At 47.7% G+C, this 115,343-nt stretch carries 105 protein-coding genes, 1 tRNA gene and 1 riboswitch (1 of these 107 running past the window's edge); of the genes, 13 read left to right on the forward strand and 93 right to left on the reverse strand.

Translation table 11 applies throughout. The features are described from left to right. The 17 genes from H8Z76_RS07900 to trkA all read right to left on the reverse strand — a co-directional run. On the reverse strand, nucleotides 1–1,079 hold a 1,079-nt coding region (locus H8Z76_RS07900; RefSeq protein ID WP_186982183.1), incomplete at its 3' end, for a right-handed parallel beta-helix repeat-containing protein. 37 nt (nucleotides 1,080–1,116) lie between these two features. Then, nucleotides 1,117–2,325, reverse strand: coding sequence for a hypothetical protein (locus tag H8Z76_RS07905; protein ID WP_186982184.1), 1,209 nt, complete (start codon nucleotides 2,323–2,325; stop codon nucleotides 1,117–1,119). Between the two features lie 125 nt (nucleotides 2,326–2,450). After that, nucleotides 2,451–3,068, reverse strand: a complete 618-nt coding sequence (locus tag H8Z76_RS07910) for a hypothetical protein (RefSeq protein WP_022515150.1) — start codon at nucleotides 3,066–3,068, stop codon at nucleotides 2,451–2,453. Continuing rightward, on the reverse strand, nucleotides 3,065–3,568 hold the full coding sequence (locus H8Z76_RS07915; protein ID WP_186982185.1) for a hypothetical protein: 504 nt from the start codon (nucleotides 3,566–3,568) through the stop codon (nucleotides 3,065–3,067). Before H8Z76_RS07915 ends, H8Z76_RS07910 begins: the two co-directional genes overlap by 4 nt. A 9-nt stretch (nucleotides 3,569–3,577) precedes the next feature. Then, on the reverse strand, nucleotides 3,578–3,724 hold the full coding sequence (locus tag H8Z76_RS07920; protein WP_022515152.1) for a hypothetical protein: 147 nt from the start codon (nucleotides 3,722–3,724) through the stop codon (nucleotides 3,578–3,580). Nucleotides 3,725–3,855: 131 nt separating this feature from the next. Beyond that, complete coding sequence (locus H8Z76_RS07925; RefSeq protein ID WP_186982186.1) at nucleotides 3,856–4,191, reverse strand: hypothetical protein; 336 nt, start codon at nucleotides 4,189–4,191, stop codon at nucleotides 3,856–3,858. Between the two features lies 1 nt (nucleotide 4,192). Beyond that, nucleotides 4,193–5,734: a hypothetical protein gene (locus H8Z76_RS07930; RefSeq protein WP_186982187.1), complete on the reverse strand. Its 1,542-nt coding sequence runs from the start codon at nucleotides 5,732–5,734 to the stop codon at nucleotides 4,193–4,195. Continuing rightward, nucleotides 5,725–6,801, reverse strand: a complete 1,077-nt coding sequence (locus tag H8Z76_RS07935) for an ATPase, T2SS/T4P/T4SS family (RefSeq protein WP_186982188.1) — start codon at nucleotides 6,799–6,801, stop codon at nucleotides 5,725–5,727. Before H8Z76_RS07935 ends, H8Z76_RS07930 begins: the two co-directional genes overlap by 10 nt. Nucleotides 6,802–6,828: 27 nt before the next feature. Continuing rightward, entirely contained in the window at nucleotides 6,829–6,999 is a 171-nt protein-coding gene (locus H8Z76_RS07940; RefSeq protein ID WP_022515157.1) for a hypothetical protein, read from the reverse strand. A 14-nt stretch (nucleotides 7,000–7,013) separates the two neighbouring features. Further along, nucleotides 7,014–7,265: a hypothetical protein gene (locus tag H8Z76_RS07945; protein WP_022515158.1), complete on the reverse strand. Its 252-nt coding sequence runs from the start codon at nucleotides 7,263–7,265 to the stop codon at nucleotides 7,014–7,016. A gap of 223 nt (nucleotides 7,266–7,488) precedes the next feature. Next, a complete protein-coding gene (gene aspS / locus H8Z76_RS07950) occupies nucleotides 7,489–9,294 on the reverse strand; it encodes an aspartate--tRNA ligase (protein WP_022515159.1) in 1,806 nt (601 codons plus the stop codon). A gap of 47 nt (nucleotides 9,295–9,341) precedes the next feature. Further along, nucleotides 9,342–10,589 carry a histidine--tRNA ligase gene (gene hisS / locus H8Z76_RS07955; protein ID WP_186982189.1) on the reverse strand — a complete coding sequence of 416 codons (1,248 nt, stop codon included), beginning with the start codon at nucleotides 10,587–10,589 and terminating at the stop codon, nucleotides 9,342–9,344. Next, a complete protein-coding gene (gene hemZ, locus H8Z76_RS07960) occupies nucleotides 10,580–12,058 on the reverse strand; it encodes a coproporphyrinogen dehydrogenase HemZ (protein ID WP_186982190.1) in 1,479 nt (492 codons plus the stop codon). The genes hisS and hemZ overlap by 10 nt, the downstream gene beginning before the upstream one ends. Nucleotides 12,059–12,072: 14 nt before the next feature. Further along, on the reverse strand, nucleotides 12,073–12,705 hold the full coding sequence (locus H8Z76_RS07965) for an MBL fold metallo-hydrolase (protein WP_186982191.1): 633 nt from the start codon (nucleotides 12,703–12,705) through the stop codon (nucleotides 12,073–12,075). A gap of 28 nt (nucleotides 12,706–12,733) precedes the next feature. Further along, a complete protein-coding gene (locus H8Z76_RS07970) occupies nucleotides 12,734–15,046 on the reverse strand; it encodes a RelA/SpoT family protein (RefSeq protein WP_186982192.1) in 2,313 nt (770 codons plus the stop codon). An 81-nt stretch (nucleotides 15,047–15,127) separates the two neighbouring features. Continuing rightward, nucleotides 15,128–16,606: a TrkH family potassium uptake protein gene (locus tag H8Z76_RS07975; protein WP_186982193.1), complete on the reverse strand. Its 1,479-nt coding sequence runs from the start codon at nucleotides 16,604–16,606 to the stop codon at nucleotides 15,128–15,130. 10 nt (nucleotides 16,607–16,616) lie between these two features. Then, entirely contained in the window at nucleotides 16,617–17,972 is a 1,356-nt protein-coding gene (gene trkA / locus H8Z76_RS07980; protein ID WP_022514972.1) for a Trk system potassium transporter TrkA, read from the reverse strand. Between the two features lie 198 nt (nucleotides 17,973–18,170). Between trkA and H8Z76_RS07985 the strand changes: the two genes are divergently transcribed. Continuing rightward, nucleotides 18,171–18,578, forward strand: a complete 408-nt coding sequence (locus H8Z76_RS07985) for a DUF3783 domain-containing protein (RefSeq protein WP_186982194.1) — start codon at nucleotides 18,171–18,173, stop codon at nucleotides 18,576–18,578. A gap of 32 nt (nucleotides 18,579–18,610) precedes the next feature. On the opposite strand, the gene H8Z76_RS07990 is transcribed toward H8Z76_RS07985, so the two are convergent. The 3 genes from H8Z76_RS07990 to H8Z76_RS08000 are packed head-to-tail and all read right to left on the reverse strand — an operon-like array spanning nucleotide 18,611 to nucleotide 20,483. Continuing rightward, nucleotides 18,611–19,489, reverse strand: coding sequence for an aldose 1-epimerase family protein (locus H8Z76_RS07990; RefSeq protein WP_186982195.1), 879 nt, complete (start codon nucleotides 19,487–19,489; stop codon nucleotides 18,611–18,613). Beyond that, on the reverse strand, nucleotides 19,467–20,018 hold the full coding sequence (locus H8Z76_RS07995) for a M48 family metallopeptidase (RefSeq protein ID WP_147618965.1): 552 nt from the start codon (nucleotides 20,016–20,018) through the stop codon (nucleotides 19,467–19,469). The genes H8Z76_RS07990 and H8Z76_RS07995 overlap by 23 nt, the downstream gene beginning before the upstream one ends. 33 nt (nucleotides 20,019–20,051) lie before the next feature. Beyond that, on the reverse strand, nucleotides 20,052–20,483 hold the full coding sequence (locus H8Z76_RS08000; protein ID WP_022514976.1) for an FMN-binding protein: 432 nt from the start codon (nucleotides 20,481–20,483) through the stop codon (nucleotides 20,052–20,054). Nucleotides 20,484–20,630: 147 nt separating this feature from the next. Here H8Z76_RS08000 and H8Z76_RS08005 point away from each other — a divergent pair. Then, nucleotides 20,631–20,703, forward strand: a tRNA-Gly gene (locus tag H8Z76_RS08005). 125 nt (nucleotides 20,704–20,828) lie between these two features. Here the strand turns inward: H8Z76_RS08005 and H8Z76_RS08010 are convergent. The 3 genes from H8Z76_RS08010 to H8Z76_RS08020 all read right to left on the reverse strand — a co-directional run bounded on the left by H8Z76_RS08010 (nucleotide 20,829) and on the right by H8Z76_RS08020 (nucleotide 24,654). Then, the gene (locus H8Z76_RS08010; protein WP_186982196.1) at nucleotides 20,829–21,767 is read right to left on the reverse strand and encodes an RpnC/YadD family protein; all 939 of its coding nucleotides are present in this window, start codon (nucleotides 21,765–21,767) and stop codon (nucleotides 20,829–20,831) included. A gap of 291 nt (nucleotides 21,768–22,058) precedes the next feature. Next, nucleotides 22,059–23,438 (reverse strand): leucine-rich repeat domain-containing protein, encoded by a 1,380-nt coding sequence (locus H8Z76_RS08015; protein WP_186982197.1) that lies wholly within the window; start codon nucleotides 23,436–23,438, stop codon nucleotides 22,059–22,061. 88 nt (nucleotides 23,439–23,526) lie between these two features. Beyond that, a complete protein-coding gene (locus tag H8Z76_RS08020) occupies nucleotides 23,527–24,654 on the reverse strand; it encodes an AbiH family protein (protein ID WP_186982198.1) in 1,128 nt (375 codons plus the stop codon). 94 nt (nucleotides 24,655–24,748) lie between these two features. On the opposite strand from H8Z76_RS08020, the gene H8Z76_RS14005 reads away from it, so the two are divergent. After that, nucleotides 24,749–24,970: a helix-turn-helix domain-containing protein gene (locus H8Z76_RS14005; RefSeq protein WP_176926251.1), complete on the forward strand. Its 222-nt coding sequence runs from the start codon at nucleotides 24,749–24,751 to the stop codon at nucleotides 24,968–24,970. Between the two features lie 76 nt (nucleotides 24,971–25,046). On the opposite strand, the gene H8Z76_RS08030 is transcribed toward H8Z76_RS14005, so the two are convergent. The 5 genes from H8Z76_RS08030 to H8Z76_RS08050 all read right to left on the reverse strand — a co-directional run bounded on the left by H8Z76_RS08030 (nucleotide 25,047) and on the right by H8Z76_RS08050 (nucleotide 32,050). Continuing rightward, on the reverse strand, nucleotides 25,047–26,765 hold the full coding sequence (locus tag H8Z76_RS08030; protein WP_186982199.1) for a leucine-rich repeat protein: 1,719 nt from the start codon (nucleotides 26,763–26,765) through the stop codon (nucleotides 25,047–25,049). 188 nt (nucleotides 26,766–26,953) lie between these two features. Then, on the reverse strand, nucleotides 26,954–28,432 hold the full coding sequence (pap, locus tag H8Z76_RS08035) for a polyphosphate:AMP phosphotransferase (RefSeq protein ID WP_147618641.1): 1,479 nt from the start codon (nucleotides 28,430–28,432) through the stop codon (nucleotides 26,954–26,956). A gap of 179 nt (nucleotides 28,433–28,611) precedes the next feature. Next, nucleotides 28,612–29,448 carry a DegV family protein gene (locus H8Z76_RS08040; RefSeq protein WP_147618642.1) on the reverse strand — a complete coding sequence of 279 codons (837 nt, stop codon included), beginning with the start codon at nucleotides 29,446–29,448 and terminating at the stop codon, nucleotides 28,612–28,614. 97 nt (nucleotides 29,449–29,545) lie between these two features. Beyond that, nucleotides 29,546–30,745, reverse strand: coding sequence for a transglutaminase domain-containing protein (locus tag H8Z76_RS08045; protein WP_186982200.1), 1,200 nt, complete (start codon nucleotides 30,743–30,745; stop codon nucleotides 29,546–29,548). 21 nt (nucleotides 30,746–30,766) lie between these two features. After that, the gene (locus tag H8Z76_RS08050) at nucleotides 30,767–32,050 is read right to left on the reverse strand and encodes a M18 family aminopeptidase (protein WP_186982201.1); all 1,284 of its coding nucleotides are present in this window, start codon (nucleotides 32,048–32,050) and stop codon (nucleotides 30,767–30,769) included. A 134-nt stretch (nucleotides 32,051–32,184) separates the two neighbouring features. On the opposite strand from H8Z76_RS08050, the gene H8Z76_RS08055 reads away from it, so the two are divergent. Both H8Z76_RS08055 and H8Z76_RS08060 read left to right on the forward strand, forming a co-directional pair. Further along, a complete protein-coding gene (locus tag H8Z76_RS08055; protein ID WP_147618644.1) occupies nucleotides 32,185–32,691 on the forward strand; it encodes a DUF5721 family protein in 507 nt (168 codons plus the stop codon). A gap of 82 nt (nucleotides 32,692–32,773) precedes the next feature. Continuing rightward, a complete protein-coding gene (locus H8Z76_RS08060; RefSeq protein WP_022516261.1) occupies nucleotides 32,774–32,971 on the forward strand; it encodes a cold-shock protein in 198 nt (65 codons plus the stop codon). A gap of 153 nt (nucleotides 32,972–33,124) precedes the next feature. On the opposite strand, the gene H8Z76_RS08065 is transcribed toward H8Z76_RS08060, so the two are convergent. The 13 genes from H8Z76_RS08065 to H8Z76_RS08125 all read right to left on the reverse strand — a co-directional run bounded on the left by H8Z76_RS08065 (nucleotide 33,125) and on the right by H8Z76_RS08125 (nucleotide 48,442). Then, nucleotides 33,125–33,580, reverse strand: a complete 456-nt coding sequence (locus H8Z76_RS08065; RefSeq protein WP_186982202.1) for a signal peptidase II — start codon at nucleotides 33,578–33,580, stop codon at nucleotides 33,125–33,127. Next, nucleotides 33,577–34,509, reverse strand: a complete 933-nt coding sequence (locus tag H8Z76_RS08070; RefSeq protein WP_243240487.1) for an MYG1 family protein — start codon at nucleotides 34,507–34,509, stop codon at nucleotides 33,577–33,579. Before H8Z76_RS08070 ends, H8Z76_RS08065 begins: the two co-directional genes overlap by 4 nt. 22 nt (nucleotides 34,510–34,531) lie before the next feature. Then, nucleotides 34,532–36,226: a S8 family peptidase gene (locus H8Z76_RS08075; RefSeq protein WP_186982203.1), complete on the reverse strand. Its 1,695-nt coding sequence runs from the start codon at nucleotides 36,224–36,226 to the stop codon at nucleotides 34,532–34,534. Between the two features lie 75 nt (nucleotides 36,227–36,301). Then, the gene (locus tag H8Z76_RS08080; protein WP_147618647.1) at nucleotides 36,302–37,897 is read right to left on the reverse strand and encodes a potassium/proton antiporter; all 1,596 of its coding nucleotides are present in this window, start codon (nucleotides 37,895–37,897) and stop codon (nucleotides 36,302–36,304) included. A gap of 76 nt (nucleotides 37,898–37,973) precedes the next feature. After that, entirely contained in the window at nucleotides 37,974–39,413 is a 1,440-nt protein-coding gene (gene clpX, locus H8Z76_RS08085; RefSeq protein WP_186982204.1) for an ATP-dependent Clp protease ATP-binding subunit ClpX, read from the reverse strand. A 34-nt stretch (nucleotides 39,414–39,447) separates the two neighbouring features. Then, the gene (gene lepB / locus H8Z76_RS08090) at nucleotides 39,448–40,092 is read right to left on the reverse strand and encodes a signal peptidase I (RefSeq protein ID WP_022514484.1); all 645 of its coding nucleotides are present in this window, start codon (nucleotides 40,090–40,092) and stop codon (nucleotides 39,448–39,450) included. A gap of 178 nt (nucleotides 40,093–40,270) precedes the next feature. Further along, nucleotides 40,271–41,701 (reverse strand): Asp-tRNA(Asn)/Glu-tRNA(Gln) amidotransferase subunit GatB, encoded by a 1,431-nt coding sequence (gene gatB / locus H8Z76_RS08095; protein WP_022514485.1) that lies wholly within the window; start codon nucleotides 41,699–41,701, stop codon nucleotides 40,271–40,273. Nucleotides 41,702–41,719: 18 nt separating this feature from the next. Then, nucleotides 41,720–43,186, reverse strand: coding sequence for an Asp-tRNA(Asn)/Glu-tRNA(Gln) amidotransferase subunit GatA (gene gatA / locus H8Z76_RS08100; RefSeq protein WP_186982205.1), 1,467 nt, complete (start codon nucleotides 43,184–43,186; stop codon nucleotides 41,720–41,722). Nucleotides 43,187–43,200: 14 nt separating this feature from the next. Beyond that, nucleotides 43,201–43,500 carry an Asp-tRNA(Asn)/Glu-tRNA(Gln) amidotransferase subunit GatC gene (gene gatC / locus H8Z76_RS08105; RefSeq protein WP_022514487.1) on the reverse strand — a complete coding sequence of 100 codons (300 nt, stop codon included), beginning with the start codon at nucleotides 43,498–43,500 and terminating at the stop codon, nucleotides 43,201–43,203. A gap of 21 nt (nucleotides 43,501–43,521) precedes the next feature. Then, a complete protein-coding gene (aspS, locus tag H8Z76_RS08110) occupies nucleotides 43,522–44,853 on the reverse strand; it encodes an aspartate--tRNA(Asn) ligase (protein WP_186982206.1) in 1,332 nt (443 codons plus the stop codon). A gap of 356 nt (nucleotides 44,854–45,209) precedes the next feature. Beyond that, a complete protein-coding gene (locus tag H8Z76_RS08115; RefSeq protein WP_186982207.1) occupies nucleotides 45,210–46,169 on the reverse strand; it encodes a hypothetical protein in 960 nt (319 codons plus the stop codon). Beyond that, nucleotides 46,166–47,536, reverse strand: coding sequence for a radical SAM protein (locus H8Z76_RS08120; RefSeq protein ID WP_186982208.1), 1,371 nt, complete (start codon nucleotides 47,534–47,536; stop codon nucleotides 46,166–46,168). Before H8Z76_RS08120 ends, H8Z76_RS08115 begins: the two co-directional genes overlap by 4 nt. Before the next feature lie 9 nt (nucleotides 47,537–47,545). Beyond that, nucleotides 47,546–48,442 carry a hypothetical protein gene (locus H8Z76_RS08125; protein WP_186982209.1) on the reverse strand — a complete coding sequence of 299 codons (897 nt, stop codon included), beginning with the start codon at nucleotides 48,440–48,442 and terminating at the stop codon, nucleotides 47,546–47,548. A gap of 155 nt (nucleotides 48,443–48,597) precedes the next feature. Between H8Z76_RS08125 and asnA the strand changes: the two genes are divergently transcribed. Continuing rightward, a complete protein-coding gene (gene asnA, locus H8Z76_RS08130) occupies nucleotides 48,598–49,608 on the forward strand; it encodes an aspartate--ammonia ligase (RefSeq protein ID WP_022516431.1) in 1,011 nt (336 codons plus the stop codon). A gap of 37 nt (nucleotides 49,609–49,645) precedes the next feature. Here the strand turns inward: asnA and dapB are convergent, their stop codons facing one another. From dapB to H8Z76_RS08150, 4 genes are all read right to left on the reverse strand, one after another. Beyond that, nucleotides 49,646–50,404, reverse strand: a complete 759-nt coding sequence (gene dapB / locus H8Z76_RS08135; protein ID WP_186982210.1) for a 4-hydroxy-tetrahydrodipicolinate reductase — start codon at nucleotides 50,402–50,404, stop codon at nucleotides 49,646–49,648. A 51-nt stretch (nucleotides 50,405–50,455) separates the two neighbouring features. Beyond that, nucleotides 50,456–51,346 (reverse strand): 4-hydroxy-tetrahydrodipicolinate synthase, encoded by an 891-nt coding sequence (dapA, locus tag H8Z76_RS08140; RefSeq protein ID WP_186982211.1) that lies wholly within the window; start codon nucleotides 51,344–51,346, stop codon nucleotides 50,456–50,458. Nucleotides 51,347–51,569: 223 nt separating this feature from the next. After that, nucleotides 51,570–51,747: riboswitch (Lysine riboswitch) on the reverse strand. A gap of 53 nt (nucleotides 51,748–51,800) precedes the next feature. Further along, complete coding sequence (locus tag H8Z76_RS08145; RefSeq protein WP_022516428.1) at nucleotides 51,801–52,283, reverse strand: cob(I)yrinic acid a,c-diamide adenosyltransferase; 483 nt, start codon at nucleotides 52,281–52,283, stop codon at nucleotides 51,801–51,803. A gap of 85 nt (nucleotides 52,284–52,368) precedes the next feature. Beyond that, nucleotides 52,369–52,995, reverse strand: coding sequence for a single-stranded DNA-binding protein (locus H8Z76_RS08150; RefSeq protein WP_186982212.1), 627 nt, complete (start codon nucleotides 52,993–52,995; stop codon nucleotides 52,369–52,371). Nucleotides 52,996–53,370: 375 nt separating this feature from the next. On the opposite strand from H8Z76_RS08150, the gene typA reads away from it, so the two are divergent. After that, complete coding sequence (gene typA, locus H8Z76_RS08155; RefSeq protein WP_022516426.1) at nucleotides 53,371–55,203, forward strand: translational GTPase TypA; 1,833 nt, start codon at nucleotides 53,371–53,373, stop codon at nucleotides 55,201–55,203. Nucleotides 55,204–55,261: 58 nt separating this feature from the next. On the opposite strand, the gene H8Z76_RS08160 is transcribed toward typA, so the two are convergent. The 12 genes from H8Z76_RS08160 to hisA form a co-directional block, all read right to left on the reverse strand. After that, nucleotides 55,262–56,758, reverse strand: coding sequence for a sugar ABC transporter ATP-binding protein (locus H8Z76_RS08160; RefSeq protein ID WP_186982213.1), 1,497 nt, complete (start codon nucleotides 56,756–56,758; stop codon nucleotides 55,262–55,264). Then, a complete protein-coding gene (locus tag H8Z76_RS08165) occupies nucleotides 56,759–57,808 on the reverse strand; it encodes a sensor histidine kinase (RefSeq protein ID WP_243240489.1) in 1,050 nt (349 codons plus the stop codon). It abuts the gene before it with no gap. A 25-nt stretch (nucleotides 57,809–57,833) separates the two neighbouring features. Then, the gene (locus tag H8Z76_RS08170) at nucleotides 57,834–59,423 is read right to left on the reverse strand and encodes a response regulator (RefSeq protein ID WP_186982214.1); all 1,590 of its coding nucleotides are present in this window, start codon (nucleotides 59,421–59,423) and stop codon (nucleotides 57,834–57,836) included. 96 nt (nucleotides 59,424–59,519) lie between these two features. Beyond that, nucleotides 59,520–60,518 carry an ABC transporter substrate-binding protein gene (locus H8Z76_RS08175; protein ID WP_279287692.1) on the reverse strand — a complete coding sequence of 333 codons (999 nt, stop codon included), beginning with the start codon at nucleotides 60,516–60,518 and terminating at the stop codon, nucleotides 59,520–59,522. A 67-nt stretch (nucleotides 60,519–60,585) separates the two neighbouring features. After that, nucleotides 60,586–61,608, reverse strand: a complete 1,023-nt coding sequence (locus H8Z76_RS08180) for an ABC transporter permease (RefSeq protein ID WP_022516421.1) — start codon at nucleotides 61,606–61,608, stop codon at nucleotides 60,586–60,588. 22 nt (nucleotides 61,609–61,630) lie between these two features. Next, on the reverse strand, nucleotides 61,631–63,139 hold the full coding sequence (locus H8Z76_RS08185) for a sugar ABC transporter ATP-binding protein (RefSeq protein ID WP_186982215.1): 1,509 nt from the start codon (nucleotides 63,137–63,139) through the stop codon (nucleotides 61,631–61,633). Between the two features lie 286 nt (nucleotides 63,140–63,425). Next, nucleotides 63,426–64,367, reverse strand: a complete 942-nt coding sequence (locus H8Z76_RS08190; protein ID WP_147618661.1) for an ROK family protein — start codon at nucleotides 64,365–64,367, stop codon at nucleotides 63,426–63,428. Between the two features lie 51 nt (nucleotides 64,368–64,418). Then, nucleotides 64,419–65,522, reverse strand: coding sequence for a M23 family metallopeptidase (locus tag H8Z76_RS08195; RefSeq protein ID WP_186982216.1), 1,104 nt, complete (start codon nucleotides 65,520–65,522; stop codon nucleotides 64,419–64,421). Nucleotides 65,523–65,662: 140 nt separating this feature from the next. Then, on the reverse strand, nucleotides 65,663–66,877 hold the full coding sequence (locus H8Z76_RS08200) for an LL-diaminopimelate aminotransferase (protein ID WP_022516417.1): 1,215 nt from the start codon (nucleotides 66,875–66,877) through the stop codon (nucleotides 65,663–65,665). Between the two features lie 143 nt (nucleotides 66,878–67,020). Beyond that, nucleotides 67,021–67,569 carry an ANTAR domain-containing response regulator gene (locus H8Z76_RS08205; protein WP_022516416.1) on the reverse strand — a complete coding sequence of 183 codons (549 nt, stop codon included), beginning with the start codon at nucleotides 67,567–67,569 and terminating at the stop codon, nucleotides 67,021–67,023. Nucleotides 67,570–67,589: 20 nt separating this feature from the next. Continuing rightward, on the reverse strand, nucleotides 67,590–68,921 hold the full coding sequence (gene glnA, locus H8Z76_RS08210; RefSeq protein WP_022516415.1) for a type I glutamate--ammonia ligase: 1,332 nt from the start codon (nucleotides 68,919–68,921) through the stop codon (nucleotides 67,590–67,592). A 3-nt stretch (nucleotides 68,922–68,924) separates the two neighbouring features. Beyond that, nucleotides 68,925–69,713, reverse strand: a complete 789-nt coding sequence (gene hisA, locus H8Z76_RS08215; RefSeq protein ID WP_022516414.1) for a phosphoribosylformimino-5-aminoimidazole carboxamide ribotide isomerase — start codon at nucleotides 69,711–69,713, stop codon at nucleotides 68,925–68,927. A 290-nt stretch (nucleotides 69,714–70,003) separates the two neighbouring features. Here hisA and guaB point away from each other — a divergent pair, with 290 nt between their 5' ends. Continuing rightward, nucleotides 70,004–71,461 (forward strand): IMP dehydrogenase, encoded by a 1,458-nt coding sequence (guaB, locus tag H8Z76_RS08220; protein ID WP_022516413.1) that lies wholly within the window; start codon nucleotides 70,004–70,006, stop codon nucleotides 71,459–71,461. Nucleotides 71,462–71,540: 79 nt separating this feature from the next. On the opposite strand, the gene H8Z76_RS08225 is transcribed toward guaB, so the two are convergent. The 5 genes from H8Z76_RS08225 to H8Z76_RS08245 form a co-directional block, all read right to left on the reverse strand. Then, complete coding sequence (locus H8Z76_RS08225) at nucleotides 71,541–71,957, reverse strand: hypothetical protein (RefSeq protein WP_186982217.1); 417 nt, start codon at nucleotides 71,955–71,957, stop codon at nucleotides 71,541–71,543. A gap of 79 nt (nucleotides 71,958–72,036) precedes the next feature. Beyond that, nucleotides 72,037–72,393: a SpoVA/SpoVAEb family sporulation membrane protein gene (locus tag H8Z76_RS08230; protein ID WP_147618665.1), complete on the reverse strand. Its 357-nt coding sequence runs from the start codon at nucleotides 72,391–72,393 to the stop codon at nucleotides 72,037–72,039. A 24-nt stretch (nucleotides 72,394–72,417) separates the two neighbouring features. Then, nucleotides 72,418–73,479, reverse strand: a complete 1,062-nt coding sequence (gene spoVAD / locus H8Z76_RS08235) for a stage V sporulation protein AD (RefSeq protein ID WP_186982218.1) — start codon at nucleotides 73,477–73,479, stop codon at nucleotides 72,418–72,420. A gap of 178 nt (nucleotides 73,480–73,657) precedes the next feature. Further along, nucleotides 73,658–74,149 carry a QueT transporter family protein gene (locus H8Z76_RS08240; protein WP_022514533.1) on the reverse strand — a complete coding sequence of 164 codons (492 nt, stop codon included), beginning with the start codon at nucleotides 74,147–74,149 and terminating at the stop codon, nucleotides 73,658–73,660. Nucleotides 74,150–74,324: 175 nt separating this feature from the next. Beyond that, nucleotides 74,325–74,534 (reverse strand): helix-turn-helix domain-containing protein, encoded by a 210-nt coding sequence (locus H8Z76_RS08245; RefSeq protein WP_022514532.1) that lies wholly within the window; start codon nucleotides 74,532–74,534, stop codon nucleotides 74,325–74,327. 183 nt (nucleotides 74,535–74,717) lie between these two features. Here H8Z76_RS08245 and H8Z76_RS08250 point away from each other — a divergent pair, with 183 nt between their 5' ends. Continuing rightward, nucleotides 74,718–75,887 carry an acyltransferase family protein gene (locus H8Z76_RS08250; RefSeq protein ID WP_186982219.1) on the forward strand — a complete coding sequence of 390 codons (1,170 nt, stop codon included), beginning with the start codon at nucleotides 74,718–74,720 and terminating at the stop codon, nucleotides 75,885–75,887. A gap of 73 nt (nucleotides 75,888–75,960) precedes the next feature. Here H8Z76_RS08250 and H8Z76_RS08255 read toward each other — a convergent pair whose 3' ends face one another. The 5 genes from H8Z76_RS08255 to H8Z76_RS08275 form a co-directional block, all read right to left on the reverse strand. Further along, entirely contained in the window at nucleotides 75,961–77,433 is a 1,473-nt protein-coding gene (locus H8Z76_RS08255) for a serine hydrolase domain-containing protein (RefSeq protein WP_022514530.1), read from the reverse strand. Between the two features lie 130 nt (nucleotides 77,434–77,563). Then, nucleotides 77,564–78,439: a carbohydrate ABC transporter permease gene (locus H8Z76_RS08260; RefSeq protein ID WP_207723114.1), complete on the reverse strand. Its 876-nt coding sequence runs from the start codon at nucleotides 78,437–78,439 to the stop codon at nucleotides 77,564–77,566. 1 nt (nucleotide 78,440) lies between these two features. Next, the gene (locus tag H8Z76_RS08265; RefSeq protein ID WP_186982220.1) at nucleotides 78,441–79,340 is read right to left on the reverse strand and encodes a carbohydrate ABC transporter permease; all 900 of its coding nucleotides are present in this window, start codon (nucleotides 79,338–79,340) and stop codon (nucleotides 78,441–78,443) included. Between the two features lie 115 nt (nucleotides 79,341–79,455). After that, nucleotides 79,456–80,895, reverse strand: coding sequence for an ABC transporter substrate-binding protein (locus H8Z76_RS08270; RefSeq protein ID WP_186982221.1), 1,440 nt, complete (start codon nucleotides 80,893–80,895; stop codon nucleotides 79,456–79,458). A 254-nt stretch (nucleotides 80,896–81,149) separates the two neighbouring features. Then, nucleotides 81,150–82,865, reverse strand: coding sequence for an ammonium transporter (locus H8Z76_RS08275; RefSeq protein ID WP_186982222.1), 1,716 nt, complete (start codon nucleotides 82,863–82,865; stop codon nucleotides 81,150–81,152). 271 nt (nucleotides 82,866–83,136) lie between these two features. On the opposite strand from H8Z76_RS08275, the gene H8Z76_RS08280 reads away from it, so the two are divergent. Next, the gene (locus tag H8Z76_RS08280; RefSeq protein WP_186982223.1) at nucleotides 83,137–84,378 is read left to right on the forward strand and encodes an RNA polymerase sigma factor; all 1,242 of its coding nucleotides are present in this window, start codon (nucleotides 83,137–83,139) and stop codon (nucleotides 84,376–84,378) included. Nucleotides 84,379–84,390: 12 nt separating this feature from the next. Here the strand turns inward: H8Z76_RS08280 and H8Z76_RS08285 are convergent, their stop codons facing one another. From H8Z76_RS08285 to H8Z76_RS08295, 3 genes are read right to left on the reverse strand one after another with little or no spacing between them, the layout of a single operon-like run. Further along, entirely contained in the window at nucleotides 84,391–85,230 is an 840-nt protein-coding gene (locus H8Z76_RS08285) for a hypothetical protein (protein WP_186982224.1), read from the reverse strand. A gap of 2 nt (nucleotides 85,231–85,232) precedes the next feature. Beyond that, on the reverse strand, nucleotides 85,233–85,622 hold the full coding sequence (locus H8Z76_RS08290) for a thioesterase family protein (protein ID WP_022514523.1): 390 nt from the start codon (nucleotides 85,620–85,622) through the stop codon (nucleotides 85,233–85,235). 52 nt (nucleotides 85,623–85,674) lie between these two features. Next, nucleotides 85,675–85,851 carry a hypothetical protein gene (locus tag H8Z76_RS08295; RefSeq protein WP_022514522.1) on the reverse strand — a complete coding sequence of 59 codons (177 nt, stop codon included), beginning with the start codon at nucleotides 85,849–85,851 and terminating at the stop codon, nucleotides 85,675–85,677. Nucleotides 85,852–85,990: 139 nt separating this feature from the next. On the opposite strand from H8Z76_RS08295, the gene H8Z76_RS08300 reads away from it, so the two are divergent. Continuing rightward, nucleotides 85,991–86,848 carry an AIM24 family protein gene (locus H8Z76_RS08300; RefSeq protein ID WP_022514521.1) on the forward strand — a complete coding sequence of 286 codons (858 nt, stop codon included), beginning with the start codon at nucleotides 85,991–85,993 and terminating at the stop codon, nucleotides 86,846–86,848. Nucleotides 86,849–86,914: 66 nt separating this feature from the next. On the opposite strand, the gene H8Z76_RS08305 is transcribed toward H8Z76_RS08300, so the two are convergent. From H8Z76_RS08305 to H8Z76_RS08320, 4 genes are all read right to left on the reverse strand, one after another. Further along, a complete protein-coding gene (locus H8Z76_RS08305; RefSeq protein ID WP_147618671.1) occupies nucleotides 86,915–87,109 on the reverse strand; it encodes a hypothetical protein in 195 nt (64 codons plus the stop codon). Then, a complete protein-coding gene (gene spoVAC / locus H8Z76_RS08310; protein ID WP_147618748.1) occupies nucleotides 87,109–87,555 on the reverse strand; it encodes a stage V sporulation protein AC in 447 nt (148 codons plus the stop codon). Before spoVAC ends, H8Z76_RS08305 begins: the two co-directional genes overlap by 1 nt. A 120-nt stretch (nucleotides 87,556–87,675) precedes the next feature. Next, entirely contained in the window at nucleotides 87,676–88,200 is a 525-nt protein-coding gene (locus H8Z76_RS08315) for a TetR family transcriptional regulator (protein WP_186982225.1), read from the reverse strand. 61 nt (nucleotides 88,201–88,261) lie between these two features. Then, entirely contained in the window at nucleotides 88,262–89,068 is an 807-nt protein-coding gene (locus H8Z76_RS08320) for a DUF4866 domain-containing protein (protein WP_186982226.1), read from the reverse strand. A gap of 195 nt (nucleotides 89,069–89,263) precedes the next feature. Between H8Z76_RS08320 and H8Z76_RS08325 the strand changes: the two genes are divergently transcribed. Continuing rightward, on the forward strand, nucleotides 89,264–90,592 hold the full coding sequence (locus H8Z76_RS08325) for a threonine/serine exporter family protein (protein WP_147618674.1): 1,329 nt from the start codon (nucleotides 89,264–89,266) through the stop codon (nucleotides 90,590–90,592). 44 nt (nucleotides 90,593–90,636) lie between these two features. On the opposite strand, the gene H8Z76_RS08330 is transcribed toward H8Z76_RS08325, so the two are convergent. From H8Z76_RS08330 to H8Z76_RS08385, 12 genes are all read right to left on the reverse strand, one after another. Continuing rightward, nucleotides 90,637–90,954, reverse strand: coding sequence for a DUF3837 domain-containing protein (locus H8Z76_RS08330; RefSeq protein WP_022514740.1), 318 nt, complete (start codon nucleotides 90,952–90,954; stop codon nucleotides 90,637–90,639). Nucleotides 90,955–91,001: 47 nt separating this feature from the next. Then, complete coding sequence (locus H8Z76_RS08335) at nucleotides 91,002–91,430, reverse strand: stage V sporulation protein AB (RefSeq protein ID WP_186982227.1); 429 nt, start codon at nucleotides 91,428–91,430, stop codon at nucleotides 91,002–91,004. Next, on the reverse strand, nucleotides 91,420–92,070 hold the full coding sequence (locus H8Z76_RS08340) for a stage V sporulation protein AA (protein WP_186982228.1): 651 nt from the start codon (nucleotides 92,068–92,070) through the stop codon (nucleotides 91,420–91,422). Before H8Z76_RS08340 ends, H8Z76_RS08335 begins: the two co-directional genes overlap by 11 nt. Continuing rightward, nucleotides 92,067–92,228 carry a hypothetical protein gene (locus tag H8Z76_RS08345; protein WP_186982229.1) on the reverse strand — a complete coding sequence of 54 codons (162 nt, stop codon included), beginning with the start codon at nucleotides 92,226–92,228 and terminating at the stop codon, nucleotides 92,067–92,069. The genes H8Z76_RS08340 and H8Z76_RS08345 overlap by 4 nt, the downstream gene beginning before the upstream one ends. A 63-nt stretch (nucleotides 92,229–92,291) precedes the next feature. Next, the gene (locus H8Z76_RS08350) at nucleotides 92,292–92,744 is read right to left on the reverse strand and encodes a subtilin biosynthesis sensor protein SpaK (protein WP_186982230.1); all 453 of its coding nucleotides are present in this window, start codon (nucleotides 92,742–92,744) and stop codon (nucleotides 92,292–92,294) included. Between the two features lie 67 nt (nucleotides 92,745–92,811). Then, entirely contained in the window at nucleotides 92,812–93,774 is a 963-nt protein-coding gene (locus H8Z76_RS08355; RefSeq protein ID WP_186982231.1) for a M14 family metallopeptidase, read from the reverse strand. A gap of 106 nt (nucleotides 93,775–93,880) precedes the next feature. Next, nucleotides 93,881–94,924, reverse strand: coding sequence for an electron transfer flavoprotein subunit alpha/FixB family protein (locus H8Z76_RS08360; RefSeq protein ID WP_147618677.1), 1,044 nt, complete (start codon nucleotides 94,922–94,924; stop codon nucleotides 93,881–93,883). Between the two features lie 26 nt (nucleotides 94,925–94,950). Next, the gene (locus H8Z76_RS08365) at nucleotides 94,951–95,736 is read right to left on the reverse strand and encodes an electron transfer flavoprotein subunit beta/FixA family protein (protein WP_022514181.1); all 786 of its coding nucleotides are present in this window, start codon (nucleotides 95,734–95,736) and stop codon (nucleotides 94,951–94,953) included. 74 nt (nucleotides 95,737–95,810) lie between these two features. Next, nucleotides 95,811–96,965 (reverse strand): acyl-CoA dehydrogenase, encoded by a 1,155-nt coding sequence (locus H8Z76_RS08370; RefSeq protein ID WP_147618678.1) that lies wholly within the window; start codon nucleotides 96,963–96,965, stop codon nucleotides 95,811–95,813. 27 nt (nucleotides 96,966–96,992) lie between these two features. After that, the gene (locus tag H8Z76_RS08375) at nucleotides 96,993–97,865 is read right to left on the reverse strand and encodes a 3-hydroxyacyl-CoA dehydrogenase family protein (protein ID WP_022514977.1); all 873 of its coding nucleotides are present in this window, start codon (nucleotides 97,863–97,865) and stop codon (nucleotides 96,993–96,995) included. A 117-nt stretch (nucleotides 97,866–97,982) separates the two neighbouring features. Further along, the gene (locus tag H8Z76_RS08380) at nucleotides 97,983–99,167 is read right to left on the reverse strand and encodes an acetyl-CoA C-acetyltransferase (RefSeq protein ID WP_186982232.1); all 1,185 of its coding nucleotides are present in this window, start codon (nucleotides 99,165–99,167) and stop codon (nucleotides 97,983–97,985) included. Between the two features lie 290 nt (nucleotides 99,168–99,457). Next, a complete protein-coding gene (locus H8Z76_RS08385) occupies nucleotides 99,458–100,681 on the reverse strand; it encodes a cell wall hydrolase (protein WP_022514979.1) in 1,224 nt (407 codons plus the stop codon). A 148-nt stretch (nucleotides 100,682–100,829) separates the two neighbouring features. Here H8Z76_RS08385 and H8Z76_RS08390 point away from each other — a divergent pair, with 148 nt between their 5' ends. Then, nucleotides 100,830–102,026: an HD-GYP domain-containing protein gene (locus H8Z76_RS08390; RefSeq protein WP_022514980.1), complete on the forward strand. Its 1,197-nt coding sequence runs from the start codon at nucleotides 100,830–100,832 to the stop codon at nucleotides 102,024–102,026. A gap of 88 nt (nucleotides 102,027–102,114) precedes the next feature. On the opposite strand, the gene carB is transcribed toward H8Z76_RS08390, so the two are convergent. The 7 genes from carB to H8Z76_RS08425 form a co-directional block, all read right to left on the reverse strand. After that, nucleotides 102,115–105,327: a carbamoyl-phosphate synthase large subunit gene (carB, locus tag H8Z76_RS08395; protein ID WP_147618680.1), complete on the reverse strand. Its 3,213-nt coding sequence runs from the start codon at nucleotides 105,325–105,327 to the stop codon at nucleotides 102,115–102,117. Further along, on the reverse strand, nucleotides 105,327–106,397 hold the full coding sequence (locus H8Z76_RS08400) for a carbamoyl phosphate synthase small subunit (RefSeq protein ID WP_186982233.1): 1,071 nt from the start codon (nucleotides 106,395–106,397) through the stop codon (nucleotides 105,327–105,329). The genes carB and H8Z76_RS08400 overlap by 1 nt, the downstream gene beginning before the upstream one ends. Before the next feature lie 631 nt (nucleotides 106,398–107,028). Further along, entirely contained in the window at nucleotides 107,029–109,458 is a 2,430-nt protein-coding gene (locus H8Z76_RS08405) for a lectin like domain-containing protein (protein WP_186982234.1), read from the reverse strand. Nucleotides 109,459–109,654: 196 nt separating this feature from the next. Then, nucleotides 109,655–112,174 (reverse strand): lectin like domain-containing protein, encoded by a 2,520-nt coding sequence (locus H8Z76_RS08410; RefSeq protein WP_186982235.1) that lies wholly within the window; start codon nucleotides 112,172–112,174, stop codon nucleotides 109,655–109,657. Nucleotides 112,175–112,271: 97 nt separating this feature from the next. Then, the gene (locus H8Z76_RS08415; protein WP_022515145.1) at nucleotides 112,272–113,525 is read right to left on the reverse strand and encodes an ABC transporter permease; all 1,254 of its coding nucleotides are present in this window, start codon (nucleotides 113,523–113,525) and stop codon (nucleotides 112,272–112,274) included. Next, entirely contained in the window at nucleotides 113,518–114,948 is a 1,431-nt protein-coding gene (locus tag H8Z76_RS08420; protein WP_186982236.1) for an efflux RND transporter periplasmic adaptor subunit, read from the reverse strand. The genes H8Z76_RS08415 and H8Z76_RS08420 overlap by 8 nt, the downstream gene beginning before the upstream one ends. Continuing rightward, nucleotides 114,945–115,343, reverse strand: partial view of an ABC transporter ATP-binding protein gene (locus tag H8Z76_RS08425; protein ID WP_186982237.1) — the 3' portion only. 285 nt of this gene lie beyond the right edge of the window; the window shows 399 of its 684 coding nt (coding positions 286–684); its start codon lies off the right edge, out of view — the gene reads right to left on this strand; the stop codon is at nucleotides 114,945–114,947. The genes H8Z76_RS08420 and H8Z76_RS08425 overlap by 4 nt, the downstream gene beginning before the upstream one ends.

The raw sequence follows: 115,343 nt of genomic DNA on the forward strand, positions 1-115,343 counted from the left end.
ACCGTAAGGTTTGCGGAAGAAGAAATACCATGCTGTCCGTTGTCATGGATGCGTCCATTGTTGATAGTTACGGTGCCGCCGTTTGCCGTGATCCCACACGCCGCGTTACTGTAGATCTCCCCCGCATTCATGGTAAACGTCCCATTCCCGTTCAAGAGATAAACGCCGGTCTGCGAGAGATTATTGACCGTTCCGCCATTCATCACGACATCACCCTTCTGGATGCCGATACCTGCCGATGCCTCACTCCGGTTTCCGGCAATAAGACCGCCATTGATATATGCATAGCCATCACCGACATAGATCCCGCAGTTTGCGTTCTGGTTTATGGTACCGCCGTGGAAATACACGGTTCCGTAGGAACTGATCCCGTTATTGCCGTTATAATAGATATTTCCACCGGCAACGCTGATCGTACCGCCGGAGGAACCGATCCCGGACTGCTCATTGCCATAGATACTGCCATCATAGACATTGATCGTACCGCCGGATTTACACCAGATCCCATGTCCGCCGCGCAGTTCCCCATTACCCTTATACCATGAGGTACACTCTGTGATATAGGTTCCAGACCGGACATTTACCATGCCTCCGGGACTTACCACAATACCACTGCGGTAATCCTGTACGTCACCATCATCTCCATTGTTCCCCTTGATCACAACATCCTGCAGTGTCAGGGTATTTGCTACGTTAAAGACCGGCGCACCGTTGTTTTTTACATCCTCACTGGCACTTCCATCTAGCACATTTATTCCGTTCCGGATCGTATGTCCGTTTCCATGGATCGTCTTGACCCCATACACGGAAATACCGGTAGGATAATATGTATCATAAATATCTTTATTAATCAACGTAATATCATTCAGCAGATAAACATCCGCCGTAATTCTTCTGTCACATGCTTCGTTCAGCCCCGCCTGGGTCGCTACATATGCTGTATTACCACTCCAGTAAATATCTCCGGTCGTCAACGCCTTTGTCTCCTGCGGTTTCACCGCAAGCAGCCCGGTCAGAAGCATGACACACATTCCTGCCCATGCTAATAATCTTCTTTTATTGTTCTTTCGTCCCTTCATTTATCCTTTATCTGTCAGACATGCTGATCTCACCTGATCAGCGGTATTCCGGATAATCTCTTACCAGTGCCGCATAATCAAAGTCATGTCCAGCTAACCTGCCTGCCTTTCTTGAAATATATTTATTTGCCACTTTTCCAGATGACTTGCCATAGCACATATAATCATAGTAATACAGCTTCCAGTCATCCCCGTATTTTGGATTTAATTCATCGTAATAGTTTGCGCGATAGTAACATGGATCAAATCCCTGCCCCAATGCACCTCTGCCCGCCGGCATACCGTCTTTCACAAAATGAAGGATCGCGTTATCCGTAGTGAATCCAGCTGCCTTTACATCTGTGTTTCCATTTAAGTATGCCTGCGCATTGAACACCGAAGCGTAATCGATACCATCTACTACCGTGTTTCCATAAGACATTTCACGGCTCTCATACCCATACTCATCCGCATTCCTGCTTGCCGCCGACACTGCATTGATCTTGTCCACATCAAACGCGTAACCATCCACCACAATGCTGTTGTACGCCCACTGCCCGATGTAGTGTCCATCCGTCTCATCCATGTTGTAATAATAAGACGCATCGGAGATCAGTCCTCTTGCCACCATGCCGTTCCAGTGATAGAACACCGTTCTGCCATAAGGATCATAGCCCCATCCGGTCGTGATCAGCGTACCATCCTGATTGGCAAAACCATAGTCACGTCCGTTCGCAAAACCAAACCAGCCGCTCTGCTCCATGGCTCCGTTGGCGTTCAGATAATAAACCTTGTCTCCGACAAAGGTGATCTGATCTTTATAGAGATAGCCCTGTGCGTCAAAGTAGCAGGTATAACCCACACCCGGACAATACCGGAAGGTTGTAAATACTTCATGTCCTTCCGTATCAAAATAGATGATGTGCTCTCCATCCGGATGATAGGTCAGCTTGTCCTTCATCGGGGAACCGTCTGCCTGTAAATAATAGGTATTTTCCCCATCAAAAAAGAATACATCCTTTGCAAGTGTACCGTCTGCTTTTGTATAATGGGAACCATCCCAGTTGCCGCCATCTTTGGATAAGCTGTAATACGGCACATTCCGTCCGCCTTTTGCGGTATCCGCTGTTTCTGTCGTTTCTTCTATCGCCGCCTCACTGGTCACACCTTCGTCTGTGGTGTCCGCAAGCACTCCGACCGGCGCTGCTCCCGTCAGTCCTGCAACTGTCATTGCCAGTAATAATAATTTCATTCCTTTGTTTTTCATAATTAATTCTCCTTTTCCTCTTCTTTTCTTATGCGGTAACTTTCCGCGTATATTGCACTGATTCTATCTTACCATTGAAAAAGGAAAAAAAATATGTATTTTCTTCTTACTTTATCGACAACGCTTTATTTGCTCCATGCCCCGTAATAAACGATATCCTCCTGAACCTCCTGTGAAAAGTCCGCAATATAATCATTCCAGTCATGCCAGCCTTCAAACACCATACCGTCTGCCTTCGGCGTGCATGGCTCTTTGATCTTTTCCCCGTCTGCCACCACAAAGGATTTGTAGCAGTCCGCATCTGCCTGCATATCCTCCTTATTCCAGTAAAATTTTACGGTATGCGACCCTTTCTTATCCTTCTCTTTATCCAGTATCGCTGTTCTGCTGTAGGAAACCCTTCCTTCTCTTCCATTTGGATAACGAAACATTTCCTCCACCTCCATTCCCAAAAGTCCCTTCTTCTCATCTGCTCCCCAGATCCTGACGCAAACATCGGAATCGGTACGAAGCTCCGCAGTGATCGCCGCAACCGCTTCTGCCAGAAATATGCTCTCATCTGTCTCTTCTTCTGTCCCGCTTTCTGCCTTTTTCATTTCCCGTTCCACCGTTGTCTCCACCGCTGTTCCGAGATTTGCCTTTAACTCCATCTCTCTTGCATTCCGCCCGCTGATCGCGCAGACAGTTCCAAGACAGCAGATTCCCGTTAATGCCACAAAAACACATATGATCAGATTTTTCATCCCTCTCCCCCGCTTTCCTGCTTTCTCGCTACTGAAACCGCAATCTGGTAACGCTTTCTTTTTCCTGCGTCATTGCTGACTGCGATCCTAAGCGTATATATCCCGGATTTTTCAAAGCACAGCATCCCATCCTGCGTCTGCCCATATGCCACCACTTCATTTCCCGTTTTGTCCAATACTTTTTCCAGCAGAAAATCATACGTTCTCCCGTCTTTATCTGCCGCAGTAATATAATCCGTCACTTTGTAATCCTGCCCTGCCACCAGGACACGCTCCCCGAATGTTTCTGTCAGCACCGGCTCCGGTTTTGCCGCCTCTGTCTGCAGCACCTTATAATCTTTGTAGTCCGTATAGCAGATACTGCCGGGCTTTATCGCTGCCCCCGTCATCCTTAGCAGCCCCTGCTTTCCATCCGCGCCCCCAAAAAGAAATGCAACCAGAAAAAGTGCCACCGCCACCGCCGCGATCCCACGTCCAAAATGTCTGATGATCTGTTCCATCTCTTTCTCCTATCCGCAGATCCCTGCAAGAAACGCAAGTACCGCCTTGCGCAGTACCCCACCTTCACTGTATAGTCCTGCATAGAATATCAGAAAGCCGATCCCTGTAACTGCCGCAAGAATCCCGCTTCCATACTCTCTTAAAATCTCTTCCATCATTTCCTCCTAAAATCCGGTAAAAAGGTCAAAGATCCGGATCACTGCCTGTAATAACGCACCTCCGAAAAGCACAAAAAGAACCGCGCCTCCGATTTCTTCTATCAAACGCTCCATGTCTCTTTCCTCCTCTATCTCGCCACGCCGCGCAGCTGCTTTTTTTCTTCTATTCCAAGAAGCGGTACTTCATAGGAATACGAAAGGATCACTTCCGCCAGAGAAAGATCGCCGTCCGCATCATACTCACAAGGTGTCACTGTCAGGTCGTAACCCGCCTCCTCCGCCTGTTTTTTACAATGTTCCATTACCTGCGCGTTAAAGTTGCTGTCCTCGATCTCCACGATCACATCTGCCTTGTATTCATCTGCCCGCACACTGGAAAAGACACCGGAAACCACACTGATACACACGAAAAATCCGAGCAGCATCAGAAGAATACCTGTAAAAAACTGAACAATCTGTGCCATATCATCCTCCTAACTGCATGCTGCCGAGCATTGCCAGCATAACTACCATGCCAAATGTCATATCCACTGCCATTTTTGCGCAGGCTGCCGCCATCGGATAGGAAAACACCATATCCATCTTAAACTTTGCATGTTCTCCGGATGCCTCCTGTATCTGTTCCTGCATCTCGTGGATCCGCCGGATCAGATGCTCCACCTGGGCATCCACATCCCCATTTCCATTTTCCGCGACCGCATAAAGCATCTGCATACAGGATGTGATCTCCGGTATCTCAAATTCTCCGAAAAATGCGGTATAGGACTCCACATCATCCGGTTTTTCCTCAATGCGGCACAAAAGCTCATCCAGCTGTGACGCAAACAGTTCTGCGGCGTTTTCTCTGGACTTTCTCAGTGACACATACACATTGTTGCTTTGCATGAGCAGTGCCAGATCCATCAGCCATTGCGGAAAACGCACATACAGTTCACGCCTTACCGTATCCTTCGCCAGCTTGTAACCGATCCTGTGCTGAAACAACAAAAAGACCGCCAGTCCAAGGCACACCACCGCAGGCAGGGTTTTTTCAAGGATCATGCCTGCTGCCGCCGCTGTAAAGAACGGTGCCGAAAACAGAATACTCTTTTTCCGCTCCCGATCCGGATCATAGTGCATGACTGTTTCATAACCGGAAAGCACCAGTTTTTCATCGCAGACCTGTCGTTCACTGAGCCAGTCCGCCGTCAGATTTTTCGAACTCTTATAAAATACAAATAAATGGAAAATAATCAGAATTGTTGATGTGAGCTGTACGATAGGATAAGAAAAAATGTCAAATGTTCCGTTTGATGGGAACAGTGCTCCTGCCCAGTTTAAGGCATATAAAACCGCACCGCACAAAAATGTGGAAAAGATAATGCAAAGCACGGTCTCCACATGCCGCTGCTTCTTTTCTGCCTGCAGCCGGTAACAGCTGCGCTTCCACACATCCGCGTCCTGCAAAAGCAGATTGACCGAATGCTCAAACTCGCCGCCCCGTTCTTCCACACGCAGCATCAGCTCATTGGCTGTCTGTATCTTTTCCGCAGGATAGGCCGCCGCAATACCGGAAAGCGCCTCTCTTAAAACTCCGGCGTCGGTGTCTGCCACTCCCCGGTCAATATGAAAGACCGCCTGTTCCATCACTTCATACATCCCGCCCTCTTTCATGACACGCATACAGTCTTTTAATGACGCGTAGATCTTCTGATGTTTTAAAAAAGAATATAACATCTGGTCTACATACTGTCCTGCCTCGGAAAAACGCTTCTGTTCATACATGCGCTCATACATCGCAAGGATTAAAAGCGGCAGTATCAAAAGTGACGAGATCACGACCGCCAGTATAAACGGCGGTAAAAGCCGAAAGATCAGACCAAGTGCGATGCTTCCGGTCAAAACGCCGAGGATCAAAAACAGATGTGTCTTAGACGAATAGTGATATCCATACATATGGACTTCCCGCGCCAGGTTCTTATGGCTCAACAGTCCAAGCACCTGTATTTTTCTTTTTTTTACAAACATTCCGCTTCCCCTTCCCCCTTTCTCTGATCGAACCGGTCGCAGACAAACGGATCCGTGATCCCCGCACGGTGAAGCTGCTTTTTCACATCGGCAGGCAGTTCCCGCCGGATCAGTTTTCCATCCTCGACCAGCCGGTACATACGGTTATGCTCCTCTTCCCTTGTAAAAAAGCAGACCTGGTCAATATAACGGAACAGCTTTCCCTCCTTTGTGCGGACACAGCGGATCAGGATCCCGATATTGACAAACTCATAAATACGGTTCTCCATACGCACCATATCTCCTGTCTGCCCCATCATATTGAGCAGACGGTCGGGCAGTTCCCGCAGATCTTTGACATGGATCGTGGAAAAACCGTTCACCCCCGTACTCCATTGCTCCAAAAGAAAGCGCACCTCGGTAGAACGCGCCTCCGAGAGCACAAGCCACTGTGGGTTCTGACGCAGACACGCCTTAATCGCTTCCGTATATCCAAAGCTTCCTCCCACACGCAGTTCCACATAGTCACTGCCCGGATGGATATCCCCGTAATGCAGTTCCAGCGAATCCTCGATCGTGATCACCCGCTCATCCGGCGGGATAAACTGCATAAAAAATTTCGCGCATTCCGTCTTTCCCACTCCCGGTGTCCCGCCAAACACAAAATTCATCTTCGCACGGACACAGTTCGCTAACAGGCTTAAAACCGGCAGACTCACATAGCCGCTTTCCAACAGCTCCTCTGCGGTATTTCGCACGACCGGCGGAGATTTCCGGATACAGATACTGGTCCCGGAAACCGCCGCAGATTCATGTACGATACTGATGCGCAGTTCATTCGTATCTGCCTCAAGCACCTGATTCGCCTGATTAAACGGGCGGTTCATACAGTTTGCGATATCGTGCGTAAACTGCATGACAAACCGCTCACTGACAGATTCGGGCGCCGGATAGCGCCCTTTCTCCAGATCTGTGATCCAGATATTTCTGCCGTTATAATCAATATCTGTCACACTGTCCTGTACCAGATACGGATAAAAGATCCCGAAATGTTTCTCACTTAACTCAAACGTGATCGTTGCACTCAACCAATTCCCCCTTTCGCCCGCTTTTCCTTAGGCCGGGAGCTGTGCGGATGCCGCTTCAAAAAATCCCGTAATGATCTTATTCATCTGTTCGGCTACTACGCCATTGGAAGACAATATTGCCACAAGAATCCCGATTAACAGAACTCCAACCGCAAAAGCTGCCATTGCCGGGGTAAAATGTTTGATAATCTGTTCCATAAATGTTTCCTCCTTTAATAAAAAAACTGTAACAATAACTGCCGCATGACCGGGTGGATCAGTGTCACGGTTCCGACGGCCGCAAGGAACAAAAACAAAGACACGATTCCGCCTGTCATGATCATTCGCAGAAGCTTTAAAATTCTCCTGCAACTGTGCCAGAGCCAACTGTGCGTCCGGTAATATCTCCGCTTTATAAGCGCAAGCTGTCTGTGATACCAAAAAGCACGCAGCCGCATAGACACTGCCTTTTTTCTTTCTGACATACTCTTTTCTCCAATTGGAATGTTTTTGAATAATACTTTGAAATGTTAGAAATCCTGAATGTTAGATTTGCATCAAGATAATTAAGACTCTTTTATCATACTACTTTTTCTCAGATTGTAAATAGTTTTCCGTCAGTTTATACTTTTTTTATAAACAGAACGCAAAAAGACCAGAAATCCGCCATCCGGCAGACTTCTGATCTTTTCTGTATTCCGCGTAAAATTATTCTTCTTTTGCTTCCTCTTCCTGCGGCGCCACTTCGATGCCAAGCTCCTCTAACTGCTTTTCATCTACCACATCCGGCGCGTTGGTCATCAGATCCGACGCATCCTTTACCTTCGGGAACGCAATGACATCACGGATAGAATCCGCATGTACCATATGCATCACAAGACGGTCAAGTCCGTAAGCAAGTCCTGCGTGAGGCGGTACTCCGTACTGGAACGCATCTAACAGGAAACCAAACTGCTCATGCGCTCTCTCTTTGGTAAATCCGAGCACCTCAAACATCTTCTCCTGGATATCATCCTGATGGATACGGACGGAACCGCCGCCAAGCTCTGTTCCGTTTAATACGATGTCGTATGCCTTTGCGCGCACCGAACCAGGATCGGAATCGATCTTATCCCAGTCTTCTTCCATCGGCATCGTAAACGGATGATGCATTGCCATGAAACGGTTTTCTTCATCTGACCACTCGAGGAGCGGAAACTCTGTTACCCAGAGGAAATTGTACTGGTTCGGATCAAGCAGATCCAGCTCTTTTGCCAGCTCTAAACGCAGAGCGCCAAGCACGTTCCATACAATCTTGTTTTTGTCTGCCGCAAAGAGCAACAGATCTCCCGGCTTTCCTTCCATTGCCTGAACCAGGTTGCTTAATTCTTCTTCTGTCATGAATTTTGCAAAAGAAGACTTGTAAGTACCATCTTCATTGATTGAGAGATAAGCAAGTCCCTTTGCGCCGTAACCCTTAGCAAATTCAACCAACTTATCGATCTTCTTTCTCGGCATTGCGCCCTGTCCCTCGGCATTGATACCACGCACGGAACCACCGTTCTCAAGCGCACCGGTAAACACACCGAAACCGCATCCTTTTACGACATCCGATACGTCATGTAATTCCATGCCAAAACGGGTATCCGGCTTATCTGAACCGAAGCGGTCCATTGCTTCCTGCCATGGCATACGTTTTAACGGAATCTGTACATCCACGCCGATCGCTTCTTTGAAAATGTATTTTAAAAGACGCTCGTTTACTTCGATCACATCATCGATATCTACAAAGGAAAGCTCCATATCTGCCTGTGTAAATTCCGGCTGACGGTCTGCACGCAGATCCTCATCACGGTAGCAGCGGGCAATCTGGAAATAACGGTCAAAACCGGACACCATCAAAAGCTGTTTAAACAACTGCGGAGACTGCGGCAGCGCATAGAAAGAACCCGGATGCACACGGCTCGGTACAAGGTAATCTCTTGCGCCCTCCGGTGTGGATTTGCACAATGTCGGTGTCTCGATTTCAAGGAATCCCTCTTTTGACATAAAATCACGCATCAGATACGCAACTTTGCTGCGCATCATCAGGTTGCGCTGGATATCCGGTCTTCTTAAATCCAGATAACGGTATTTCAGGCGGATCTCATCCTTCGTCTGGCTGTTTTCTTCGATCTGGAACGGCGGTGTCTGTGATTCGGACAGCACGCGGATATCTGTGGCGATCACCTCGATATCTCCGGTCTTTAACGCTTCATTGACTGCTGCGGAACGTTTCTGTACCGTACCGGTCACTGCAATGACAAATTCGCTTCTGAGCGTTCCTGCCTTTGTAAATCCATCTGCTCCTACACTGTTTTCATCAAACACGATCTGAAGGATCCCGGAACGGTCTCTTAAATCGATAAAGATCAGACTTCCCAGATTTCTTCTTTTCTGTACCCATCCCATGACGGTGACGGTCTGCCCGATATTTGCCGCAGAAACCTCCGTACATCTGTGGGATCTTTTCATGCCTCTCATTGACTCTGCCATGAGTATTTCCTCCTGATTTATCCTGTAATTTCAATTTGATTTAACAATTATTTATTAAAAAACTCCACAAAATCGGTATAGCCCTCTGCGGTAAGTTTTTCTTTCTGGAACTTTTTGTTCTTGTTCATGCGTGTCACTAAGATCTGTTTTCCTGCGGCACGCTCGTCCGCTGCCTGTTTCATGACCTCGCAGAGCTTGTCGTTCGGATAGCCCTTTTCGATCAGATATGCGGTCTTCTCCTGGGACGGAACTTTAAATCCGCTCTCTAAAAGCAGCATGATGATACGCTCAAATCCGATGGAAAATCCACACGCCGGAACATCCTGTCCGGTAAATTTTCCGATCATCTTGTCGTAACGTCCGCCGCCGCCACAGCTTCCGCCGAACTCCGGCATCGCGATCTCAAAGATCGTTCCGGTGTAATAAGACATCCCGCGCACCAGTGTCGGGTCAAATACCAGCTTGAAGAAATCGCCCTTTGTCGCCTCGACTGCGGTAATGATATCTTTAAAATTGGTCATGACATCCGCATCTAAATATTCACCCAGAGTGTCTGCCAGATACTGCACGCCATCCTCTGCTTTTTCCACGCCGGCAAACAGTGACTGATACTTTTCAATGCTCTCTTTCGCGAAACCGGATTTTTCCAGTTCCTCTGCCACACCGTCCAGTCCGATCTTGTCCATCTTATCCAGAATAATAAATACAATGTCAAAATCTTTTTCTTCAAATCCGCTGTAAGCAGCCATCGCTTTTAAGATGCGGCGCTCATTGATACGGATCTCGAAGTTTTTAAATCCAAGTTTTCCAAGTGTGGTAGTCGTCGCCTGGATCAGCTCGATCTCCGCTAAATTGGAAGGCTCACCGAGGATGTCGATGTCACACTGTGTAAACTGACGAAAACGTCCTCTCTGCGGACGGTCTGCTCTCCATACACTTCCGATCTGAAGCGCCTTAAACGGGGACGGCAGATTGTTCGCGTTGTTCGCGTAAAAGCGGGAAAGCGGTAAGGTCAGATCATAGCGCATACCGGAATCGACCAGATCACTTTCGCTTTTCGCGTTTGCAAGGTCTAACTTTTCTCCGCGTTTTAACACTTTAAAAATAAGTTTTTCATTCTCGCCGCCCTGATTGCTGCACAGATTTTCAATGTGCTCCATGCACGGCGTGTCGATCGGGGTGAATCCGAAACTACGATAAGTTTCTTTTATGATATTCACCACATAATCGCGGATCTGCATTTCTTCCGGTAAAATATCTTTCATACCTGTGACAGGTTTCTTTACTAATGCCATGAAATTTCCTCCATTTTCTTTGCTTTTCTGTCTATCATTTCATCAATCCGTGCCAGGTAGCTGGTCACGTCCTTGACATTTTCTGCGCGTTCCGTGCGTGCTCCGTGATCAAGCACAAATTTTGTGGAAGCACCTGCACCAAGTGCCATTATAGTCTGTTTTTCCTCCATAATCAAGACATTATAAATGCCTGCCTTGCCCGGCTTCGCATAACCGACATTCTCAAAATTTCCCGCCATATTTTTCTGGCGGTAAAGATAATACGGGGTCAGCCCCATCTGTTCTGCCGCATGTGCCGCCACATCCAGATGCGCCTGCGTATTCTCGATCTTTAATTCCTTATACCGATCCTTAAATATGTTAAGTCTCGCCGCCCGCTTGATCGCAAGCGAGTGGATCGTAATATTGTCCGGATCGAGCGCCTTTAACCGTTCCATTGTATACGCGACATCCTCGATCGTTTCCTCGGGCAGTCCCATGATCAGATCCATGTTTATATTGTCAAATCCGATCTTTCTTGCCAAATGGAAGGTCTCTTCGATCTGTTCTACCGTGTGATGTCTGCCCAGAATGTCCAGCGTTTTCTGTTTCATGGTCTGCGGATTGATCGATATCCTTGAAATGCCGTGCCAGTGCAGCACCTCCAGCTTTTCTTTTGTGATGCTGTCCGGTCTGCCCGCTTCCACCGTAAATTCCAGAAGATCCGAGAGATCAAAACTGCACTTGATCTTGCGGATCAGGCGGTCTAGCTGCGCCGCGCTTAAAGTCGTCGGCGTTCCGCCGCCGATATAGATCGTATTTAATTTCCGGTTCTTACATTTTTCCGCAGTAAAATCGATTTCTTTTTCCAGTGCGTCAAGATACGCGTCCACGCGGTCTCTCCACGCGGAAAGCGGATAAGAGGTAAACGAACAGTAAAGACAGGTGCTCGGGCAGAACGGAATCCCGATATAAATGCTGTAGCCATGCTCATAATCGAGCTTTTGCAGCAGCGCAAGCTCCCGCTTTGCAATGTCGAGAGACAGCTTTGTTTTGCCATCCGAACAGTAGTAAGTGTCCTTCATATAAGACGCGATCTTATCCCTGCTCTTTCCCTCTTCCAAAAGCTGCATCGGGATCTTGACCGGGCGTATCCCGCTTAATGTTCCCCACGGAAGTGTAATCCCCGTGTGTTCGGAAAGCATTGTATAAAGCACCCGCTTCAGGCGGTTTTTTACCTCTTTGCGGTCAGCTTCCGCAACCGGAACGATCTGCTCGTTTAACGGCTTATCTTCACGCTTTTCTTTCTCTTTCCAGACCGACAGCCGGATCTCATCTGTGGCATACTGACATTCCATATAAAATAAGACCGGCTCATCCGTCTGTTTTTCCTGTACCGACACATACACATCTTCTGCCGGATAAAAAGACTTTACCAGGGAATGAATGTCGTATTCAAACCCTGGCTGATTTAATTTCACGATGATCATAAAAAACTCTTTTCCTAAAAATACGGATTGTATACACGTTCGTGCTCAATCGTCGTCTCCTCGTTATGTCCCGGATAGACACGCACATATTCCGGAAGCACCAACAGCTTCTCTTTTACGGTGCGGATCAGATCCGACATACTGCCCTTCGGGAAATCCGTGCGTCCGATGGATTCGCAGAACAGGGAATCCCCGGAAAACAGTGCATTTTCCTTCAAGAAGTAGTAGCACACGCCGCCAATGGTATGTCCCGGTGTGTGCAGCACACGGATAGAGAAACCTGCAAGATCAAGCATCTCCCCGTCTTTTACAAAGACATCCGCATGAAATACCAGACCGCTCGTTCCCGCCATCGCGCAGAGGTTCAGCGCCGGATTCTCCAGCGTCTCTTTTTCCAGCTCATGCGCATAGATCTGCACACCAAAATATGATGCCACATCCGCTGCCGCTGTCGCATGATCGAAATGACCATGGGTCAGAAGTACCGCGACCGGACGCAGCCCTTCTTTTTCTATCTGCTCGATCAGATAATCCGCAGCTGCACCCGGATCTATGATGATCGCTTCCTTTGTCTCCGTATTTGCCGCAAAATAACAGTTGGTACAAACCGGTCCTACCTGATAGGAATATACTTTTAATTTTGCCATGATTTCTCCTTATTCTGTCCGTGATCCGTCAGCCTGTTGTACGCTCAATGTCGATCACGCTCTCGATCTGGCGCACCTTCTCAACCAGACGCTCCAGTTCTTCTTTTCCTTTGACGCTGAACGATACCGAAATCGTCGCGATCCCTTGCTTGCTGGTCTTGGAATTGATCCCGCTGATACTGATCTCCCGTTCGGTAAAGATCTTTGTGATATCCACAAGAAGGCCTTTTCTGTCATGGCAGAAGATCTTGATCTCCGCGATATAAAGTCCCTTGCCTTCTCCCTCGGTATCCTGCTGCCATTCGGCATCGATCAGGCGCGCACGCTCCATGTCAGAGAGATTGATGATGTTGATACAGTCGGTCCGGTGTATGGAAACACCTCTGCCCCGCGTTACAAAACCAACGATCTCGTCCCCCGGTACCGGGCTGCAGCATTTGGAAAAATGCACTGCCACATCATAAAGTCCCTTGACAATGATGCCACTCTTTGAACGGACAACCGGTGTTGCCGCCGCTTTTTCCTTGTTTTCCGCCACTGCTTCCAGCACATCCGCGTCCGTCATCTGGATCGGATGATCCTTATGGTATTCTTCCAGCATGCGGTTTACGATCTGACCTTCCTTTAAACCGCCGTGGCCGAGTGTCGCAAGGCACGCATTCCAGTCATGAAAGCCGTATTTATGCAGTATCTTACTCTGATACTCCGGTTTATTGATATCGGAAAGATTGATATTCTTCGTCTTACAGTACTGGGCGATCAGTTCTTTTCCCTTTACAATGTTCTCTTCCTTTAACTCACTGCGAAACCACTGGTTGATCTTATTTTTTGCCTGTGTACTCTTTACGATATTTAACCAGTCTCTGCTCGGTCCCTTGGAATTCTGTGAGGTTAAAATCTCGATCCGGTCACCGTTCTGGATCACATAGTCGATCGGAACCAGCTTTCCGTTTACCTTCGCTCCGATCATCTTATTTCCGACCGCCGAATGGATGCTGTACGCAAAATCCACCGGTGTCGAACCGTTCGGCAGGTTTTTGACATCACCGGTCGGTGTAAAGCAGAATACCGTATCTGAAAACAGGTCGAGATCGCTCTTTAAGAGACTCATAAATTCCCGGTTATCGGACATATCTCTCTGCCACTCCAGGATCTGTCTGAGCCAGCTTAATTTTTCTTCTTCCTGGTTCTGGACATTCTTTCCGTCGGATGCCTCTTTGTATTTCCAGTGTGCCGCGATACCATACTCCGCGGTACGGTGCATCTCATAGGTACGGATCTGGATCTCAAACGGCTGTCCGGTCGGTCCGATCAGCGTTGTGTGCAGGGACTGATACATATTCGGCTTCGGCATCGCGATATAGTCCTTAAAGCGTCCCGGGATCGGCTTGTACATCTCATGGATCACACCGAGCGCCGCATAACAGTCCTTTACGGACTCCACGATAATACGGATCGCAAACAGATCATAGATCTGGTCGATCGTCTTTCCCTGGTTTTTCATCTTTTTATAGATACTGAAAAAATGCTTTGCGCGTCCCTCAATATCCGCCTTGATGCCTGCCGCTTCGATGCTCTTTTTCACCTGGCCGACAAGCTGCTGCACATAATCATCACGCACACTCTTTCTGAGTGCCACCTTCTCGACCAGATCATAGTACGCTTCCGGTTCGAGATACTTGAGTGAAAGGTCATCCAACTCGATCTTGATCTTGGAAATACCAAGACGCTGCGCGATCGGCGCATAGATGTCCATCGTCTCACGCGCCTTTTCCTTCTGCTTCTCCGGCGTCATGTATTTTAAAGTACGCATATTATGCAGACGATCCGCCAGTTTGATCAGGATGACACGGATATCCTTTGCCATCGCAAGAAACATCTTTCGTAAATTTTCCGCCTGTACTTCCACCTTGTCCGCGTCATACGCAAGCTGTCCGAGCTTGGTAACACCGTCCACCAGAAGCGCGACCTCAGCGCCGAACTCCTCTGTGATCTCCTCCACGGTCATAACCGTGTCTTCCACCACGTCATGGAGCAGCCCTGCAACGATCGTCTCCTTGTCCAGCTCAAGCTCCGCCAGGATGATCGCAACACATAACGGATGGATAATATAGGCCTCTCCGGACTTTCTGACCTGTCCCTTATGCGCCTCATCCGCCACATGGTATGCTTTTTCGATCATGGAAATATCGTCGGAAGGATGATATTTACGCACGCTGGCTATCAGTTCTTTATAAAGATACTCCGGGCTTTCAAACTCCTTCATCGTCTTTATATTGTCTGCTTTCGGAATCACTTCATTTTCCAGTTCTTCCAGTTGTTCTGTTGTAATATCCGCCATAAACATCACCCACTTCGCACATTATAATTTACAATTATAATAAATTTTGTAAAAAAAAGCAATCCTGCACCGCTGCCGGACTCAGATATCAAGGCCAAGCTCTTTCCGATCTGCTCTCCTTGCCGGAAGCCGCCACATTCCCGGCGCAAAAAGCACCAGCATCGGGAACAGCTCCAGACGGCCGATCAGCATATCAAACATCAGCACGAATTTGGAAAAAATATTGAACGCGCCAAAGTTTCCGGTCGGTCCTACCATATTAAGGCCAGGTCCCACATTGTTAAAGGTCGCTATGACTGCCGTCACATTCGTGGTCATATCATAGCCGTTTAAGCTGAGCAGCAGAATCGAGATCAGAAGGATCAGGAAATATCCCGCCATATAGCAGAGCGCGGATTTTACTACATTGTCCGGCACTCTCCGTCCATCCATACGCACCTTCTGCACACTTCTCGGATGTGTGACCGACTGGATCTCATTTTTCACTGCCCGGAACACGATCATCAGACGTGACACCTTAAAGCCTCCTCCGGTACTTCCGGCACAGGCTCCGATAAACATCAGACCCACAAGGATCATTTTCGCGAATTCCGGCCACAGGTTAAAATCCGCTGTCGCGAATCCGGTCGTGCTGACCACGGAAGCGACCTGAAAAAGCGCTTCATGGAAGGCATAGAACACACTTTTATACTGCCCGTGGATGCTCACGGTGATAAGCGCCGCACTGGTAAATACAATGATCAGGAAATAACGCACTTCCTCGTTTAACAGAGCGTCTTTTGGTCTTCGGATCAAAAATAAATAATATACGTTAAAATTGATCGAGCAAAGCAGCATAAATACCGTGATGATGATCTGCACCGCAAGCGTATAGGACGCGATACTGGTATTGACCAGTCCGAATCCACCGGTACCCGCGGTGGAAAACGTCAGTGTCACCGACTCAAACACAGACATTCCTGCAATCTTTAACGCCACCATCTCACTGAGTGTGATAAGCAGATAGATCCCATATAAGATCATTGCCGTGCTGCGGATCTTTGGCACCAGTTTTCCGACCGAAGGTCCGGGGCTCTCCGCGCGCATCAGATGCAGCGACGAGCTGCCGGAGAGCGGTAAGATCGCCATAATAAATACCAGTACCCCCATACCGCCGATCCAGTGAGTGAAACAGCGCCAGAACGCCGTAGCATGCGTAAGCTCCTCCACCGAAGACAACACGCTCGCGCCGGTCGTAGTAAAACCGGAGATCGTCTCAAACAACGCATCCACATAAGATGGGAATTCCCCGGTCAGCCGAAGCGGAACCGCTCCCACCAGACTGAGAACGATCCAGCTAAGCGATACCGCCGAAAATCCCTCTCTGGAATAAAAGACACTGCTCTTTGGTTTTTTGATCCTGCCAAGCATTCCGAGAAGCAGGCTGGCTGCGGCAACCGCAAGATAAACCAGTCCTTCTTTCTCGCCATAAATCGCTCCCACCAGTGCCGGAAGCAGCAAAAACAGCCCCTCAAAACCGAGTACGCTGCATAAGATATATCGGATCATCGAATAATTCATGTCGTGCCTCCTACTTTACCACATCCCGGATGTCATGCAGTCCGGTCGTTGTCGTAATGACGATCACCGTATCCCCCACTTCGATCACGCTCTGTCCCTTCGGGATCGTAACCTGTCCTCTGTGTGTGATACAGCCGATCAGCATGTTCGGCCTCAGTTTTAAATCCTGAAGCGGGATACCGACCACAGGCGCATCCTCTTTGATCAGAAATTCCACCGCCTCAACCTGATTGTCATTTAAGCGGTACAGCGTCTCGATATTGCTTCCCAGTGAATTTTTCATTGCGCGGACATACTTGATGATCGATTCCGCGGTAATATATTTCGGATAAATGATACTGCCGACATTTAAGTTTTCTATGATCTCATCATAGGAAATGCGGTGTACCTTCGTGATGAGCTTTGCCTTGGAACAACTCTTTGCAAACAGCGCGAGCATAATGTTTTCCTCATCGAAATTGGTCGTTGCGACAAACGCCTCCATCTCCATGAGTCCTTCTTCCATCAGAAGTTCCTTATCCGTGGCATCGCCGCAGATGATCATCGCTTTTGGCAGCATCTCGGAAAGTTCTTCGCAGTGATTTGCGTCCCGGTCGATGATCTTTACCTTAATGCCAAGATCCAACAGCTGCTTTGCCAGATAGATCGATGTGCGTCCACCGCCAATGATCATGACATTTTTGGCTGCCGCTGTCGGGACACCGAGTTTTTTGAAAAATTCGGTTGTTTTTGCCTGAGTTCCGACAATGGAAATGACATCCTTTGCCTTCAGTTCAAAATTTCCATCCGGAATGATCACTTCCTCGCCGCGTTCCACTACCGCGATCAGTACATCACAGTGCAGTCTGCTGCCCATGTCACGCAGTTTGATATTACAGAGCGGATTGCCCTCCTCGATCCGGTAAATGACAAGATCCACACGGCTTTTCGCAAAAGAATCCACTTCCAGTGCGGACGGGAATTTCAAAAGTCTTGCCATTTCCCTTGCCGCCGCAAGCTGCGGATTGATGATCATGGAAAGTCCGAGTTCTTCCCGGATAAAAGAAATCTCCCTGCTGTAAACCGGATTGCTGACACGCGCGATCGTGTGGCATCCTCCTGCCTTTTTCGCGATCAGACAGCAGAGCAGGTTTAATTCATCCTGTCCTGTTACCGCTACCAGAAGATCGGCATCTCCGATGCCCGCCTCCGACTGTACATTAAAGCTCGCGCCATTTCCTACAATTCCAAGCACATCGCAGCTGGTTGAAATGTTCTCCACAAGCTGTTCTCTGACGTCAATGACTGTTATGTCATGTCCTTCCCTGCTAAGCTGCTCTGCCAGTGTGGCTCCAACATTTCCGCAGCCTACAATTATTATCTTCATCCTCTGCTCCTATCCGTAGGTTCTCTCATTTATTCTGTCACAATTCCCTACTATACTGTATCGCATTATAGCAGAATTTTCAGATTCTGCAAACTTCTTTTTCTTCCTTCTTTTTTCCGGTTTGCGTACAGTTTTCCATCTTGCACAAAAAACACTTTTTTCTTATAATAAATCTATTCTTATTTTGGAGGAACTGCCATGACACCACTCATTCTTTTTTACAATCTAAGCAATGAAAAAGGTAAAAAGATCCGTCTTATCTGCTTAAAGCTGCATATCCGTATCAAACAGGTAGACCCGGTCGATTACGCGAAACCCATCGGTATGCTCGCCGGCATCAAAGATTTTCCCACACCGCAAGATGACGCTTCTTTTTCCTCAGATCCAAAACGGGAAGCATTTACGGATGAGATGCTTGTCATGAAAGATTTTGACGGGCGCCTGCTTGACCGGTTTTTACTGGAAATGCGCCGGGCAAAGATTGCGCGTGTTGCCTTAAAAGCGGTTCTCACACCGGATAACATCACCTGGAATTCCTTTGCCCTGCACGATGAACTGCAAAAAGAACATGAGGCAATGACAAAAGAGCCGCCCTCTGCCACATAAGGCAGCGGACACGGCTCTTTTTATCTGATCCTCTATTCTGTGATCGCAATCTCATAGGATTGCTCAAATGTCTCGTGCGGCATCAGATGGTTGCCCCACTCGCGTTCCTCCAATGTTCCGGCAAAAGTCGCTCTGTCACATCTTCCATACCACGGTTCGATTGCGACAAACGGCGCGTTCTTTTTCTCCGGGGACCATATTCCGTAAAGAGGCGCATCCGAACTTACCGTCACATATTCTCTTCCTTTCGGATCTAACAGTGACACACGGTTGGTCTGACTGTTTTCCACAATGTAAACACCATCATCAAAAAATCCTTCCGGAAACAGCATTTTTCCTGCGTCTTCCGCGATCTTCTGCTTTCCATCCAGCATAAGTCCGTCCGCATTGATCCGGGAAGCAAGCACTTCATGTCCGGTATGAAAATCAAGTCCATATCCGGTCTTGTCCGACTCATCCTGCAGCGGGCAGTTAAACTCAGAATGCGCGCCGATCGAAAAATGCATCTCTTTTTCATTGGTGTTGACAACTTTCCAGGTCACTTTTAATGCATTGCCGACCAGACGGTAACCGATATGCAATTCAAATGAAAACGGATACTTCTCCAGTGTGGAATCATCGGACACCAGAAGGAACCACAGCTCATCTTCCTTTTGTTCTGTCACCTTAAATTCCATATCGCGCGCAAAGCCGTGCTGCGTCATCGGATATTTCTTTCCCTCATAGGTGTATTCCTGGTTTTTTAAGCTTCCGACAAACGGAAACAGGATCGGTGACGTTCTTTTATAATATTCCGGTTTTCCGTACCACATATACTCCACGCCGGTCGCATTGCTCTTTATGGATTTTAATTCCGCTCCAAAAGACTCAATCTCTGCTGTCAGTGTCTCATTTTTCATTTTGTAGCGCATAGCCTTTTAACCTCTTTTCATATTCTTTGTACTTCGGGAGCACCGTCTCTACCACGCGGTAAAAAGCGGCGCTATGATTTGCCTCCACCAGATGTGCCAGCTCGTGAACCACTACATAAGTGCGGCACTCAGCCGGAACCGCGCAAAGCGCCTGATTTAATGTGATCGAAGCCCGCGCCTTGTTGCAGCTGCCCCATCGGCTCTTCATCTTTCGGAAATGCAGCTCAGGCTCCGGTATCCGGTAATCCACAAACGCCGGAAAGCAGGCATCCACAAGCGCTCTCAGCTGTCTTTCCTCGTCTTCCCCGAAAGAAAGCTCCGACAGCACGATTGTCTGCTTTTCCTGCATCTGCGCCAGATGCTTTCGAATCCAGCCGCTCTTTGCTTCCACGAATCCGCGCACCGTTTCCTTCGGATAACCATACGGTGCTGTCACGATGACCTGTGCTGCCGCCGTGACACGGATCGTCATATGTCTTACCTTCTTATAAATAACCTGATAGGAAAAATCTTCACATCTGCCGTCCATCGCAACTCCCTCATTTTGATCGTTCCTATTTTATCACTTTTCCTCTGCTTTTGACAAGGCATTCCGGATCGCTTCCACAAGAACCTGCGAGGTATACTGGTTTTCGCTTCCGTAATCAATGCCCTCCAACGACTGGTTTTCATAAATCTGTTGGGAGATCGCATCCAGCGCCGGCTGCATTAACGGATACATCGTCGCCACGCTTTCATCCAGATTGACCAGCGAAACGGAGTTGATCCGGTTCTCATCCACCACCACTTCCACATCTATGCTGTTATCATTAAATAATATTGAGGAGGTATATTTTCCCGGTGTATACTTCATGGTCTCTTTTGCACTTTCGTCTTTTTTCGAACCGAACATAAAAACAAAGAGCAGGATCAAAAGTACCGCCAGTACCACAAAAATGACCGTATAGACCAGCTCTTTCATATGAAGTACCACGATTTTTGTTTTTGCGCTCATCCAAAAAATTCCTCCGGCTTTTCTTTGTTCTATCATATGTGGCAGCCGCGTTTCCTATTCTTCTAATTTTTTTCATTTTGCAGTTGACAAAGCCGTTTTTATACTGTATATTATTACTTGTCGCTGACGAAGGTCAGATGTGCAAATGCGATAGTGGCGTAGTTGGTAACGCGCGACCTTGCCAAGGTCGAGACCGCGGGTTCGAGCCCCGTCTATCGCTCTTTTAAAAGAGGCTTTGAGAAAAGCTTCTTTTTTATATGTTATGACGGGGCTCGAACGAGTTCTCGCTTCTTTGCTCCGCTTCGGTCCGCGCAATGCCGAGGTCCACCAGACCTCGTGCGCCGTCTATCGCTTTTGTTTTTCTATTTCTTCATAGACCGATCTCCAGTCATATTCCGGTGCAAACGCCGCTGCTGCTTCACAAATCGCTTTTACTCTCGGAAGGTCTTCTTCCAGCTCCTCCGCTATGGTCTCCGGCGTTTTTCCTTTTTTCAGTTTTGTGCAGATTTTTCGAAGAAGCATCTGTTCCTCTCCAACCGCAACGCCTTCCTCATAGCTCTGCTGCCCCAGCTGACGCAGGGTCTCTTCCTCATCATATTCAAAGATACACATCTCTATGGCCTCCTCCCTGTATTTTAACAGGAAATCCCTCAGAATTCCTTCTCTGATGCAGGCATCTACCGTATGCTTCACCGCTTCTTCCCGTCCCATGCTCTTCTCACAGGTTCTGAGCCGGTCAACAAACTGCGCGTACTCAAGCAGTGTATGGCACTGTTCCATCAGTTCTTTATTTCTGCCGAGGTTGATGTTTAACATCACAACTTTCAGCTCCAGTGCCGGATCTTCCTCCGGGTTCATAAATGCGTCGGACAGCTTTAACACCTGCCGTTCCGGCTGCATATCCCTTCCGTTATAAAAAACGAAAAAGCGCGGTGTCGGTATCTTTACGAGCTGTCTCCCATAAATCGTCCGCCCATTACTCCAGCTGCGCAGCTCCCTTGCCACATAATGCAGGTTGCGAAGTGGAATGTTCGGGTTATAAGTGCTCTGATGCTCGTACAGATTCATGTAAAAATCCATAACCACTGCCAGATCATTCTTCATGTTCATGTAAATGGCGTTTTCCAGTGTCACGACGGTAAGCGCCTCCGGATCGGTGTAGGACGTACCGTTCACTGCGTTATACAGCCCGAGCAGCTCTTTTTTCTCCCGGAACACCATGCGGAACAACCGGTCTTTGTAACTGCGGTATACCTGATTTCCTGTTTCTTTTGTTTTGTCCATATTTTATTTTCCTCCTGTCGCCGCAGGAACAGTTCTTCGAAAACCCCTGCTTTTTGATTGTGGAAAAAGCATGAATTTTCTGAAATAACAAGAATGTTTAGAACCGCCGGATGGCGGACAGACGGACTGTTGTCCGGATAGAAAATATGCTTTTATACATTTATCTTAGCACACGCCGATTACGGGAACAAATTAAATTATTATAAACTATTGATTACTAAAAAACCGGCGCACAGGTATTTCCCATGCACCGGTTTCAATTCCACTTCTGTTTTTCAATTCAGTTTCTAATTACTGCACCGGAAACTGTCCAAGGTAATATCCATCTGTCGTGTCCATGTTGTAATAGTAGACACCATCCGTAATCAATCCTCTCGCTACCATTCCGTTCCAGTGATAAAACACCGTTCTGCCATACGGATCCGCAGAGAACCCTGTCGTGATCAAAGTACCGTCACCATTTGCCCATCCATAATCCAGACCATTTGCAAACCGGAACCAGCCATTCTGTTCCAGCGCTCCATTGGCATTCAGATAATATGTCTTGTCTCCCACAAACGTGATCTGATCCTTATAAAGATATCCCTGGGAATCAAAGTAACAGATATAATCCACGCTCGGGCAATACTGGAAATTGGTAAACACTTCATGCCCCTCAGTATCAAGATAGATGATATGCTCTCCATCCGGATGGTAGGTCAGCCGGTCTTTCATCGGAGTTCCGTCTGCCTGCATATAATAAGTATAAGTTCCGTCAAATTTAAATTCATTGGTAACTAACTTGCCGTTTTCATAGCAGCGCAGATTTCCATCATCGCTCTGATAAAAGGTATCATTTCCGTAAGCTGCCACCTTAGTTCCCGATGGTGTTGCCGGTGTCGGATTACTCGGAGTAGGCGTATCTGGAGTCGGGTCGCTCGGCTTTGGCGTATCCGGGGTCGGATTTTGGGACAGTGGCACTGCAGTAATCTTACTGTTTTCGCTCTTCGTCGCTAAAATTTCGTCAATATTTACACCGTCTGCATAGTAAATGGTAAGGCCATCCCCTTCAGTGGCGGCATCTTTAAACATATCTTCCACATATTCAATCGATCCCATAATTCTCATACTGCCGGATAATTTAGGACACCCCTTAAACATATAGGAGGTATTTTTTACTCCAGCTGGAATATCCGGGGCTTCGATCAGACTTTTGCAGTACTCATACATACCATAACAACTTTCCTTCATTTCAGACGGAAGATTTGTTTTTACTAGATTGGCACAACCCCAAAACATATAGGAATTTCCGCTTCCTTTTACTCCATCTTCAAACAATACTTCTTTAACCGGATCCAATGCAAATATTCCCCAACTCTCCCTATGCTCATCAAGAAGAACTGTACACATATTAACCTGATATATCTTACCATTCACCGTATACGTTGCCGGCACCTTTACTTTTTCTGCCTTTCCATTATACCTCGTTAATGAAATCGTATTCGTTCCAAGACTATAATCCCAATCTTTCAACTCCGGCACCACATAGCCATCTTCTGTGCCATCCACATCCACATTTTCCGTAGTTGCCACACTCTGCGTGGCAGTTTCTTCCGCCATCACGTTTCCCGGTGCGCACAATGTGCCTGCCATCACAAAGCACATCGCCGCCATTAAAAATTTTCTTTTCATTTTCTCTCTCCTTTTTTACTTATTTTTATATGCGGAATATTCCCCATATTGTACAAAAAAATTTATGCTATGAATACTGTTGTTTTGTTTAGTTTTTGGAATTCAAAAACACCCTCTTGCTGTCTGCCTGATACAGCACTACAAAAATCCGGCTTAAAACCGCTTTTTCTTCCTTCTTCTCCAGTTCTACCCCGGCTTCCTTTAAGAATGTATCCTTTACACTCTTCTCACTTACCTTAGCTCCAGCCTCCTGATACATATAAATGATCAATTCTGAATTTTCTTTCCGCAACGACTGCACGATATTTTCCCACCACCATTTATCCGTCCGTCCCATAGACAGTCCAAAAAGGATAAAAAGCTCTGTCTCCGCAAAATAACTTTTATATTTTACTTCATTCTGTCCCCAATATGGTTTGATAAAATGATTTGCGTATTCTTCACATTCTTTATTGCTGATCTGATCCTTATCATTAAATCCAAACAGGATCGACCTTGGTACACTCTGCACTCCGTGCGGATGGATCACATTCATCATCAGGTAGGATACCCATGTTTTTTCTTTTATCTCCGGATTCACACCATCGTAACCATTGGGATTCGGGTAAAAGCGGAAGTTCCTGTCCACTGTTTTATAGGGATGCGGATCAAACTGCTCCTTATCCATATAAATGTAATTGTCTAAGAGCGCTGTATAATTGAAATTAAAGATCAAAAAATTGAACAAATCATAATATTCGGTATTTGCCGGAAACCGTAATGTCTTATAATCCTTTTTACTGATATCCTGTAAAAAACTGCTCAATGAATTGACCGCCCATTTCTTCTCCTCTGATTTTTTTCCTATCTCAGCCAGAAATTCCGGACTTATAATATCATCCAAAAATGAAGAAAAATACCCCTGTATCTCATGAAGATCATTTTCCAGATCAACGGCTGAAACGTTCTCATTCAACAACGATATCAATGCGATTTCAAAATCACCCCAAAGTTTGTTATCCTTCTCTTTCTCCTCCTTCATTTTTCTGTAGATCACATTATCCTCTCTACAGTTCTGGTATTCAAGATAATGATAAAAATTTGCATAGGATGTCTTTGTCTGTTTCTGAAAAGAATCCAGGATTTCCATATCGAATCCGTTTCCAACTAAAACCATAATATTATGTTGCTTTTTTACGGATTCATATCCCTCATTCTTGTATTCGCGATATCCCATTTTTACCCTCTCCCTTCTTTTGTGTGGATTATTCCTCATATTATTTCCCATATATTATATGTGATAATTACAGAAACGTAAAGGGGATTTTTTTATGATTTCTTTTGAACCATTGCGTAAACTATTACGCGAAAGAGAAATAAGTACTTATTACCTTCGAAATAAATGCGGAATTTATAATTTAGACAGCAAAACGATCAAACGCCTGATGTCCGATGAATCAGTGTCTACAAATACTCTGAACTCCCTATGCCACATCTTGGACTGTGACATCTCAGATCTTATGACCTTTTCGCCGGATGAACAGACAAATTAAGGGATATTCCAAACGAATCATTTGGAATATCCCTTTTCTTTGTCGCCCGGGTATAACTCACCCCAGGCTCTATTTTCTACTGCACCGGAAACTGTCCAAGGTAATGTCCATCTGTCGTGTCCATGTTGTAATAGTAGACACCATCCGTAATCAGCCCTCTCGCTACCATTCCATTCCAATGGTAGAACACCGTTCTTCCGTACGGATCCGCAGAGAATCCTGTCGTGATCAAAGTACCGTCGCCATTTGCCCATCCATAATCCAGACCATTTGCAAACCGGAACCAGCCATTCTGTTCCAGCGCTCCATTGGCATTCAGATAATATGTCTTGTCTCCCACAAACGTGATCTGATCCTTATAAAGATATCCCTGGGAATCAAAGTAACAGATATAATCCACGCTCGGGCAATACTGGAAATTGGCAAACACTTCATGTCCCTCGGTATCAAGATAGATGATATGCTCTCCATCCGGATGGTAGGTCAGCCGGTCTTTCATCGGAGTTCCGTCTGCCTGCATATAATAAGTATAAGTTCCGTCAAATTTAAATTCATTGGTAACTAACTTGCCGTTTTCATAGCAGCGCAGATTTCCATCATCGCCCTGATAAAAGGTATCATTTCCGTAAGTTGCCACCTTAGTTCCCGATGGTGTTGCCGGGGTCGGGTCGCTCGGCTTTGGCGTATCCGGGGTCGGATCACTCGGCTTTGGTGTATCCGGTTTTGGTGTATCCGGCTTTGGCCCGGGCTTTTCCGACAGCGGTTTTGCGGTAATTTTACTATTCGCACTTTTTGTCTCTAAAATCTCGTCAATATTCACATCGTCCGCATAATAAATCGTAAGCCCATCCCCTTCGGTGGCCGCATTTTCAAACATACCTACATTATATTCTTTCCCTGCATAATACCAATGGTATAATTTCTGTATTCTCCCCGAAATTTCCATGCTTCCTGACAATTTTGAACAATCCTCAAACATAGCACTTGCATCTTCTATACTTTCCGGCAGGTTCGGTGCTTTCACCAGCTCACTGCAGTCACTAAACATTCTGTTAGCGTCTGTCACTCTTAACGGGATGTCCGGAGCTTCCACGATACTTTTGCAGTACGCAAACATCATCTGACACCTTTCCACACCTGATGGGATTTCCGGTGCCTTTGCCATTTTTTCGCAGTGATAAAACATCAAATTACAATTTACCACTCCTGACGGGATTTCCGGTGGTTCTTCCAGGTTCTCGCAGTAAGCGAACATGGATTTACACTCTGTCACTCCCGCCGGGATCGTCGGTGTTTCCACCAAACTTGTACATTTCTCAAACATACTGGTACAATCCGTCACTCCCGACGGAATATTTGCTTTCTTTAAATTACAACAATCTTTAAACAGATATCTGAAATCCCCGGTAATTCCGTCTTCTAAAAATACCTCTTTCACTAAATTGTGTTTTGAGAATACTCCCTCTTCGTTTAAATAATTTTTTCTTTTCAATGTAAATTTAACTTTGTATTTCGTTCCGTCAATCATATATGCTGCAGGAACTTTTATGTATGAATCAAATCCTCTATAGTCCTTGATCAATAAAATCTTATTGGCATCATCTTTCGTGTAATCCCAGTCTTTCAGTTCCGGAATAACCAGTCCGGTCTCCGAATCTATGTTTTTTCCTGCGGTATTTGTCTCATCTTCCGTGCTTTCCATTATCACTTCGGCTGCGCCGACCGTATCTGGAAATACCACGGCGATCCCAAGTGCAGCAACCAGTGAAAGCATTATAAATACTTGTTTTTTCATAACTTTCCTCTCTCTCTTATATTTGCAGCTGCCCGATATCCCAATCGATATTCTCGTAACAGTGTGACATGCTTTTTTATTGTATCCCTATCACCTGATAAAATCAAGCAGGAAAACACCAACAGCGCCCGGCGCAAAAAAAAGCAGACACTACGATTTCGTAATGCCTGCTTCGCTTTTCCTGTAAATTATTTTCTCTCCTTCAGTGCCTTTTCCACCTCGTCCACAACGATCTTAAGCGCCTTCACGCGCGCGTATTTCTTATCATTGGACTCCAGGATATGCCACGGCGCATAGCTTGTACTGGTCTTTTTTAACATTTCGTTGACCGCTTCCTCATACTGATCCCACTTGTCGCGGTTACGCCAGTCCTCATCTGTGATCTTCCAGCGCTTTTCCGGCGTACCTTCCCGGTCTTTAAAGCGTTCCAGCTGGGTATCTTTATCGATCTGTACCCAGAATTTGATCACAACCGCACCCCAGTCGGAGAGTTCCTTTTCAAACTCATTGATCTCATTGTAAGCGCGCTGCCAGTCATTTTCACTGCAAAATCCCTCCAGGCGCTCCACCATGACCCTTCCGTACCAGGTTCTGTCAAAGATTGCGACATGCCCGGTCTTTGGCAGACGGTTCCAGAAACGCCAGAGATAATGTCTCGCTTTCTCATGCGGCTCCGGGCTCGCGATCGGATGTACCTCAAATCCTCTCGGATCAAGCGCCTCGGTGATCCGCTTGATATTTCCGCCCTTGCCTGCGGCATCCCATCCCTCATAGGCAATGATCACCGGAATTTTTTTGCGGTAAAGCTCATTGTGCAGTTCCCGCAGACGCTTCTGATATTTCTCCAGCTTTTCTTTATATTCCTCCTGCGTCAGTTCCTTATCCAGTTTTACTTCCGAAAGCTTCGGTGCCTGCTCAAGCGGGAACGGATTCTGCAAAAGCGGCACGGCAAGACTCGCGTTTTTCAGTGCGGTATCGATACTGCTCACCAGCGTCTCCAACACCTGAAGCTCCGCCCACTTTTTATCCTTCGCGTCGATCAGATACCACGGTGCCTGGGACGCATTCGTGTCACACAGATACTGCTCAAACACATCCATGCACTGCGCATAGTGTTTATTCTGCCAGCTGTCATCCTGGTTTACACGCCACTTTGTGTTCTTGTCATCCTTTAACAGCTCCAGACGTTTTTTCTGTTCCTTTTCACTGATCTGGAAAAAGAATTTCACCACGAGATAACCATTGTCGGTCAGCTGACGCTCAAACCTCCGCACGCTCTCGATCTGTTCCTTATAATGCTCCTCATCCGTCTTTTTGTACAGCACCGCCTGCGTGATCTCGTCCATCCAGCCACCATCTAAAAATTTAAATTTTCCTGCCTCCGGGATCTGGACAAAATACCGGTATAAAAATGGCTTTCTCGCCTCTTCCTCGGTCGGCTTCCCCATCGTTGCCACCTGAAAAAAGCGCGGATCAATGTTCCTTATCACCTTGCCAAGCACACTGCCCTTGCCTGCGGCTCCCCAGCCCTCAAACAAAATGAGCACCGGAAGCTTCTTTTCTTTGATCTGCATCTGCTGTACCGTAAGGCGCTCACGCGCTGCCTTTAATCGCGTCAAAAGTTCCTCTTCTTCCGGGCATCTTGGCTTATTCCAGTTTTTTAACATATTCCCCTTCTCCTTTCCGTATTTTCCATAGATTGCTATGGTTCTATTATACCGCATTTTTGATAAATTGATGATAAAATATATAAAAAAAGAACGTCATGCGCTGTCTCCTTTGTCCCGAAAAACTTCTGCCTTTCGGACTTCTTTAACAGACCGCATAACGCCCATCCTCTTTTGTTTTATACCGCTACGATCACACCACCGTCATTTGCGTACATGGTGCTGACTCCCGCCGTATCCACAACGATAATATCTTTGAATTTTGCCAGCTTTTCAATTTTTTCCCGCATGGACTGCGCACGTTTCGGACAATTACAATGCGCGATCGCAAGCACACGCTCCTCGGTATTTTTCGTCTTCTCAAGCATATCCTGTATCAGCTTATCCAGCGCCTTTGTCATGCCGCGTGCCTGACCGAGCTGGCAGATCGTTCCCTCCGGAGTAGATCCCATCACCGGCTTTATGCTGAGCGCGCTTGCAACGACCGCCTTCAAATTACTGAGTCTGCCGTTTTTGCGCAGGGTATCCAGTGTCTCAAGCACAAAAAATGTATTCTGCTCATTGATATAGGCTTCTGTCTGCATCACAACGCTGTCAAAATCCAGTCCTTTTTCTTCCAGTTCCTGTACCTTCAGACCGATCAGTGTCTCCCCGACCGAAGCGGAGCGGGAATCAAACACATGGATATCCGCATCCGGATGCTCCTCACTATAAATGTTCTTTGCAAGTTCCGCACTGTTGTAAGAGCCGCTCAGATTGGAAGAAAGCGTGATCATATAGATACGCTCGGCATCCCCGAACGCCTCCATATAGCTCTCCGGAGACGGGCAGGAAGACTTCGGGCAGTTCTTGCTCTCCTTTACCCGGCGAAGAAAATCCGCCTGGTCAAACGTCTCATCATCCGTGATGTGATGATCGTCTACACTCAGTTCCAGCGCGACATTACAGAAATGTTCATTCTGCTTCATCACATCGGTAAGTTCTCCACAACTGTCAATTATAATTTTATATGTCATTTTCTTTTCCTCTGCATCATGTAGTTTTTATTACTACATGATAGTAGCACAAATATTACCAGTTGAAAAGAGTTATTTTATAAAAAAACGCAAAAGTTTACGAAAAATATACTGTAAGTACGCCAAGATCCTGATTTTCGCGGTATCGGAATGATTTTAATCCATCACAGAAATCCCCGATATGCTGATCTGTGATAAAATAGTCCTTTGCCTCCGCATACAGCGCCGAATCCGCAAATTTCACCGCGACCGGCCCGGTTTTGTTTTCCCACGCCGCGCGGTAAAGCGCCCCGATCTCATCCGGATACCAGTCAACATAATAGCGGCCTTCCCTCACATAATAGTTATCTTCCATCGCGGTACAGTCCGGCAGCGGGAAATCGACCGTCATCGTATGTGTCCGCGTGATCTCCGATGTCGTCAGGTTCAGGTAATCATAGTTGACCTCTTTTTCATCCTCCCCCGCGTTGGCATAGGTCGGATCTCCCCAGGTCGTATCGATATAATAGTAATTTCCGTCGAGGAGCACCAGATTCCAGGCGTGGTTCTGTCCGTTCGCCATACCGGTCACGATCACACCCGGAACATCTAAGAGATTTAACAGATACTGGGTCGCGCAGGCATAGCCCTGACATACAGTCTGTCCGGTCAGAAATACACTGATAATGTTCTGATTATTGTCGGCATCCGGCACATAATCGACATTCTGTATCAGCTTTTCATAGACATATTTTGCCTTATCGTAATCACTGTCCGCCGGCGAGATACCCGAAAGGATCTGTTCCACACTTGCGTCGATCGCCGCCTGCGTGCCCTGTCTTTCCTCATAGCTCATCGTATACCGGGGTGAAAACGCGAGACCGGTCTGCTGCTCTCCTAACAGATACTGGGTATACTGATAACCGGACACCCAGAAAAGTCCGCCGTAATCGGCATTGACCGCGCGATACGCCTGATCGAGCACCTTTTCATCCAGTGTGGAAACCATCACGCTCTCACGCTGCTCCAGGATCGCCGCCAGCACCTCATCATATACTTTTTTTGTTTCTCCATCCAGACACTCATACACATATTTTCCGTCCGAGATCCCGTTCACATCCGCCGTCCCGTTTTCCGTTCCCTGCTCCGTTCCGGCTGCTTCGGTTTCGGTATCCTGCACAACGAGTCTTTCCGCCGTAGATAAAATACTGTCCTTCACACCACGGATCTCATCCACTTTTACGGAAGCACACCCGCTTGTCATAAGAAACAGCGCCGCAAGTGCGGATAGCATCCATTTTTTTCTGTTCAAACGCATGTTGTCCCTCTTATCTGTTTTCTACTTTCTGCCTGACTGACAAACTGAGAAAAATTCACGGACACAGTCACACAATGCTTTCTGATCCTCTTTTCCCATGAGTTCCCTTGCGGAATGCATCGCGAGAAGCGGCAGTCCGATATCAACCGTCTTGACCGGAAGCAGAGCGGACGCGATCGATCCTAATGTACTTCCTCCCGGGATATCCGAACGGTTCACAAATTTCTGATACGGGATCTTTTTTGCCTCGCACAGCTGCTGCACGACAGCGATCGCCTCACAGTCTGTCGCGTAGGACTGGGAACACGCCTCTTTGATGCAGAGTCCCTTCCCGGTCACCGGCTGATTCGTGATATCCATCTTGCCCATCTGGTTTGGATGCAGGGCATGCGCCACATCAACCGAAAGCATCATACTGTTATACTTTGCCTCTTTCACCGCAACCGGATCCATTCCCATTCCAAGCAGGATCTTGTCTAAAAGCTCATTCAGCATGAACGACCCGGCGCCCTGCTTTGTCCGGCTGCCGATCTCCTCATGATCAAACAACGCGATCACATTCAGACCGTTTCGCTTCCCTGCTTTGCAGATTGCCCGGCTTAAGGCTGCCACACTCGTTAAGTTATCCAGACGCGGCGATGAGATAAATTCTTCCGCTCCGCCGACAAAAAGCGGTTTCTCCGCGCAGTAGATATAAAGCTCAAAATCAAGGATATCCTCCTCTTTTACCGAAAGCTCCTTCGCCAGATACGACAGAAATGACGTTTCCATCCCAAAGACCGGGATCATATCGATCTGTTTATTGAGCTCCACTCCTTTATTCACTTCACGGTTCATATGGATCGCCAGGTTCGGAATCGTAAAGACTGGTTTTTTAAGATCCACATAACGGATATCCGGTTTTAAGATCTCCCCGCTCTTTACCGCCACACGGCCGGCTGCGCTGAGCGGACGGTCCAGCCAGGTATTTAAGATCGCTCCGCCGTATACTTCCACATTGACCCCGGCGTATGAAGCATTCTTTACATCGGGATTCGGTTTGATCCTGAGACACGGGAAGTCGGTGTGCGCCGCCGCTATGCGGATATCCCCCATCCGCTCTGCCCGCTCCGGCATCGTAAACGCAAAGATCGTGGAGCCATGGTGGTTTACATAATATTTTTCTCCCAGAGTAAGATCCCATGGCTTTCCAAAGGAAAGTCCAAAAAATCCTGCCTTTTTTAAATAGTCCTCTGTATGTGATACAACCTGATACGGAGAAGTTCCCTCCTCCAGCAACGAAAATAATTCTTCTAATTCTTTCATATTCCTGATTCCTCCTGTTTTGTATTCTACTATATTTTTGTTCATTTTTCGAGTATGTGAAAAAATCTTTTAAATTCTTTTAAATTGCATTCGGCATTTCAAACCGCTATAATGAGAAAAGCAGGAGGAATTTTATGATTTCATTACAGATTACGGACGTCAAAGATTTTATGGCAAAGCTCTTAAAAACAGATTTATTTGATCATTTTCTCATGCCGGAGGCCGTGATCACCACCTCCGTCACCTGTCACATTGACGGCACGTTAAATACTTCCTTTTTCACGACGGACGAACTCGACATCCTCGGACTGAACGGACTCTCGACCGCGCCGTTTTCCCTGTTCCGGTCGAACTGTTTTGACCTGATCAAAGGGAAGCACACCCCTTCTTATTTTAAATTTGTATTCATGCTCTCTCCGGAAAATTTAAAAAATACACTCGTTCATTCTGGAAGTTCTCTTTCCGAGAATGACATTTCGGGCGCTTATCTGAATCTGCATTTTAAGGATCAGGTACTCACCTGTACGACAGGGGTCTCCTACCGCGTCTTTTCCATGGATCGTTCCTTTGAAAATGCGTGGGACGAACTGGTCTGCCGTTTTCTGAAAAATCACGGAATCTGCCACGAAATACTTTCTTAATTTCCTTTACTTTTGGAATGATGTATGCTATTCTGAACCTGTGTCAAAAATGGCATGATATATTAATTTTGGAGGTACTGAAATGAAAGGTACAGTTAAGTGGTTCAACAATCAGAAGGGTTACGGATTCATTTCCGACGAAGAAGGAAAAGATGTATTCGTACACTACTCAGGACTGAACATGGAAGGATTCAAATCCTTAGAAGAGGGCGCTAACGTAGAATTCGATGTTACAGAAGGCGCAAAAGGTCCTCAGGCTGTCAACGTAACAGTCTGCTAAACAATTTTAATCAGCCCGTTTTTTTCAATGTACCTTTCTCTGTAATATAGAATTTCGATTTTTTATTAGGACTAAGATATAAGGAACAAAAATGTGATTAATAAAAAAAGGCTTTGCCACTCCGGTTTGAAACCGGATGACAAACGCCTTTTTTTATTTTTCCTTTTTCCCGAACAGCACAAGCAGCAGAGCCCCCGCGAACACGAAGAAATCCGATATGTTAAAGATAATGCCGGACAGCCGCCTGGATCTGGTTTTAAAACTAAAATAGTCCACAACATGTCCTTTTTTCACGCGGTCATAAAGGTTGCTCGCGCCTCCCCCAAGTATCATGGCGAGCGCCGTTTTCACGCCTTTGTCCCCTCTTCTTGATAACAGGGTAAAAAAGCTCCCTCCGGCCGCCGCCATAAGCAGGGTCTGGATCTGCCGCATACGCTCCGGCTTTTTTGCCAGGAAATTAAGTGCGGCTCCCTTATTATAATACTTACGGATAATGACCTTTCCTTTTAAAATGGGAGTCTCCTCCATCAGTTCGCGGTTCTTATCCACATAACGTTTGATAAAATAGTCAAGCCAGAAAATGCCTGCTATGATCCCGAGATATATCATCTGACGTCCCTCCTGCTCTTCTTCTTTCGAAACGCCTTTTTTACGCGCATCCAGAAGATCCGGCTCTTTTTCTCCTTCTCCCTGCTCACGCGGCACGCAAGAATGGCGTCCTCTTTTTCATCAGCTGTCAGCATAAAGCCGGTCTTATGACAGAAGCGCAGCGATGCGATCCCGGAAATTTCCGCAAGCTCCTTATCGCGCTTTCCGTACCACTCCGCGGGAAACGGACATTTGGTCTCCTTTAAGACGGAATCTTTGACGCTCATCGCGCAATAGCCTCCGCGGTTGGACGGAAATACCACAAACGCGATTCCCTCTTCTTTCTCCACCGCCTTTTTCCACGGAAGATACTGATCCATCACAAGGATCCCGTCCGATGCCTGCGCCAGATACGGTTTTACCGCCTCGTCCGCGCGTATATTGCTCTTAATATAAGAGAACTTTCGTTCCAGGATCTGCTCCGCGAAATCTGCCGCCCGAAGGAACGCGGCATCCGTATCCTCGTCTGCATCCCAGACCGGATTAAAATCCGCGATCAGAGAAGCGATCTCATCCGGCTCTCCGGTATTGTCGTTTTGATCCAGGGGCTGGACAAAACGGAAATCAAATTTTTCCGCCTGCTTCTCATCTCCGAGTACCGCCGTGCCAAGCTGCTGCCACAACAGCCCAAACGCGGCATACGGCACACCGTTTTCCCTCTTTTTCTCATCGTTCCCGTGGTGGTCAAACGCGCCTCCTCCGATATCAAAGACGATCCCGGTAAAATCCTGTGGCACCTCATTGCCGCGTCTCACAAGAAGTCCCGGATGGATCATGCGAAGCAGCGCATAGGAAAACACATCATCCGCATGAAATTTTCCTCCGTGTGTGAATACGCAGTCGGTCTGCCTTAACTGTTCTGTCAGCTCATTTTGCATATATAATTCCATTTTTTCTCTTCCTTTGTCTTACCTAAAGTACCCTTAGTTTATTCAAGGCTTCGTAGATATCCAGCACCCCGTACCCCCACTCTTTGTTCGGATAGGTTCTGCCCTCTTCCCGCCTCGCTCCACGCAGGATATAATTTTTAATATTTACACTGTTGACATTTCTGGCATACTGCCGTTTGATCGCCCACTCGAGCAAAAGCGCGCTTCCTCCCGCCGCGACTGCCGCCGCCGCGGAAGTGCCGGTTCTTGTCGTATAGCGGTTTCTAAGATCCGGTCCGTATACATTTACCCCGGGTGCCACATAATCCGGCTTGATGTCACCTACCGCAGTAAATCCTCTGCTTGAATCCAAAAACAGGCTTCCCGTCTGTACATCATAAGCACCCGCTGTCATCGGGACTTCCGCTGTGGACGGCACTGTAAGCGTCACATCGGGACTGGAACGCAGAAAGATCACGTCACCGCTCATAAACTGCCTGAGCGGAAGCCAGATATGATAATGTCCCTCCACGATGCTGTCCTCCGCATAGACTACGATCTCCCAGAGTCCGCGCGTTGGGCGGTCAAACCGGAAAAACACCAGCAGATCGCCGCTCCGCACTCCGACCATCTGATATTCCACGCTGACCACCGTCTCTTCAAAAATGAACTGGTACTCCACGCGGTTGCGCTGCATGACCGGGATCCGCCGGATCTGTTCCCCGGTCGGCGATATGATCGCGACGGAATAAAGCTCCGGTGCTTTCGCCCAGAGTTCCGCCGTGAATCCCCGGACATTTTCTCCCACATTGATCTCAACGGTCTCGGAATCCCCATGTTTCATGATCGTTCCGTAGTAATGATGTCTCGCGTTCGCTTCATTTCCTGCCGCGATCACCACGACATGATTTTTCAGGGTCGCAATCTCGTTTAGATACATGCAAAGCGGGCTGGTTCCGCCATGGCTTCCCATACTCGTGCCAAGCCCGATACAGAGCACCAGCGGACGGTTTTCTTCTAACGCCAGTTTGTTCAGATACGCGATCGCTGCCATCACATCATTTTCCTGATATGCGACCGCGTCAGACGGGATAAAATAAAAATCACGGATGTTCTGCTTTGCCGGCTTTAACTTTACCACTGCGATATCCGCATAGGGCGCCGCGCCGGAAAAATCTCCCGGCACATCCTCCGATCCCGCCGCAACTCCGGCAAGAAACGTTCCGTGCCCATCCTCGTCTACCGACGGCACGAAAGCAAGCGGATCTTCACTGCGAAGCGCCGCATTGATCTCCTCCGTCCGGTACTCGCTTCCATACAAAAAGCCCTCCGGCTGCCTGCCATCCCGGATCGTCTGATCCCAGATACTCACAATGCGGCTGCTTGCCGGTCCGTTTTGAAACACCGGATTCTGATAATCGATCCCGGTGTCCAGAAAGCCGAGAAGGATACCCTCTCCTTTCAGCGAAAGCGTTGGCTGATTCTGCACCTTTAAGATCCCGCTGCCAGATAACGCCGCGTCATCCATTAGCGTAAAGCACTGCGGGATGGCGGAATAGGTATAATCCGTAATATTTAAATCCGGCAGACGCTCTCTGTTGAAATATCCGATGCTGTACGCAACATTGATCTCCTGCCTGCAGTCCGCCGGGATCACCGATGTATTGGCACCGATACTCCCGTACTCTATGATAAGGTCATAATAATCCTCCGAATAAACTGCCTCTTTGCAATCCATACACGCCGTTTCCTTTTTTGCAACCTGCTCTCCTATGTATATGTATGCAGAAGCGAAAAAAAGTGAACCGGCTTTTTACACCTGGCAGATGACTAACACGTCTCCCTCTTTGATCTTCGTGGAACCGTTTGGAATGATGACCTCCTCGCCCCGCTTCAAAAGCAGCACCAGTTTTTCTTCCCCGAGCTTTAACGCCGCGATCGTCTCTCCGATCAGCGAACTGTCCTTTTCGATCGTCCGCTCCGCAAGGCACAGGCCCAGATTTTCCTCCGGCGAAAGCGCACTCAATACCACAATATCTCCCGACAGAAGAACGGTACTTCCATTCGGCACGATACGCTCTTCCCCGCGCAGAACGAGTACCACTAACACATCCGGCAGCGAAAGGATATCCATGATCTTTTTGCCTGCCCACGGATGGTTTTTGCGTATCGCGATCTTGATAAATTCCACCGGCATCTCATCCGAATAGTCACTGAATGTCTTCATGACGTTGCCCGTATCATCGATCATGTCAAGCTTCTTTGCGACCAGTCCGAGCAGCGAGCCCTGGATGCTGATGGAAAAGAGCACGATAAAGATCACAATATGGAATACATCATTTTTGGTATATGCCGGACTCACCGTTGCCATGATCGCGAATACGATGGACGCCGCGCCGCGAAGTCCCGACCACGAAACCAGAAGCTGCTGGCGGATCGGTGCCTTAAACGGCGAAAGGATCGCGAACACCGAAACCGGTCTTGCCACGAAGGTCAGAAATACTGCGATCGCAAGCGCATACGGCAGGATCTGCGGCAGCTGCGACGGGAACGATAAAAGTCCGAGCAGAAAGAAGATCAGCATCTGCATCAGCCCGGTGATCCCGTCAAAAAAATGCACCAGGGATTTTTTGTTGGTGAGCGGCTGATTCCCAAGGATGATACCCGCTATATAAGTGCTTAAATATCCGTTTCCTCCAAGCAGCGACGCAAGCGCGTACGCTACAAGTGCCATGCAAAAGACAAAGATCGTATCAAATCCGTCTGTCGCAAACTGCACTTTCTTTAAGATAAACGCTGCGCCAAGCGCCACAAGTACTCCGACGCATATTCCAAACACAAGCTGCGCAAATATCATCCATACCAGTTCACCCCCGCTGAATTTTCCACTCATGACCGTCAGAATGATCACGGTCATCATATACGAGCAGGGATCATTGCTTCCGCTCTCAACTTCCAGCATGGAAGCGGTATTATATTTTAAGTTCAGCCTTTTGGAACGGAGGATGGAAAACACGGACGCCGCATCGGTGGAACTTATGACGGCTCCGATCAGCATGCTTTCTAAAAATTCAAAGTGAAGCAGATAATGGCAGAACAGCCCAACCAGAAGTGCCGTCAGAAATACCCCGGCTGTTGAAAGCAACACCGCCCTTCCTGCCACCGGCCTCGCCTGCTTAAAACTTGTTCCGAAACCACCGTAAAACATGATAAAGATGAGCGATATGGAACACACCTGTTCCGCGATCTCAAAATTGTCAAACGGGATCTTCAAAATTCCATCCGTGCCAAACAACATGCCAAGCAGAATAAATGCCAAAAGCATCGGCACCCCGATCTTTCCGGACAGTTTATTGAGCGAAAGGCATAACAGTATGACTGCTGCAACTAATAAAATATAATCTGTCATTCATTTCCCCCTTTTTGTTTTTTAGTATAACATAAGCCGCAGGGGCTCTGCAAATGCCTCCTGCGGCTTTTTTTCTTTACATATTATGATCTTCAAGCTCCGCGCATCCACGCATCGCGATCAGCGGACCACCATTTTTTTCTACATAATCTCTGGTGATCGTGACTTTTCCAATGTTGTCGTCTTTCGGGACTTCATACATGATATCCAGCATAAATTCCTCGATGATCGCACGCAGCGCCCGCGCGCCGACTTTCTTTTCCTTCGCCTTCTTTGCGATCGCATAAAGCGCGTCATCCTCAAAGGAGAGTTCCACTTCATCGAGCGCAAGCAGTTTTTTGTACTGCTTTAAGATCGCGTTTTTCGGCTCCTTCAGGATCCGGACTAACATTTCTTCGGTCAGCGCGTCCAACGTAAAGATGACCGGCAGACGTCCGATGAATTCCGGGATCATTCCAAATTTGCGGATATCCTCCACCGTTACCTGGCGGAGCAGATTCTCATCTTCATCATATTTGTCCTTCAGATCTGCCTTAAATCCGATCGATGCCTCTTTGTTCAGACGTTCTTTGATGACATCTTCCAGTCCCGGGAACGCACCGCCGCAGATAAAGAGGATGTTTTTGGTGTTTACCATGGTCATCGGAACCATCGCATTTTTGCTGCTCGCTCCGACCGGAACTTCCACTTCCGCTCCCTCTAAGAGCTTTAACATTCCCTGCTGTACGGATTCCCCGCTGACATCTCTCTGGTTGGTATTTTTCTTTTTCGCGATCTTATCGATCTCGTCGATAAAGATGATCCCGCGTTCCGCCTTGTCCACATCATTTCCGGCTGCGGCAAGCAGTTTTGAGACAACGCTTTCGATATCATCACCGATATAGCCGGCTTCTGTCAGGGAAGTCGCGTCCGTGATCGCAAGCGGCACATCTAGGAGCTTTGCGAGCGTCTTTACCAGATAGGTTTTTCCACATCCGGTCGGTCCGATCATAAGCATGTTGGATTTTTCGATCTCAATCTCGTCTTTGGTATCTGCCGCAACACGCTTATAGTGATTGTACACCGCAACAGAAATGACTTTCTTCGCGTGCTCCTGTCCCACCACATACTCGTCAAGCTTTGCCTTGATCTTGTGCGGCGCCGGGATCGCGTGGATATCAAGCACCGGTTCGCTCTGTTCTTTCGGCTTTTTCTTTTTTACCTTCTGGTTATTCGGCATAAATCCCTGCATATCCGCCAGATTGATCATTCCAATGTTTGGCATGCCGCCACCCATGTTCATAAAATCGTTCATGTTAAGACCGGAGCCATTCATGCTGTCGAATGTCTTTTGCATACAGTCCTGACAGATACAGATATTACTCGGGATATGGATCATCTTGCCTGCCACGCTCTCCGGGCGGCGGCAGATATAGCAGATGTCTTCATACTCGTCTTTGTCTTTGTTCGTATTGTCATTTGGTATATCGTTATGATCTGTATGGATCAGATCATCTTTGTTTTCATTTTCACTCATTCCAAGTACCTCCAGTTTTCCTGCATGTTGTGTTTTATCGGATCCATCCTACTTTAGGCCAGTATTTAAATTCTGCTTTTCCAAGGATTGCGTCCCTGCTCACATAGGAATACTTCTCCGCTTCCGACTCGGTCGCCGCGACGCCGTACTCCATCGCCTCATCTGCCCAGTACCGCGCGTCCAGAGAAACATTTCTGTTATCCCCAAGCACCAGATAGGAGTCGTCCGGCACCTGAAACACATAGCCATCGTTGTTTACGGTCCATTCCTCTTTCAGGTAATCCTCTTCCAGTGGCTCGCTTGCCCCGTCGATATAGATCCTGCCCTCGCGGATCTCCACAGTCTCTCCCGGAAGTCCGATCACGCGCTTGATAAAGCTCTGCGATTCATCCACCGGATAACGGAAGATAATGACATCAAAACGTTTTGGTTCTTCCTTTAAATATGCCATCCTAAATCCAACCAGCCGGTCTCCCGGTTCGATCAGATTTTCCATGGAGGATGACGGCACTTCCGCATTTACGATAACGTATCTGCGCAAAAGAAAAGTACAGATCAAAATGATGAGGATCAGTTTGATCCAGCTTAGGATCTCTGTCTTAATCTCCTCGGCTGTCCATCTCTTTTTTCCGTTTTCACTGGTTTTTGGCTCGTTTTCGTATTCCTTCGTTTTTTTCATATTTGCACCTGATTCCCATCCAATAACCCTTTTCCCCAATTCCTGTCTTTCTATTATCACACAAAACCATGGCATTGTCTACGGAAAGAATGGAAAAGAAAATCGGACAGGCCGGTAATTTTTTCCGGTTTCTGTCCGATCTTCCATTTTTCTTTTTATTCTTTCTTCTTATTATATACTATAAGAGTTCTTTTAAGATCTGATTTACCATCGCAGGGTTCGCTTTTCCCTTCATCGCTTTCATGGTCTGTCCTACTAAAAATCCGATGGCTTTTTCCTTACCATTGTGGTAATCCTCCACAGACTGTGGATTGTCCTTTATGATCTGTTCGATCGTCGTGCGGAGAGCCCCCTCATCATTTACGGTCTTTAAGCCCTTCTCCTCCACATATTTTTCCGGATCGATATCGTTTTTAAACACTTCCTCGAAAACTTCCTTTGCCACGCTGCTGTTTATGGTTCCCGCATCGGCAAGATCGATGAGCTTCGCAAGGTTGCCCGGTGAAAACCTGATATCTTCCGGCTCCATATCGTTTTCTTTTAAGAGACGCATTGTCTCGACCATCAGCCAGTTGGATACTTTTTTCGGTTTGCCGCAGAGTTCCGTGGTCGCCTCAAAAATATCCGCCAGTCTCTTATGGCTCGTGATGATCTCCGCATCGTAATCCGGAATGTCATATTCTTTTTTGTAACGTTCCAGTTTTGCGGTACGAAGCTCCGGCTCTCTTGCTTTAACCTCAGCCAGCCATTCGTCCGATATCACGATCGGCACAAGATCCGGCTCCGGGAAATAACGGTAATCCTGCGCATCCTCTTTCGAACGCATCGCAAAGGAAGATTCCTTGTTGTCATCCCATCTTCTGGTTTCCTGCACAACGGATTTTCCCATCTCGATCAGTTCGATCTGACGCTCTCTTTCTCCTTCGATGGCTCTCGCGATCGCCTTAAAGGAGTTTAAGTTCTTCATCTCGGTACGGGTACCGAACTCGGTCGCTCCGACCTCGCGCACGGAGAGGTTGACATCGGCACGCATGGAGCCTTCGTTCAATTTACAGTCGGAAGCGCCAAGATACTGAATGATCATGCGCAGTTTCTCAAGGTAGGCGATGACTTCATCCGCGGAACGCATATCCGGCTCGGATACGATCTCAATAAGCGGCACCCCGGAACGGTTATAATCGACAATGGAAACATCTTCCCACTCGTCATGTACCAGTTTTCCGGCATCCTCCTCCATATGGATCTCATGGATCCCGATCGTCTTTTTGCCTCCGGCTGTCTCGATCTCGACGCCGCCATTCCGGCAGATCGGCAGATACAGCTGGGAGATCTGATAGTTCTGTGGATTATCCGGGTAAAAATAATTCTTCCGGTCAAATTTGCAGTACTGGGTGATCGTACAGTTTGTTGCCAGTCCCACTGCGATCGCGTATTCCACAACCTGTTTGTTTAAGACAGGCAGGGAACCCGGCATTCCGGTGCAGACCGGACAGGTATGGGTATTTGGCGCTCCGCCGAACTCTGTGGAGCAGGCGCAGAAGATCTTCGTCTTGGTTGCAAGTTCTACATGGACTTCCAGTCCGATCACGGTTTCATATTCTTTACGCATTCTCTTCTCCTCCTCTCCTTAATCCTGTTCTGCAAGCGGGCTGTGTTCATAGCTTCTCGTCTGCTCAAACGCATATGCCGCGCGGATGATATTTTTCTCTTTGAAACAGTCTCCGATCAGCTGCAGTCCGATCGGCAGTCCGTTTTTGTCTTTTCCGCATGGAAGTGAGATTCCAGGCAGTCCGGCAAGATTGACGGAGATCGTATAGATATCGCCGAGATACATCTTGATCGGATCGCTTAAGGATGCTCCGATCTTCGGTGCGGTCGTCGGTGCCGCCGGTCCGAGGATCACGTCATATTTTGCGAACGCTTCATCAAATGCCTTTTTGATCAGTGCCTTCGTGCGCAGTGCCTTCAAATAATAGGCATCATAATAACCGCTGCTGAGAACGAAGGAACCGAGCATGATACGCCGTTTTACTTCCGGTCCGAAGCCTTCGGAACGTGTCTTTTTATACATATTGTGCAGTCCGTCGTATTCTTCGGTACGGTATCCGTATTTTACACCGTCAAAGCGGGCAAGGTTCGAGCTTGCTTCCGCGCAGGCGATGACATAGTAAGCAGGAATCGCGTATTCGACAAGACTCAAGTCAAATTTCTCCACGATTGCGCCCTTTTCTTCTAATTTCTTTGCTGCGCCAAGCACCGCTTCTTTGACCTCCGGATCCAACCCTTCTCCGAAATAATCCTTCGGGATTCCGATCTTCATGCCCTTCACGTCATCCACAAGCGCTGACGTAAAATCCAGATCTTCTCTCCGAATCGAAGTGGAATCCTTCTTATCATAGGAAGCGATCGCCTCTAAGATCGTTGCGCAGTCCGTCACATCTTTTGCGACCGGTCCGATCTGATCCAGGGAGGAACCGTAAGCGATCAGTCCGTAACGGGAAACCGTGCCGTAGGTCGGCTTGATTCCGGTCACACCGCAAAAGGAACTCGGCTGACGGATCGATCCGCCGGTATCCGATCCGAGTGCAAAGGAGCACTCCTCTGCCGCTACCGCCGCGCAGGATCCACCGGAGGAACCACCCGGCACATGCTCCGTGTTCCACGGATTTTTTGTCACGCCGTAAGCAGAGGTCTCTGTCGTACTTCCCATGGCAAATTCATCCATGTTGGTTTTTCCGAGGATGACCGCGCCGGCTTCCTCTAAATTTTTTACCGCCTCCGCAGTATAGGTCGGTTTGAAATTGTATAAGATCCTGGAAGAACAGGTTGTAAGCATGCCCTTTGTACACATATTATCCTTGATCGCCACCGGAACACCCGCAAGCGGTCCCGTCAGGGTACCGTCATCGATCTGTTTTTGTACTTCTTCCGCGCGCTTTAAGGCGCCCTCTCTGTCCACCGTCACAAAACTGCCGACGGTCTTTTCTTTTTTCTCGATCGCGTCTAAAGCTTCCGTGACTGCTTCCTTTACGGTCACTTCACCCGCTTTTATCTTCTTTCCCAGCTCAACGGCTGTCAAACTCATTAAACTCATGTCATTCCTCCTGCCTAACCGATCGTCTTTGGAACCTTAAAGCCGCCGTCTTTCATAACCGGGGCATTGGCAAGCGTATCTTTGCTGCCATCCCCGTTTGTGACAACGTCCTCGCGGAACACATTGTTTACCGGGAACACATGGGACATCGGCTCTACGCCTGACGTGTCCAGTTCATTCAATTTATCGATATAATCGAGCATATCGCCCATATCCTTCTTGGCGCGCTCTTTTTCTTCGTCATTTAATTCCAGTTTTGCAAGGATTCCGACGTATTCGATCGTCTCATCGGAAATCATATTTTTTTCACTCATGGATCTGCTCCTTTCTTTTTCCTACGGTTCCAGACGGCTTAAATCTCTCGGGAAGAGGGTGGTCTCACGAACATTGTCCTCTCCGACAAGCTGCATCGTCAGACGCTCCAAACCGATACCAAGTCCACCATGCGGCGGCATACCATGCTTGAACGCGCTTAAATACTGTTCCATGCCCTCGGTCGTCATGCCGCGCTTTTCGATCTTTGCAAGAAGCTCGTTATAATCATGGATACGCTGTCCGCCGGTCGTGATCTCAAGTCCGTGGAACAGAAGGTCAAAGCTTAACGTATAGGTTGCATCTTCCGGATCATCCATCGCGTAAAACGGTCTCTTCTTGGACGGATAATGTGTAATGAACACGAAATCCGCGCCGCACTCTTCTTTGTAATATTTTCCGATCAGCGCTTCCTCTTCCGGCTCAAGATCGTAAGGGTTACGGATCTTTCTGCCGTATTTTTCGGAAACTTTCTGTTTTGCCTCATCAAAACGCACCGCCGGGATCTTATCCACATTCGGGAGCGTGATGTTTAACATTTTCAACTCTTTTGCATATTCTTTTGACAGGAGTTCCATCGTGTACTGTAAAAATCCGGTCTCCATCGCCATGATATCCTCATAGCCGTCAATATAGCCCATCTCAAAGTCAAGACTGGTGTACTCATTCAGATGACGCTTGGTATTGTGTTTCTCCGCACGGAACACCGGCGCTGTCTCAAAGACACGGTCAAAGACGCCGACCATCATCTGTTTATAGAACTGCGGGCTCTGCTGTAAGATCGCCGGTCTGTGGAAATACTCGAGTTTAAAGAGGTTTGCTCCGCCCTCCGCGCTCTTTGCGCCGAGCTTCGGGGTGTGGATCTCGGTAAATCCCTCTTTGTACAGGAAATCACGGAATCCTCTCACAATGCCTTCCTGGATACGGAACTTTGCGCGTTCTCTCACATTTCTGAGGGAGATCGCACGGTAATTTAAGTTTGCTTCCAGAGAAGTGTTTAATTTCCACTTGGAAATCGCAAGCGGCATCGGCTCTACCGGCTCAGACAATACCTGAATCTCCGATAACCGGATCTCGATCCCGTTCGGGGCACGGTCTTCTTTTGATACAACGCCCTTTACTTCCACGGTCGCGCCCTCTTTTAAATCCTTTAAGTCAAAGTTTGTCTTTCCCTCTTCATATACGCACTGAAGAAGTCCCTCTCTCTTTCGCAGGATCACGAAAGCGACCTCGCCCATGTCACGGATGGCATGCACGGCTCCGTTTACTCTGACTGTCTCTCCGGTGAGATCCCCTGCAAGCAGTTCACTGATCTCTAATGTTTCTTTTTTGGTTACTCCTGTCACAAAATCCATATTTTTGTACGCTCCTTTTCTATCCGCCTTTTGCGGTGTGTCGATAGGTGCGGGACGGGATAAAAAAACGCCCCGGAATCCGAAGATTCCAGGGCGAGAATGTCAAATATCCCGCGGTACCACCCGCATTGAGAAAGGCTGTGCCTTCTCCACTTTATGCGCGTAACGTGCGCTCTCCGGGTAAACCTACTTGCATCCGGTCTTTTCGATCCGGGGTTCAATCTACCAGCTCCAGAGTGTTCCCGCTATCTCCTCTTTCGGACAGCGCTCTCAGTCGGTGACGCCGTGTTCCTGTCGATGTCTGAAGATAGGAGTCTCTTTCTTCGCTTTTTCTTTGTTTCACATACTATCACATATCATTTTTCTTGGCAAGAATTTTTTTCATAATTTAAAATCGCCTGTCTGACTTTTAACGTTTCAAGCCTGGTTCCGTAGAAATCTTTTCTCGCACAGCCGGCTCTTCCTCCACCGGCACACGCACAGGCACATGCGCATGCACAGCCGCCTCCGCCGCCGTGGCCTCCCGTATGGTGCGTCGAGGTATAAATGCCTCCCATTCCACGGTCTTTCGTATAATGATCTTTCCCTGCGACCCGTGCCCGGAAGATCAGCGCGAGGACACACACCAGGACCGGAACACCGATCAGAAGCGCAATGAGCACCACATCCGTTTTTGCCCGCGCGCTCGTTACCGCGTCATCCTCACTCTCAAAAAAATCCGCCGGATAATCGACCGTGACAGAATACCGTTCCCCCGGAAACAGGCTGGTCTCCCACAGATAATCATCTCCATCCTCTACCGCCTGATACGGGACGGAATCCACGCCTTTCTGATTCCAGTAGACAGCCAGATGATCCACTTCGATCTCGTCAAACCAGCCCGGCGTGAAATTATAGGTGCGCCACTGCCCCGCCGTTTCATACATATGATGCTGGTGAATGGAAAAATCAATATCCACTACCTCTCCCGCATAATATTCCCGGTCAAGATCCACTCTCACATAATCCTCGCCGTCATAGCTTTTATACTTTGCGCTCTTTACGCTGTCACTGAGCGGGCGTACATCCTCCACATATTCATTCGGGATCCCGATCTTTACCCAGGTCAGTGCGCCCTCACTCTCGTCATCCAGCACCTTCCACGCAATATGGTAGGTCATATACAAAGAACCGTCCGATGCCGGTTTTATCTTTATCTCATAATCTTCGATCTCATCAAGTGCATCTGAATACGCCATGACACGTTCTTTCTGACCGAACAGACAGAACAGGACAAGCGCAAAAACCATGCAGATCTTCCATGTGTATTTTTTCATTTCTGTTTTTCTCCCCTTTCCCTTAACGGGCAGCTCTTTTTATTTTTTGAAGCGTATGCCCGGTGCTTTCTGCTCGCAGCACGGTTCCAGATCTTTTTAAAACTTTCCGTCCGCATATCTCCAAGCGGTTTTTCATCCAGCCAGCTCTGACACGGTATGACCCTGCCATCGGGTGCTATCGCCATATTGCTCAGACACGCGCCGCAGGACGGCACCGAAAGTCCGATCGCGAGCAGTTTTTCTTCTGCGATCCAGCCCGGCGAAGTAAACGCGATCTCCATCCCGTTCGCATAGCAGTACGCCGCCGCATCTTCCAAGATCCGATACAGTTCTTCCTCCGCAAGCTGCGTCCGCTCCGACTCTTCCTTTCTCGCATTTCCGGTGACGATGAGCCCGGAGCAGGTCACATAGGTGACACCGAGCGCGTGTAAAAATTCGAGCGTATCCCGGTATTCCCGGTTCTTCGTGCAAAGCGGCGTATTGATGCTCAGATTAAGCCCCGCCGCAAGCGCGTTTTTGATCCCGTCCACCGTCTTTTTATAATTGTCCGCCCCGACCAGCTCATTATGTACCGCTTCCTTGTCCGAATAAAACGTCACCTGGACACTGTCCAGCTCCGCTTCTTTCAAATTCGCGCAAAGCTCCGGTGAGAGCAGCACGCCGTTTGTGTTTAATCTTGTGACAAACCAGCGCGCCTCCTTTATCAGCTCACAGAGATCCGCCCGTAGTGTCGGTTCCCCGCCGGTAAACGTCAGCTGCGGGATCTTCGCCTTCCTGCAGGCGGCAATGATCTTTTTCCACTCTCCGGTCGAAAGCTCCGGCACCTCCGACAGCTTCTGATCCGCCGCGTAACAGTGCAGACATTTCTGATTGCAGTGCCATGCGCCGTTTACCGTCATTGCCGATACCATAAGATCCATCCGGTGCGGCGCGGTCATATTTTTCGCGTACCCGGCAAGCGACAGCCCGCCGATCTCCACTTCCGGAATCTCACCGCGCACCACTGTGCGGAATGTATCCGTGATCGCGAGCAGATCCTCTTTTAGCATCTCATCCGTTGCCTGCGGATACACTTTTTTTACCCCGGCGAAGGTGCGGTCCAGAATCCCTGCCAGATCCTCTTCGCTCATTTCTCCCGCTCCATGCGCGTTTACCGCATTGGCAAACTCCGTAAACAGGATCGCCCATGCCTCATTTAGCGGCAGCAGCTCCTGCCCGTTTAAGATCGCTATGGACGGCACCTTGCGAAACGGCAGGAAACGCGGCGGCACCATATGGATTCGGATCACTTCCGAGCTGCCCGGATCCCATGTCATATGGATCACCGACCGCCAGTTTTTTCTCTCATATTGTTTTTCCCGTAACATATCTTTCCTCTATTCTCCCGCAAAAAGGATGATCATAAGCATGACAAATATCCAGAAACCCGTTTCGATCCAGAACACGATCCAGCCCATATACGGATTTCCCTGTACATGGCTCCAGCAGTCCGGCAGTTTTTTCTTTAAGTCATCCCAAACTTTCTGTTCGAGCACCGCATCCTTAAAAATATAGTAAAGCGCAATACTTGCGATCGCGCCGACAACCGCCCCGCAGACTCCCGCCTGGCCAATACGTGTAATATCGGATCTGAGTCCCCAGAACACAAGCGTGGTGACCCAGAGGATCGCGCTGTGTATCCTGCGGTTCTTCCGGTAAAAATATTTCCGGTCCAGCACCCCGCAGCAGGAATAATAGGTTGGCATTTTTTCGTTCAGATACGGTCTCAACCGCTTGTGAAAGTCATGGACATGATTCTTCGCCTTCTGGTTTCCGATCTCATACGGAAAGCAAAGTTTATCCCTCCCTTTTCCGATCTGAAAACAGGAATCTTTGTAGTAGTATTTTTCCTCGCACAGCAGCCCGTCGTAATAGCTGTACGGCAGCATCCTTGTTCCGCCAAAGAATAACTCCTGCTCGATCCCTTCCTGCCGCAGCCAGAAGCCAAGCATCTTTTTCCTTTTTAAGACGCGGCCGCACGGCCAGATCACATAGATCACGACTGCTATGCTAAAAAATGCCACCATGTTCCATCCTGCGGAATAAAACGCTCTCTCCTCCGCCGCGAGAAAAGCTTCGATCCCGATAAACGCGCAGATGAATCCCCAGATAAGTCTGCTTTTTCCCCTTCCCGCGAAGTAACGCTCGGAATATTTTGGCAGAAATCCCTCTGCTTCCCGCCTTTTTACTATCTCGTCTTTTTTGCTTTTTTCTTTTTCATTCTTTTTTCCCATTCTGCTCTTCCTTACTCCCCCGGTTTTCTTTTCAGTATACCATATCAAATTTCTTTGCACAAATATCTGCACAATCATTGAAAAACAAAAACGAGATTGCTATAATAAATTAGGAAAAATCCAAGAACCCTATACAGAATCGAGGAAAAAACATAATGGATCATTTAATTATACCGAAAGATTACCATTCGGAACTGAATCTGCATGACACACAGATCGCGATCAAGACGGTAAAAGATTTCTTCCAGAATCTTTTAGCGCTGCGCTTAAATCTATCCCGTGTCTCGGCACCGCTTTTCGTAGATCCGCTCTCCGGATTGAACGATGAGTTAAACGGCGTGGAACGTCCGGTCTCCTTTGGCATTCTTGAGCAGAATGATAAAGAAGCACAGGTCGTACACTCTCTCGCGAAATGGAAACGCTACGCACTTGGAAAATACGGCTTTTCCTGCGGCGAAGGTCTTTACACGGACATGAACGCGATCCGCAGGGACGAGACAACCGACAATATCCACTCTATTTTCGTGGATCAGTGGGACTGGGAAAAGATCATCCGAAAAGAAGACCGTACGGAAGAATATTTAAAAGATACCGTGCGCACGGTTTACAAAGTCTTACGCAAGACTGAAAAGTATATGTCCATTCAATATGATTACATACATGAGATCCTTCCGGAAGAGATCTTCTTTATCACTTCCCAGGAGCTTGAGGATATGTTCCCGGAATACACACCGAAGGAACGTGAATTTTACATCACCAAGACCAAAGGCGCTGTGTGCATCTTAAAGATCGGTGACACGTTGGAATCCGGCGAGAAACACGACGGCAGAGCCCCGGATTATGATGACTGGGCGTTAAATGCCGATATCTTAGTTTATTATCCGGTTCTTGACATCGCGCTTGAGCTTTCTTCCATGGGTATCCGTGTAGACAAGAAGGCTCTCCTTTCCCAGCTTGACAAGGCAGGCTGCCCGGAACGCGCAAAGCTTCCGTTCCAGAAAGCGGTCATTGACGAGAAACTTCCATACACGATCGGCGGCGGTATCGGTCAGTCCCGTATCTGTATGTTCTTTTTACGAAAGGCTCATATCGGAGAGGTTCAGTCTTCGATCTGGAAACCGGACGACATCAAAGCATTAGAAAAAGCAGGCATCCAGTTGTTATAAACTGGACCCTGCTTCTTTTATTTTTTCTTTTTCCTTCTTATCCCCGGATCACGTCACTCATATCATAACGTCCCGCCGGCTTTCCATTTAAGAATTTCGCTGCTTCGATCGCGCCTTTCCCAAAGATGGCTCTCGAATATGCCGTATGCTTCACTTCGATCACTTCATCCATTCCGGCAAAGATGATCTCATGCTCACCGACAATACTGCCGCCACGGACCGCGGAAATGCCGATCTCATTTTTTTCTCTCTTCTTGCGCTCTTTCGTGCGGTCATATTTATATTCATAATCTCCGCCCACCGCGTCGTTCAGACAGTCCGCAAGCGCAAGCGCAGTACCGCTCGGTGCGTCTAACTTCTGGTTATGGTGTTTTTCCACGATCTCCATATCAAAGCCTGCCGGTGCGAGGATCTTTACGATCTTTGGCAGGATCTCAAGCAGCGTGTTGACGCCTAGTGACATGTTTGCAGACTTTAACACTGCCACTTTTTTGCTGCTCTCCTCCACTTTTTTTAACTGCTCTTCCGAAAGCCCGGTACTGCACAAAACCACCGGGATCTGACGCTTCACGCAATAATCAAGCAGGCCGTCCACTGCTGCCGCATTGGAGAAATCGATCACCGCATCTGCCTCGACCTCGCAGTCCTCGATCGAAGCGTAGACCGGATAATCGTTTTTGATCCCGTCATACTGATCGATCCCTGCCACGATCTCAACCGTTTCATCCTGCTCTATGAGGCCCGTAATGACCTGCCCCATTCTTCCGTTACATCCGTTCATGATCACTTTTGTCATTTTTTTATACACCTTTATCTTTCCGGTTCTTCCCTGCCTGTTGCCAAATTCCTATGCCAGCTTTATGCCATACGCTTTCATGACCTCTGCTAACTTCTTCGCGTTTTCCTCTCCCATTTCACAGAGTGGGGAACGCAGACTTCCGACATTCATTCCCATCAGGTTCATCGCCTTCTTTACCGGGATCGGATTGACCTCGGAGAAGAGCGCATCCACAAGCGGAAGTGCCTCTCTTTGCAGTTTCATCGCCTTTTTGGTATCTCCTGCGAGATAGCTTGCCACCATGTCATGCACTTTCTGCGGTGCCACATTGGACCAGACAGAGATCACACCGATTCCTCCGATGGAAAGTAACGGAACAACCAGTCCGTCTTCTCCGGAGTACAGATCCAGTTTTCCGTCTGTCAGATACATGGTCTTGGATGCCTGCGCGACATTTCCGGTCGCTTCCTTTAAGCCCACGATATTTTCCTCATGCTCAAACAGGTACGCGGTTGTCTCCGGCAGCATGTTGCATCCGGTTCTTCCCGGTACGTTGTACATGATGATCGGTGTCTTTACCGCCTGCGCGATCTGGGAATAATGTGAGATCAGTCCGTTCTGGGTCGCTTTGTTATAGTACGGTGTTACCACGAGCAGGCCATCCACTCCTGCCTCTTCGGCTTCCTTGGAAAGCTGAATCGCTGTTTTTGTGCAGTTCGAACCGGTTCCCGCAACAACCGGAACACGATGTTTGGTAAATTCCACTGCCGCACGGATCACCGCTGCGTGTTCCTCCATGGTAAGTGTCGATCCCTCGCCGGTCGTTCCTGCGATCACGATACAGTCTGTACCGTTTGTGATCTGGTAATTGATGATCTCCTCGAGTTTTTCGTAATTCACATCCAGATTTTCCTTCATCGGTGTGACGATCGCAACTCCTGCTCCTTTAAAAATAGCCATAACATTTTCCTCCTGTATGTAATATATGGTAATTCTCTTTCTTATGAAATAAAGTGTGCGCTTACCGCACACTTTCGCGCGCGAGCGGTATGTTCAACATAAACTTCATCTCCGCGAGCTGCGCATCCCCGCGGAGCGTTTTTAAATCATAGGAAGAATTTCCTATGGTTTGAAAAAGACCGGCCCCATGGACCGGTCAAAAGCTTCTTCTTGTATTACCCAAACCTCTGATAGCGCCCCATCCGTTGCCAGATGACAGTCAAATGGCTGTTCGCCAAGTGCCCAAGGAATATGCCTGTCAGGTAACATACCCTTTCGGCGTTCTCTCCTTTCACCCGTCGTCTCCTGTTCCTGCCACATCAGACCGGCTACTCATAGATCACGCAACCTCTATCTTCACATTTTTACTTGTTAAATTTACTATATCACTGACAAATATCTCTGTCAACAGTCATTACTTCTCCGAAGTAATATTGTAGATCTCATCGACGTACGGACGGATCTCTTCTTTTAATACACGCCCGGTAAGGATCAGATCGACATCATCTTCCTTCTCACGGATCAGAAGCTCCAATTCTTCCACCGAAACGATCCCGTTATCCACAAGTCCGAGCACCTCATCTAAGATCAGCATGTCGCACTCTCTGGTCGTTAATACCTTTCTCGCGAAATTGATGCCGTTTCGCATATTGATCTTTTCTTCTTCCTGTTCCGCTTCCGACAGCTCGTCATAATATCCGGTTGCCTTCTCAAAGCAGAATACCTTGATCTCCGGCTCTAACCTTTCATAATAGGCACTGCTCTCGCCCTTGCCTTTTAAGAATTTTATGACGTACGCATTTCTGCCTTCACTTGCAGCACGCAGCGCATTTCCAAGTGCGGCATTTGTTTTTCCCCGTCCCGCACCATAGTAAACCTGAACATGTCCTGTACCCAATTTTGGCCTCCTCCGCTTTTTTCAAGCATCGTATCATATTATCAGATTTCTTTAAAATACCACAATACCGCAAAAAAAGCAAATTTTATTCCAGGAACTCGATCTTGCTGACCGAAATCTCATACGCCATCCGCTTCTCTGTTTCCGTCTCGCTGATCTTTTTTATGTACTCACGGCTCTGTATCCTGCCCCAGATCTGTACATGTCCGCCAACCGCGAATCCGGAAGCGAAGCGCGCGTTTCTTCCCCAGCAGATACATGGGATATAATCGGATTTTCCATAGGACCGGTTTACTGCGATCAAAAGATCCGCGATCTCACGTCCGAGCGGTGTCTTCCGGTAGATCGGTGCCTTACAGATATAACCGTCCAGAAAGATCTGGTTGCTCTTTACCTCGTCGCTCACTTCATCCACAAATTCCAGTTCCCGCACAAAAACAGAGAGCACAAGGCGGTTTTTCTTTTCCTCGTGGCGGTTGTAGGAACGAAACTGTCCGGTCACATAGATCTTCTGTCCGATGCAGCTTTGTTTCGTGTCCACCAGCCGTTCGGAAACCATGAGCGGTATGTAATCCATATAATTGCTCAACCGGTTCACCGCAATCTCTACCATATAAAAGCCTTCTCCGTAAACCTCGTGACTGAACGTGAAATCCGAAACGATTTCCCCTACCATTGATACCTGATTGTTTTCAAAAATTTTATCTGCCATGAATTTTTCTCCCTTCCTCTCGCCCGGCGCTTTTTCTTCTGCTGCCCGTCGGCTCATGTACATCGATGGCATATCGACTTGTATCCTGCTATATGTGTATTCCATGTCTTTGTTATTTAGAACTCCCTTCTGCATTTGTCTTCCCATTCCCCGGAATGGTTATTAAGTTATCACGCCGCGCACTCAAAATGTGCTTCAATTTGTCGATAACATTTCTTTTCTCTCTTCCGCGCCTGCGATCCCCGGTATCCCCCGATATTTCACGAAAACTGCTTGCGTATTGAAAAAAATGTGATAAAATAAAAAGGTCGGTCATTTATAGACCCTTTTTTTGAACTGTTGTTTTTTCTTCTATATAGAAAGAGGTACAAATTTATGAAAATGAAACGAGAAGACGTTCGTAACATCGCCATCATTGCACACGTTGACCACGGTAAGACCACTCTGGTAGACGGTCTGTTAAAGCAAAGCGGTGTCTTCCGTGACAACCAGGAAGTACAGGAACGTGTTATGGACTCCAACGACATTGAGCGTGAAAGAGGTATCACCATCCTTTCCAAAAACACTGCCGTATATTACAAGGATACCAAGATCAACATCATCGATACTCCGGGACATGCGGATTTCGGTGGCGAGGTAGAGCGTATCTTAAAGATGGTAAACGGCGTTGTTCTGTTAGTCGATGCCTTTGAAGGTGTTATGCCGCAGACCAAATTCGTACTGATGAAAGCACTGGCTTTGAATCTTCCGGTCATTGTATGCTTAAACAAGATCGACCGTCCGGAAGCAAGACCTGCCGAAGTTGTGGACGAAGTGCTGGAATTATTCATGGATCTGGATGCTTCTGACGAACAGCTCGACTGCCCGTTCCTTTATGCTTCTGCCAGAGAAGGCTATGCCATGAAGGATTTAAATGATGAAAAGAAAGATATGACGCCTCTCTTTGAGACGATCGTTAATTATATCCCGGCTCCGGAAGGCGATCCGGATGCCAATACCCAGGTACTGATCAGTACCATCGACTACAACGAGTACGTTGGACGTATCGGTGTCGGCAAGATTGATAACGGATGCTTAAAAGTCAATCAGGAAGCTGTTGTGGTAAACCACCACGAACCGGACAAAAAAGAGCGTGTCCGCATCAGCAAGCTGTATGAATTTGACGGATTAAATAAAGTAGAAGTGACCGAGGCAAAGATCGGTGCGATCGTTGCGATCTCCGGTATCGCTGATATCCACATCGGAGATACGATCTGCGCACCGGAAAACCCGGAGGCGATTCCGTTCCAGAAGATCTCCGAGCCTACGATCTCCATGAACTTTATCGTAAACGACTCTCCGCTTGCCGGACAGGAAGGTAAGTATGTCACCTCCCGCCACATCAGAGACCGTCTGTTCCGCGAGCTGAACACCGACGTTTCCCTGCGTGTCGAAGAGACCGAGAGCCCGGACTGCTACAAGGTTTCCGGCCGTGGCGAGCTTCACTTATCCGTTCTGATCGAGAACATGCGCCGTGAAGGCTATGAATTCGCAGTCAGCAAAGCGGAAGTTCTCTACAAGACAGACGAAAACGGCAAACGCCTTGAGCCTATGGAGATCGCTTATGTCGATGTCCCGGATGATTTCACCGGAGCCGTAATCCAGAAGCTCAGCCAGAGAAAAGGTGAATTACAGAATATGGGACCGATCAGCGGTGGTTACACCCGTATCCAGTTCCGTATCCCGTCCCGTGGACTGATCGGTTATCGTGGTGAGTTCTTAACCGATACCAAGGGAAATGGTATCATCAACACCATCTTCGACGGCTATGACGCTTACCGCGGTGATATCGAATATCGTCCGACCGGTTCCCTGATCGCATTCGAGACCGGCGAATCCGTAACTTACGGTCTGTTTGCCGCACAGGATCGTGGTACCCTCTTTATCGGACCTGGCGAAAAGGTTTATGCCGGAATGGTCATCGGCCAGAGTTCCCGCGCGGAAGACATCGAGATCAACGTATGCAAGAAGAAGCACCTGACCAACACACGTTCTTCTTCCGCAGACGAAGCGCTGACACTGGTTCCGCCTAAGATTTTAAGTCTGGAACAGGCGATCGACTTTATCGACACGGACGAGCTTCTTGAGGTAACACCGGAAAATCTCCGTATCCGCAAACGTATCCTTGACCCGACCCTCCGCAAGAGAGCAGGTTTTAAGAAAAACTAAGAGATAAAAATGCTGCCGCACAGTAAAGACTGCACGGCAGCATTTTTTTACGGAACATTTATGGGATGCGCCCATTCTCATCATAAAGTGCCTTCCATGGAATATTCCTCGGCAGCATTCCAAAATCTTTTCTCTGATACTCCGTCACAACGGTTCCTTTATCGATCCGCACCAGCCTGTCTGCCAAAGACAGCGCGTCCGCCATATTCACGGCAAGTATCACGACCGCGATCCCTTTTCGCAGCAGCTTCTCCTGCAGCTCCCAGATGTGGATCCGATGCCTTAGATCCGCACCCTTAAACGGCTGCACACAAAAGACGATCTTCGGTTTCTGGAGCATGATCCTTGTATAGACCAGATCATATTTTTCCATTTCGGTAAGTTCCTGCATCCTTTTGTCAAATACATTCTCTCCGAGGATCTCCTCAAAATCCGCCCGGATGCACCGTTTCATCTTACGGTTTCCCCAGATATTTTTTACTCTGTGATCCATGGCAATACAGAGATTATCCATGTAACTCATGTCATAAAAAAGCATCGTTTCCGTCGGTTCCTCCCGGATAAACGCAATGCCACGGTCGCCACAGATCTTCGTCGCCCTGCCCTCCAGATAACAGGTTCCCGGATGGATCTCATCCTGTTTTTCCCCCTGAAAAAGCAGATACAGATCCCGGAAGATCCCCTCCTCCAGACTCTGGATCACCACGCACTCGCCCTGTGCCACTTTTAAATTAAAATTAAAAATGACATCTCCGCATAAGTGCCTTCCCTCAAAAACGATCTTGTTGGACTGTCTCTCTTTCAGGCTTTCGATATGATGTCTGACCTTCGCATTGTATTCTTCCGAATAGAAGTTCAATGTCTGCGCCTGCATCTGCTCTCCCGCCAGCGCTTTTATGACCTTTCCGTTGCTCATCACGACTGCCCTGCCGCAGATCTGAAGGATCTCCTCAAAATGCGGACTGATATAGAGAAACGAAAATCCCTGTTTCGCGTAATGTTTCATAAACGCATGGATCTTTTCGAGTTCTCCCTCATTGACCAGCGTTCCGATCTCGCGCATCACGATCAGACGGTAATCCGCGACGACCGCCCGGAGCAGTTCCACCACGAGCCGTTCAAACGAAGACAGTTTTTCGACTAACGTATCCGCCTCAATCTCCACTTCGATCTCATCCAAAAACGGCTGCAGCTGGCTTTTCAGCAGTTTTTTGCGGATCAGCTCCTGCCTAAATCCCTGGCGCAGGATAAAGATATTCGTAAGAACACTCTGTCCCTCCACAAGAGACGTCTGATCTGAGATCACCGCGATCCGTTTGTCATAATTTTTTCCCGCCTGCCACGAATTGACCAGCCTCTCCTTGTAATACATATAACCCGCATACAGCAGCGGATTTTCCCGCAACACGGAAAGCAGCTGCGGAAGCCCGTACGCGTTCACCGGAAGCAGCCCTACGATCTCCCCGGAAAAAACATTCAGTTCAAAATCTTTTAAGTACGTTGTCTCCTCCTCTTTGTAGGTCACGCGCTCCATTCGTAAGATCTCTTTTTTCATCTACACACTCCGCTTCTTCCATTCTCTCTCGTTTTTGATGATCGGGATCGTGATCTCAACCTCTGTCCCGACACCTTCCATCGAAAAGATATGCATCCCGTATTCCTTCCCGAACAAAAGCTGGATCCGGTTATTTACATTTACCAGGGCGATCCCGCCGCTCTTCTCATTTTTCTGGAGATCAAACTGCTCAACGGTCTTTCCGAGTTTTTCATTTAACCGCTCTAGGGTCTGCTCATCCATGCCTACCCCATCATCGGAGATCTTGATGAGCAGTCTGGTCTGCGTCAGTCCCAGGCGGATCGTGAGATTTCCGGTTCCGATCTTTAATTCCGTTCCGTGAATGATACTGTTTTCCAGGATCGGCTGTAAGGTGAGTTTCGGTATCCGGCACCGCAGAATGCTCTCCCGGTCTTCCTCGTCACATTCGATGTGGAGTCTTAGCCGGTCCCCAAAACGATACTGCTGGATCTTAAAATAGGTCTTGCAGTTATCCAGCTCCTCCTCCACGGCTACCATATTCTCCGTTTTGCTGATCGTATACCGGAAAAACGCCGCAAGCGCCTCTGTCATCTCCGCAACACTCTCCACGCCGGCGATCAGCGCCTCGCTCCTTATCCCGTCCAAGGTGTTGTATAAAAAATGCGGATTGATCTGGTTTTGCAGGGCGAGATACTGCGCCTGCCGCTTGTTCAAGTTTACCACCTGCGTAGAATTTAAGATCTCGCTGATCTTTTTTTCTTCCAGATAGGTATAGGGCGTGAGCATGATATCCTGGCTGTCGATCTCCTCAAACGGAAGATAGCCGTCCAAAAACTGCTCAACCTTATGCCTCCAGCGCAGATACGGGCACGCGATCCCGAAATACGCAAAGGAGATAAGAAGCAGGAAGCAGACCGTCATGACCACAAACGGTACGATCGCCGCTCCCTTCCTCACTGCCTGGTAAAAATAGCTGCCGGTCATAAAGATCCCGAGCAGACCTGCCGCCACCGTAAAAGCCACGATCCGGTTGGAGATAAAAGACATTTTTTTGAATTGTTTTCCCATGTGTTATTCCAAGCTCCTTTTTCGATCATCCATACAGTTTCCGGTATACCGCAGGTTTTACTCCCGCGAGCTTCTCAAAGGTATGTGTAAAATGTTTGAGGTCGTTGTACCCGACTTTTTTGCAGATTCCTGCCACCGGAAGGTTGGTCTCCCGAAGCAGCGTCTTTGCCTGCTCCATGCGCACATTCATTAGGTATTTCGCAAAGCCGACCTCCGTCTCCTTTTTAAAGAGGACACTGAAATATGCCGTGCTCAGTCCAACCTCCGCGCTGACCTCCTCAAGCGTGATCTGCTCCCCGTAATGGTTCTTTATGTAACACTTTGCCTTGCGCACCGGTCTTGCCGAATCCGCCTCGCGCACTTTTAATATTTTCAGGATCTGTGCTTCCTCAAACTGCTCCAGCTTCTGAAAGAGTTCCTCCGCGTTCAAGGCCGCATCACAGTTTTCTTTCAAATTTTTCATCAGCTTTTCTTTCTCTTTGACATCTAACTGCATGACAAAGATATTTCCAGCCGCACAGACCAGCTCAAACAATTCAAAGCCATGCACGTTCGGAGTGTCCACTGCTGCCTGGAACAGCTCATGCACCGCCTGTTTCATTTCCTCTATGTTTAGGATCTCAAGCGCATGCCCAATCCGCCTCGTATATTTGTCTAACAGCCGCTGTTCGTACAATACCGGCGTATGCTCGATATTTTCAAGCAGGATTCCGCTTCCGCACAAAAAGCGCTCCTGCACGGCCAAAAGCGCCTCCTCCATCGAAGCCTGCAATTCCGGCGAGGTCTTTTTGCTTCCCCCGAGCCCCAGGGAAAATACCCGCACACCGATCAGGTGCTTTGCCGCCTCTAACTGATTCAGGCAGTCCCGCATCATCTTCCGCACTTCTTCGACCTGTCTGGCATCATAATTCATGACTCCGTACAAAAAGCAGTCATGCCAGTATAAGATCCATTCCTCGCTGAAACGCTCCAGTCCGCTCTTTATGATCTTTTCCGTCCGTTTCCACACCAGCTCTTCCGGTCTGTCTTTTTCTTCTTTCGCCTCATGATCCAGGCGCAGGGCAAACGCCTGACACACCCCGTTTTTCGCGGAAAAATGATACTGCGCCTCCATTTCTTCTTCCGTAGACGCCTTCACCTGTCCCGAGAGAAGATCCTGGATCAGCACATTCCGCAGCCGCTTCCTGTCATTGGTACGCTCCTCCGCCATGGAAGCATCCGCTTCCTTCTGCTCCTGTTCCAGACAGATCTCCGCCGCCACCTTCTGCAGCGATGCCATCAGCTCTTTCTGATTGATCGGCTTTAGGAGATAATCCTTTACCCCATACGCCAGCGCGGTCTTTGCATATTCAAAATGCGCATATCCACTGATAATAATCATGCAGATGGACGGACATATGCTCCGCGCCTGCTTGATCAGATCGATCCCGCTCGCTCCCGGCATACGGATATCGGTAATGAGAATGTCCGGGCGCTCCTTACGCACCATCATAAGCGCCTCAATCCCATTTGACGCGATGCCCGCGATCTCCATCCCAAGCGCGTCCCAGTCCACCAGCACTTTGATCAGCTGACAGATCCTCGCTTCATCATCTGCTATGACTACCTTTATCATAAAATCCCCCTCCTGTACAAATGCGAAATACGCCATTAGCCGCCGGATGATCCGGCGGCCTGGCGCAGTTTCTATCAAGTTTTACTGATTGATTTCTTACTCTTTTTTCAGAACGGAAACACCGGTATCTACAACTTCACCACCGAGGTCTTTTCCGTTTAGCGCATCCACGCAGGCATCCACACCCTTTTGTCCCATGACATCCGGATTCTGTGCCATTGTGCAGAGTAAATATCCGTCGTCGATCAGGCTTAAGATCGCGTCAGACTTATCAAAACCAACACCGATAATGTCTGTTTTTCCGGATGCTTTGATCGCGTTTCCCGCACCTGTTGTGGAACCTTCGTTACATCCGAAGATACCTACCACACCCTGGGTGATATAGTTTTCCGCGATACTCTGTGATTTTGCAGCATCACCTTCCCCGTACTGGGTCTCTAACAACGTATAATCTGTTCCGTCGAATGCGCTGCGGAATCCTTCCTCACGCGCAACACAGGAATCGGTCGCTGCGTTGACATTGATTACTCCGATATCACCGGATGTAATGCCAGCTTCCTCTAATGCCTTTATCATTTCCTCACCGGCTGTTTTTCCTGCCGCTTCGTTATCTGTCGAAAATGTTGCCTCTGCCTCTACGTTTGCAGGAGAATCAACATATACGATCTTTACTCCGGCTGCGGATGCATCTTTTAATGCGGATGAGATCGCGTCCGGTCCGTTTGCCGCTACCATGATCGCGCCATATCCACCTGCAACCGCATTGTTTACACACTCGATCTGCTGTGCGTCATCTTTGGTATTCGGAGACATGAAAGTGACTGTCACGCCAAGCTTCTTTGCTTCCTCCTGCGCGCCTTCATTCATCGTTACCCAGTGCTGATCTATGGAATCCATCGTGATCAGCGCGATCTTGCAGTCTGTTCCACTGCCCGACGCATCGCTTTCGGTCGAAGCCGTGCTGCCCTGTGTTGTCGTGCTGGTCTCTGCTGTATCCCCACTTGTGTCCGTCGCATTTTCTTTTGCGCCACACCCTGCCATCATTGCCGCTGCCATTGTCGCGCAGCATAATACGGATAACAATTTTCTCTTCATTTCTACTTCCTCCTTTAATTTAAAATGAAACATTTATTTAACAAACCGGCCCCCGACCGGAAATGTCCTATTTATTACGGTTCTTTTTGCCGATCCCTTTTCCGTTTCTTACTACAACATCCAGTAATACCGCAAGCACTACGATGATTCCGATCACAAGTCTCTGGATACCAACCTGCGCACCGATCATGTTAAGACCATTTTCCAGTGTCTGCCATACTGCAGCACCTGCAAGTGTTCCAAGTAAGAGACCGGATCCTCCGAGCGGTGATACACCACCGATAACACCGGCTGCAACGCCATACATCTCATACATGTTTCCGGCTTCCATATTTCCCATTCCCGCCTGTGCGCAGAGGATAAATCCAACGACTGCCGAGCAGACCGCACTGACGAGATATGCCTTGATCGTGGTGGAAACCACATTGACACCGGAAAGCTTTGCCGCTTCCACATTAGAACCGATCGCGTAGATATGACGTCCGGTCCTTGTCTTTGCAAGCAGGAAGAAAAATACTGCAAACAAAATCATTGCGATCCAGAATGTATTGTAGATCCCGAGTGTCTTTCCATAGTAAAAGAAATTCTGGAAGGTATCCGCTTTTTCTTTTCCGATCGCCGATGCGATCGCATCTGTATTTCGATTGCCGTTTACAATATACGCGATACCTCTTGCCCCAAACATGGTACCGAGTGTTGCGATAAACGGCGGCAGTTTGAATTTTCCTACCAGGATACCATTGATCACACCGATCACCAGCGCTACAAGCAGTGTAACGATGATCGCGACGATCGGGCTTACCCCGTGTGTCATCAGTGTTGCCGATATCATAGCACTCATACCGACGACCGCACCGATGGAAAGATCAATGTTACTTGTGATCATTACAAAACTCTGTCCCACACCGATCAAAAGATATTTGGACATCGAACGCAGCAGGTTTTGTACATTCTGCCCGGAAAATACTGTGCTGTTGATCAGACCGAACGCTATGTAAATGATGATCAGTCCGCAAAACGCGGTAAGCGCTCCCCCCATTCCCTTGATCTCAAGGAATTGTTTTAACCGACTCTGTTTTTTTGCTCCCATTTATTTAACCTCCACACTAGAACTATTCTGCTTTCATCTTGTTTTCAAATGCTGTCGCGTATGTCAGGATCTCATTCTGCGATGTGTTCTTCGCATCGACTTCCCCCGTGATCCTTCCATCGCACATGACGATGATCCGATCCGCGATCCCCATGACCTCCGGCATCTCCGAAGATACGAACATTACCGCGATCCCTTGCTTTTTCAGCTCATTCATCAGATTGTAGATCTCAACCTTCGCTCCGATATCGATTCCTCTTGTCGGCTCATCAAAGATTACCACTCTCGAATTTCTCGCCAGCCATTTTCCGACTACGACCTTTTGCTGATTTCCACCGGATAATGTCGCCGCATCGACTTCAAGGTTTGCCGTTTTGATCTTCAGATCCGCTACTGCCTTTTTGCAGAGCGCGTCTTCCTTTTTACTGCTGATCACTCCCGCCCTGTCACAGACAAGATCGAGATTTGGAAGCGCAAGGTTCTGCCTGATGCTGAGCTTGGTACACAGTCCGTCTTTCTTTCGATCCTCCGGCGCAAGAACGATTCCGTTTTTGATCGCGTCTTTCGGTTCGGTGATCTTTACTTCACGGCCATCGAGATAAATCTCCCCGGTCTCTTTTGGATCAACCCCAAAGATCGCCCTTGTCGTCTCGGTTCTTCCGGCACCCATCAGTCCCGCGAATCCGACGATCTCTCCCTCGTACAGCGAAAAATTGATGTCACGGACCAGCTTTCCAGCGTTTAAGTTTTTCACTTCAAAAATCTTTTTTCCTTTTTTGCATTCCACATGCGGGAATTTTTCTTTGATCTCCCTGCCGACCATATTTGCGATGATCTCATCCATGGTCATGTCTTTAAACTCCCCGGAACAGATATACTGACCATCCCGCATGATCGTGACACGGTCGGTGATATGCTGTAATTCCTCCAGCCGGTGTGAGATATATACGATCCCGCATCCCTGGCTCTTTAACTGCTTTATGATGCGGAACAGTTCTTCGATCTCTTTGGATGTCAGTGCCGATGTCGGCTCATCCATGATCAGTATCTTTGCGTGGATTGAAAGCGCTTTCGCGATCTCGATCATCTGCTGTTTGGAAACCGGAAGATCTCCGACGGTCTGCCGCGGATTGATGTCCACCCCAAGTTCATCTAATATCCGCTTTGCCTCCGCTTCCATTTCCGCATTTTTTAAGCAGAATTTTCCTCTTTTTTCCCTTCCAAGGAACATGTTCTCGGCAACCGATAAGTGCCTGCACATGTTTAACTCCTGATGGATGATTGCAACTCCTGCCTGCTGTGCCTGCTTTGGTGTAAAATCCCCATATTCTTTACCAAAGACCTCTACCTTTCCAGTGTCTCTGGTATAAACACCACTCAAAATCTTCATCAATGTCGATTTTCCGGCACCGTTTTCCCCCAGCAATGCCATGACCTCTCCTGATCTTAGTTCGAATCGGACATGGTCAAGGGCTTTCACTCCCGGGAATGTTTTGCTGATGTCTTCCATTGAGACAATTACTTCATTCATTGTGATTACCACCTGTCTTTCCGAAATTATTTGAGAACCATTTCTTTATAATTCCATTATACGGTTTTCTTTTTGTGCAAAAAGGGTGGTAAATTTTGTTTTTTAGGTGGTAAATTATATATTTTCACTATTCTACTTAAATAAGTATACCTTATTTATGGTTTAAATGCACATATTTTTTGCCTAATTTTTTGATTAATTTTTATCTGCTTTAAAACAAAAAAGAACACCTGCTTTTTACAGATGTTCTTCTTCCTGTTCTTTCCTGTATTTTATGCGGTTTTCGTTACAGATTCGCGGCTCCGATGATGCCGGCGCTGTTTCCGAGGATCGCACACCGCACCTCCGGGATAAATGCCTTTTCTCCGGCGAAGCACACGGTTTTTATGTATGCTGTCAGCGGTCCTGTCAGTTTCTCCTTCTGGTTGCATACACCTCCGGAAAGTAGTACCACATCCGGGCGGAAGATATTGACATAGTTGGCGATCGCCTCACCCAGGTAGGTAATGTAATCATCCACCACTGCCATTGCCGCCTCGTCTTTCTGCTCTGCCGCGTCAAACGGGATCTTTCCATTCATCGCCGAAAGGTCTCCGCCGCACAGCTCGTTCATGAGCGAATCTTTCTTCTGCTCTGCGGCTCTTCTCGCCTGCCGGATCAGTCCTGTCGCGGAAACATATGCCTCCACACAGCCCTTTCTGCCGCAGGTACAGGGTTCTCCGCCAAAGATCAGGCTTGTATGCCCAAGCTCCGCGCCGCCCGCATGCGCCCCCTCAAACACTTTTCCGTCGATGATCACTCCGCCGCCGACTCCGGTGCCGAGTGTTAAGAGGATCGCGTTTTTGGTCTCTTTTGCCGCGCCTGCCTTGACCTCGCCGAGTGCCGCGCAGTTCGCGTCATTGGAAATATGGATCGGACAGGTAAAATAAGTTCCGAGTTCTTCCGCCAGCGGGATATTCTCCCAGCCAAAGTTGTTGGAATACCGCACCATTCCGCTCTCGGCATCCACCGTTCCCGGACTTCCGACTCCCACGCTGGAAAGCTCGCGCTCCTCTGCCCCGATCTTTCCAAGCAGATCTTTCACCAGATCCGCCATATCTTTTATGATCTCCTGATAAGGACGTTTTACCATTGTCGGCACGGAACCCTCCGCCAGGATCTTCTGATCCTCATCCACGATTCCTGCCTTAATATTCGTTCCTCCTAAATCAATTCCCGCTCTGTACATATTTTCTCACCTCATCATTTTAGTAGAAACAGTTCTCATGCATTATTTATATCAGTTCCCCTCGGAATTGTAAAGAGATTTTTTCATATCATAGCAGCGTTCCCACTCTTTGGTGCCATCGATCTTGCGCACTTCCATCTGATTCTTCTTTAAAAATCGGGTAAGTTCATAGCAGCTGACCCAGATCTCGTTGTCACTGTCCTTCTGCGATTCATCAAAGATCAGCTCCAGCCCGAAATGCAGATGCACTTCATCGATGTTATTAACATTCTCCGTCGTGCTGTAGCCCGTGTGCCCCATATAGCCGATCACATCCCCCGCCTTCACGGTGCCGCCCTCTTTCAGCCACTCCGCATACGGATAGTCCTGCCGCAGGTGCGCGTAATAGTAATAGCGCTTATGGTCAAAGCTGCGGATCCCGATGCGCCAGCCTCCATACTGGTTCCAGCCGAGCGCCTCCACATAGCCGGATTCCACGGCGATCACAGGTGTTCCGATCTGCCCCATCATGTCATGCCCCAGATGCTCCCGCTCAAACCCATAAGTGCGCGACACGCCAAAATCATCATAATCCCGGTACTCAAATCCCTTCGCGATCGGGGAAAAACCTTTTAACCCATACGCTTTCCGGTATGGAGCCGTCCCGTCCTTTTCGGGCTTCTGCATCTCATATTCTCCCACCAGTCCGCCAAGCACCGCCGTATAGGCATCCCGGTAATAGTTATAATATTTTAACGTTTCCGCCTCCGTTTTTAATTTCGTCGTTCCGTCCGCAAGCTTTTGTGCCAGCGCATCCATGTCCGCCACCGCGCTTTCCGAAAAATCCCCGCCGCACTTTGCCGCCTCAAGCGCCAGAAGGTCGATCCAGTTGATATGGATATCCGCTCCGTAAGTGTTCACGTCCCATTCATACGCGGTATCAAGCGCTTCACATGTCACCGTAAAATCCACCCAGCGGATGAAATCTTTTTTCCCCGCATTTCCGGCATTTTCTTCCGTACTCTCTGTGCTCTCCGTGCCCTCTGTACTCTGCCTGTACATCGTCGGCACCGTCCGTTTATACATATAATTTCTGCCCGCCGCAACACACAGGACGACCACAAAAATGACTAACTCCGCAAGTATCCCCATTTTCATTTTTTCTGACTTTTTCATAAAACAGCTTCCGTTTCAAATCTGTCCGTTCCCGTTTTCTCTTTATATGTATGCAGTCCGCCGCCCTCTTATCCCAATGAAAAAGCCGGAGAGACACTTCTTTCGCATCTCTCCGGCACTTTTTTTATTTATCTTTTTAATTATAACGCTTTGATACGCTCTAACGCCGCAACGGTATTTTCGTAGCTGCCGAATGCAGTCAGACGGAAATATCCTTCTCCGCTCGGGCCGAAACCACAGCCCGGAGTTCCGACTACATTTGCCTTCTCAAGCAGGTAATCGAAGAAATCCCAGGAAGTCATCTTCTCCGGTGTCTTTAACCAGATATACGGTGCGTTGACACCACCGTATACTTCATATCCGGCATCTTTTAAGCCTTCCTTGATGGTCTTTGCGTTCTTCATGTAGTAGCCTACCTGATCTTTTAACTGCGCTTTTCCGGCTGCGGAATATACTGCTTCTCCGGCTCTCTGCACGATATACGGCGCGCCATTGAACTTGGTGCCATGGCGGCGTGCCCACATGTCATGTAAGGATACGTTTCCGCATTTTAATTCCTTCGGGACAACCGTGTAGCCCAGACGCACACCGGTAAATCCGGCATTTTTGGAAAAGCTCTTGAGCTCGATCGCACAGGTCTTTGCTCCTTCGCACTCATAAATGGAATGTGCCACGTCATCTTCGGAGATATATGCTTCATACGCTCCGTCATAGATGATGACTGCGCCCACTTTATTCGCGTAATCTACCCATTCCTGTAACTGCGCCTTTGTGATCGTCGTTCCGGTCGGGTTGTTCGGCAGACACAGATAGATCATATCCGGTGTCTCCTTCGGGAATTCTGGTACAAAGTTGTTCTCTCTGGTGCACGGCATGTAGATCACATTGCTCCACATCTGGGATGCCGCATCGTAAGTACCGCATCTTCCCGCCATAACGTTGGAATCCACATAAACCGGGTAAACCGGGTCACACACCGCGATGCGGTTGTCAAGGGAAAAAATCTCCTGGATATTTCCGGAATCACTCTTTGCTCCGTCGGAAACAAAGATCTCATCTGCCGCGATGTCGCATCCTCTTGCCTTGTAATCATTCTCTGCGATCGCGTTACGCAGAAATTCATAACCCAGATCCGGCGCATAGCCGTGGAAAGTCTCTGCCTTTGCCATCTCATCCACTGCTCCATGCAGCGCGTCAATGATCGCCGGTACGAGCGGCTGGGTCACATCTCCGATTCCGAGACGGATGATCTTCGCATCCGGGTTCGCGTCGGAAAACGCCTTTACTTTCTTTGCAATATCACTGAACAGATAGCTGCCCGGTAATTTCTGGTAATTGTCATTGATCTGATACATGATCGTAACTGCCCCTTTCTTTTTCTTCTATTGATCTTTTAAAATTTTATTAGTATTCCTCATTGGTACTACTATTTTCATGTTCGTAGTATAACAAAAAAGAAGTACCTTGTAAAGTACTTCTTTTCCTCATTTTTTCTCATTTAGCCGTCCATCAGGCTAAGGATCATCTGTGCCGTCTCCACCATATCCGTTCCGTTATTCATGCTCCGTTTCTGGATATAGCGGTGCGCCTCCTCCTCCGTCAGATTATTTCGGCTCATCAGTACGGATTTTGCCTCCAGAATGATGTTTCTTTCCGCTTCACTTCTCTGCTTTGGCTGCGCGCGCATCTTTTTCCGCTTCCGCGCGATGGTGTACTCCATCATCTCCACCGTCTGCACCAGCTCATGCACTTTAAGCGGCATGGAAAGACAGACGATGTCCGCAATCTCTCTTTCGCTGCAGACCGCGGGGGACGCAACCAGAAGCATCTGAAACTGAGGTGGGAGATATTCATATAATTCCTGGTACATCATGTCGATAAAATGATGACTGCAGATGACGATGCCGCCTTCAAGCGCATTCGCGCTCTGTAAGGTCTGTGCTCCTGTCGTACAGACGGCCGCGACATCGTATCCGCTTTTGACCAGTATATTTTTTATACTCTTTGCATTTTCCATTTTCGGGAACGCAACAATTACATTACTCACAACGCCTCACCCTGACAACATCAAATTTTATAGAGATACTCATCGATCTCCCACTGGGTTACCTGCGAACGGTACGCAGTCCAGTCGGCTCTCTTGGCTGTGATATATTTTTCTGTGATATGTGTGCCCAGTACGTTCTTTACGAATTCGTCTTTTTCCAGTTCTTCTACTGCTGCCTCGAGATCCTGCGGCAATGCCTCGATCCCCAGTCTCTCACGCTCTGCCTCTCCCATGGAAAATACATTTTCATGCACATCTTCCGGCGGCTCGATCTTTCCACGGATTCCATCCAGTCCGGCTGCAAGGCAGATTGCAAGCACAAGATACGGATTGGCTGCCGGATCCGGGCTGCGCAGTTCCACTCTGGTGGATTCCCCTCTCGATGCCGGGATCCGGATCAACGGACTCCGGTTCGTTGCGGACCACGCGATAAAGATCGGCGCCTCAAATCCCGGAACCATACGTTTATAGGAATTGACCAGCGGATTCGTGATCGCTGTCATCCCTTTCATATGTTTCATGATACCGCCGATAAAATAATATGCTTCCCTGCTCAGTCCGAGCTTGTCCTTCTCATCCACGAAAATATTTTTTCCGTCTTTAAACAAAGACATATTTACATGCATCCCGGAACCCGCGATACCATGCTTCGGCTTTGGCATAAAGCTCGCAAACAGACCGTGGCGTTTCGCAATCGTCTTGACCGCAAGCTTAAAGGTCATGATATTATCCGCGGTGATCAGTGCCTCGTCGTATTTAAAATCGATCTCATGCTGCGCCGGTGCCACCTCATGGTGGGACGCTTCGATCTCAAAGCCCATATCTTCCAGCGTAAGGACCATATCACGTCTCGCGTTCTCTCCGAGATCGACCGGTCCAAGGTCAAAGTATCCTGCCTTTTCATGGGAGATCGTAGTCGGCTGTCCGTCATCATCGGTATGGAACAGGAAAAATTCGCACTCCGGTCCGACATTGAACGTATAACCCATCTCTGCCGCCTCTGCGATCACTTTCTTTAAGATGTAACGCGGATCGCCCTCAAACGGTGTCTGATCCGTGCAGTATACATCACAGATGATACGCGCAACTTTTCCCTGCTGCGGACGCCACGGAAAGATCGTAAATGTGTCGAGATCCGGATGCAGATACATATCCGATTCCTCAATGCGCACGAATCCCTCGATCGCGGAACCGTCAAACATGCACTGGTTATTCAACGCTTTTTCCAGCTGGCTCGCCGTGATCGCCACATTCTTCAATGTTCCGAAAATATCTGTAAACTGAAGACGGATAAACTCAACGTCCTCTTCGTCTACCATACGAATAATATCCTTTTTGGTATACTTGCTCATCTTTTACACTCCTTTATCTGCTTTCATATAATCCACTACTTCGCGATAGGAAAGTTTCCCGCCGAACAGATCGAGCGCGCTGCCGATCGTCACATTGAGCCGGTTCTTTCCCAGTTCCTTCAACTTCTCAATATCGGGAAAATCCCTGACGCCGCCCGCATAGGTGAGCGGGATCTTTCCCCAGCTTCCAAGCATCTCCGCAAGCGGTTCTTCGATTCCGTCTGCTTTGCCCTCCACATCCACCGCATGTACCAGAAATTCATCCGCGTAGGACGCAAGTTCATCCAAAAGCGCCGGCGTCACCTTTTCCTCGGTAAATTTCTGCCACCGGTCCGTAACGATATAATAGTCATCGTCCCGTTTCCTGCAGCTTAAATCCAGAACCAGATGATCCTTTCCGGTCTCCGATGCCAGACGCCTCAGATTTCCGTAATCGATCTTTCCGTTCCGGAACACATAGGAGGTCACGATCACATGGCTGGCTCCCGCGTCAAGAAACTCCGCCGCGTTCTCGTCCGTGATGCCGCCGCCTGCCTGCAAACCGCCCGGATAGGTCTTTAATGCCAGAAATGCCTGCGCTTTCGTGTCATTATAATAGGAAGAATCCCTCGCGTTTAACAGAATGATGTGTCCGCCACGGATCCCGTCCTTCTTGTAGAATTCCGCATAAAACGAGGCATCACAGTCCGCAACGAAATTTTCCTTCGCGGTATCGCCCTGATCCCGCAGGGAACTGCCGACGATCTGCTTTACTTTTCCATTATGGATATCAATACAAGGCCGAAATTCCATTTTTTCTCTCCCGTATGATTTATAATATTTATTAATCTTAATTATTAGCTGAATTTATAACGCATTTCCGCTTTTTCAGGCGTTTATACGAAAAAGGACAGAGTTCTCCCACTAAAACCCCGTCGTTTGATAAAAGAATACCACACCATGAATAAAAATAGAATACCCAAATCCATTTTTTGCTTTTCTTTTTCCCGCCACCCGCATTGACAACCCCGGTTATTTTTGCTAGAATTGAAAAAATTATTAAAAGTTAAATACGACAAACAGGAAAGAGAGGAATGAAAAAAATGGGTACAATTATCGGCGAAGGAATCACTTTTGATGACGTATTATTGGTACCGGCATATTCTGAGGTTACTCCGAATATGATCAATTTACAGACAAGACTTACTAACAAGGTGACACTTAATATTCCTATGATGAGTGCTTCTATGGATACCGTTACAGAGCACAGAATGGCGATCGCCATGGCAAGACAGGGTGGTATCGGTATCATCCACAAGAACATGTCCATCGAAGCACAGGCTGATGAGGTAGATAAGGTAAAACGTTCCGAGAACGGTGTTATCACGGATCCATTTTCACTTTCTCCAAACCATACATTACAGGACGCGGATGATCTGATGGCAAAATTCCGTATCTCCGGTGTTCCGATCACAGACAACGGCAAGCTGGTCGGAATCATCACAAACCGTGACCTGAAATTCGAAACCGACTTTTCGAGACCGATCCATGAGTGCATGACCTCCGAAGGTCTGATCACTGCTCCGGAAGGGATCACACTCGAAGAAGCAAAATCCATCCTTGCAAAGGCAAGAAAGGAAAAACTTCCGATCGTAGATAAGGATTTCAACTTAAAGGGTCTTATCACGATCAAGGATATTGAAAAGCAGATCAAGTACCCGCTTTCCGCAAAAGACGATCACGGCCGTCTTCTGTGTGGTGCCGCAGTTGGTATCACCGCAAACATGATGGATCGTATCGATGCTCTTGTAAACGCGCATGTAGATGTCATCGTTGTGGATTCCGCACACGGACATTCTTTAAATATCTTAAACGCAGTAAAAAAGATCAAAGCTGCTTATCCTGACTTACAGGTAATCGCCGGAAACATTGCTACCGGTGCTGCTGCAAAAGCCCTGATCGAAGCAGGTGTTGACGCTGTCAAGGTAGGTATCGGACCTGGATCTATCTGTACCACCCGTGTTGTTGCAGGTATCGGTGTTCCTCAGGTTACCGCGATCATGGACTGCTACGCAGTTGCAAAAGAATACAACATCCCGGTTATCGCCGATGGCGGTATCAAATACTCCGGTGATATGACAAAAGCGATCGCCGCAGGCGCAAGCGTATGTATGATGGGAAGCATGTTCGCCGGATGTGACGAAGCTCCGGGAACTTTTGAACTGTATCAGGGAAGAAAATACAAAGTATACAGAGGTATGGGATCTCTCGCTGCCATGGAAAACGGAAGTAAAGACCGTTATTTCCAGGAAGGCGCAAAGAAACTGGTTCCGGAAGGTGTCGAAGGACGTGTCGCATACAAGGGTTCCGTAGAAGATACGATCTTCCAGTTAGTCGGTGGTATCCGCTCCGGTATGGGATACTGCGGCTGCCAGACCATTCCTGAATTACAGGAAAGAGGCCAGTTCGTAAAGATCACTGCCGCTTCCTTAAAGGAAAGCCATCCGCATGATATCCATATCACAAAAGAGGCTCCGAACTACAGCATTGATGACAAATAAGATCGGCTTTTAAAAGCAAAAATAAAAGGTGTCTTTAAAACCTGTTCCGGTTTTAAGGGCACCTCTTTTTTACTCTTTCCTAGCGCGCGTTCGCTGCGGCTCCTTCTGTCACGCCGTTTGCGTTTCCGTTTGCCGCTGTATCGTTTGCGGTTGCATTGTCTGTCGCGTTTTCCACGGTGTTTCCGATATCATTTGCCACATCATCCGCAGTATCTATCACATCATTTCCGACATCTGCCGCTCCGTCCACAACGTCTCTTCCTGCCTCGGTGGTTCCGTCTACCACATCATCCACGGCACCATTTCTGTTGGTTCCGTTCATTCCTGTGGTTTCCGTTCCGGTCGTCGCATCATTCACATTTTCATCCCGGTTCGTCTCTGTCTCCGTCGCATTGGTATTATCCTCCGCCCTGTTATTATTCGTTCCACAGGCAGCAGCCATAGATACCGCAAGCGTCATAACACAGCAAAGTGCAATTCTTTTTAAGTTCTTCATCTTTATTTCTCCTTTTATATGTTGTTTTTATTTTTATATCCTTAATATGAGTCAATCCAGACGCTTTTATGCATGCATTTTACTTTTTCATCTTGGGATCAAATAAGAGTGACGCCAGATAGCCAAACACCAGAGCGGCTGAGATTCCGACAGCGCTTGCCTTGAATCCGCCCATAAAAATACCGATAAAGCCAAATTCATCCACCGCCTCTTTCACGCCCTTAAAAAGTGTATTTCCAAAGCCAAGCAGCGGTACACTCGCGCCCGCGCCCGCAAATTCCACAAACGGCGGATAGATCGCCACTGCTCCAAGCAGTGCGCCGGTGCATACCAAAAGCACCATGATCCGTCCCGGCAGCATTTTTGTTTTTTCCATCAGGATCTGTACCAGCGCGCAGATCACGCCTCCGACCCAGAATGCATTGATATAGTCCATGTCTTCCCTTCTTCCTTTTCTTTTTTATTCTTCGTGCTCGATCACCACCGCGTGCGCGATCCCCGGCACATTCTGTCCCTCATTAAAACTGACCGTGGAAAGCAGCGCGCCGGTCGGGACAAACAGGATCTTTTTCCATTCTCCCTGCGCAATTTTTTTCAGAAAATGGGCGCTGAGCGTCACTGCCGCGCAGCCACAGCCGGATCCGCCGGAATCCGTCCCCTGTGTCTGCCTGTCAAAAATTTCGACCCCGCAGTCCGTATGCACACCGCTTATGTCATAACCCTTGTCCAAAAGCAGCTTAATTAGAATCTCCTGTCCCACATACCCGAGATCCCCGGTAATGATCTTGTCGTAATCCTCCGGCTTGGTGCCAAAATCGCAGAAATGGTGGTAGATCGTATCGCACGCCGCCGGTGCCATGGCAGCTCCCATATTCATGGAATCCCGGACTCCGTAATCCACGATCCGCCCGGGCGTAAGCCCCGTGATCTTAATATCTGATTTTTTCGTCCCGAGGATATATGCCCCGCTTCCCGTAACCGTCCAGGTCGCCGACACCGGTCTCTGATTGGCGTATTCCAGTGGATAACGGAACTGTTTTTCCGCGCTCGCGAAATGGCTCGAGGTCACGGTGAGTATATGATCCGCATAACCGCCCGCCACACACATCGCGCCAAGCGCCATGGATTCTCCCGCCGTGGAACACGCCCCGTACAGTCCAAAAAGCGGGATCTGATAATCCATCAGGCCAAACGAAGTCGCGATCGTCTGCCCTAACAGATCCCCCGCAAAGATGTAGCGGATGTCCTCCGGCGCAAGCCCCGATTTTCCAAGCGCAAGTGCCGTCGATTCCTTCTGCAGGGAGCTCTCCGCCTCCTCCCAGGTATCCTCTCCGAATTTGTCCGTATCGCATATCATGTCAAATTCATTTCCAAGCGGCCCTTCCCCTTCTTTTTTTCCGACCACTGACGCGCTTGCAAGAATGTAGGGCGCCTGTGTGAAATGAATACTCTGCGTGCCAATTATCTGCAACTTTTTGTCCTCCTTATTTTTGTGTAGAAATCCATATTCTCTGTTTTCCATTCACGTTTCAAAGTATTGTTTCTGTTTCTTCTCTTAATATGCTCGGACAAAACAGTTTTTATACCAACAGGAGATGAAAAGCGCTTTGCGCAGGCAAAGAACAAAAAAAACATGCCAGGCATCTGCGGCTCCGGAAACTTTTCCGCGAAGCAAATACCTGACATGCTTTTTTGTTTTATTAGTCTTCTTTAAAAATGTGTTCTTTATATCGATCCAGCACACGATGCAGAATACTTCCCAGCAGATAGCAGGAGATCACTTCTCCGATCCCTACGGTCAGCATGAAAAACGGGATGGTTCCCTCTGCCAGATACACATACCGCAGTACAAACGGTACAATGATCGTATTCGCGACGATCGGCGGCAGTGGTGCCAGCCATTTGTGTTTGCGCAGCGCGTAGGTTCCGCAGGCTCCGATCAGTGTTGCCAGACTGCCGAATACCACATCAAGCGGCATACATCCGGTCACCAGATTACTGATCAGGCATCCGAGGAAAAGTCCTGGGATCGCTGCCGGTGTGAAGACCGGTAAGATCGTGAGCGCTTCGGATATGCGCACCTGAATGGCTCCGCTCGCCAGATTAAATGCGCTGATAAAGACCGTCAGTACGACATAGATCGCAGCGATCATCGCTGCCTGGGTGATTCGTAACACTTTTTTGTTTCTCATATGAAATTCTCCTTTAGTTTTGTTTTACGAGTGGAAGGTCTCGAACACTCGGTATTTCGCCCTGAAAAGACCTTGGTTTTTGGGCTTTTTTCAACGTCAGTCAGTATAACACAGATTTTTTTTCAATGCAAGAAAAAAACAGAAGATTGCCTTCTGCCTGCTATATACGTATCGTTTACGCCTCCTCCTCTACCCGCTCAAATAAATCTCCAACGGAACAATCTAATATGGCGCACAGTTTGTCAAGATTTTCATAACGAATCGAATTTGTTTCATTCATGATCATTCGATTAAAATTCTGATAACTTAAATCCATCTGCTTATAGAGCCAATATTTCGTATGCTGCTGTTCCTCTAAAATATGCAAAACCCGCAAACGTACCATGTGTACACCTCCCAAATTTATGTAGAGATTATAACTGAAAACAAATGCTTGCATAAATGATGTGCACATAGTATAATGTTCCCATTATCTAATGTATACATTAGATAATGGGAACATTGGATTTCACATAAATATCTGTGAAATTCCAAAACTATATCAATACTTAGAAAGAAGAGTTTACAAATGAAAAATGAACGTCTAACCTGGATCGACGGCCTGCGAGGTCTTGCATGCATCCTTATTTTTACCCATCATTTTCTGGTTTCTTTTTTTCCTTCCAGCTATAACGGAGATCCAAACACCTCACGAATGATCTATGGACTGGATGTTAAGTGGGCTAATTCTCCACTGTCTTTTATTATCTGTGGTAATTTCTGGGTAAGTGTTTTCTGCCTGGTCAGCGGACTGGTACTCGGCTATCAGATTTACCGCGCAAAAACTACAAATGAAGTCTCCTCTATGGTTTTAAAACGTTATCCAAGACTTTGTTTCCCGCTTACCGTTGTCTCCTTCGCCGCATGGATCATGATGCAATTTTCACTTTTTCCAACTGCTGAAGTTCAAAAGCTCTCCACTTCATCCTGGATCGTTTCCGCATATGGAGACAAGCCCAGTTTTCTTCAATTTTTAAATACAACTTTTGTAGCAACCTGGCTGAATGGAGATCATACATATTCTCCTGCTTTCTGGCTGATGAATATTTTCCTCAGCGGCTCCTTTCTCGCATATCTGCTGGCACTTATGACCAAAAACAGAAAGCTGCTATCCATCCTTGTTTTTATCTGCTTTATCGCTTTCTTTCTCTATACCGATGCACTGTTTAATTTTGCATTTACACTCGGCGTTGCACTCGCTTACCGTATTTTCTACTTTGAACCGAAAAAATATGCAAAATATTTCGGTGTACTGTTCGTTCTTGTAGGGCTGTATCTGGGCGGCTATCCGTCCGAGGCTTATCCACAGGGCTTTTACCTGTGGCTCGGTGTTAATGTCAATCAGCGTTACGCACCGGTCTGGCAGTTTTTTCACATTGTGGGCGCACTGTTTCTCGTATGGGGAATCTACTGTCTGAAACCACTTTGCACTCTTTTTAGCACCAAATTGTTTCGCTTTCTCGGGAAAATATCTTATGCCGTATTTTTAATCCACTGTCCGGTTATTTTTTCCTGGTCCTGCTTCCTATTCTTAAAGCTGTATCGCGCATGCGGCAGATACATGATTTCAGCTGCAGCAAGTTTTCTTACCTCCACAATTCTGCTGATTCTTTTATCCACGCTGTTCCAAAAATATGTGGAAGCTCCGCTTGGAAATCTGATAAAAAAGCTGGATCATTGGCTGTTTCTTTCGGAATAGCCTTATGCAAATATTCCATAAAAAACTGGCTGTGAATCCGCTCACAGCCAGTTTTTATTTTCTCTCTACTATTCTATTTATCTGATCTTCCTCTAAATATATACTCCATCTTGCGATCCATACAGCGGCTCTTCTTTGCCGTGATCTCTACTGCTCCATCCCGGAAACGCAGCTCCGCCGTCACCCCGAGCGGATTGTTCGGATAACACAGCTTCAGTTTTAACGTATCCTTTTCCCAGGAAAACGCCCCTGCCGTATTCACAATGCGGATATCGGCGCAGGTATAATAATGGGAAAAACGGACACTTGGCAGATCATTGCACTCCCAGTGGCGGAATCCATAGAAAAGTGTCCGCTCTTTTCCATCTTTCCACACACAGGTGATCGCAACGGTATCTTCCGTCTTTCCTGCTTCCACCTGTATCTTTTCCAGCTGATCCTCATTTTCTTCGAGCAGATACGTTCCCACGACACCGGAAATCCGCTCTTTATTTTTCGCGCCTTCGATATCATCCCCTTCCGGAAACGCAACCGTAAACTGCTCCTTTTTTGATGTTCCGTCAGGATCCGGCGCAATATCCACATCCGCGCACGCCGGAAGCAGATGTTTCCACATTTCTGCCATCAGCCCGGACATATCCTCGGTGCCGGTGAGCGTTGCGATCACAAGATCCTTCTCCGGTGCCACGATAGCAAACTGTCCGTATGCGCCATCGCCACGGTACACGCCCTTTGGAATGCACTGCCAGATCTGGTAGCCATAGCCGACGCCCCAGTCATTTCCGTCGCTGTACACCTCTCCGCCGGAAGAATCCACGAGATTTGAGGTCATCCGCTCCATCCACGCGCGGTTCAAAAGCTGCTTTCCATTCCACATGCCCTGCTGTTTTAAAAAGACGCCGAGCTTTGCCACCGTCTCGATCGTCACGTTCAGTCCGATCCCGCCAAGTGAATTTCCCTGCGGGGACTCATCCCAGTAATAATCTTCCACGCCAAGCGGTTCGAAAAAGCGCGGTGTCAGATAATCCACCAGCTTTTCTCCGGTCACCTTCGTTATGATCGCGGAAAGCACATAGGTTGCCGTTGTATCATAGAAAAAATGCGTTCCCGGTTCATAGGATGGCTCGATCTCCAGAAATTTTTCGACCCAGTTTCCCTCAAACGCATAGTTTAAGATCGGCGGCTCCGTTTCCTGTCCGGTACACATGGTAAGCAGATGTTCCACCGCAATCCGTTTCGCGCGTTCTCCGATCGTATCCGGAAGTTCCTCCTTAAAAAAGGAGTATACGGTATCTTCCACCGCAAACAGCCCTTCCTGCACGGCAAATCCGACTCCGACCGCGGTAAATGCCTTGCTGAGCGAATAGAGCATGTGCAACCTGTCCTCCCCATACGGATACCAGGACGCTTCATAGCACACCTTCCCGCCGCGCACTACCATCAGATCATGCAGTTCGATCCCACGCTCCCTGACTCCTTCTAAAAAGCCTTTGATCCCTTCTTCCGAAATGCCTGCTGCCGCAGGACTTATCCTTGGCAAATTCATGTCCGTTCCTCCTCATTTTGTCTTTCACACTTTGTTATCATTATAAAAAGGATCCATAAAAATGTAAAGAAAAAAGAGCCTCCGTCCCACAGATACCTTCTGTGTAACAAAGACTCTTTTGTGTTCTTTTTTAGCCCTTTACCGCTCCTGCGACCATACCTTTGATGATCTCTTTGCTGAATACAAAATACAGGATAACGATCGGTGCCATCGTAACTAACATTGCCGCCATGATCTTCGGATAGTCTGAGTTGAACTGTCCGGTGAACTGCGTCAGTGCCAGCGGAACCGTCTGCAATGCCTGATTCTTGATAAGGATCAAAGCGAAGGAGAACTCATTCCAGCATCCGAAGGACTGGATGATCGCAACCGTAACCATGATCGGACGGCAGATCGGCATGATGATAGAAAACATCGTCTTGGAAAATCCGCAGCCATCGATCGCTGCAGCCTGTTCAAGCTCCGTCGGGACCGTCTTTACGAATCCTTCCACAAGGAAGATCGCGATCGGAAGTCCGAATGCCACATACGGGATCACAAGTGTGAACCAGTGGTTGGAAAGTCCGAATTTCTTAAATACAACATAGATCGGTACCAGCAGGGAATGCTGCGGGATCAGCATACCGGTAAGGAATACACCAAACAGCAGGCGGTTTCCCTTGAATTTTACACGCGCCAGAATGTATCCAACGATAAAACCGAACAGTACGATAAAGAATACGGAAAGGATCGTTGTTCTCGCGCTGTTCCAGATCGACTGGCCCAGATGATAGTTTGCGTTGCTCAAAATATTGATAAAATTGTCCAGTGTCGGGGACTTTACAATCCCGATGATATCCGCATTAAACTCTCTTTTCTGTTTCAGTGCGGAGTTTAACATCCAAAACAGTGGGAAAATACAGCTGATTGAAAACAGAATCAAAATTGCGTTTAATACAACTGCAAGTACGCCCTGCGCCGGTCCCATCTTTGCTTTTCTTTTTCCTGCAACTTTTACTTCAGCCATATTATTCCACCCCCTTGTCTTTCAAAAGGAAATTAAACAGCTTCTGCGCACCACCGATAACGATCAGGCTGAGAATGAAGATTGCAACCGAGATACAGCATCCATATCCCATGTTGTTCTGCTTGAACGATACGGTGTATCCGTATAATGCCATAACCATGGAAGATGTTCCAGGTCCACCGGATGTCATAACATAGATGTTATCAAATGCTTTCATGTTTCCTGCGATACAAAGTATGATACAGATCAATAATGTATTTTTGATCAATGGGAATACGATATAGATTGCTCTCTGCACTGCGTTTGCGCCGTCAATCTCCGCACTCTCAAAAATTTCCTTGTCAATAGAAGCGATACCGGATAACAGGATTACCATATAATATCCGATATACTGCCAGATCAGCGGTATGGATACGAGTAACATAACTTTGTCCGGTTCATTTAACCATACCTTTGCTGCGTCCGCGTGTCCGATCAGTTTTAAAAACCAGTTCAAGATACCGCGGTTATAGTCATAGATCATTTTCCAGATAAATCCTACACATACAGCGGATATCGTACTCGGGAAGAATCCGAAGGTACGATGCATTCCTTTTAATTTTACCAGTTTCGAATCGATCATTAATACGAAGATAAATGCGATTCCGATCTGCCCCACAATACAAATTGCTACCAGATAAATATTATGCCAGAATGACTGCCAGAATGTTGCATCCTGAAACAGTGTGATGTAATTTTGTATTCCGTTAAATGTTTTCTGCGGTCCGCCTTTCCACTCAAAGAAACTGTCGACAAAGGCTGTGATCAGAGGTACAAACACTGAAAAAACGTATACGATAAGTGGTACTAAAAGATACAGTGCGACAACTTTTTTTTTCGCACGCATGGATTTTTGTAACATAAAACCCCCTCCTTGCTCTTACAGGCTGCTCTTTTCTGATTTAAGGAAGGCTGCTCCAAAACTCATACTTCCCTGTCTTGAAACAGCCTCACCTGAAATTCTTACTTATTCTGCTTTAGTAATTTGCTTCATAAGCTGCCTGTGCGTCTGCTGCCACTTCTTCCGGTGTCTTGTCACCATTTACCATATCCTGAAGATCTGTGTTTACTACACTCCAGATATCGCTGGATAAGTAGGAATCATAGATTTCACACGGTGTGGTATCTACATAAGAGTAGTTGTAGAAGTCCTGAGTGAACTGGTCAAATTTGCTTAAATCAACATCAGATACTGTGGTAAGTCCGCCTAATGCATATTTGTCTGCTACAAAGCTTGCAAATTCCGGTCCGGTGATGTACTCAGCAAGGTCGATCGCTGCTGCGAGTTTGTCCGGATCATCTTTTAATTTCGCATTGATCGCTACAGCGTAGCCAAGACCGATGTTCTGGCTGTCTGCGTCATAAGTTGCGTCAGCCGGCTGCGGTAATACTGCGAATTTTGTTGTATCATAGAGATCTGTTCCTTCCAGAGAAGCCTGAATATAGGAAACATCCCAGTTACCACCGATGAATGCAGGTGCATCACCGGAAATGTAATACTCACGCGCATCTTCATTGGAGATTGCGTTAAAGTCTTTGTTAAAGATATCGGTATCCTTGAATAATCTCTGTGTTTCGGTAAGCGCTGCTACAAATTCCGGATCTTCGAAAGATGCGCCACCTTTGTTGATCATGGACTGGAACCAGTCTTTTCCGGTATATCTGTCACCTAATGTGGAAAGGAAGCAGGAGTTCATCTGCCACTGTGCATTGTTACCAAATGCGATCGCTTCCTGATATCCGGCCTCCTGTAACTTCGGAATTGCTGCTTCTACGTCATCCCATGTCTCCGGGAATTTGTCGTATCCAGCTGCTTCCCATGCTGCGGAATCATAAACAACTACGGTACAGGTTCCACCGGTCAGTACCGGGAATCCGTAGATCTTTCCGTCTGCATCCTTAAACGGTGTGAAATAATCCTGTTTGTAATCTGCTGCATACGGAGAACTGTTGATCGTATCGGTCAGGTCGAGGATCAGTCCCTGATCTGCCCATGCTTTTACGTTCATACCCTGGATCAGGAATACATCCGGAAGGTCGTCCGCGTTTGCAAGTGTCTGGATCTGTGTCTTGTAATCTGTGTTTGCGAGAACGGTCTGTGTCAGTGTGATATCCGGGTTTGCGTCATCCCACTGCTGTAATACGGTACGCATACCATCGGAACCACCATTTCCCTGAGATTCCTCTTCTGTTGAGAAGTGCATGATCTCAAGATCTCCTGTGTAAGCAAGTGAGCCTGAGCTTGAACCGCCTGCGCTCTCTGTGCTGTCTGTTGAGCTGCCCATGCTCTCGGTAGAAGCTGCTGCATCGTTTCCGGTGCTTGCTGTTGTGCTACTGTCGCTTGAACTTCCGCATCCTGCAACCATGGATGCTAACATTGATGCACACAATAAGGTACTAATCACTTTTTTCTTCATAAAAACACCCTCCTGCTTTTTACTTAATCGTTTTCGTACTCTTATAATACCATTTATCGAAAAAAATGCAAGAGTGTTTTGGTCATTTCGTCAATTTTAATGAAGCAGTTGTGCTGTTTTTGGATGTTTTGACCAATTTTCGTGTGTTTTTCGAAAATTTTAGGTTTTTAGTTTCGCTGAAAAACGTCCAAAAAACACGCAAAAGCGGGCTGTGCAACTGCGCAGCTCGCTTATTTCCTGTACTCTATATGATTTTACTCAACGTCCTTCAATGCCGCAAGGTCTTCCTCACCGGTACGAACCTTAACAACTTTCGTAACATCATATACGAAAATCTTTCCGTCTCCGATATGTCCGGTGTAAAGTGCCTTCTTGGCTGCTTCCACTACCGCGTCCACAGACAGATTTCCGATAATGACATCTACCTTGACTTTCGGAAGAAGGGTCGCATCCATTTCAACACCACGGTAATACTCTCCGGCGCCTTTCTGGATACCACAGCCCATAACCTGTGTAACCGTCATTCCGGTAACACCGAGGTCATTTAACGCTTTCTTTAAGGTATCAAATTTGGAAAGCTTAACCACAATGGATACTTTGTGCATTCCGCTGGATGTTGCCCCACCGATGGTGGTCTGTTTTACCACTTTGACTGCTGCATCAACCTGTGACGGAGTTGCCTTCTCGACATCATCCTCCCCTAAATCTGTGTTTTCGTTGACATCAAGCGCTCCGGAGATCTCTGTGATCTCAAATCCGGAATATGCACTTGCAAGGCCATGTTCATGGATATCAAGACCATCGATCTCAACTTCTGCCGGTACCCGTAAGCCAACTGTTTTGTCGATCACTTTGTAAATAATGAGCATTGTTACTACCACCCATGCGATCACGGATACCATACCAAGAAGCTGTACTAAGAAATAATGGATACCGCCGCCATAGAAAAGTCCGCCGTCTGTGGAGAAAAGTCCGACACACAGGGTTCCAAGCGCTCCACACGCTCCGTGTACGGAGATCGCTCCGACCGGATCGTCAATCTTTACTACTTTATCAAAGAATTCTACGGAAAATACAACCAAGATACCTGCAAGCAGTCCGATAAAGAATGCGCCGACCGGTGTTACCTGATCACAGCCTGCGGTGATCGCTACCAGACCTGCAAGCGCTCCGTTTAATGTCATGGAAACATCCGGTTTTTTGTAACGGATCCATGTTACGATCATTACGGTACAGGTTGAAACTGCTGCCGCAAGGTTTGTTGTCATAAAGATGCTGGATGCTGATATGAGATCCGCGTCTGTACTCATTGCTGTGGTAGAACCACCGTTGAAACCAAACCAGCAGAACCATAAGATGAATACGCCAAGTGCTGCCAGTGCAAGGTTGTGTCCCGGAATTGCACGCGGTTTTCCGTTCTTGTCATATTTACCGATACGCGGTCCTAAGATCGCTGCTCCGACGCATGCTGCCGTACCACCTACCATATGTACTGCGGTACTTCCGGCAAAATCATGGAAGCCAAGCTGCGCAAGCCAGCCGCCGCCCCAGATCCAGTGACCGGAGATCGGATAAACCACTGCGGAGATCAGTAAACTGTACAGACAATACGCTACGAAATTTGTTCTCTCTGCCATACTTCCGGAAACGATCGTTGCTGCTGTCGCGCAGAACACGGTCTGGAATATTACATAGCACCAGGTCGGAAGTGTTCCGAAATCATAAGTTCCACGGATCAGCGGATCAAAACCGCCAATGAGCGCTCCGCTTCCGCCAAACATAATGCCAAATCCGATGAGCCAGTAGATCGGTGTCCCAATACAGAAGTCCATCATATTTTTCATTAATATATTACCTGTGTTTTTCGCTCTCGTCATACCTGCTTCACACATTGCGAATCCGGCCTGCATAAAATAAACCATTGCCGCTGCAACAAGCGTCCAGATGACATCTGCTGATGAATAAGTCATAATCATTCCTCCTCAACTGAAACTAGTAGTATTACACAACATTCCACGCGTTAAAAACATTGCAAAGCAACAAAAAAAGCGCCTAAGGATCTCTCCTTAAGCGCCTTTGCTTTATGAACCTTATTATATCCACTTTCTGACATTTGTCAATGCAAATTTTATAAATTTTTTATATTTTTTGCAAACGCAGTCCCACACCCCTTGAAACCTGCAGGAATATGCTATAAAATATTTTCATATCAAAAAATGACAGACAAAAGAGGTTTTTTATATGCTTGATCCTGAACTGGAAACTGCCATCCGCCAGATAAAGGGCGCGCAGCAGAACGGTTTTATTACATTTTATAACAAAACATTTCATTATGTTTACACAAGGGCAAAATATCTTTTTCCAAGCCTGATGGAATGCCGGGAATTTATCAAGCAGGTCTATCTTTCCTGCTACTTACATATCGCGGAGCTCACGCCCGGCACCGACCTGGAAAAATGGCTGTCCAGACGCCTGCTGTCCCGTTACCACAAGCTTCTTGTGGAAAACAGCATCGACGCGTTCGCGCAAGCGGCAAACAGCGAGGTCTTCTCTGTGTCCTTAGATCCCGGTGCGGAATCAGTTCTCGGATGCATGGATCTTGAGACCTGCTCGCATATCCTGCAGGGGCAGTTAAAAGAGCTTCCCACGCTTCCGCGTATCTTATTTTTAAGTTTCTTTCACGACGGACTCTCAGCCCAGGAGCTGTCCGTCTGTTTTGAATGTCCGGAATCCGCGGTATTATGGGAATTAAACCGCACCAAAAACGTCCTGCAGAAAGCGTATCTCCAGTCGGCACCGGAAAACGGCCAAGTTCTATATCCGTTCAACTTAAAGCTGGTATACCACGCGCTGGAACTGCAAAACAAAAAGTTTGTGAGTACCACGGAATTTGCGCGGCTCGTATGGGATTCCATCGCATGTGAGCTGACGTTCAAAAAAGCTCCGAAAAAGAAAGTTCTGACGCTTCCGTTACTTCTGTGCTTCTCGGCGTTGATCCTGGCATTTATCGTGTGCGTGATGTATTCCCACGGATATTTTTCCTCTTCTGCCAGCACAAAAGAGAAACAGGATGCCGCAAACTCCGTCTACGAGAGCACGGAATCGAGTGTCTCTTTCCCGTACAGCGAGGATGACTTAAAGCCTTCTTCCACCACAACAATCAAGGATGAAAACGGAAATGTGACAACTTATGATGAAAGCGGCAGTGAGATCCCAACTCCGCAGACAACAACTCCGAATACGGATTCAAATACCAGTTCAAATACTGGTTCAAGTGCCGGTTCCAATACCGGTTCTACTTCTTCCGAAGAGACCGAGACCTCTGCTTCTTCGGGAAATACATCCAAAACCGCGCCCACGGTCGCTGCTCCTACGGTCACAGAGCCCACCGTAAACGCACCTACGGTAGCGGAACCATCCGTGGCAGAGCCATCGGTAAAGACACCGACGCCACCGGATGAGCCAAAGACTTCTTCCAATTAAAAAGTTCCGGCATTACGCCGGAACAATATGAAGTACAGACATCTGATAGGTAATGCCCTGTGCGGTATCAAACGGCCAGCGCAGGGCGATCGATTCATCGATCAGACATTTTCCTGCGTCCTGACGGTCTATGGCGTCCTTTAACGCCTGACACGCGCCCTGGATGCCTCCGTCTCTGCCAATCCGCTTGCGCTCGCACGCAAGTACCGCCCCCTTTTTCACAGAACGGTAAAACGCCTCCTGAAAGCGGGGGATCACTTCTTCATTCTTTTGTTTTACATAGTCAAACACCGTAGTTTCCCACGTTCCGACTGCTTCAAGATAGACCTGCCAGAGCCAGGCAAACATGTTGTTGATCTGACTGTGGACACCGGCGGCGATCGCGTAATCGTAGGTCTTTTCCCCGAAATCAAGCGGTCTTCGTTCCGCCCGCGCGTAAAGTTCCTTCATGCGGAGGATCGCATACTCCGCCACTTCCGACATATCGGTATCTTTTCCCTCTACCTGGATCATACGAAGCACATCATCCGCGTATTCCCGGTATTCCGCCGGTGTGATCCCGAGAAAATCCGCCTCTTTTAATACCAGCGACGCATCCTCTCTTAACTGATAGGTCTCAAGTGCCGCGAACATGCTCTCCTTCTGGCAGTCGATCAGCGTGATCTGTGAGAAATGTTCCCGAAGCATGCAAAGATCGAGGTCATTGCAGCTGCCTGCCCCGAATACCGCAAGCGTACTTCCGGCATCGGTGACACCGGTCAAATACTCGGTCAGTTCTCTCCGGTACTCCGCCCAGTTTTCATAGGCGTGCGGTATCGTCTGTGTCTTTAACAGCTCATCGTAAACCGACATGCCTATTTCGTCCGTTTGCTGTCTGCTTTTGCCTGGAATTTCTCATTCTGGATGATAAAACGTTCATGCTCGCCTTCTCCGATCACGCCGGTCTCATCCATCGCCTTTACATGGAATACCAGTCTGCGTCCGTCTATCTCGGTCAGCTCTGTCTCGCAGGTCACTTTCATGCCGACCGGTGTCGGTGCCATATGCTTAACGTTTAACAAAGTACCCACGGTTCCTGATCCTTCCTCAAGATACTCGGAAACGCTCATCCAAGCGGTTTTTTCCATTAACGCTGTCATCGCCGGTGTCGCGAACACCTGAAGCGTTCCGCTTCCCATTGTCTTTGCTGTATTGCTTTCATCTACCATAACCGTCTGTGTACCACGGATTCCTTTTTCCAACATCTTTTTATCCTCCTTGTATGTCTGATGGTATCTTTTTGATCCTTTGTTTAGTTTACCATGGAAAATCATCCGCGGCAATACCGCCCTGCCTCTCTTTTTGTTCCGGTTTGTAGACATTTTTTGACTGCGCACGGTACATGCGCCCCGTCTCATCACGGATACAGCCGTCTTCCTCGGACAGCGAAAAATGTTTTGCCCGGATTCCCGGCTTCCAGTCTTTTTGCTCCATACTCTCTTATGACCCTTTCTTTTTTGCTATTTTATTCAGATTTTCTTAATTTTTGCACTTTCCCTATACAGCCGGTAATATTTTCCTTTATAATGATTTCGGAGTTAGTTAAAATATTTATCTATATCAGGAGGTACCAATGATATCACTTAACAATCTGGCAAATAATCCAAATATGACTGCCATCGCAAACAAAGGCGTGTTTACGGTATTCGAACATCAGAAAGATATGAGTGTTTCCCCGGCATACGCGTCTGTTGCTTATTTTATGCACGAAATGAACGTGCGCAAACGTCAGGTTCTCTGTAACCTGAACAATTCCGCTGTCCGCATCCAGGCGGGTGCCATGCAGTGGGCCGCAGGTCAGGTCGAATCCGAGACCGGTGTAAAAGGTGTCGGTGATTTTATCGGCAAGGCATTCAAAGGTGCTGTCACCAACGAATCCGCTGTCAAACCGATCTACCGCGGATCCGGGTTTTTGATGTTAGAGCCGACTTACCGCTATATCATTTTAGAAGATATCGGCGCGTGGGAGGGCGGCATCGTATTGGACGATGGTCTGTTCCTTGCCTGTGACGCAAGTCTGGATGAAAAGATCGTATCCAGAACCAACGCTTCCTCTGCTTTCCTTGGCGGAGAGGGACTTTTTAATCTCTCACTGACCGGTCAGGGCATCGCGGTTTTGGAAAGCCCGGTTCCAAGAGAGGAGTTACTTGAGATCGAAGTACAAAACGATACCGTAAAGATCGATGGAAACATGGCGATCGCCTGGTCTTCCTCCCTGCAGTTTACCGTAGAGAAATCCTCCAAAAGCTTGATGGGCTCCGCGATCAACGGCGAAGGATTTGTAAACGTATACCGTGGCACCGGAAAGATCCTGCTCGCGCCGACTATTAACGGCACGACCATGTCCTCCGCAAACGGACCGAAGGAGAGCAGCACCATCTCTTCCAAAGGCCTGGTATCCAGTGTGGTAAAAAGCGCGCTTGACCTTTAAAAAATACGCAGGGACTGTCGAACCGGCAGTTCCTGCGTTTCTTTTGTATTGTATCTGCGATCCCGTTTAAACCATCGCATCCAGATTTGCGATATCGTTCACCAGATTCTGCATCTCACGTTTGGAGCGCACATTGCGTGCCGCCTCGATCACCTGATGCTTTTCTTCTTCTCCCATCGCGGAAAAATTATTCATTGCCTTTTCATTCATGGCAAGCCCGAATCCGAGTCCCATCGGAAGTTCATTCTTATTGTCTAACATTACATCACCCCACATATTTTTAAGATCCAGTAAATAAATCCAAGCACCCAGCTCGAAAATATTCCATATAAGATGACCGGTCCCGCGATCGTAAAGATCTTACAGCCGATCCCGAAAACCTGTCCCTCCTTTTTGAATTCGATCGCCGGAGCGGCAACGGAATTGGCAAAACCGGTGATCGGGACGAGTGCGCCTGCGCCGCCGAATTTTGCGATCTGCGGATAAATATTAAAGCCTGTCAGAAGAACACTCAAAAGCACCAGAAGCATACTGCACCAGGAACCGGAGGTGTCTTTGTCCAGCCCGTAGTTTCTGCAGATGTTTAAGATAAACTGACCGATCACGCAGATCACGCCTCCGACCAGAAACGCCTTTGCCATATTCGCGGCAAGGTTGTGTGTCGGTGTCACCTGTTTTACATACTCGTTGTATGCCTCCTGCTGCATCTGTTTTTTTTCTTTCTTATCCACGTTCTTTCCTCTTTTCCAGTCACTTGTTTTTATTTCCTTTTTAGTATGCAAAAAGGAGCAGAGTTTTATTCACTCTGCTCCCTTTTCTTTTTTCCGCTATGCAGATTTGCTGCGGACATTCAGCATGCTTTCCATCGAATGCGCAATATAATTTAAACATTCCAGTTCCACTGCATTCTGCTCACCATGCTCCATAAACTGGATCAGCCAGAATGCCATACTCTGTCCGAAACACTCTGCGGAAATGCTCGGATTTTCCATGTGCTTTCCCATAGAACGCTGTATCACGATCTTTTTAAAGTAACTCTGTAAATACCTCTGAACGACCATCCGTCCTTCCGCCGACGCGACCGTCCTCTTATAAAAAACGCCACTCTCCCAGACCTTTTTTGCGTACATCAGTACAGCATCCGGCATTTCGCCCTGCATCAGCAGCGGCTCTGCCGGTACCAGAAGTTCCTTTTGTAAAATCCACTCGACCAGCCGGTACTTATCCGCAAAATGCTGATAGAATGTCGGTCTTACGACCCCGGCATCATCTGTGATCTGTTTTATTGTGATCTTTTCCAGCGGCTCCTGCCGTATCAGTACTTTCAGACTGTCCGCCAGTCTGTGATCCATAAGATCTTTTCTCGTTTGTTCTCTCTCATATCCACGCATATATCATGGTCCTTTCAGCCTGTTATTTTTCAAACTTTGTGCCGTAAGCTTCCATTTCCTCCCGAACTCCAAGCGCTATTCCGTTTGCCAGTTCGATATTTCGTTCCATTTTTTCACCAAAGCGGCTCATCGGAAGAAAGATTCCAAGTTCCCCGGCAGCACTTTTTTGTCCGCCACATTCCATTTCGCCGTAATACATAAACGCCCGTGGCAGAACATCCTGAACACGCATCAGCGCATCCCAGACATGGACATAGATCTCCGCGTCCGTCAGATGCTCCTTTATCTCTTCCGGCATCCGGTAAAGCAGCAGCACGCCCAGATGCTGACCGATCTCCACGCTTTCAACCGCCGTTCCCGCTTCATCATACTGATGCGCTTCGCGGAAACCGTATGCCAAATATTCTTCAACCTGCGGGATCTGTTCTTTATTCTTATATATTTTTAAAAATTTCTGATAGGTCTTTTCCGGAACGTGGATCCCGATATCCTTACGCAGACCGCCTGTTTCATCGGTAAGCAGGATCGGGTTTGTTTTTCCTTTATCATTAAAACGGATCGGTATCAGGAAAGAATTCCGAAGCAGGTCAAACATGCTGTTTCCGCATACTGCCATCAGAAATGCGGATAAATCCTTGTTTTCATATGCCTGAAACAGGGCTCTTGTAAATGTAACCCCGGTCACGTCCCTGGTATCCGCCTCCGGGTTATCTACATCCGGAAGATTATCAAAAAATGTCTCCTTCAGCCGCTCACAGGCATCCGGATTTTTCAGTATTTTTTCAAATAACTGCTCTGCTTTTTCTTCTCTTGGAAAAATGGTAGGCATTGCGACCTCTCCTTTCATCTGCTTTTTATCGTCTTTTCAATCCTTCTGTATTATACGTTTCGATTTTAAATATGTAAAAAGTATATTTCATATATTTGTTATACTATTTTTATATTTCAGAAATGCATTCTTGACTTTCCAAATGAAACGGCTATACTGAAACAAAAAGCAGATGAACGGAAAGAAGTGAGTTTTATGCCGCAAAGAATCATCCCTAAAAATCATATGGATATCCCCTGGCATGACTATGTAACACCAGACAGTGATCTGCCCATCACACAGGCAGACTTAACCGCAAAAGCCTCTGTCATAGGGCGGATCGGTCTTATACTGCTCTCCTGCGGGACCGGAGCATGGCGTGTGAGAAGTTCCATGAACACATTATCTGAAAATTTAGGCATCACCTGTTCGGCGGATATCGGGCTCATGTCGATCGAGTATACCTGTTTTGACGGAGAACGCTGCTTTTCCCAGTCACTCTGTCTGACCAATACCGGTGTCAACACCTCAAAGCTCAACCGGCTTGAACAGTTTATCAATGAATTTCCGACCAAAAACAAATACTTATCCGGCGAACAGCTCCACCGGCATTTGGACGAGATCGAACGGATACACGGACTCTACTCGCCCATTGCGCTCGGCTTTGCCGCTGCGCTCGCATGCAGCGCGTTTACTTTCCTGCTTGGCGGTGGTCCGCTCGAAATGTTATTCGCATTCTGCGGAGCGGGGATCGGCAATTTTGTCCGCTGTAAACTAACGAAACATCATTTTACGCTGTTTCTTGGCATTGTCGCGTCTGTTACCTCGGCATGCCTCATCTATACCATTTTCCTCCGGATCGCGGAAATGATCTTTGGAATCTCGCTCCAGCATGAATCCGGGTATGTGTGCTCCATGCTCTTTATCATCCCCGGCTTTCCATTTATCACAAGCGGGATCGACCTTGCAAAGCTTGACATGCGTTCCGGCCTTGAACGTCTGACTTACGCGATCATCATTATCGTTGTCGCAACGATGACCGCCTGGATCATGGCACTGGTTTTACATCTTGCGCCGGTAGATTTTCCACCGCTTGCCCTTCCGCTGCCACTGCAGTTCATTTTCCGGCTGCTTGCCAGCTTCTGCGGCGTATTTGGTTTTTCCATTATGTTCAACAGCCCGAAACGGCTCGCCGCGACGGCTGCCATGATCGGTGCGATCGCAAACACGTTCCGTCTTGAGCTTGTGGATCTGACTGCGTTTCCGCCGGCTGCCGCCGCTTTTTTAGGTGCTCTGGTTGCCGGGCTTCTCGCCTCGCTGATCAAAAATCAGGCAGGCTATCCCCGCATCTCACTCACCGTTCCTTCTATCGTGATCATGGTTCCCGGCCTTTATTTATACCGCGCGATCTATAATCTGGGTATCATGTCGCTCACCACTTCGGCTTCCTGGTTCGCGTCCGCGTTCCTTATCATCATCGCACTGCCGTTCGGACTGATCTTCGCCCGTATCTTAACCGACCGGACGTTCCGATATTGTACCTGAAAAAGAAAACAGCAACCGGTCATCCGATTGCTGTTTTCTTCTTTCTATTCCTGCCATATCGCGTTCTCTGTAAGCCCCCACGAGAAAAGTTCCTTCATCTGCTCGTTCTTTTCCTCATCGGGCTTATAATTGGAAAAGATATGCGCCAGATATTCTTCCCTGTCATCCTTTGGCGTGTAATTCTTTAACGCCTCCTGCGCCGCAGCGCTCATCTCCTCCGGCGACACGTCAAAATCAAACGTCTGCCCCGTCAGCTTTCCGATCAGTCCCGCCGCGTAATAAAATTCATAATTTCCAAGCAAAATGGATTTTTTTAATTTACATTTGATGACAATACTCTGTCTTGCGATCGAAGTTACCATGACAATCCCGCTCTCTCTTTCTTTTTGGGACTATTATAGCACATCCACTATTGCGCCGCCATGTCAAAAAAGAAATAAAAGAAAGAGCCGAGCATCTTTCCGAGTGCCATAAAAAGTACGACCCACGGCAGTCCCTCCTTCATGCGCACACGCCGCAAAAAGATCGGCAGTGCCTTTAAGATCTCCGCTAACGCCACCGCCACACAGCCGACGAAAATACCGGCACAGAAGCCATAGAGGATCAGCAGCGGTCTGCCGCCCGGAATCTGCACATCTAAAAAGACCGATAAGAGATCCCCGCAAAGTCCTCCAAGCAGGATCGCGTTTTCATAGCAGAATGTGTGCTTTGCCGTATTGCTTCTCGCCGCGATCCGCGGCACGATCCCGATCATAATGATAAACGCGAATGTTCCCGCAGCGATCGCAATGCCCGCGGAAAAACCGAACAATCCCAAAAAAGCATGCCTAATCCACATCCAGACTGTGCCCATCCCTTCCCGCTTCCTCGATAAAGGTCGTATCCACATCCTTTTCGTATTTGCGCATCTCCACCTGGATCGGTGTCGGATCCGGCGTGATCTTCTTCTTTCCAAAGTGGTTAAAGAACACTAAAATACCAACCGGCAGTCCGATACAGTATGACACTTCCAGTTCCGTCATCCCGTTGGATTCCGTTCCCATCACCTGCAGATAAAACTTCTCAAACGCGTCATCGATAGAAACATCGTTGTTAAACGCCATGATCGTAAATGCCGCCCCGAAAAAGACGAGGATCGTAAGAAGAACTGTCTTTGTGCAGTCCCAGACCTTGTTTTCCTCTTTCTTCGGCTCGTATTCCAGCACAAAATCCGGTTCGCCCATATTCTGGATATCCACATTCGGATATTCCTCATGGATCCACGCGATCACCTTCATGATGGAAATCACCTGTATCTGCTTTTTGTTCTTTAAATTTCCCTTCGGCTTTTCAAACGAGTAGATCTTTTTTTGTTTTAACTGTCTGACCATGCTCTTATCACTGCTTTCCAGCTTTGCGATATCGCCTAAGGTCACATGGTAGTCATGCACCAGGATATTCTGGTCTATCTTGATATAAAGTGTTTCTTCCTGGCTCACAGCAGATCTTCCCCCTCCCCGCTTACCGTATACTGCACAAGCGTTGCATCATTGGAAAAAGATTCGCTTTCCTTATAATTCATATAATAAAAAATGCCGGCAATTCCAATCACTATAATTGCAACCGCCAGGCATATCCGGTAAATTCTTTTTGTCATACTTCCCATTCCTTTCCGTTTTACCTGAACGTCCAAAAGGTAGTATGACCCAAAAACATTTTCCTATGCATCCAGATTCAGAAAACGCTCCCATTCCTCGGTGTCTTCTGTTCCGGAAACCTTGATCAGATAGGTATGATCTTCCGTATCAATGGAAATCTCATAGATATCTCCTTCTTTTTTCAGCGTATAGATCACGCAGCCGATCAGCTTTTTAAATTCCTCCGTATACGCATCGGCAGAAACCACGCGGTCTTCCTTTTTTTCTTTTAAATTTCCATTCGCGTCATAAACTTTATAACCTTCTTCCACAAAGTCCACGATCTTCGCGTCACGGATCTTTAACACCAGTTCATTCGTGCGCATTTTGCGGATGTCGCGGTTCTTTGTATTTTCCGGTAAGATCTTTACATTGTCAAGCCCGATCGTAAATGTATCGCTCATCGCGCGGATTTCTCCGATATACGCCTCTGTAAAGTCAAATCCCGCCAGATCATTTGTTGTCTTATATTTCATTTTCTTCATCTCCTGTTTCTTTTTTCCGTCTGTCTTTTATTATATCAAATACGCCTGCTTTTTCAACTCACAGATCCTCCGGATCCAGCTGCGTCATGCCACCGAGTAAGATCCTTTTGTTATCCTCGTAGATTTTCGGAAACTGTGTGACCGGGAGCGGATTTTCTCCACGTCCGACTTCTATGGTATACCCCGGTCTGTTATAGGTCTGGATGAACCAGTCTTTATACCCCGCATAACCGGACGCGACCGGTGTCACCGCGACCTCATAGCCGCTGACCGCCCCGAAATACCGGGCGATACGGGCTGCCTGTCTTGGATTGTAGTCAAGGTATTTCCAGTAAATGACTTCTCCCTGCGTGTGATATGCGAGGATCAGCCGGAACTCATGCTGTGTGGTAAAACGATAGACCGCGATACTCTCGGGTTGCGACAGCGGTGCCGTCCCGACAAAATCTCTGGGCGCCGGTGACGTAAATCCCTGTTCATATTTGATCTCGCGCGCATTTTCCCATCCGGCCGGAAACTGAAGATTTAAGTCAACACCATTGATATTCGCCTTCCAGCCACTTGGAAACGGAATCGCCGGATAATCTCCGCTGATCCGCTTTGCCAGCTCATAGTAGGCACCACCATCGATCTCGCCATTTACAAGATCCACTCCGTCCGGATTTACCATGGGCATCAGATACAGACTGAAATTTTCATAGAGAAACGATGTGTGTACCCCGTAGAGCCTCTCACCGGCTGCATAGGCTTTCGCGTACTCTTCCGCGAATTTCAGCAAAAGCGGCGTTGTGATCCACTCATTCGCATGAAAGGATGCATTGTAAAATACCTCGGTCTGCCCCTGTCCCAGCCGGATCGTATAAAGCCTCCGCCCCATAACGCTGTTGCCTGCCTCGCCGATCTCGATAAACGGATAGCGGTCTGCCAGATCTCCGAGGATCCGTGCGAGCAGAGAGGATGTATACGGTACATCAACCGGCACAATATCCTCCGGTGTTTTCGCCTGACGCAAAATATCCATAATTTTGCTCCATATTCTCTTTGCTGTTATTCTATGCAAACACGCAAAAAGGGATGCACAAAAAGTGCATCCCTCTTATTCTTTCAAATGCCAGGTCCGAATCGGATTATTTCTCAGCCATTTCTTCCTTTAATGCTTTTGTTAAAGCCGGAACGATCTTATTTAAATCTCCAACTAAGCCGTAATCAGCTACATCAAAGATCGGAGCTCCTTCATCTTTGTTGATTGCAATGATGAGATCAGAGTCTTCCATACCTGCAACGTGCTGGATAGCTCCAGAGATACCGATTGCGAAGTAGATCTGCGGACGAACAGTCTTACCTGTCTGTCCAACCTGAAGATCAACCGGTAACCAGCCGTTCTCTACAGCTGCACGGGAGCAGCTTACAGTTCCGCCGAGAACCTCTGCAAGATCCTCTAACAGCTTGAAGTTTTCTTTTGAACCAACTCCACGTCCACCAGATACTAAGATCTTAGCGTCCATGATGTTTGCTGTATTCTTAACTGCCTTAACAACATTTAAGATTTCTACATATCTGTTGTTCGGTGTGAATCCCGGATTGTACTCAACAACTTCTGCCTTAGCACCCTTAACCGGAGCGATCTTCTGCATAACACCCGGACGAACGGTAGCCATCTGCGGACGATTATCCGGGCAAGCGATCGTAGCGATTGTGTTTCCACCGAATGCCGGACGGGTCATCAGTAACTGATTGTGTTTCTGCGGCTGATTTCCAACTGCATTGATCGGGAAATCACCGATCTCAAGTTTTGTACAGTCAGCGGTCAGACCTGTTGCAACTCTTGCGGAAACGGTAGGACCAAGGTCACGACCGATCGCTGTTGCACCAACTAACATGATTTCAGGTTTGTACTCGTTGATAACAGAAGCGAGTGCATGTGCATACGGCTCAGTTCTGTAATCCTTTAATTCCGGATCATCTACAACGATAACTCTGTCAGCGCCGTACTCTGCTAACTGGTCTGCAAGACCTTTTACACCAGAGCCGAGTAATACTGCTGTAACGTCTGTATTTAAATCTTTTGCTAAGTCTTTACCTTTTCCAAGTAATTCGAATGCAACGCCATCTAATACGTTGTCTACCTGCTGTGCAAAGACATATACTCCTTTATATTCTTCTAAACCCATCTTGTTCACCACTCTTCCTTTATTTCTTAGATAATATGTTTCTCTTTGAATTTTCCGATTAAGCTTGCAACTAATGCGTCTGGGGAATCACCCTCTAACATCTCACCTGCACCCTTTGGTACCTTATCAGATGCTTTTGCGATCTTGGTCGGTGAACCTTTAAGACCCAGGTTAGAATCATCTACATCCTTTAAGTCTGCTCTGCCCCATACGGTAACTTCTTTGTCATAAGCATCGAAGATTCCGCCCGGAGTCATGTAACGCGGCTCATTTAATTCAGATAATGCAGTAACGAGGCACGGCATTTTAGCCTTTACTTCGTGATATCTGTCTTCATACTGACGCTGTACGATCACAGAATCTCCTTCTACTTTGATATCCTGTGCGTAAGAGATAACCGGAAGTCCAAGATGCTCTGCGATCTGCGGACCAACCTGAGCGGTATCTCCATCGATAGCCTGACGACCTGTGATGATAAGGTCATAGTCAAGGTTTCTGATTGCACCAGCGATTGTAGTAGAAGTAGCCCATGTATCAGCTCCACCTAATACTCTATCTGTTACAAGAACGCCCTTGTCAGCGCCCATTGCCATTGCTTCACGAAGAACTTCATCTGCTTTCGGAAGTCCCATGGTAAGTACGGTAACTTCTGCACCATACTGATCTTTTAATCTAAGTGCTGCTTCCAGACCAGCTTTATCATCCGGGTTCATGATAGTAAGCATTGCAGCTCTGTTCAAAGTACCGTCCGGGTTGAATTTAACTCCGCCTTTGGTATCCGGTACCTGTTTTACACATACAACTATTTTCACGGTAATTTCACTCCTTGTTTTTATTTTTTATTGTTTACGAACGCGGAGCGAGCTCTCACTCCGCCGGATCACGACTATTTCAATAATGCGCCAGAGATAACCATACGCTGAACTTCAGAAGTTCCTTCGTAGATCTCAGTGATCTTAGCATCACGCATCATACGCTCTACATCGTACTCTCTGATGTATCCGTATCCACCGAATAACTGAACAACTTCTGTTGTAACTGCCATAGCGGTTTCTGCTGCGAATAATTTTGCTTTTGCTGCTTCTACAGAATATACCTTCTGAGTAGCCTTAGCCATTGCTGCTTTGTATACTAAAAGCTGTGCAGCTTCTACTCTTGCAGCCATATCAGCCAGTTTGAACTGTGTATTCTGCTGCTGAGCGATAGAACGGCCGAACTGTTTTCTTTCTTTTGTATATTCGATACAACGATCTAAAGCGCCTTCTGCAATACCAAGTGCCTGAGCAGCGATACCGATACGTCCACCGTCAAGTGTATGCATAGCGATCGGGAAACCTTTTCCTTCCGGTCCGAGCAGGTTTTCCTTCGGGATTCTGCAGTCTTCAAAGATCAGTTCGTAAGTAGATGATCCACGGATACCCATCTTCTTTTCTTTTGTTCCGAATGAGAATCCAGGAGCTCCCTTTTCTACGATGAATGCAGAGAAGTTTTTCTTCTTTCTGCCTCTCTTGTCTTCTGTGATGCTTGTGATCGCGATTACGATGTAAACATCTGCAACTTTACCGTTTGTGATGAAGCACTTGGAGCCGTTTAATACCCATTCATCTCCATCTAATACAGCCTTGGTCTGGCATCCCTGAGCATCTGTACCAGCGCCCGGCTCAGTAAGACCGAATGCACCAAGCTTCTCACCTTTTGCAAGCGGAGTTACATATTTCTGTTTCTGCTCTTCCGTACCATAAGTCATGATCGGATCGATGCAAAGAGAAGTATGCGCGGATACGATAACACCAGTAGTACCGCATACTTTGGATAACTCTTCTACACACATAGCATATGTAAGAGGATCACAGCCCTGTCCACCGTATTCCTTCGGCACCGGGATTCCCATGAATCCGTATTTTGCCATTTTATCAACTGTTCCCTGCGGGAATACTTCTGTCTCATCTACTTCCTGAGCCAGAGGTTTTACTTCATTTTCAGCAAAATCTCTGAATAAGGATCTTGCCATTTCATGTTTTTTGTCTAAACTGAAATCCATGATTTAACTTCCTCCATTAATTTAATATTACTGTGCGTCGATCGCTGTCTTGGTACGGTCTGCATTGTATACATAGAAACCTTTTCCACTCTTAACACCAAGGTTTCCGCCACGAACCATCTTACGGATCAGCGGGCAAGCACGATATTTGCTGTCGCCTGTTTCATTGTAAAGTACATCCATGATTGCAAGGCAGATATCAAGACCGATAAAATCACCTAATTCAAGAGGTCCCATCGGATGATTTGCGCCGAGTTTCATAGCTGCATCGATACCAGCAACATCAGAAACACCTTCCATCTTGATGAAAGCTGCTTCGTTGATCATCGGGATTAAGATACGGTTTACAACAAAACCAGCTGCTTCGTTTACCTGTACCGGAGTCTTTCCGATTTCTACGGCGATCTTCTTGATTGCTTCAACAGTCTCAGCCGGAGTATTTACACCTGCGATAACTTCAACAAGTTTCATACGGTCTGCCGGGTTGAAGAAGTGCATTCCGATCATCGGACGGGTAAGTCCGTTTCCGATCTCTGTGATAGAAAGACTGGATGTGTTGGAAGCGAAAATGCATTCCGGTTTTGCGATCTTGTCTAATTCGCTAAACGTTGTCTTCTTAACTTCCATATTTTCAAATGCAGCTTCTACGATAAGATCGCAGTCTGCACACAGATTTTCTTTTAAACCTGGAGTGATCTTTGCAACGATCGCGTCTACTGCTTCCTGGGTCATTTTTCCTTTTTCTACCAGTCTGGCATAGCCTTTTTTGATTTTTTCTTTTCCAGCGTCTGCCCACTCCTGCTTGATATCGCAAAGAGCTACTTCATAGCCTTCCACCTGGGCAAATGCTTTTGCAATACCCTGTCCCATGGTTCCTGCACCAATAATACCTACTTTCATGATATATCCTCCTTGTGAGATTAGAATTTTTTAAATAATTCCAGTGTTATTTTAACACAATATCCGGGAAGCAGTAAATACTTCCCGGGTAAATCGTTTATTTCTTTTTTGAGAAAATTAGTCTCTTTCTACGATTGTAGAGCAGCCCATTCCACCACCGATGCACAGTGTTGCAAGACCTCTCTTCGCATCTCTCTTCTGCATTTCATGTAATAAAGTAACAAGGATACGGCATCCAGATGCTCCAACCGGATGTCCAAGTGCGATCGCACCACCGTTTACGTTTACTTTAGACATATCGAATTTCAGATCTCTTGCTACTGCGATAGACTGAGCAGCGAATGCTTCGTTTGCTTCGATCAGGTCCATATCGTCGATAGAAAGACCTGTTCTTTCTAATACTTTTCTTGTAGAAGCAACCGGGCCAACACCCATGATTTCAGGTTCAACACCGCCAAGAGCGCCTGCAACCCATGTAGCCATCGGAGTAACACCGAGTTCTTTTGCTTTTTCTTCGCTCATAACAACGATTGCTGCAGCGCCGTCGTTGATACCGGAAGCGTTACCAGCTGTAACCAGTCCGCCTTCTTTGCCTGAGCAGCATTTTAATTTGGACAGGGACTCTTTTGTTGTACCAGCACGAGGTCCTTCATCCTTTGCGAACATAACTGTTTCTTTCTTAACTTTAACCGGTACCGGAACGATCTCATCGTCAAACTTGCCTTCAGCGATCGCTTTTTCGCATTTCTGCTGGCTGTTTGCTGAGAACTCATCCAGTTCTTCACGGGTAATTCCATATTTATCACATACGTTTTCTGCTGTGATCATCATATGATAGTGATTGAATGCATCAGTAAGTGCATCATTTACCATGGTATCGATGATCGTTGCATTGTTCATACGATAACCAAAACGAGCTTTTGTCATAGCATACGGAGCCATGGACATATTTTCCATACCACCGGCAACAACGATATCAGCCTGACCTGCAAGGATCTGAGCTGCTGCTTCGTTTACACATTTTAAACCGGAACCGCAGACTACGTTTAAGGTAACTGCCGGAACTTCGATCGGTAAACCTGCTTTGATGGATGCCTGACGTGCAACGTTCTGTCCCTGTGCAGCCTGGATAACACATCCCATTAATACTTCATCAACCATTTCCGGTTTTACGCCGGCTCTGTTTAATGCTTCCTTAATTACGATTGCTCCTAATTCCGGTGCCGGAGTATTGCTTAATGCTCCACCCATTTTTCCGATTGCCGTACGGCAAGCGCCTGCTAAAACAACTTTCTTTGCCATTGTCTCGTCTCCTTTTCTTCTTTGTTTGTTCAAGATTTGAAAATATAGATGTTAATTTTTTAACAATCTTTTGAAAAAAAAATAAAAACGCCTGATTTTCTGGCTCTTTTTTACATGTTTAGAATAGCATATATTTTTCCCCTTTGCAAGGTATAAAATATTTTTTTCTACGCTTTCCGCTGTTTTTGTTCATTCTATTTAATTTCTTTCGAATAAGTCAAAAAAAAGAAGGACTTTTTGTACATTGTGTCACAAATAAGCCCCTCTTATCTTTTTTTGTCCGCGTTTCATTAATAAAAGACGTGGTTTCCGATCACGCTTCCCTCGATGACTCCGTTATTCTGTCTGAAATGCAGATAGCCGTTTGTAATGTTGCCGTTTAAGACCTCCTGCGCCGCCTGGCTGCAGGATGCCGACGTAAGCCCGGATCCGAGCACCGTTGCCAGACGTCCGCTTGCCACCGGCGAAAACTGTCCGCCCTGATAGATGACGCCCGAAACGGAATTCGGGTATGCCTGGCTGCGCACGCGGTTCATGACCACGCTGCCTACCGCAAGCTGGCCTTCATAGCTCTCTCCGCCCGCTTCACAGTATATTAACGCCGCAAGCAGTGCCTGATCTCCAGCCGCCACGCTCACCGGTGCGCTGGCAGTTCCGGAATTTGCCGCTGCCGCCTTTGCCGCCGCGAGTTCTTCCTCCTGCCGCTTGATCTCTGCCAGCCTTGCCGCATCTTCCCGCGCCTTTTGTATCTCAAGCTGCTGCTCGTAAGCCTGCTGTTCCTCGATCTGTCTTTGCAGATCATCCGCAACGCTCTGCTGGTCGGAGATATTGGCGGCATACTGCGAGATGCTGGTCTGCGTATCCGCGATGACCGTAGACAGCTCGCCCTGTTTGTCGCTCATCTGCTGCTCTAAGGCGACAAGCTCTGCCTGCTCTGCCTCCAACTGTGTCTCCTGCGCCGCGATGTCTGCCTGGGTCTGCCGGTAGGAATCGAGCATCTGTCTGTCATACGCCGTGATCTCTTCCACATAATCCGCCTTATTCAGAAAATCCGAGAAGGAATCCGACTCAAACAGAAGCTGCATGAAGGTGTCGTCCCCGTTCTCATACATGAACTGGATGCGCAGCTTCATATCCTGATACTGCCGGTCCGCCCGCTGTCCCGCCTCGGTGAGCGCTGCTTTGGTGTCCTCGATCTCCTGATTTTTATTTGCGATATCGGTCTCGATCTGTTCTAAGGATGTGCTGATGTCCGAGAGCTGCTGGTTCAAGCCGCCAAGTTTTTCTTCCATCTCGCTTTTCTGCGCGTTTAAGCTGTCGATCTGGCTCTGCGCGTCCTGCATCTGTTCATTTAAACTGTTGATCTGGTTTTGCGTGTCTTCCAGTTTCTGCTGCGTATCTGTTTTTTTGCTCTTTGCCCCCGCGTAAACCGGGAGTGAGATAAGCAGTGCCGCACTTAACACACACACCGCCATTCTTTTTAATCTTTTCGTATTTAAAAGGAATCCGTGCATCGGTTCTCCTCTCTGCTTTTGGAAATTATATCTGAAACAGATTATACATTATTGTATTTCAGGTTTCAATATGCTAAAATTCTTTACATAAATGGAAAATACCATATACTACTTTTACGCAATATACAGATCAGGGAGGGTATTTATTATGCAATTTGTAGAAAGCAAAGATCTAAGACCCGGTATGCGCCTTGCGAAACCGATCTATAACAAAAACGGCGTTCTTCTCTATGAGAGGGACACAAGGCTCAGCGTCCAGGTTATCAACAACATCCAGAATTTCATGCTGATCGGCGTTTATATTCTGGAACCGGCAGAACCGCTTCCGCCGCTTTCCAAGGAAGAACTGGATTTTGAGCGTTTCCAGACCATCGCAATGTTCCAGCTTCGCAACAACGTGAATCTGTTAAAGAACGAAAAGCCGCCAAAGACGCTCGATCTTCTCGTAGAATCCATCATCCGTGATTACGGTTCCTTGGATCACAAACTGAATTTCACGCAGAATATCCGCAGTTCGGGAGATTTTGTATACAAGCACTCGATCAGCGTCGCGATCCTCGCGGCCATGATCTCCCATACACTCGGAGCTTCCGCTGCCATTCAGCGTTCGCTGGTAACCGCGGCACTGCTTTATGATTATGGATATATTTTTGTTCCGCAGGAGATCCTCGATAAAGGAGACGATCTTTCTGCTGAGGATATCAAGCTGATCCAGTCTCACCGCCTTTCCGCGTATGAGCTTTTGAACAGCCTGTCCTCCTCCTTTGTGTTTCCGGACAAAGCCCTGGCATACATCTCACAGATGGTGCGCTATGATATCCACCCGAATCTTAACAGTCTCGCCGGTGACGCGCGCATCGCATGGCTCGACGGCACCAAGATCTTGCAGGTTGCGGATGCGTTTGACCGTATGACCGCCATGCACTTAAACGGCGATCCGGTTTCTGAATTTCAAGCGATCCGCACGATCGCAGGACAGACAGAAGCCTATGACCAGGATGTTGTAAAAGCGCTTGCCGAGAGCATCCACATCCTTCCTCCGGGAAGCTGTGTCGATCTCACCAACGGCAAAAAGGCTCTGGTCATCGACGATTCCAAGGGTGATTTTTCTCATCCGCTGCTGCTTCTGTTCTCCGACAATTCACTGTATGATCTGAATGCGACCGGTTCCCGCAGTCCTTTCCAGATCCGTGATGTCATGAAGACCATGGACAACCGTATCGTCATGGACGAGGATACTTTAAAACAGTTTATCGCGGACGAACCGCTTAAAGCTACCGCAGAACGCTTCCGCAAAAAGAAACGCAGAAAAATGCTCCGTGAGAAAGCGCACGGTCAGTCATAAATCTTATATCAAAAACACCCGGGTCTCACGGTCCGGGTGTTTTTTTATTGATGACCGGGGCTTTTACGAGCCCCGATTTTATTTATTTTTAGTTGCTGCCCTGGTCTTTTACCTTTGCGATATCGACCAGTGTCAGCGTATCTTCCGCATTTTCCAGGCTGGTTGCAAGCGCGTTTGCCGTATCCATTGCTGTGATGACATTCACGCCTGTCTCGATCGCGTTACGGCGGATCAGAAAACCATCTCTGGATTTGTCACGTCCCTGAGTCGGTGTATCAATGACCAGATCGATCTTGTGTCCTAAGATCAGATCCATGACATTCGGAGATTCCTGGGAGATCTTGTTAACGCGGAGCGCATCCACACCTTTTTCCTGTAAGAATTTCGCGGTGCTTCTGGTCGCGTAGATCTTATAGCCCAGTTTTTCAAAACGTTTTGCGACTTCTGCCGCTTCCGGCTTGTCGGCATCTTTTACAGTGATGATCATCTGCTTGTACTTCGGCAGCTTGACACCAGCACCCAGGAATGCCTTATAGAGTGCTTCATTAAAGTTCTTTGCGATTCCAAGGCACTCACCGGTTGATTTCATTTCCGGTCCAAGACTGATCTCAGCACCACGGATCTTCTCGAAGGAGAATACCGGCATCTTGATCGCAAAATAATCTGCCGCCGGCTGAAGTCCCGGTTCATAACCAAGGTCACGGATCTTCTTTCCGATGATGACTTCTGTCGCAAGGTCAACGATCGGGATTCCGGTTACTTTGCTGATGTACGGAACGGTTCTGGAAGAACGCGGGTTTACTTCGATCACATACACTTCTTCGCCCATGGCGATGAACTGGATGTTGATCAGTCCGATGACATGCAGCGCTTTCGCCAGTCTTCTGGAGTATTCCGCGATCGTCTCTTTTACCGTATCGCTGATCGTAGGCGCCGGATATACGGAGATACTGTCTCCGGAGTGGACACCGGTACGCTCGATATGCTCCATGATACCAGGGATCAGGATATCGGTTCCGTCACACACGGCGTCAACCTCGATCTCTTTTCCCTGTAAGTATTTATCAACGAGGATCGGGTGATCCTGCTCATAGCGGTTGATGACCGCCATAAATTCTTCAATCTCTTCATCTGAGAACGCGATCTGCATACCCTGTCCGCCAAGTACATAGGACGGACGCACCAGTACCGGATAGCCCAGACGGTTTGCGACTGCCTTTGCCTCCTCGGCTGTGTAGACGGTTCCACCTGCTGCTCTCGGGATTCCGGTCTGCTCAAGGATCTCATCAAATAGCTCTCTGTCTTCTGCCGCATCGACATCTTCTGCCTTGGTACCAAGGATCGGCACACCCATTTTCATCAGGCTTTCGGTCAGCTTGATCGCAGTCTGTCCACCGAACTGAACGACTGCTCCATCCGGGTGCTCCACGTTTACGATATTCTCCACATCTTCCGGTGTAAGCGGCTCAAAATAGAGCTTGTCCGCAATATCAAAGTCGGTACTTACGGTCTCCGGGTTGTTGTTGATGATAATGGTCTCATATCCTTCTTTCGCAAACGCCCAGGTCGCGTGTACGGAGCAGAAGTCGAACTCGATACCCTGTCCGATACGGATCGGGCCGGAACCAAGTACCAGTACCTTTTTCTTCGGGTTTGTCTTTATGACTTCATCCTCGCTGCCAAAGCAGGAATAATAGTACGGTGTGGTCGCTTCAAATTCTGCCGCACAGGTATCTACCATCTTGAACGCTGCGGTGATACCGTTTCTGTAACGCATCTCTTTGATATCTTCTTCGGATTTTCCGGTCAGTTCCGCGATCACTTTGTCCGGGAACTCAATGCGTTTTGCTTCTTTTAAGAGCTCTACGGTGAGCGGCTCGTTCTTTAACGCTGCTTCCATCTCAACGATGATCGCAAGCTTATCGATAAACCATTCATCGATCTTTGTGATCTCATGGATTTTTTTGTAATCCACTTTTCTGCGCAGTGCTTCCGCGATCACCCAGATTCTGCGGTCATCTACCACATGAAGCTGTTTTTCCAGTTCTTCATCGGAGAGTCCGGTAAAATCATAGGACATCAGGCTGTCCACATGCTGCTCCAAGGAGCGGATCGCTTTCATCAGCGCGCCTTCAAAGTTGGTGCAGATACTCATGACCTCACCGGTCGCTTTCATCTGTGTGGTCAGAGTACGTTTTGCCGTGATAAATTTATCGAACGGAAGTCTCGGGATCTTGACTACGCAGTAATCAAGCATCGGCTCAAAGCTTGCGTAAGTCTTTCCGGTGATCGCGTTCTTGATCTCGTCCAAGGTATAACCGAGCGCGATCTTTGCGGCAACCTTTGCGATCGGATATCCGGTCGCTTTGGATGCAAGCGCGGAAGAACGGCTGACACGCGGATTCACTTCGATTACGCAGTACTCGAAGGACTCCGGATTGAGTGCGTACTGTACGTTACATCCACCGGTGATATTTAACTCGGAAATGATCTTTAACGCGGATGTACGGAGCATCTGATACTCTTTGTCGCCCAGCGTCTGGGACGGAGCAACTACGATACTGTCTCCGGTATGTACACCGACCGGATCGATATTTTCCATATTACATACGGTGATGCAGTTTCCTGCGGCATCACGCATTACTTCGTACTCGATCTCTTTCCAGCCCGCGATGCAGCGCTCTACCAGTACTTCTCCGACACGGCTCAAACGCAGTCCGTTGGAAAGGATGTCGATCAGTTCATTCTCATCATGCGCGATTCCGCCGCCGCTTCCGCCAAGTGTGTAGGCCGGACGCAGTACGACCGGATAACCGATGGTGTTGGTGAACTTAATACCGTCTTCCACATTGTGTACGACCAGGGAAGCCGCTACCGGCTCATTTAATTTTTCCATGGTATCCTTGAATGCCTGACGGTCTTCCGCACGGTAGATCGTCTCTGCCGTCGTACCGATCAGCTTCACGCCATGTTCTGCGAGGAATCCGCTCTCCGCAAGCTCCATACCAAGGTTCAGGCCAGCCTGTCCGCCGAGAGTCGGGAGCACACTGTCCGGTTTTTCTTTTAAGATGATCTGCTTTAATACTTCAACGGTAAGAGGCTCGATATAAACCTGATCCGCGATGTTTTTGTCGGTCATGATCGTAGCCGGGTTTGAGTTTACCAGACACACTTCCACGCCTTCTTCTTTTAAGGAGCGGCATGCCTGTGTTCCTGCATAGTCAAACTCCGCTGCCTGTCCGATTACGATAGGACCTGAACCAATTACTAATACTTTTTTGATCTCTTTATTTCTTGGCATTATTTCGCTCCTCCCATCATTTCAATAAACCGGTCAAACAGATAGCCGGAATCCTGCGGTCCCGGACACGCTTCCGGATGAAACTGCACGGTAAAAATATTTTTTCCGATGTACTTTAATCCTTCGTTCGTTCCGTCATTTACATTTACAAAAGCAGGCTCTGCGATATTTTTATCGAGTGTATTCGTATCCACCACATAGCCATGGTTCTGTGAGGAAATATAGACACGACCGGTCGCGAGATCCTTGACCGGATGATTTCCGCCTCTGTGTCCGTATTTCATCTTGTGTGTGTCAGCTCCGGTTGCAAGCGCCATCAGCTGATGTCCGAGACAGATCGCGAAGATCGGCGTATCCGAATCATATAATTTTTTGATCTCTTTTATGATGTCCGCACAGTCCTTTGGATCTCCAGGTCCATTGCTGAGCATGATGCCGTCCGGATCTGCCGCAAGGATCTCCTCTGCGGAAGTATGTGCCGGATAGATCGTCACTTCACAGCCTCTCTCATTTAAAGAACGGGCAATATTTTCTTTCGCGCCAAAATCCATCAACGCAACTTTCTTTCCTTTTCCTTCTAATACTCTCTTTTCCGTACAGGTGACCTTGTCTACCACATTTCCGGTCCTGTATTCTTTTAAACGGGGAATAATCTCATCTACATTATAATTTTCATTTGTGGTGATCATACCGTTCATGGTTCCCTTTTCACGCAGGATCTTGGTCAGCGCTCTGGTATCGATGCCTGCGATCCCCGGTATGTCGTGTTTGGTAAGGAAATCCTGGACCGTGCCTTCGCAGCGGAAGTTGCTCGGCATTCTGGATAACTCCCTCACAATATAGCCATCCGGCCACGGACGTCCTGACTCCATATCCGGTGTGATACCATAATTTCCGATCAGCGGATAAGTCATGACAACTGCCTGTCCCGCATAGGACGGATCGGTCAGAACCTCCAGATAGCCCGTCATGGATGTGTTAAACACGATCTCACTTATGACTTCTTTTGTGGAACCGATGCTGGTTCCGGTAAATACATTCCCATCTTCGAGTATAAGAAAAGCCTTCATTCGTTTACCTGTCCTTTCTAATTTTTCTCAAAAAAAAAGAGGTAAAATCTCTTTTTCATCGATCACTTTTCCGTATAAAGGTAGTGCAGGACAGGCGAAAAACCATAGTCCTGCTTTTTATACCTAAATTGTAAAAAGTGTATCATATCCGACCTTTTTTTTCAACCTTTTTAGGGAACAAAATCTACCGAGATTTTTTTTAATTGTATGTGAAATTTTATTCACTTTGCCAGTCCGCACCGGTCTCCGGGAACGCCAGTGTGACTTTAAAGAGATCTCCATCCACATCCAGTTGGAACGCTCCGCCCATAAGTTCAGTCAGATTGCCCGCGATCGAAAGTCCGAGGTGTTGCGGAAGATCAGGCAGGCCTTGTCATCCCTCCGCTCCAGGTTCAGATATACCCGGGTGCCCGGCTGTGCATATTTATAAATATTGTTGAGTAAATTATCAAAAACGTGCCACAGATGCCTGTTCGATCCGCCCCATATAATTGATTATTGTAGAGAAAAACTGTTTAAAAACCAACCGGGAAAATGTTTAAGGTTTGTTTTAGACAAAAAAGCTGTACGACGCCTGTGAATCCAGGTCATGCATACAGCTTTCTTTTTTTGTTTGATTTTTCACCGGAACTTACTGCACCGGAAACTGCCCGAGGTAATGTCCGTCCGTGGTATCCATACTGTAATAGTAGACACCGTCAGAGATCAGTCCTCTTGCCACCATTCCGTTCCAGTGATAGAACACGACTCTGCCATACGGATCATAGGAAAATCCGGTTGTGATCAGAGTTCCGTCACTGTTTGCAAATCCGTAGTCCAAACCATTTGCAAACCGGAACCAGCCGCTTTGTTCCATCGCGCCGTTTGCGTTTAAGTAGTATACGCTGTTTCCGACAAACGTGATCTGATCCTTATAGAGATAACCCTGGGAATCAAAGTAGCAGGTATATCCCACACTCGGACAGTACTGGAAGTTCGTAAACACTTCGTGCCCTTCCGTGTCAAGATAGATGATGTGCTCGCCGTCCGGATGATAGGTCAGGCGGTCTTTCATCGGGGTTCCGTCCGCCTGCATGTAATAGGTGTAACTTCCGTCAAAGACAAACCGGTTGATCAAAAGCGTGTTATTGCTGTCATAGCATCTGAGCTTTCCGTCGCTTCCCCGATAAAATGAGATCCTGTTATAAGTTGTCACCAATGTACCCGATGGTGTCTCCGGTTCCGATGGCGTTACCTGCGTCTGTTTCCAGTGCGCGTACAGCGTCTGATCCGCAGAAATGGAAACGACCGAATCCTCCTTTATCCGGGTTCCCGCGCTCGCATCGGTGTACCATCCGAGAAATTCATAACCATCTCTGGCCGGCGTCGGAAGCGTTCCGTAGGTCTTTCCCTTTGTCACGACCACAGAAGATGTAGCTACATTTCCGCCGTTTGCATCAAAATGTACCGTATATGTGCTAACTGGCGTATGTGCAGCATCCACTGTGTACGCTTTGATGCGGAAATTTGCATTATCACTGGCGCCATAATCATTCCATGTCAACTTACTCCAATCACTTGCCCATCCCCACAAAAAGCTCTGTCCATCTTTAGCACTGGCCACACAGTGAACAGATTTTCTAAATTCCCCATCAAAATCGCTCTCGCTGCGTTCCATTTGAAGTCCAACTGATTGTCCGTCTTTTTTTACTTTTACAATTACAGAAAACGTATCTCCCTTCTTTAAGTCTACTTCCTGATTTAGCTTTACCGTATAAGCTCCTGCAAAACTGGTAGTTCCTGTCGTTGTCGCTTCAGAAATCTTCGTCCCACTTTCCGGATTTTTAGGATCTGTTAAATTTTTATAAATATTAACTGTATAAGTAACTTCTGAAGTAGTTGGCACAAACGATACTGCTTTTAATTTTTCTCCATTTTCCGCCTTTGATGTAAATACATTTGCAGCAGCAAATTCATTGCTCTGACTGAGGTTTGATGACAATATGCTTCCATCATACTGGTAATTATGGTCATAATTATCCGCAGGCTCTGCCAGGAATACATATGCAGCATTGCTTAAGGACGCGTCTGCATAGGACATCCAGAAATATCCGTTCCGGCTCATATCATCACTGCCCCAGCTGTTTCGGATCAGCCATGCGCCATCAGCAGACGGCTGGTCGGAACTGTCACTGCCAAAATTGGTCCTGGAAAAAGCATCATCCCATCCAACGATCGTGACCGCATGTCCGTCTCCACTCGTCGTATTGTTATAGTACGCATTCGTGGAGTAGGAATAGGCCAACAATCGGTCGAGATAACTCACTCCGACCGCGCCGTACTCCATGATCGCCTTTTTCACCTCCTGCGGATCTGTCTTGATATTGATCCTGTAATAGTTCTGCAGGTGCGCGACATCATAGCTGTATTCATAAGACGCATCCAGACCACTGCTCAATGTCGCTGCGGCTTTACTGTACGGAACCGCCGTTTCATCCGCAGCACCGATCCAGTTCATCATCGATACCACTGAAAAATTATAATTTCCACCGAGATTCAGATAGTTCGGATACGCATCCGAAACACAGGACACAGAATCCCCTTCTGTGCCGCCAAGCGGGTCTGTGCTGCTGTGATAGGTAAAGTACGCAAGCTGAAGCTCCGACAGATCTTCTGAGGTCTGATAGCTGCGCAGCAGGCTCAACTCCGATGACGCGAGAGACGCAAATGCCCAGCAGGTTCCATAGGGATTCTGGTTACGCACCGCCGGCAGTGTATATCCTCCGGTAAATCCGGATGCTTTCGGATTGTATACCGAGGGAACCTCGGCATCCCTTAAAAGCGCTTCCGACCCGTCCTCCTCCGAAAGCGACGGCACGTCCATATCATCCGTCGTCCTGAGGTATCCACCGGCCGCTTCTGTCTCCTCTTCATTTTCCGACACGGTTTCCCCGTCATCGATCAGGGTGACATCTGTCACAGTCAGTTCATCACTGTCCGTGGTATCCGCCCAAAGCGTCATCGGAATCATCCCGGAAATGAAAAACGCCGCCAAAGCACCGGTCAGCCATTTTTTTCGCATACATTATCCTCCTTTGTAATACAGTCACATTTTTATGCTCATTATACCATAAACGCCGTTTCTTTTCCATCGCTATTTCAGCCTATTCCCGCCAAAAAGCGCAAAAAAGCCGCATGCCCCGCCCGCAATCCTGCGAACAACAGCATACAGCTTTCTGCTTTTTATTTCTATTTCATTCTTTCGGTATTACCGGTAATTACTGTACCGGGAACTGTCCAAGATAATGACCGTCTGTGGTATCCATATTGTAATAATAGGTTCCGTCAGAGATCAGTCCTCTTGCCACCATTCCGTTCCAGTGGTAGAATACAACTCTTCCGTAAGGATCACTGGAAAATCCGGTTGTGATCAGTGTTCCGTTCGAATTTGCGTATCCATAGTCCACACCGTTCGCGAACTGGAACCAGCCTCCCTGCTCCATCGCGCCGTTTGCGTTCAGATAGTATACGCTGTTTCCGACAAATGTGATCTGATCCTTATAGAGATAACCCTGGGAATCGAAGTAGCAGGTATATCCCACACTCGGGCAGTACTGGAAGTTCGTGAATACCTCATGTCCTTCCGTGTCAAAGTAGATGATATGCTCTCCGTCCGGATGGTAAGTCAGACGGTCTTTCATCGATGTTCCGTCCGCCTGCATATAGTAGGTATAACTTCCGTCAAAAGCAAACTGGTTTGTCACCAGCTGATTTTTTTCATTGTAGCAGCGTGTTTTTCCATCGCTTCCCTTGATAAAGGTCTTTCCGCCATAGCTTCCCACCTGTGTACCGTAAGTCTTCCAGTGCGCGTACAGCGTCTGGTTTGCTTTGATCGTTACGGTCGTTCCTGATTTTATCTGCGTTCCGCTATTCGGATCTGTGAACCAGCCGAGGAACTGGCTGTTTGATTTGGTCGGCGTCGGCAGTGTTCCGTATACCTCCCCAGATACTACCGTTTTGGATGCCGTACCCACAGAACCACCGTTCGCGTTAAACGTAACTTTGTAAGTAGCCGGTGTGATATTGCTTGTATATGCCTTGATTCTGAAGTTCTTATTGTGGTTTACACCATAATCAACCCATCTTGTTCCGGATTTAAAGAAACTCTGTCCCTTCTTCGCAGTTGCCACACACTTGATCGAATTCCATAAGGTTGTGCTCTGTTCTGCCTGAACCGATATACTCTCTCCTGACTTTTCCAGTTCAACGATCGTTGCGAACGTTGTCCCCTTCTTTAAAACTACGCTCTTATTCAACTTGACCGTATACGCTCCCGCATAGGAAGTCGTTCCTGTTGTCGTCGCCGATGATATCAAAGTTCCGCTTTCCGGATTGGACGCGTCTTTGAGATCTTTGTATACACGGATCTTATAATTGACTTTGGAATTCTCCGGCAATACAAAAGATACCGCCTTTAATTCCTCATACGCATTTGAATTCGCCTGAAATACGTTCGCCGCTACCATTTTACCGCCCGAAGCCATATTGATATTGACAGACGCGATACTTCCGTCGTACTGGTAGTTATGTCCATAGTTGTTTGCCGGCTCTGTCAAAAATACATATGCCGCATTCTTTAAAGATGTATCCTCATAGGACATCCAGAAATATCCGTACTTGCTCATGTTATCTTTGCCCCAGCTGTTACGGATCAGCCAGGCACCGTTTCTCGACGGCTGCTTTTTAAAATTGGTCTTTGAAAAATTGTCATCCCATCCTACGATAGAGATCGCGTGATTCGTATAGGCGGATGAATAATTGTAGTACGCATTGGTACTTGAGTTGTAGTAGCTGTCGCTGTGATAATAACTTGCCGCAACCGCTCCGTAGGTCATGATCGCCTTTTTCGCACCATTGGGGTTGGTCTTTATATCGATCAGATAATACCCCTGCACATGTGCAGTATCCTTATTATATTCATACCCGCTGCTCAGTCCGTTGCTTAAGGTGCTGCTCGCCTTGCTGTACGGAACTGTGGATTCATCCGCAGCCCCTCTCCAGTTCATCAGAGATACTGTGGAATAGATATAGTTTCCACCACGATCCAGATAATTCTCCGACGCATTAGACAGATAGCTTACCGAATCCCCGGCAGTTCCACCAACCGGATCCTTGCCTCCGTGATAGGTAAAATACGCAAGCTGAAGCTCGGAAAGATCCTTTGACACATTATATTTGCGCGCCAGACTCATTTCCGCCGAAGCAAGCGAACCAAATGTCCAGCAGGTTCCATACGGATTCTGGTTGCGCACTGCCGGAAGTTTATATCCTCCGGTAAATCCCGAAGCTTTCGGATTGTAGGTCGCCGGGATCGAAGATGCCGTCAGCGCCTCATTTTCCAGTTCCACATCATCCATAAGCGGTACATCGGTATCTTCCGGTGCCTCAACATAACCACCGTAGATATCCTGTCCATCCTCGGTCTGTCCGATCACTTCTTCCTGGAACACAGTACCTTCCGGCACACCGGATTCTGTTTCAATCACATCTCCCTCCGGCGCGTCCATAATAATATCTGTTTCCTCGTCTGTTCCGTCCTCTGCCGCAAACAGTTCTTCCCCTGCTTCCGCCTCCGGGAGCGCCATGTCATCCTCTGCTTCTGCTTCTGCCTCCGCTTCTGTCTCCTCGACAACGATCTGTTCACTCTCTGCCTGAAAAGGCTCTGCAAACAGTGTGGTTGGAGTGGAAGCAAACAGCATACCGACTGTCAGTATACCAGCTAGCCATTTTTTCTTCATTTTCTGATAACTCCTCCTCTTTTCGTGTTTGGTTTGCCTGTCCATTATAATATAATGCACTTTTTATTTCCATTATTTTCTGTTTTTTATCTTTCCGCTATTCATGCCGCAGCGCTTCGATCGGATCCAGATTTGCCGCTTTATACGACGGCAGCATCCCAAACAGGATTCCGATCACCATGGAAAAAAGCACTGCTCCCACGGCCGCCGGAGCACTGATGGCAACCGGTGTCTCGCTCACTTTTGCGATGATCTCGGCAAGCGCGATCCCGACTGCGACACCGATGAGTCCGCCGAAACTCGTGAGCACCGCCGCCTCGGTCAGAAACTGCGCCAGGATCTTTCCTTTTCTTGCCCCGATCGCTTTCTTTAACCCGATCTCCTGCGTGCGCTCCGTCACCGACACGAGCATGATGTTCATAACGCCGATACCGCCGACCAGAAGGGAGATCCCCGCGATCCAGATCAACATTGTGTTGGTGGACGCGCTGAGTTCCTGGATCTGTTTTGCCTGCTCTAAGAGATCCTCCGCCTTATACTGGATCGTATCGTCGGAAACGCTTAAGTGGTCGTTTAAAATTCCGGCGCATTCCTTTCCGACCACAGTCATATCATCCGTGCTTTCCACCTTCACGATCAGATTCTGCGGTTCATCATACTGATAAATGATCGGCCAGGTCGTATCCGGTATGTAGACTTTTCCACTGCTGTCTTCCGCGTAAGTGTAATAGTCATCGATGCTGTTTATGACCGGCTCAAACGTCTTTTGCGCAACTATGATCCCCACGACCAGATACGGTTCCCCCTGAATCTCGATCGTCTTTCCGACCGCGTCCTCTCCCTGAAACAGCGCCTCACTCGAATTTTCATCGAGCAGCGCCACTTTATGGTAATTCTCATAGTCAGAGGTATCAAATCCCCGTCCCTCCCGCAGAATATAACCGCAGGTGGCAAGATAATTCTGATCGATCCCCATCACATATCCGCCGGACAGTGAATTTTCAAGATAATATACTCCGTCATAATCCTGACGGCTCAGATAAACCGACGCGTTTTTCACCCTGTCTGCCTGCCGGATCTCTTCTAACTCCTCTTGCCCGATGACCGGTACCCCGGCCGGCAGCTCGGAATAACTCATGTCATAGGGATAATCGCCCTGATAGAGCTGGATGCTCACCGTATTCTGCCCGGATCCGATCAGATTTTCCTTGATCTGCTCATTTGTCCCCTTAATTGTGGAAACAATCGCGATAATTGCCGCAATTCCGATAATAATGCCGAGCATCGTTAAAAAGGAGCGCATTTTGTGTGACCAGATGCCTTTAAACGAAAGCCGGATATTCTCAAACATTCGCACTCCTCCTCTCTGTCATCCCATAATAGGTGGTGTCTGCCTGCTTGGTACGAACGCCTTCCTTTGCTGTTTTCCCATAGGGAAAGGCAATATAATCGTCCGCCGTAATACCGGATCTGATCTCTATGGCACTTCCATATACCGTCTTTCCGGTCTTTACATACTGCTTTTTGAGCCGTCCGTCCCCGTCTTCTTTTAAAACATAATACTTTCCGTTTTCTTTTCTGACATAGGCTTTTTGCAGATAGATCGCGCCTGTGGACACATCCTGATCTCCCTGGATCGTGATGTCCACGGCTTCTCCATTTGTCAGGGCTCCCGCATCCTCAATGTACGCGGTAAACTCATAATAGGAACTGTTTGGATTGCCGGAACCGTAGTATCCACCGTCGGACGGGTATTCCGCGATCTCCGTGATCGTTGCGTCACACATGGCATTGCTCTGCCAGGAAGTCAGTGAGACCGGTGTGCCCGGTGTCACCTGATCTAACAAAAGCTCGCCGATCTGCCCTTTGACATACAGTCCGTCCGATCCTGTGACCACAAGGAATGCGCTGCCGTCACCGGGCAGATTGTCCACATCCTGAAGCGTCTTTACCACACCGTTTATGGACGCGTATACCGTTGCGTCCTCCGCCTGTTTTTTTAATTTGGTCAGCTCCAGCTGCGCCGTGCGCAGGCTTACATCCAGATCCCTTAGTTTATTCTTGGTCGTTAAGATCTCCCTTGCCAGTTCTTCCTTTGTATAGCCGATCTCCACCTCCGTGTCCTCTTCGGGCTCTTCCTCAGGCTGTACCGGTTCCTCGGTAACTTCCGGTTCGATCACATTTTCCCAGGCTTCATCGGTCTCAAGATCCGCCGCGTCATATGCATCGCTGATCTCATTCGGATTTCCGGACTGCTGACTGTCCTCCTGCTGCTGAAAAAGCCAGTCCTCCCGGTCGTCCTCCGGCGTCACATCTGCTGTCGTTTCCTCTTCGGTATCCTCCTCGATCCATGGTTCTTCCGGCTTTTCCTCGATCGGCGTCATATTTTGCAACCTGTTTAACGCCCGTTCCGCGATCGCTGTATTATTCTGAATCGTCTCTATATCCAGTTCTTTCATCTGGATCTCATACTGTATGGAAGTCTCATCGTATTTTAACAGGGGATCTCCGACCGACACGGTCTGACCTTCTTCCACATAAACTTCCTCCACCTGCTGTTCATTGTTTAGATAGATCTGCTGCACAACATCATTGGTGACCACACCGGAGCACTCCATGTCCGAACCCCAGTATCCCCAGTCCAAAGACGCAACCGACCAGACTTCTGCTTCCGTATGTTTGTCCCGGTAATTTTTATAGCCGGCATATCCGCCCGCGCCTCCGCCGCCAAGGATCGCCGCAGTGAGCAAAAAGACAAGAATTTTCTTTTTCATGAAGCATCCTCCTTCTCTTTTAAGATCTCACCGTCCACAATGCGGAGTGTTCGCTTCGCATGCGCCGCGATCTTCTCATCGTGGGTGATCATAACAATCGTAACGCCTTCTTCATTCAGTTTCCGGAACAGATCCATGATCTGCGCGCCCGATTTTGAATCCAGCGCCCCGGTCGGTTCATCCGCCAAAAGGATCTTTGGGTTATTGACCATGGCCCGCGCGATCGCGACACGCTGTTTCTGTCCACCGGAAAGCTGCGTCGGCTTAAATGTGACACGATCCGAAAGCCCGACACGATCCAGCGCTTTCTTTGCCGCCTCACGCCTTGCCCGCTTCCCGACTCCCGCATAGGAAAGCGGAAGTGCCACATTTTCCAGTGCGGTTTCTCTCGGCAT

It is taken from the genome of Roseburia yibonii (genome assembly GCF_014297335.1).
Classification (GTDB): Bacteria; Bacillota; Clostridia; order Lachnospirales; family Lachnospiraceae; genus Roseburia_D; species Roseburia_D yibonii.

Coding starts and splice junctions, on each gene's coding strand:
- H8Z76_RS07905 (WP_186982184.1), bottom strand. CDS start 2,325: ATGAAAAACAAAGGAATGAAATTATTATTACTGGCAATGACAGTTGCA.
- H8Z76_RS07910 (WP_022515150.1), bottom strand. CDS start 3,068: ATGAAAAATCTGATCATATGTGTTTTTGTGGCATTAACGGGAATCTGC.
- H8Z76_RS07915 (WP_186982185.1), bottom strand. CDS start 3,568: ATGGAACAGATCATCAGACATTTTGGACGTGGGATCGCGGCGGTGGCG.
- H8Z76_RS07920 (WP_022515152.1), bottom strand. CDS start 3,724: ATGGAAGAGATTTTAAGAGAGTATGGAAGCGGGATTCTTGCGGCAGTT.
- H8Z76_RS07925 (WP_186982186.1), bottom strand. CDS start 4,191: ATGGCACAGATTGTTCAGTTTTTTACAGGTATTCTTCTGATGCTGCTC.
- H8Z76_RS07930 (WP_186982187.1), bottom strand. CDS start 5,734: ATGTTTGTAAAAAAAAGAAAAATACAGGTGCTTGGACTGTTGAGCCAT.
- H8Z76_RS07940 (WP_022515157.1), bottom strand. CDS start 6,999: ATGGAACAGATTATCAAACATTTTACCCCGGCAATGGCAGCTTTTGCG.
- H8Z76_RS07945 (WP_022515158.1), bottom strand. CDS start 7,265: ATGTCAGAAAGAAAAAAGGCAGTGTCTATGCGGCTGCGTGCTTTTTGG.
- aspS (WP_022515159.1), bottom strand. CDS start 9,294: ATGGCAGAGTCAATGAGAGGCATGAAAAGATCCCACAGATGTACGGAG.
- hisS (WP_186982189.1), bottom strand. CDS start 10,589: ATGGCATTAGTAAAGAAACCTGTCACAGGTATGAAAGATATTTTACCG.
- hemZ (WP_186982190.1), bottom strand. CDS start 12,058: ATGATCATCGTGAAATTAAATCAGCCAGGGTTTGAATACGACATTCAT.
- H8Z76_RS07965 (WP_186982191.1), bottom strand. CDS start 12,705: ATGGCAAAATTAAAAGTATATTCCTATCAGGTAGGACCGGTTTGTACC.
- H8Z76_RS07970 (WP_186982192.1), bottom strand. CDS start 15,046: ATGGCGGATATTACAACAGAACAACTGGAAGAACTGGAAAATGAAGTG.
- H8Z76_RS07975 (WP_186982193.1), bottom strand. CDS start 16,606: ATGAATTATTCGATGATCCGATATATCTTATGCAGCGTACTCGGTTTT.
- trkA (WP_022514972.1), bottom strand. CDS start 17,972: ATGAAGATAATAATTGTAGGCTGCGGAAATGTTGGAGCCACACTGGCA.
- H8Z76_RS07985 (WP_186982194.1), top strand. CDS start 18,171: ATGACACCACTCATTCTTTTTTACAATCTAAGCAATGAAAAAGGTAAA.
- H8Z76_RS07990 (WP_186982195.1), bottom strand. CDS start 19,489: ATGCGCTACAAAATGAAAAATGAGACACTGACAGCAGAGATTGAGTCT.
- H8Z76_RS07995 (WP_147618965.1), bottom strand. CDS start 20,018: ATGGACGGCAGATGTGAAGATTTTTCCTATCAGGTTATTTATAAGAAG.
- H8Z76_RS08000 (WP_022514976.1), bottom strand. CDS start 20,483: ATGAGCGCAAAAACAAAAATCGTGGTACTTCATATGAAAGAGCTGGTC.
- H8Z76_RS08010 (WP_186982196.1), bottom strand. CDS start 21,767: ATGGACAAAACAAAAGAAACAGGAAATCAGGTATACCGCAGTTACAAA.
- H8Z76_RS08015 (WP_186982197.1), bottom strand. CDS start 23,438: ATGAAAAGAAAATTTTTAATGGCGGCGATGTGCTTTGTGATGGCAGGC.
- H8Z76_RS08020 (WP_186982198.1), bottom strand. CDS start 24,654: ATGGGATATCGCGAATACAAGAATGAGGGATATGAATCCGTAAAAAAG.
- H8Z76_RS14005 (WP_176926251.1), top strand. CDS start 24,749: ATGATTTCTTTTGAACCATTGCGTAAACTATTACGCGAAAGAGAAATA.
- H8Z76_RS08030 (WP_186982199.1), bottom strand. CDS start 26,765: ATGAAAAAACAAGTATTTATAATGCTTTCACTGGTTGCTGCACTTGGG.
- pap (WP_147618641.1), bottom strand. CDS start 28,432: ATGTTAAAAAACTGGAATAAGCCAAGATGCCCGGAAGAAGAGGAACTT.
- H8Z76_RS08040 (WP_147618642.1), bottom strand. CDS start 29,448: ATGACATATAAAATTATAATTGACAGTTGTGGAGAACTTACCGATGTG.
- H8Z76_RS08045 (WP_186982200.1), bottom strand. CDS start 30,745: ATGCGTTTGAACAGAAAAAAATGGATGCTATCCGCACTTGCGGCGCTG.
- H8Z76_RS08050 (WP_186982201.1), bottom strand. CDS start 32,050: ATGAAAGAATTAGAAGAATTATTTTCGTTGCTGGAGGAGGGAACTTCT.
- H8Z76_RS08055 (WP_147618644.1), top strand. CDS start 32,185: ATGATTTCATTACAGATTACGGACGTCAAAGATTTTATGGCAAAGCTC.
- H8Z76_RS08060 (WP_022516261.1), top strand. CDS start 32,774: ATGAAAGGTACAGTTAAGTGGTTCAACAATCAGAAGGGTTACGGATTC.
- H8Z76_RS08065 (WP_186982202.1), bottom strand. CDS start 33,580: ATGATATATCTCGGGATCATAGCAGGCATTTTCTGGCTTGACTATTTT.
- H8Z76_RS08070 (WP_243240487.1), bottom strand. CDS start 34,509: ATGGAATTATATATGCAAAATGAGCTGACAGAACAGTTAAGGCAGACC.
- H8Z76_RS08075 (WP_186982203.1), bottom strand. CDS start 36,226: ATGGATTGCAAAGAGGCAGTTTATTCGGAGGATTATTATGACCTTATC.
- H8Z76_RS08080 (WP_147618647.1), bottom strand. CDS start 37,897: ATGACAGATTATATTTTATTAGTTGCAGCAGTCATACTGTTATGCCTT.
- clpX (WP_186982204.1), bottom strand. CDS start 39,413: ATGAGTGAAAATGAAAACAAAGATGATCTGATCCATACAGATCATAAC.
- lepB (WP_022514484.1), bottom strand. CDS start 40,092: ATGAAAAAAACGAAGGAATACGAAAACGAGCCAAAAACCAGTGAAAAC.
- gatB (WP_022514485.1), bottom strand. CDS start 41,701: ATGCGTAAAGAATATGAAACCGTGATCGGACTGGAAGTCCATGTAGAA.
- gatA (WP_186982205.1), bottom strand. CDS start 43,186: ATGAGTTTAATGAGTTTGACAGCCGTTGAGCTGGGAAAGAAGATAAAA.
- gatC (WP_022514487.1), bottom strand. CDS start 43,500: ATGAGTGAAAAAAATATGATTTCCGATGAGACGATCGAATACGTCGGA.
- aspS (WP_186982206.1), bottom strand. CDS start 44,853: ATGGATTTTGTGACAGGAGTAACCAAAAAAGAAACATTAGAGATCAGT.
- H8Z76_RS08115 (WP_186982207.1), bottom strand. CDS start 46,169: ATGAAAAAATACACATGGAAGATCTGCATGGTTTTTGCGCTTGTCCTG.
- H8Z76_RS08120 (WP_186982208.1), bottom strand. CDS start 47,536: ATGTTACGGGAAAAACAATATGAGAGAAAAAACTGGCGGTCGGTGATC.
- H8Z76_RS08125 (WP_186982209.1), bottom strand. CDS start 48,442: ATGGGAAAAAAGAATGAAAAAGAAAAAAGCAAAAAAGACGAGATAGTA.
- asnA (WP_022516431.1), top strand. CDS start 48,598: ATGGATCATTTAATTATACCGAAAGATTACCATTCGGAACTGAATCTG.
- dapB (WP_186982210.1), bottom strand. CDS start 50,404: ATGACAAAAGTGATCATGAACGGATGTAACGGAAGAATGGGGCAGGTC.
- dapA (WP_186982211.1), bottom strand. CDS start 51,346: ATGGCTATTTTTAAAGGAGCAGGAGTTGCGATCGTCACACCGATGAAG.
- H8Z76_RS08150 (WP_186982212.1), bottom strand. CDS start 52,995: ATGGCAGATAAAATTTTTGAAAACAATCAGGTATCAATGGTAGGGGAA.
- typA (WP_022516426.1), top strand. CDS start 53,371: ATGAAAATGAAACGAGAAGACGTTCGTAACATCGCCATCATTGCACAC.
- H8Z76_RS08160 (WP_186982213.1), bottom strand. CDS start 56,758: ATGAAAAAAGAGATCTTACGAATGGAGCGCGTGACCTACAAAGAGGAG.
- H8Z76_RS08165 (WP_243240489.1), bottom strand. CDS start 57,808: ATGGGAAAACAATTCAAAAAAATGTCTTTTATCTCCAACCGGATCGTG.
- H8Z76_RS08170 (WP_186982214.1), bottom strand. CDS start 59,423: ATGATAAAGGTAGTCATAGCAGATGATGAAGCGAGGATCTGTCAGCTG.
- H8Z76_RS08175 (WP_279287692.1), bottom strand. CDS start 60,518: ATGAAGAGAAAATTGTTATCCGTATTATGCTGCGCGACAATGGCAGCG.
- H8Z76_RS08180 (WP_022516421.1), bottom strand. CDS start 61,608: ATGGGAGCAAAAAAACAGAGTCGGTTAAAACAATTCCTTGAGATCAAG.
- H8Z76_RS08185 (WP_186982215.1), bottom strand. CDS start 63,139: ATGAATGAAGTAATTGTCTCAATGGAAGACATCAGCAAAACATTCCCG.
- H8Z76_RS08190 (WP_147618661.1), bottom strand. CDS start 64,367: ATGTACAGAGCGGGAATTGATTTAGGAGGAACGAATATTAAGGCAGGA.
- H8Z76_RS08195 (WP_186982216.1), bottom strand. CDS start 65,522: ATGAAAAAGTCAGAAAAAATGAAAATGGGGATACTTGCGGAGTTAGTC.
- H8Z76_RS08200 (WP_022516417.1), bottom strand. CDS start 66,877: ATGTATCAGATCAATGACAATTACCAGAAATTACCGGGCAGCTATCTG.
- glnA (WP_022516415.1), bottom strand. CDS start 68,921: ATGAGCAAGTATACCAAAAAGGATATTATTCGTATGGTAGACGAAGAG.
- hisA (WP_022516414.1), bottom strand. CDS start 69,713: ATGGAATTTCGGCCTTGTATTGATATCCATAATGGAAAAGTAAAGCAG.
- guaB (WP_022516413.1), top strand. CDS start 70,004: ATGGGTACAATTATCGGCGAAGGAATCACTTTTGATGACGTATTATTG.
- H8Z76_RS08225 (WP_186982217.1), bottom strand. CDS start 71,957: ATGAAGAACTTAAAAAGAATTGCACTTTGCTGTGTTATGACGCTTGCG.
- H8Z76_RS08230 (WP_147618665.1), bottom strand. CDS start 72,393: ATGGACTATATCAATGCATTCTGGGTCGGAGGCGTGATCTGCGCGCTG.
- spoVAD (WP_186982218.1), bottom strand. CDS start 73,479: ATGGAAAACAGAGAATATGGATTTCTACACAAAAATAAGGAGGACAAA.
- H8Z76_RS08240 (WP_022514533.1), bottom strand. CDS start 74,149: ATGAGAAACAAAAAAGTGTTACGAATCACCCAGGCAGCGATGATCGCT.
- H8Z76_RS08245 (WP_022514532.1), bottom strand. CDS start 74,534: ATGGTACGTTTGCGGGTTTTGCATATTTTAGAGGAACAGCAGCATACG.
- H8Z76_RS08250 (WP_186982219.1), top strand. CDS start 74,718: ATGAAAAATGAACGTCTAACCTGGATCGACGGCCTGCGAGGTCTTGCA.
- H8Z76_RS08255 (WP_022514530.1), bottom strand. CDS start 77,433: ATGAATTTGCCAAGGATAAGTCCTGCGGCAGCAGGCATTTCGGAAGAA.
- H8Z76_RS08260 (WP_207723114.1), bottom strand. CDS start 78,439: ATGGCTGAAGTAAAAGTTGCAGGAAAAAGAAAAGCAAAGATGGGACCG.
- H8Z76_RS08265 (WP_186982220.1), bottom strand. CDS start 79,340: ATGTTACAAAAATCCATGCGTGCGAAAAAAAAAGTTGTCGCACTGTAT.
- H8Z76_RS08270 (WP_186982221.1), bottom strand. CDS start 80,895: ATGAAGAAAAAAGTGATTAGTACCTTATTGTGTGCATCAATGTTAGCA.
- H8Z76_RS08275 (WP_186982222.1), bottom strand. CDS start 82,865: ATGACTTATTCATCAGCAGATGTCATCTGGACGCTTGTTGCAGCGGCA.
- H8Z76_RS08280 (WP_186982223.1), top strand. CDS start 83,137: ATGCTTGATCCTGAACTGGAAACTGCCATCCGCCAGATAAAGGGCGCG.
- H8Z76_RS08285 (WP_186982224.1), bottom strand. CDS start 85,230: ATGTCGGTTTACGATGAGCTGTTAAAGACACAGACGATACCGCACGCC.
- H8Z76_RS08290 (WP_022514523.1), bottom strand. CDS start 85,622: ATGTTGGAAAAAGGAATCCGTGGTACACAGACGGTTATGGTAGATGAA.
- H8Z76_RS08295 (WP_022514522.1), bottom strand. CDS start 85,851: ATGGAGCAAAAAGACTGGAAGCCGGGAATCCGGGCAAAACATTTTTCG.
- H8Z76_RS08300 (WP_022514521.1), top strand. CDS start 85,991: ATGATATCACTTAACAATCTGGCAAATAATCCAAATATGACTGCCATC.
- H8Z76_RS08305 (WP_147618671.1), bottom strand. CDS start 87,109: ATGTTAGACAATAAGAATGAACTTCCGATGGGACTCGGATTCGGGCTT.
- spoVAC (WP_147618748.1), bottom strand. CDS start 87,555: ATGCAGCAGGAGGCATACAACGAGTATGTAAAACAGGTGACACCGACA.
- H8Z76_RS08315 (WP_186982225.1), bottom strand. CDS start 88,200: ATGGATCACAGACTGGCGGACAGTCTGAAAGTACTGATACGGCAGGAG.
- H8Z76_RS08320 (WP_186982226.1), bottom strand. CDS start 89,068: ATGCCTACCATTTTTCCAAGAGAAGAAAAAGCAGAGCAGTTATTTGAA.
- H8Z76_RS08325 (WP_147618674.1), top strand. CDS start 89,264: ATGCCGCAAAGAATCATCCCTAAAAATCATATGGATATCCCCTGGCAT.
- H8Z76_RS08330 (WP_022514740.1), bottom strand. CDS start 90,954: ATGGTAACTTCGATCGCAAGACAGAGTATTGTCATCAAATGTAAATTA.
- H8Z76_RS08335 (WP_186982227.1), bottom strand. CDS start 91,430: ATGTGGATTAGGCATGCTTTTTTGGGATTGTTCGGTTTTTCCGCGGGC.
- H8Z76_RS08345 (WP_186982229.1), bottom strand. CDS start 92,228: ATGACAAAAAGAATTTACCGGATATGCCTGGCGGTTGCAATTATAGTG.
- H8Z76_RS08350 (WP_186982230.1), bottom strand. CDS start 92,744: ATGAAATATAAGACAACAAATGATCTGGCGGGATTTGACTTTACAGAG.
- H8Z76_RS08355 (WP_186982231.1), bottom strand. CDS start 93,774: ATGGATATTTTGCGTCAGGCGAAAACACCGGAGGATATTGTGCCGGTT.
- H8Z76_RS08360 (WP_147618677.1), bottom strand. CDS start 94,924: ATGGGTTTAGAAGAATATAAAGGAGTATATGTCTTTGCACAGCAGGTA.
- H8Z76_RS08370 (WP_147618678.1), bottom strand. CDS start 96,965: ATGGATTTCAGTTTAGACAAAAAACATGAAATGGCAAGATCCTTATTC.
- H8Z76_RS08375 (WP_022514977.1), bottom strand. CDS start 97,865: ATGAAAGTAGGTATTATTGGTGCAGGAACCATGGGACAGGGTATTGCA.
- H8Z76_RS08380 (WP_186982232.1), bottom strand. CDS start 99,167: ATGGCAAAGAAAGTTGTTTTAGCAGGCGCTTGCCGTACGGCAATCGGA.
- H8Z76_RS08385 (WP_022514979.1), bottom strand. CDS start 100,681: ATGCACGGATTCCTTTTAAATACGAAAAGATTAAAAAGAATGGCGGTG.
- H8Z76_RS08390 (WP_022514980.1), top strand. CDS start 100,830: ATGCAATTTGTAGAAAGCAAAGATCTAAGACCCGGTATGCGCCTTGCG.
- carB (WP_147618680.1), bottom strand. CDS start 105,327: ATGCCAAGAAATAAAGAGATCAAAAAAGTATTAGTAATTGGTTCAGGT.
- H8Z76_RS08400 (WP_186982233.1), bottom strand. CDS start 106,397: ATGAAGGCTTTTCTTATACTCGAAGATGGGAATGTATTTACCGGAACC.
- H8Z76_RS08405 (WP_186982234.1), bottom strand. CDS start 109,458: ATGCGAAAAAAATGGCTGACCGGTGCTTTGGCGGCGTTTTTCATTTCC.
- H8Z76_RS08410 (WP_186982235.1), bottom strand. CDS start 112,174: ATGAAGAAAAAATGGCTAGCTGGTATACTGACAGTCGGTATGCTGTTT.
- H8Z76_RS08415 (WP_022515145.1), bottom strand. CDS start 113,525: ATGTTTGAGAATATCCGGCTTTCGTTTAAAGGCATCTGGTCACACAAA.
- H8Z76_RS08420 (WP_186982236.1), bottom strand. CDS start 114,948: ATGAAAAAGAAAATTCTTGTCTTTTTGCTCACTGCGGCGATCCTTGGC.